Genomic DNA, 115,343 nt, shown 5'->3' with positions numbered 1-115,343 from the left:
AGGATCACCATGAGCACGATGGCCCCCACGATGACGAAAATGTCGACGTTCGTGACCTGGTAGTCGACCAGCGTGAACACCGGCTGCGGTGAGAAGACCTCGGGCATACCGGTGTTGTTGCGCGAGTTGGCGACGTAGGCGCGCAGGTACGTGTCGAAACCGACCGCGCCGGTGATCTGCTGGCGAAGGCCCATGAGCTCGGAGAGCACGAACGAGGCGCCGATTGCCGAGATCAGGGCGATGAGCGGTGGTGCATTGCGCTTGCGCAACGGTCGGTAGGCGAAACGCTCGAGCAGGACCGCGATGAGGCCCGACATGAGCATCGCGGCCACGAACATCGCGGCGATCCAGAAGATCACGTTGCCCAGGCTGCCTCCGGCCTTGCCGCCGAGGAAGACGACGATCCACAGGCAGGCGAAGGTGCCATACATGAACACCTCGGAGTGCGCGAAGTTGATGAGACGCAGCACGCCGTAGACGAGCGTGTAGCCGAGGGCGACGAGGGCGTAGACGGCCCCGAGCGTCAGACCCGTGATGGTCAGGGCGAAGAAGTTGTCCAACAGGTACTGCATCCAAGACCTCCTGGGCCGGGTGCGGTGGGCGGGATCGCACGTCCGGTGTCACCGCACGAAGGGCGGTCGGAGCGTAGTGCTCCGACCGCCCCGGACGATGACGACCGTGCTACTTGATCTCGCCGACGGACGTGAACTTACCGTCCGCGACCTTGTAGGCGAAGACCTTGATGTCGGAGGACTCGCCCTTGGCGTCGAACTTCAGCTGCTTCGTGACGCCCTTCTTGTCGTAGGACTTCACGAAGTCGATCATGCTCGAGCGGTCCTTGCCGGCGGCGATGCCGTCGAGCAGGATCGTCGCGGCGTCGTAGCCCTCACCCGAGTAGGTGTTGGGGTCCTGGTTGTACTTCGCCTTATACGCCGAGGCGAAGGCCGGCGCGATGTCCGCCGGGACGCAGGGGCAGGTCACGATGGCGCCGACGGCCGCGGGCCCGGCGTTGTCGATGAACGACTGGTCCTTGACGCCGTCGGCAGCCACGAAGGTGCCCTTCCAGCCCGCGTCGCGCAGCTGCTTGACGAGCGGAGCCGCCTCCGGGGCGTAGCCGCCGTAGAAGAGGGCGTCGGCGCCGGACGCCTTCACCTTGGTCACAGAGGCGCTGAAGTCCGTCTGCTTCTGCTGCACCGTGTCGTTGCCGACCACGGCCGAGCCGAGGTCCTGACGCACGATGTCGGCCAGTCCCTTGCCGTACTCGGAGGCGTCGTCGATGACGAACGGCTTCGCGGCCTTGAGCGTGTCCTTGATGTACTTCGAGGCTGCAGGGCCCTGCGTGGCGTCGTTGCCCAGGGCACGGAAGAAGGTCTTCCAGCCGTTGTCGGCGAGCTTCGGGTTGGTGGCCGACGGCGTGATCGTGACGAGGCCGGCCTCGTTGAATGCCGGGTCGGCCGCCTTGGACTCACCGGAGAACGCGGGGCCGACGATGCCGACGACCTTCTTGTCGTCGATGGCCTTCTTGGCGAGGGCCGGCGCCTGCGTCGGGTCACCCTGCGAGTCGTAGTTCTCGAGGGTCACCTTGCAGTCGGCGTGCTTCTTGTTGTAGTCGTCGAGAGCGAGGTTCACGCCGTTCTGGATGTAGATGCCCAGGTTGGCGTTCGGGCCGGTGAGGGCACCGAACATGCCGATCTTCTGGTCGCAAGCGGCCTTGGCCGCGCCGCCGGAGCCGCCGGCCGACGAGGTGTCGCCGCCCTTGGTGCCACAGGCGCCGAGGGCAAGCGCCGCAACCGCGAACGGCACAACGAGCTTGAGGGTAGAACGCACGGATGTCCTCCTGATGTCACTCATCCCTCTGATGAGGGCTGACACGGAGACTAGGCGGAATCGCCTTCGCGGTCAGCAGAAATGGGCGATCGGTGACCGTGTCGTAACCTCTGTGGACCTGGCGGCCGGATGATCTGCGGCGCAGCCGGGCTCAGGACGCCGGGAAGCCGTTGATGACGGCCTCGGCGACCTCTTTCATCCCGAGGCGGCGGTCCATCGCCGTCTTCTGGATCCACCGGAACGCGTCGGACTCGCTCAGCTTCAGCTGGGTCATGAGCACACCCTTGGCCCGGTCGACGAGCTTGCGCGTCTCGAGCCGTTCACCGAGGTCGGCGATCTCGGCCTCGAGGGCCTTGAGCTCCTGCCAGCGCGACGTGGCGATGTCGATGGCCGGGCGGAGGTCGTCGGCCGTGAACGGCTTGACGATGTAGGCCATGACGCCGGCGTCGCGGGCCCGCTCCACGAGCTCGGTCTGCGAGAACGCGGTGAGCATGATGACGGGGCACAGCTTGGACTCGTGCAGCTGCTCGGCGGCGGACAGGCCGTCGAGGACCGGCATCTTGACGTCCATGATGACGAGGTCGGGCTTGACGTCCTTGGCCAGCTCGACGGCCTGCTCGCCGTTGCTGGCCTGGCCGACGACGTCGTAGCCCTGCTCCCCGAGCATCTCGACGAGGTCGAGACGGATGAGCGCCTCGTCCTCGGCGACGAGGATCCGGGTCGCCCCCGCCCGGTCGGCTGCGGTGTCCGCGGCCTCCGAAGACGCAGCAGCCTCGGTGGGGACGGCAGGCGTGGTGGCGGTGCCAGGGGTCGGCTTGGGGGTCATGCTCTCGTCGGTGCTCACGGGGAAATCCTATCCGGGGCGAGATTTCCGGCGCGTTTCGGGACGGTCAACCCAACGCTTCCCCTCGTCGCGCCGCAGCGAGGGCCATCGAGGGCGTCGAGAGTGCCGAGGGCGGGACTCGAACCCGCACGGCCTTTCGGCCAGAGCATTTTGAGTGCCCCGTGTCTGCCATTCCACCACCCCGGCCGGAGTGCCGCGCCAGCATACCGGCGCGGACCGCGCGTGCCGTCAGCTGGTGACCTCCTCCGGCCGGTAGGCCGGAGCAGCACGGTTGACGGCGTCGCCGACCCGGTGGACGCGCAGCGCGTTCGTCGAGCCCGGGATGCCGGGGGGCGAGCCGGCGACGATGACGACACGGTCACCCTCGGCGACGCGGCCCTCGGGGATGAGCTTGAGGTCGACCTGCATCGCGAACTGGTCGGTGTGGTGCATGCGCGGCACGAGGTAGGTCTCGATGCCCCAGACCAGGGCGAGCCGGGAGCGGACCCGGGGCTCCGAGGTAAAGGCGAGCATGGGCTGGCGGGGCCGGATGCGGGCCATCCGCGTGGCCGATCCGCCGGTCTCGGTGAAGACGATGAGGAACTTCGACCCCACGACCTCGCCGATCTCGACCGCAGCCTTGGTCACCGCTCCCCCGACCGTCTTGGGGTTGGTCGGCATCCGGACGATCTTGTCGAAGCCCTTCTCCTCGGTCGACTCGATGATGCGTGCCATGGTGCGCACCGAGTCGATGGGCCAGGCGCCGACCGAGGTCTCACCGGAGAGCATGAGTGCGTCGGCGCCGTCGAGCACGGCGTTGGCGGCGTCGGAGGCCTCGGCACGCGTCGGGCGCGGGTTCTCGATCATCGACTCGAGCACCTGCGTGGCGACGATGACCGGCTTGGCCTCGCGCCGGGCGAGCTCGATCGCGCGCTTCTGCACGAGCGGCACGTCCTCGAGCGGCATCTCGACGCCGAGGTCACCGCGGGCGACCATGATGCCGTCGAAGGCTGCGACGATGCCCTCGAGGTTGTCGACCGCCTGCGGCTTCTCGATCTTGGCGATGACGGGGATGCGGTCGCCGAACTCGTCCATGATGGCGTGCACGTCGACGATGTCCTCGGCCGAGCGGACGAACGACAACGCGATCATGTCGACGCCGAGGCGCATGGCGAACCGGAGGTCCTCGCGGTCCTTCTCCGACAGGGCCGGCACGCTGACGGCGACGCCGGGCAGATTGATCCCCTTGTTGTTGCTGACGACGCCACCGATGACGGTCTCGGTCACGACGTCGGTGTCGCTCACCTCGACCGCGCGCAGCATGACCTTGCCGTCGTCGATGAGCAGGACGTCACCCGGCGTCACGTCACCGGGCAGGCCGGCATACGTGGTCCCGACGATGCTGTCGTCGCCCTCGACGTCGCGGGTCGTGATGGTGAAGCGCTGGCCGGGGCTCAGCGTCACGGGCCCGGAGGCGAAGCGTCCGGTCCGGATCTTCGGCCCCTGCAGGTCGACGAGGACGCCGACGGCGCGGCCCGAGGCGTCACCCGCGGCACGGACGTCCCGGTAGACCTGCTCGTGCACGGCGTGGTCCCCGTGCGAGAGGTTGAGCCGCGCCACGTCCATCCCGGCGTAGACGAGGGCTCGCAGCTGGGAGGGTGATGAGGTCTTGGGGCCGATGGTGCAGACGATCTTGGCGCGGCGCATGCTTCAACCTTAGGGGTGCTGTGACGCGGGTCACCGAGCGGGTTCGCAGAGTGGGCAGACCCCGGCCCGGTCAGGCGGTGAGGGGCCGGTCGGTCGGTGCGATGGGCCGCGGCAGGGAGCTGGACCCCGTGAGCCAGGCGTCGACTCCGGCGGCGGCGGCGCGGCCCTCGGCGATGGCCCAGACGATGAGCGACTGGCCGCGGCCGGCGTCGCCGGCGACGAAGACGCCGGGGACCGAGCTCATGAAGTTCTTGTCGCGCCGGACGTTGCTGCGCTCGTCGAGGTCAACGCCGAGCTGCTCGACGACCCCACTCCCCTGCGGGCCGAGGAAGCCCATCGCGAACAGCACGAGCTGCGCAGGGATCTCACGCTCGGTGCCCGGCTTGGCGGTGGGACGTCCGTCGACCATCTCGACCTCCGTCAGGCGCAGCGCTGCGACGTTGCCCTCGTCGTCCCCGACGAACTCCGTCGTGCTCACGGCATACAGCCGCTCGCCCCCCTCCTCGTGGGCGCTCGCGACGCGGTAGAGCATCGGGTAGGTGGGCCACGGCTGGTTGCCCGGGCGGTCCTCCCCCGGCTGGGGCATGATCTCGAGACTGGTCACCGAGGCCGCGCCCTGACGGTGCGACGTCCCGATGCAGTCGGCACCGGTGTCACCGCCACCGATGACGACGACGTGCTTGTCGGTCGCGAGGATCTGGTCCTCGACCTGCTCGCCGAGGGCGGCACGGTTGCCCTGCGGGAGGAAGTCCATCGCCTGGTGGATGCCGCCGAGCCGGCGCCCGGGCACGTCGAGGTCTCGCGGCACCGTCGCCCCGAGAGCGAGCACGACGGCGTCGTAGCGGTCGCGCAGCTGGCGACCCGTGATGTCGACGCCGACGTCCATGCCGTTGCGGAAGCGGGTGCCCTCAGCCGTCATCTGGTCGAGCCGGCGGTCGAGCACCGACTTCTCCATCTTGAACTCCGGGATGCCGTAGCGCAGCAGCCCGCCGGGCTTGTCGGCCCGCTCGAAGACGGCCACGGTGTGGCCGGCCCGGGTCAGCTGCTGGGCCGCGGCGAGGCCCGCCGGGCCCGAACCCACCACGGCGACGGTCTTGCCCGAGAGCCGCTCGGGCGGGAGCGGCGTCACGAGCCCCTCGTCGAAGGCACGCTCGATCGTCGTGACCTCGACCTGCTTGATCGTCACGGCCGGCTGGTTGATGCCGAGGACGCACGCGGTCTCGCACGGCGCGGGGCAGAGCCGGCCGGTGAACTCCGGGAAGTTGTTCGTCGCGTGCAGGCGCTCGATCGCGTCGGACCAGTCGCCGCGCCACGCGAAGTTGTTCCACTCGGGGATGAGGTTGCCGAGCGGACAGCCCGAGTGGCAGAACGGGATGCCGCAGTCCATGCAGCGACCGGCCTGGCGCTGGAGCTGCCCGAGCTCCTGCTCCTCGTAGACCTCCTTCCAGTCCCGGATGCGCACCGGGACGGGACGGCGGGCCGGGAGCTCGCGCTCGCGGGTGGTGAGAAAGCCTTGGGGGTCAGCCACGGGAAGCCTCCATGATCCGGTTCCACACTTCGGGTCCGTCGGGGTCGAGGCCCTGGTCCTGCGCCTCGGCCCGGACGTCGAGGACACGCTGGAAGTCGCGCGGGAGCACGAGCGTGAAGCGCTCGCGCGCGGCCGACCAGTCGTCGAGCAGCGCCTGCGCGACGGGCGACTCGGTCCACGTGACGTGGGCCTCGAGCAGCTCGCGCAGCGAACTCTCGTCCTCGTCGCGCAGCGCGAGAAGGTCGACCATCTCGGGGTTGACGAGGTCGGGGTCGAGGTCGAGGACGTAGGCCACGCCGCCCGACATGCCGGCCGCGAAGTTGCGGCCCGTCTGTCCGAGCACGACCGCAGCACCGCCGGTCATGTACTCGCACCCGTGGTCACCGACGCCCTCGACCACCGCCTGGGCGCCGGAGTTGCGGACGCAGAAGCGCTCCCCGACGACCCCGCGCAGGAAGAGCTGACCGGTCGTGGCGCCGTAGGCGATGACGTTGCCACCGATGACGTTCTCCTCGGCCACGAGCGTCGCGTCACGGTGCGGTCGCACGACGATGCGGCCGCCGGAGAGTCCCTTGCCGACGTAGTCGTTGGCGTCGCCGAACAGCTGCATCGTGATGCCGGCCGGTAGGAAGGCGCCGAAGGACTGCCCGCCGGAGCCGGTCATCGTCAGCTCGATGGTGTTGTCCGCGAGCCCGTGCGGGTGCGCCTTCGTCACGTGGTGGCCGAGCATCGTACCGACCGTGCGGTTGACGTTGCGCACGGCGATCTCGGTGCGCACCGGCTCGCCGGTCTCGATGGCCGACAGAGCTCGGCTCAGGAGCTCGTTGTCGAGCGCCTTGTCGAGCCCGTGGTCCTGCGTGGCCGACTGGTGCAGCGTGCCGCCGGTGGGGTTGTCGGCCACGGCGAGGATCGGGCTGAGGTCGAGACCGGAGGCCTTCCAGTGCGCGATCGCCTTGTCGAGGTCGAGGCTGCCGACCTGGCCGACAGCCTCCTCGATGGAGCGGAAGCCGAGCGACGCGAGGTGCTCGCGGACCTCCTGCGCGATGTACTCGAAGAAGGTCTCGACGAACTCCGGCTTCCCGGAGAAGCGCGAGCGGAGCTCGGGGTTCTGCGTCGCGATGCCGACCGGACAGGTGTCGAGGTGACAGACGCGCATCATGACGCAGCCCGACACGACGAGCGGGGCCGTGGCGAAGCCGAACTCCTCGGCACCGAGCAGCGCCGCCACGACGACGTCGCGACCGGTCTTCAGCTGCCCGTCGACCTGGACGACGATGCGGTCGCGCAGGCCGTTGAGCACGAGGGTCTGCTGCGCCTCGGCGAGGCCGAGCTCCCACGGGGCTCCGGCGTGCTTGAGCGAGGTCAGCGGCGAGGCACCGGTGCCGCCGTCGTGGCCCGAGATGAGCACGACGTCGGCGTGCGCCTTGGAGACGCCGGCCGCGACGGTGCCGACGCCGATCTCGGAGACGAGCTTGACGTGGATGCGGGCCGACGGGTTGGCGTTCTTGAGGTCGTGGATCAGCTGTGCGAGATCCTCGATGGAGTAGATGTCGTGGTGCGGCGGCGGCGAGATGAGGCCGACCCCGGGCGTCGAGTGCCTGGTCTTGGCCACCCACGGGTAGACCTTGTGGCCGGGCAGCTGTCCACCCTCGCCGGGCTTGGCGCCCTGGGCCATCTTGATCTGGATGTCGTCGGAGTGCGTGAGGTAGAGGCTCGTGACGCCGAACCGGCCCGAGGCGACCTGCTTGACCGCCGAGCGGCGCTCCGGGTCGAGGAGGCGGTCGACGTCCTCGCCGCCCTCACCGGTGTTGGAGCGACCACCGAGGTGGTTCATCGCGATGGCGAGCGTCTCGTGCGCCTCCTGCGAGATCGAGCCGTAGCTCATGGCGCCGGTGTTGAAGCGCTTGACGATCTCGCTGACGGACTCGACCTCCTCGATCGGCACGGGGAGGCGCCCCGTCACCCCGGTCGGGCGGAAGCCCATCAGCCCACGCAGCGTCATCAGACGCGACGTCTGGTCGTCGACGCGGTCCGTGTACTGCTTGAAGATGTCGTAACGGCGCTGGCGCGTCGAGTGCTGGAGGCGGAAGACCGTCTCGGGATCGAAGAGGTGCGGCTCGCCCTCGCGCCGCCACTGGTACTCGCCCCCGACCTCGAGGGTCCGGTGCGGCTGGTGGACGCCGTCCGGCGGGTAGGCGCGGGCGTGGCGCTCGGCCGTCTCGCGGGCGATGACGTCGAGGCCGACGCCACCGAGCTGGCTCACCGTGCCGGTGAAGTAGCGCTCGACGAGCGCCTGCGACAGACCGATGGCCTCGAACACCTGGGCGCCGCGGTACGACGCGACGGTCGAGATGCCCATCTTGGACATGACCTTGAGGACACCCTTGCCGAGCGCCTTGATGAGGTTGGCCACGGCCTTCTCGGCCGTCACGCCCTCGATCTCGCCGGCCCGGACGAGGTCCTCGACGGTCTCCATGGCGAGGTAGGGGTTGACGGCGGCCGCACCGAAACCGATGAGCAGCGCCACGTGGTGGACCTCGCGCACGTCGCCGGCCTCGACGAGCAGACCCACCTGGGTGCGGGTCTTCTCACGGATGAGGTGGTGGTGGACGGCGGCCGTGAGGAGCAGCGACGGGATGGGCGCGAGGTCGCGACCGGAGTCACGGTCGGAGAGCACGACGAACCGCGCGCCGCGGGTGATGGCCTGCGACACCTCCGCGAAGATCTCCTCGAGGCGGTCGCGCATGGCGGCCGCTCCCCCCGTGACGTCGTAGAGGCCGCGGACCACGTGCGTCGCGTAGCCGGGCAGGTCACCGTCGGCGTTGATGTGGACGATCTTGGCGAGCTCGTCGTTGTCGATGACCGGGAAGTCGAGGACGAGCTGGCGGGCGTGCGACGGCGAGGCCGACAGGGCGTTGCCCTCGGGACCCATGTAGGTGCCGAGGGAGGTGACGAGCTCCTCGCGGATGGCGTCGAGCGGCGGGTTGGTCACCTGGGCGAAGAGCTGCGTGAAGTAGTCGAACAGCAGCCGCGGCCGCGACGACAGGACGGCGATGGGCGTGTCGGTGCCCATCGAGCCGAGCGCCTCGCCACCCGAGCGGGCCATCGGGGTCAGCAGGATGCGCAGCTCCTCGGCGGTGTAGCCGAACGTCTGCTGGCGGCGGGCGACCGAGGCCGCGGTGTGCACGATGTGCTCACGCTCCGGCAGGTCCTCGAGGCGGATGAGACCGGCATGCAGCCACTCGGCATACGGCTTGGCGGCCGCGAGCTGGGACTTGATCTCCTCGTCGCTTACGATGCGGCCGTGCTCGGTGTCGACGAGGAACATCTTGCCGGGCTGGAGGCGTCCGCGCTGCACGATGGTCTCGGGGTCGAGCTCGAGCACGCCGGACTCGGAGGCCAGCACGACGAGGCCGTCGTCGGTCACGGTGTAGCGACCCGGCCGCAGGCCGTTGCGGTCGAGGACCGCGCCGACGAGCGTGCCGTCGCTGAAGCAGACGTTGGCGGGACCGTCCCAGGGCTCCATGAACGTCGAGTGGAACTCGTAGAAAGCCTTGCGCGCCGGGTCCATCGTGGCGTGGTTCTCCCACGCCTCGGGGATCATCATCAGGACCGCGTGCGGCAGCGAGCGGCCGCCGAGGTGGAGCAGCTCGAGCACCTCGTCGAAGCTCGCCGAGTCGGACGCCTCGGGCGTGCAGATCGGGAAGACCCGCTCGAGGTCGCCCGGGATGATGTCGGACGTCAGCAGGCTCTCGCGCGCGCTCATCCAGTTGCGGTTGCCCTTGACGGTGTTGATCTCACCGTTGTGCGCGATGAAGCGGTAGGGGTGCGCGAGCGGCCAGGACGGGAACGTGTTCGTCGAGAAGCGCGAGTGCACGAGGGCGAGCTCGCTGGCGAAGCGGGGGTCGGACAGGTCCGGGAAGAACGGCTCGAGCTGGCCGGTCGTCAGCATGCCCTTGTAGACGATGGTGCGCGAGCTGAGCGAGGAGAAGTAGACGCCCACCTCGTGCTCGGCGCGCTTGCGCAGGCAGAACGCGAGCCGGTCGAGCCCCAGGGCCACCTGCCGGCCGATCGAGCTGCTGACGAACAGCTGCTCGAAGGACGGCATGCACTCGCGGGCCACGGCGCCTACGAGGTCGCTCTCGACGGGCACCTCACGCCAGCCGAGGACCTTGAGGTTCTCGGCGACCGCGAGCTCCTCGATGCGGGCCTTGGCCGCGGCCCGCTCGATGGGGTTCTGCGGAAGGAAGGCGATGCCCGCGGCATACGCCCCGTTGTTCGGCAGCGTGAAGGGGACGGTCGCGCGGAAGAACGCGTCGGGGATCTGGGTCAGGATGCCCGCGCCGTCGCCGACGAGCGGGTCGGCCCCGGTCGCCCCACGGTGGTCGAGGTTGCGCAGCGCCGTGAGGGCGTGGTCGACGATGTCGTGGCCCGCCGTCCCCCGCATCGTCGCGATGAGGGCGACACCACAGGCGTCGTGCTCGAACTCGCGTCGGTAGAGACCGGAGTTCTCCGGGTGTGCACTGTAGAGGGCACTGGTGCGGGTGTGCGGCGGCATGTTCACCGTCCTTCTGCTGGGGTCCCAGGCGGCGACCGCACGGGGCCACGCGACATGACTGAGGGCATGTGGACGGCACTGGCCACAGGCGTTTCAGGAGACGATATCGGAGTGGCCGCTCGTCCTACCTGTTGATACGGCGGATTCCAAATCCTGAGACGTCGTGCTCATCACCTCGGCCACGACACGGCACAAAATGCGTCACGGCTGCGCCGGACGGTCCACCTTCGGCTCGCTGGGGGCGGTGTCGTTCGGCCCGTCGGGGGCGGTCTGGACCGGAGGATCTTCGGCGTCCCCCCGCCCGAGCTCGGCGCCGTCCGCGTCGGCCGGCGCGGAAGGGGCGACGGGCTGCTCCATGCGGCCGAAGCGGCGCCACAGGTAGACCCCGAGCAGGAACACGAGGATCGAGACCCAGGTGTTGACGCGCTGGCCGAGGATGAGGTTGGCCGAGTCGCTGCGCATGTTCTCGATGACGATGCGCCCGACCGGGTAGCCCATGACGTAGGCCGCGAAGACCTGGCCGGCCTTGAGCGGGCGACGGCGGCCCAACCAGATGAGGAAGGCCGCGAGCAGCAGGCACCAGAGCGCCTCGTAGAGGAACGTCGGCTGGAAGTAGCCCTTGACGACGGGGTTGCCCTGGGCGTCGACGACGGCGCGGCCGAGAGAGGTGTCCCACTCGTAGATGCGCAGCTTCCAGGGCAGGTCGGTCGGAGCGCCGTAGATCTCGTTGTTGAACCAGTTGCCGAACCGGCCCATCGCCTGGGCGATCGCCAGGCCGGGCGCGGCGGCGTCGACGAAGTCACGGAAGGCGACGCCGTTCTTGCGGCAGCCGATCCACGCCCCGACGGCCCCCAGCGCGACCGCGCCCCAGATGCCGAGACCACCCTCGTAGATGGCGAAGGCCTTCCACGGGTCGCCGTTCTGGCCGAAGTACGGCTGCGGGGTGGTGATGAGGTGGTAGAGCCGTCCGCCGACGATGCCGAAGGGCACGGCCCACGCGGAGATGTCGATGGCGATGCCCTTGCGGTGCCCCCGGACCTCGAGGCGCTTCTGCGTCAGCCAGACCGCGACGACGATGCCGGCGAGGATGCACAGGGCATACCCGCGGATCGGCAGGGGTCCGAGGTGCCAGACGCCGACGCTCGGCGACGGGATCTCAGCCGGGAGTGCCGCTTCGATGGCGGCGGGCACGCCGGCGAGCAGGCTCATGACCGGCTCCGGCGCACGCCGTCGGCGAGCTCGCGGGCCAGGGCGCCGAGCGCGTCGAGGCCCTCCTGCTCGGAGTCGGCCTCGGTGAGGCACCGCACGAGCGCGGAGCCGACGATGACGCCGTCGGCGTAGCGGCCGACCTCGGCCGCCTGGTCGCCGGTCGAGACCCCCAGGCCCACGCAGACCGGCAGGTCGGTGTGCTCGCGCGTGCGGGACACGAGTGCGTCGGCGGCGTCGCCGACGCTGGCGCGCGCCCCCGTGACACCCATGACGGCGGTCGCGTAGACGAAGCCGCGGCACTGGGAGGTGACGGCCTGGAGCCGCTCGGGCGTCGAGCTCGGGGCGACGAGGAAGACCTTGTCGAGGTCGTGGGCATCGGCGGCCGTGATCCAGTCGCCGGCCTCGTCGGGGATGAGGTCGGGCGTGATGAGCCCAGCTCCCCCTGCGGCGGCGAGGTCGGCGGCGAAACGCTCGACCCCGTAGCGCAGGACGGGGTTCCAGTACGTCATGACCAGCGCACCGGCGCCGGCGGCCGAGACCTCCCGCGCAGCGGTGAAGATGTCGCTCAGGTGCACGCCGCCGGCCAGCGCGCGCACGGCGGCGTCCTGGATGACCGGACCGTCCATGACGGGGTCGCTGTAGGGAACACCGATCTCGACGATGTCGACCCCGGATTCGACGAGGACCTTCATCGCCTTGATCGAGCCCTCGACGGTGGGGAAACCGACCGGGAGGTAGCCGATGAGGGCCGCACGGTTGTCGGCCCGGCACTTCTCGATGACGGTGCCGACGCTCACTGCTCGACCCCCATGGCCTTGGCGCCGCCGTCGTCGTCGGGGAGGCGGGTCCCGCCCTCCTCGTCGATGAGGCCGAACCACTCGGCCGCGGTGTGCACGTCCTTGTCGCCGCGCCCCGAGAGGTTGACGAGCAGGACGGCGTCAGGGCCGAGCTCGCGCCCGACCTTCATCGCACCCGCGAGCGCGTGCGCGCTCTCGATCGCCGGCAGGATGCCCTCGGTGCGCGACAGCAACGAGAGCGCCTCCATGGCCTCGACGTCGGTGATCGGGCGGTACTCCGCCCGGCCCGACTCGAGCAGGTGGGCGTGCTCGGGGCCGACGCTGGGATAGTCCAGACCCGCCGACACGCTGTGCGACTCGACGGTCTGGCCGTCGGAGTCCTGCAGGACGTACGTGAAGGCACCGTGGAGGACGCCCGGGACGCCCGCCGCGAAGCGCGCGGCGTGTTTGCCGCTCGCGACGCCCTCGCCACCCGCCTCGAAGCCGATGAGGCGCACCGCTTCGTCGTCGATGAAGCGGTGGAAGATGCCGATGGCGTTGGATCCGCCGCCGACGCAGGCGAGCACGGCGTCGGGCAGGCGTCCGACGAGGTCGAGCACCTGCTGGCGCGCCTCGACCCCGATGACCCGGTGGAAGTCGCGGACCATCTCGGGGAACGGGTGCGGACCGGTCACCGTGCCGAGGACGTAGTGGGTCGTCGAGACGTTGGCCACCCAGTCGCGGAACGCCTCGTTGACGGCGTCCTTGAGCGTCTTGCTGCCGTTGTCGACGGGCACGACGGTCGCGCCGAGCAGGCGCATCCGCGCGACGTTGAGCGCCTGGCGCTCGGTGTCCTTGCGGCCCATGTAGACGACGCACTCGAGCCCCAGCAGGGCCGCAGCGGTGGCCGTTGCCACTCCGTGCTGGCCGGCGCCGGTCTCCGCGATGACGCGGGTTTTGCCCATGCGCTTGGTGAGCAGGGCCTGGCCGAGGACGTTGTTGATCTTGTGGGACCCCGTGTGGTTGAGGTCCTCGCGCTTGAGGATGACGCGGGCGCCGCCGCAGTGCTCGGCGAACCGGGGCACCTCGGTGATGATGCTGGGCCGACCGGTGTACGTGCGCTGGAGTCGCTCGAGCTCACCGACGAACGCGGGGTCGACGACGGCCTTGCGCCAGACCTCCTCGAGCTGCTCGAGGGCGGGGATCAGCGCCTCGGGGACGTAGCGTCCACCGAACCCCCCGAAGCGGCCGTATGCCGGCACGTTGGATGTCGTGGTCATGCTCACTCTCCTGCTGCGCCGGGGCGGGCCTGGGCCCGGACCGCGGTCGCGGCGTCGATGAAGCCGCGGATCGCGGCCTCGGGGGCACCGTCCTTGACGAGGGCCTCGCCGACGAGGACCGCACCGGCGCCGGCGCGGACGTAGGCGGCCACGTCGGCCGGCCCGCCCACGCCGGACTCGGCCACGCCGATGACACCCTCGGGAACGCGAGGCAGCAGGTCGGTGACGGTGCGAGGGTCGACCTCGAGGGTCTTGAGGTTGCGGGCGTTGACGCCGACGAGAACGGGGTCGAGCGCGAGCGCGCGGTCGAGCTCGGCGGCGTCGTGGACCTCGATGAGGGCCGTCATGCCGAGCTCGCGGGCCTGGTCGTGCAGGTCACGCAGCAGCGCGTCGTCGAGCGCGGCGACGATGAGCAGGATGAGGTCGGCGCCGTGGGCCCGGGCCTCGGTCACCTGGTAGGCGTCGACCATGAAGTCCTTGCGCAGCAAGGGAGTCCGGACAGCGGCACGCACCTCGTCGAGGTCCGCGAGACTGCCGGAGAACCGGCGCTCCTCGGTGAGCACGCTGATGGCGCTCGCCCCGCCCGCGGCATACGACCGCGCCAGCTCGCCCGGCTCAGGAATGTCCGCGAGCGCGCCCTTGCTCGGGCTCGACCGCTTGACCTCGGCGATGACGGCGACGCCCTCGGCCGAGCGCATGCCGGGCATCGGGTCGAGGGCCGGGGGCACCGACGCGAGCCGCGCCTCGAGGCCAGCGAGCGGCAGCGCGGCACGACGGCGCCCGAGATCCTCGCGGACGCCGCTGATGATCCCGTCGAGAACCGTCGGCACTGCTCTCAGCTCTTGCCGACGGTGCCGGTGCCCGACTCGTCGGGGGCGTCGACGACCGAGCCTGCCTGCGCGTGGTGACCGTTCTGGCCGTAGCCCGCCATAGACATCGTCTTGCCCGCAGCGACACCGGCCACGATGACGACGGCACCGATGATGCCGAGGACCAGGCTGGGGATCACGACAGCGACGGATGCGATTGCCGTGCCGAGCAGGATGATCCCGACCCCGGTCCAGGCGGCGGTGCTGTGACCGTGGTCCTCGTGCTGCTCTTCCATGGCGTCCTCTCTGTTCGGTCGGCTCCACTTGCGTGCGGGCCGACGTCGTTCATTCTGTCAGGTCTCGTCAGGGGCGTCGCGCAGGGTCGGGTCCCGGCCCTCGGACAGCTCGTCCCACGTGGTGCGGACCTCACCCCGGGGTCCGCTCGCGGGCTTGTCACCGCGTTCGTAGCGTCCTGAGAGGCCGGCCCAGGACCGGCTCGAGACGGCGGTCAGGACGGCTCCGATCGCCAGCAGAGCGGCGACGAGCACCGCCGCCCAGGCCCACGCGGTGCTCGAACCCGTGGCCGCGGGCGCCGTGGTGCGGGCGAGCTCGCGTGCGACGGCTTCGGCCACCGTGTCGACCGGGCGCAGCGCGACGAGGAGGGTCATCGCCAGGGCACCGAGCGAGGCCAGCACGATGACGACGGCGGCGACGGCACGGATGACACGCCCACCGGTCATGAGGCCGAGCAGGGCCACGACGCAGACCGCCGTGAGTCCGACGACCCCCGGCGCGGCCGCGCCACCGGTCACCTCCGTGAACGCCTGGCTGAGGACGTCGCGGGACTCGCCGCTCGCCCAGGTCCGCGTGGTGAGGCCGAGCAGCAGGGCTGCCGGGAGGAGGACTGCCAGCGCCGCGCGCTTCTTGTCGAGGACGAGGGGCCCGCGGCGGGTCGGGTCGGCGGTCGGTCCGGTCGAGGTCATGCGCGGTGGTCTCCGAGCGGTCGCAGGCCCGCCGCGGCAGCCACGGCGCGCAGGGCGGCGGCGGCCTTGTTGACCGTCTCCTCGTACTCGAGGTGCGGCACCGAGTCGGCCACGATGCCTGCTCCGGCCTGGACGTGCGCCAGGCCGTCCTTGATCAGGGCCGTGCGGATCGCGATCGCCATGTCGAGGTCGCCGGCGAAGTCGAGGTAGCCGACGACGCCGCCGTAGAGACCGCGACGCAGCCCCTCGTAGGCGTCGATGAGCGCCATGGCGCGAGGCTTCGGCGCTCCGCTCAGCGTGCCTGCGGGGAACGTCGCGACGAGCGCGTCGTAGGCGCTCCGGTCGTCGCGGAGGTCGCCGACGACAGTCGACTCGATGTGCATGATGTGGCTGTAGCGCCGGATCGACATGAAGTCGACGGTGTCGACGGTGCCGGCGCGGCAGATGCGCTGGAGGTCGTTGCGGGCGAGGTCGACGAGCATGAGGTGCTCGGCCCGCTCCTTGGCGTCGCCGAGCAGCTCCTCCGCGAGGTGAGCGTCGTGGTCGGGGCTCTTGCCGCGCGGGCGCGAGCCGGCGATCGGGTGGGTGATCGCCTGCCTCCCCGTCACCTTGATGAGGGCCTCGGGGCTCGAGCCGACGATGTCGTAGGCCGAGCCGTCGGGGTGCGGCAGGCGCAGGAGGTACATGTACGGGCTGGGGTTGCTGACCCGCAGCGCCCGGTAGACGTCGAGGGCGTCGGCCCGGCACGGCACGGTGAAGCGCTGCGAGACCACGATCTGGAAGGCCTCGCCGGCGCGGATCGCCTCCTTGGCCTCCTCGACCATGGACTCGAACTCCGGCTGGGTGTGGCTGCTCGTCGGGCGGCTCTCGATCGGCTCGATGGTGGCGACCGTGCTCGGCGCCGGCGCCGCGAGCTCGTCGGTCATCCGGTCGAGCCGGGCGACGGCGCCGGCCCAGGCGTCCTCGATGCGCTCGTCGGTCGCGTCGTGGTTGACGGCGTTGGCGATGAGCAGCAGGGACCCGTCACTGTGGTCGAAGACAGCGAGGTCGGTGGTGAGCATCATCGCGACCTCGGGAAGGTCGAGCTCGTCCCGGCCGCCGTCGGGCACGCTCTCCCACCGGCGCACGGCGTCGTAGGTGATGGCACCGACGAGGCCGCCGGTCAGCGGCGGCAGGCCCGGCGTGCGCGGGGTGGCGAGGGCCGCGACCGTGTCGCGGACCGCCTGGGCGGGATCGCCGTGGGTGGGCAGACCGATCGGTGGTTCGCCGATCCAGTAGGCGCTCCCGTCCTTCTCGGTCAGGGTCGCAGCGCTGCGGGCTCCGACGATCGAGTAGCGCGACCACACGCCCCCGTGCTCCGCGGACTCGAGCAGGAACGTGCCCGGAGCGTCCTTGGCGAGCTTGCGGTAGACACCGACCGGCGTCTCGGCGTCGGCCAGCACGCGGCGTACGACCGGGATGACACGGCGGTGCTCGAGCGCGAGCTCGGTGAACACCTCGAGGCTCGGCCACGTGCGGCCCCACGCGAGGTCGGCGTGCGGCGCAGGGGTGGCGAGCGAGGTGTTCGAGTCGGGCACCGAGCCATTCTCGCCCACCCGGTCGTATGCCGTGTCCCCGCCTCCACCGTCGAGAGGCCACGTGTGGCCGCCCCTCCACCGTCGAGAGGCCACATGTGGGCGCGGCAAGCGGCGCGTCTTTCGAGGGCCCGCGGCCGCACGTGGGCTCTCGACGTTTAGGAGGCGGCCGAACGTGGCCTCTCGACGTTTAAGAGGCGGCCATACGTGGCCTTTCGACGTTTAAGAGGCGGCCGAACGTGGCCTTTCGACGGTCAGCAGGCGGCCATACGTGGCCTTTCGACGGTCAGGAGGAGGAGGGGGCGGTGGCGTCGGGGGCGGGATTCCCGACGGTGGCGGGGAGGACTCGGGCGTCGAAGCAGGTGCGGTCTCCGGTGTGGCACGCCGCGCCGACCTGGTCGACCGAGAGCAGCAGCGCGTCCCCGTCACAGTCGAGGCGCACGCCCTTGACCCACTGCACGTGGCCGCTCGTGTCGCCCTTGCGCCAGTACTCCTGCCGGCTGCGCGACCAGAACGTCACACGGCCCTCTCCGAGCGTGCGGCGCAGCGCCTCGTCGTCCATCCAGCCGACCATGAGGACGTCGCCGGTGTCGTGCTGCTGCACCACGGCGGCGACGAGTCCGTGCTCGTCGCGCTTGAGCAGCCCGGCGATCTGCGGGTCGAGGGCGGTCGGGTCGGGGATCGGGTCACTGGCGTCGGTCACCCGGACATTCTGCCGTGGACTCCTCAGACCGCCTGCTGCTGGGCGACCCAGGACTCGTGCAGCTTCGAGTAGACGCCACCGAGGCGGACGAGCTCGGTGTGGGGACCGCGCTCGACGATGCGACCGGCGTCGACGACGATGACCTCGTCGGCGGCCTGCGCGGTCGAGAGCCGGTGCGCGATGGCGATGGACGTGCGACCGCGGGTCAACGAGTCGAGGGCTCGCTGGATGCGCACCTCGGTGCTCGGGTCGACCGCGGACGTGGCCTCGTCGAGGACGAGCAGGTCGGGGTCGGCGAGGTAGGCCCGGGCGAGCGCGACGAGCTGGCGCTCCCCCGCCGAGAGGGACTCCCCGCGCTGCCCGACATCCGTCGCCAGCCCCAGCGGGAGCGTGGACACCCAGGGGTCCAGTCCGAGCTCCGTGAGCGTGAGCCGGACGTCCTCCTCACTGGCCTCGGGCCGGCCGAAGCGGATGTTGTCGAGCAGCGTGCCGTCGAAGAGGAAGCCCTCCTGCGGCACGAGCACGACGCGGGACCGGAGTGAGGAGAAGCGGATCGTGCGCAGGTCGACCCCGTCGAGGAGCACCTGCCCACTGCTCGAGTCCATGAGCCGGGTCAGCAGCTTGGCCAGCGTCGACTTGCCCGATCCGGTCTCGCCCACGATGGCGACCCGACTGCGCGGCGCGATGGTCAGGTCGATGTCGTGGAGCACGGGGGCGCCACCGGGATAGGCGAACCCGACCTCGTTGAACTGCACGGTGATCGGCCCACGCGGCAGCGTCACGCCGGACTCGCCTGGGTCGGAGACGTCGGCGGGCGTGTCGATGATGCCGATAACGCGGCGCCAGCCGGCGACGGCGTTCTGCATCTCGTTGAGGATCTCGGTGGCCTGCTGCACGGGTTGAGTGAAGAGGTTGACGAGGAAGAGGAACGCGAGCAGCTCGCCGAGGGTGAGGCTCCCCCGCGCGGCGAGGACCGTGCCGACGACGAGGACGACCGCGGTCGTCAGACCGGAGACGAGCTGGCCCGAGGTGAACGCGACGACGGACCGGGCCTGCGCGCCGATGGCGGCCTTGCGGTGCGCCTCGACGGCGGCGTCGATGCGCTCGGCCGTGCGGTCCTCGACGCCGTAGGCGCGGATCGCCTGGGCACCGACGACGGCCTCGGAGATGGCGCCGAGCATGTCCCCGACGCGCTCGCGCACCCGCGTGTAGGCCCGGCCGACGACGCCCTGGAACTTGCGGATGATGACGAACAGCGGCACGAAGCAGAGCCAGACGACGAGGCCGAGCAGCGGGCTGTAGACCACCATGAGCACCGTCGCGAGCGTGATCTGCGCGATGTTGATCAGCAGCATGAGCCCGCCGAACTGCACGAACATCGAGATCGTGTCGACGTCGGACGTCACGCGGGAGACGAGCGACCCGCGCCGTTCGCTGTTCTGCGTCAGCATCGCGAGGTCGTGGATGTGACGGAACGCCTTGAGCCGCAACGTCGCCAGGCCGTTCTCGGACGACCGGAAGAGGCGGATGTTGACGAAGTAGGCGGAGAACGCCGTCACGACGACGCCGACGAGCGCGATCCCGATGTAGCGCGCGACGACCGCCATGTCGGGGCCGCCGGCAGCGAGGATGCCGTTGTCGGTGATGCGCTGGACGACGAAGGGCACGAGCACCCGGCCGAGGGTCGACAGCACGGCGAGCAGCACCGTGACCCAGATGCCCTTGCGCAGCTCGGGTGAGAGCTCGACTCCACGACGCAGCGTCTGCCACGTCGTCATCTCCTTGCCCGTCGCGACACCGTGGTGCTCCACGAGGACCTGGGACCGCATGCTCATCGGGAGACCTCCTCGGCCGCGTCGGCTCCGCGCCCGCGGTCGTCGCCGTACTCCTCGTCGGCGGCGATCGCCTCGCGTTCCGCGGCCTCGCGGGCGTATGCCGTGACGAGCCGTTCGTAGCCCACGCACCTGCCGAGCAGCTGGCCGTGCGAGCCGTGGTCGACGACGCGTCCGGCCTCCATGTAGACGACCTCGTCGGCGAGCAGGATCGTGGCCATCCGGTACGCGACGACGAGGACCGTCGTCCCCGAGCTCGCCTCACGCAACCGGGCCAGGATGGCCTGCTCGACGCTGGGGTCGACGGCGGAGGTGGCGTCGTCGAGGATGAGCAGCTGGGGCTCGCGGATCACGGCGCGCGCCAAGGCGATTCGCTGGCGCTGACCCCCGGAGAGGCTGGCGCCGCGCTCGCCCACCCGGGTCTCGAGCCCGTCGGGCAGCTTCTCGACGAAGCCGGCACCCTGCGCGACGTGCAGGGCACGCCAGACTCTCTCGTCGTCGTGCTCGACACCGAGCGTGATGTTGCCGCGGACGCTGTCGTCGAACATGAAGGTCTGCTGCGCCACGAGCGCGGCCACGTCGCTGACGCCCCCGCGCCGCACCTCGCGCAGGTCGACCCCGTCGACGAGCACGGCGCCTGAGTCGGGGTCGACGAGGCGCATGACGAGGTTGGTCAGCGTCGACTTGCCGCTGCCAGTGGGTCCGACGATCGCGACCGTCGCTCCGGGCGCGACGTCGAGGGTGACGTCGACGACGGCCGGGTTGCGGTCGGCCTCGCCGGCCTCGGTCTCGATCTCGTAGGCGTACGCGAGTCGCTCGGTCTGAAGGTGGCTCGCGGTGCCCGACGGGAGTGAGCGCTCGCCGAACTCCATGCTGCCCGTCGCGTCGAGGACCGCCGACACGCGGTTCCAGCCGACGACCGCACGGGGCAGCTCCGCGAGGACCCAGCCGAGCGCGCGCACGGGGAACGCGAGGATGGAGAAGAGGTAGGCGATCTGGACGACCTCGGCGGCCGTCAGCTGGCCGCTGCTCACGCGCAGCGTGCCGACGAAGAGCACGGCCAGCGTGCCGATCGTGGGGATGGCCTCGATGGCCGGGTCGAACCGGCCACGGGTGCGGCCGACCTCGATGTTGGCGTCGCGCAGCTCGTGGGTCACGACGCGGAAGCGCTCGGCCTCGTGGTCCTCGCGCCCGAGCGACTTGACGATCAGGGCGGCCTCGAAGCTCTCGTGGGCGACCTCGGAGACGTCGGCGCGCAGCTGCTGGGCGCGGGTCACCCGCGGCGACATGGCGCGCTGGAAGGCGACGTTGGCCAGGAAGAGCATCGGGAAGACGGTGAGCCCGACGAGGGCCAGCCACGGGTCGACGATGACCATCTGGACGATGCCGAAGACGAGCATGACGACGACACCGAGGGCCATCGGCAGGGGCGCGAAGATGTTCCAGGTCGCCTCGACGTCGGCGTTCGCGTTGGAGAGCAGCTGACCCGACGGGTGCTTGTGGTGCCAGCTGAGCGGGAGCCGGAGGTACTGTCGCGTGACCTGGCGGCGGTACATCGCACCGAGGTTGTACATCGCGACGCCGCCGGCGACGCGGCGACCGATGACGCCGACGATCGTCGTCAGCACGACGGCGGCCATGACGCCGCCGATGAACCACAGCTGGGAGGCCGTCACGTGCCCGGCCGCGATGGCCGGGGCGACGGCGCGATTGACGACGAAGCCGATCGCGGCTGCCGTGAGGCTCGTCATGACGCCGTAGACGACGCTCCCGAGCACGGCGACGGCGAACCAGCGCGGCTGGTCCTTGATGCCCCGCCCGATGACGGCGAGACCCTCTCGGAGGGTCGAGGTGGGCGGGACGTTCACGGTGTGCTGCTCCCCTGGTGACGTGCTCTGTGGTCGACCCCACAGCCTCTCACGTGGCGCTGACACCCCGGTCACCCGCACGCCTCGCCCAGAACCACTCCGCGCCGGCACCCGCCCCGGGCTCCTCGATCCGCCGGAACCCCAGCCGCGCCAGGACCCGGTGGCTCGCGACGTTGTCCGGTTCGGTGTGGGCCACGACGGACAGCCCGGACGCCTCGAGCGAGCGCACCATCCCGGACAGGACGTCCGTCATGAGCCCGCCACCCCGGGCCTGCGGGACCAGGCCGTAGCCGACCTCGACCACGCCGTCCACCGGCGGACCGAAGCAGCCGATCGAACCGACGACGAGGGCGTCGGACCGCCGGACGATGTGGCGCGGGGACCACGCGTCCGGACCCGAGGCCGTCATCCCGACGGCGTCGAGGTCGTCCTCGCGGGGGTAGCCCTCGGCCCAGTCGGCCCGGTGCTCCCCGGCGCGCATCGCGGCGGCGTCCTCGGGGGTGATGGGCACGAGCCGCGCGTCCCGCGTCTCGATCGGTCCCGGACCGATCGGCCGGGCGGGCGCCCCCGTGCGCACCCAGTGCCGCAGCACCCCGTCTCGCTCGTCCTCGACGACGCCCCCGGCCGAGGCGATGGTGCGGGCGGACGCGAAGTTGTCGACGTCGCACGTCACGAGCACGGGGTCGATGCCTCGCGCCGCGGCCAGCGCGAGGGCGAGGCCGAGCGCCTCACGCGCGACGCCCTGACGCCGGGCACCCGGCGACACGGCATACCCGATGTGGCCGCCCTCGGCGAGCAGCGACGGGGTGAGCGCGTGCCGCACCGCGATGGTGCCGACGACGCGTCCGTCACGCACGATCCACCGGTTCGACGACGGCACCCGCCCCTCGGGCAGCGCCTCGTCAGCGCGTTCCATCCTGCCCAGCCAGTCCACCCACTCCTCGAACACGGCGCGGTCGCGCAGCCGGTCGCGGTCGCCCGGCCGGTAGCCCGAGCCGTGGATGGTGGCGCCGGCGAAGTCCTCGACCATCTCCCACCACGAGTCGGCCAGGTCGACGGTGGGGCGCACGAGCTCGATCACCGTCCGACCCTAGAGAGCGGCCGCCCTCGACGGCCACCCGATTCGGGCCGAGCAGTCCCTGAGAGGATGGGGTCATGACGCGCCACGCCCAGTCCGAACGCCTCCAGCTCTGCGACGAGCTCGACCGGCTCGGGCCCGACGCGCCGACCCTGTGCGAGGGCTGGGACACCCGCGACCTGGCGGCGCACCTCGTCATCCGGGAGGGACGGCCCGACCTCGCCGTCGGCACCGTCGTCCCGTTCCTCTCCGGCCGCCTCGAGCGCGAGCAGCACCGGATGGCGCAGGGCGACTACGCCGCCCTCGTCGACCGGGTCCGTCACGGTGCACCCGCGTGGAACCCCATGTCCCGCCCCAAGCTCGACGAGCTGACCAACCTCGTCGAGTTCTTCGTGCACCTCGAGGACGTTCGCCGGGCACAGCCCGACTGGGAGCCGCGCGAGCTGCCCGCGGCGCTGCAGGGCAAGCTGTGGTCGGCGCTCAAGCGCTCCGCCCGACTGACGTTCCGCAAGTCCGCGACCGGCATCGTCCTCATCGGCGAGGGACAGGGGCGGTATGCCGCGAAGCTGCCCGACCACCACGGCACCGTCGTGCTCCGCGGGGCCCCGGCCGAGCTCGTCCTCTACGCGTACGGCCGCGCGGCCGTGGCACGGGTCGAGCTCGAGGGCGATGCCGACGACATCGCGGCGCTGCAGCAGGCCGACCTCGGCATCGGCTGACGCGGCGGCGCTGCGCCCTACAACGCTGCCGCGCCCGAGGTCACCGGACGGTGAGACCGGCCGACCGCAGGGCGTCCTTGACCTGACCGACGGTGAGCTCGCGGTAGTGGAAGACACTCGCGGCGAGCACCGCGTCGGCGCCCGCCTCGACGGCCGGCGCGAAGTGCTCGACGCGCCCGGCGCCGCCGCTCGCGATGACGGGCACCGACACCGCCGCCCGCACGCGGCGGATGAGCTCGAGGTCGAAGCCGTGCTTCGTGCCGTCGGCGTCCATCGAGTTGAGCAGGATCTCCCCCGCTCCGAGCTCGGCGGCCCGCGCGCACCAGTCGACCGCGTCGAGGTCGACCGGGGTGCGGCCGCCGTGCGTCGTCATGACGAAGTCGTCCGTGGGCTGCCCGTCGTCGCCGAGACGACGGCGGACGTCGGCCGACAGGACCAGCACCTGCGCACCGAATCGGCTCGCGATCTCGGCGATCAGCTCGGGCCGGGCGATCGCTGCGGTGTTGACCCCGACCTTGTCGGCGCCTGCGCGCAGCAGGCGGTCGACGTCGTCGACGGTCCGCACGCCACCACCGACCGTGAGCGGGATGAAGACCTGCTCCGCGGTGCGGCGCACGACGTCATAGGTGGTCTCCCGGTCGCCGCTGCTCGCCGTCACGTCGAGGAAGGTCAGCTCGTCGACGCCCTGCTCGTCGTAGAGCTTGGCCAGCTCGACCGGGTCGCCGGCGTCGCGGAGGTTCTCGAAGTTGACGCCCTTGACGACCCGGCCCGCGTCGACGTCCAGGCAGGCGATGACTCTCGTGGCGACCGGCATGCGACAAATCTAGGCCAGTGGCGCCGATGGGTAGTCTCGCGCCCATGTGGGACGACGTGACGCGGGCGCCGCGCGAGGACCATGTCACCGCCGTCGTGTCGCTCGCGCTCGCCGCGCGGGCCCGGTGCGGCGACGTCGTCGTCATCGCCCTCGACGGTCCGAGCGGTGCCGGCAAGACGACGCTGGCCCGCGGCGTCGAGCTGGCGCTCGAACCGGTCGCTCCCGTGGCCGTCGTGCACATGGACCACCTCTACCCCGGCTGGGACGGGTTGGCCCGGGGCCCAGGGCTCCTCACCACGCAGGTGCTGGAGCCGCTCGCCCGAGGCGAGCGGGCGGCATACCGGATCTGGAGCTGGGTGCGCGACGAATGGGCCGGCTCGCGCGAGGTGCCCCCGTGCCGCTTCCTCGTCGTGGAGGGGTGCGGCTCCAGCGTGCAGCCGGCGGGGGCGTATGCCGCCGTGTCCGTCTTCGTCGACGCCGAGGTCGCGCTGCGGAGGTGCCGTGGGCTCGAGCGCGACGGCGAGGCCTACCGTCCGCAGTGGGAGCGCTGGGCCAGGCAGGAGACGGTGCTCTTCACGGCCGACGCGACCAGGCAGCGCGCCGACCTCGTCCTCGACACATCTAGTCTCTGACGGTGCGCACACGTCGACGAGCGGTCCGGCCCCTCCCCGCGGTGTGGGTGATGGCCGTCGCGCTCGTCGCGGTCGCCGCCAACCTGCGGATCGCGATCACGAGCGTCCCCCCGCTGCTCGACGCGATCTCCACGGACCTCGGTCTCAGCCATGCCGCCGCGGGGGCGCTGACGACCCTGCCGGTCCTCTGCATGGGTGTCTTCGCCCCCGTGGCGAGCCGGATCGCCCACCGCACCGGCGCGGCGGGCGCCGTCCTCGGGGCCGTCATCGGCATCCTCGCGGGGACGGCAAGCCGCTTCGCCGGCGACCACGTCGTCGTGCTCTACGCGGGGACGTTCGTCTGCGGTGTCGGGATCGCCGTGGCCGGCACGCTGCTCCCCCGCCTCGTCAAGACCTACTTCCCTCCCGAGCGCACCGGTCTCGTCACCGGCCTCTACATGCTGGCGATGATGGGCGGCGCCGCGCTGAGCTCGGCGATCGCCGTGCCCCTGGCCGACCGGCTCGGCAGCTGGCAGGCCTCGCTCGGCTCGTGGTCAGTCGTCGCCCTCGTCGGTGCCCTCGCCTGGGCCCCGTTCACCGTGCGCGCCAACCCGCACCACACGCCCGACGAGGAGGGGCCGGGTCGCCTCCCCTGGGGCCACCCCACGGCCTGGCTCGTCGCCGGCTACCTCGCCCTCCAGTCCTGGTGCTTCTACTCCGCCGTCACGTGGCTCGCCCCGACCTACGTCGAGCACGGCTGGTCCCGTGAGTCGGCCGGCTTCCTCGCGGCGGCATTCAGCGGGGCGCAGATCGTCTCGGGGCTGCTCGGCCCCGTCCTCAGCGACCGCACGCACGACATGCGTCGGCTCCTGCTGCCTGCGGCGACCCTCGGTGTCGCCGGTTCCGTCGGCATCTGGCTCGCCCCGCTGACGGCGCCGTGGCTGTGGGCGGTCGTGACCGGCCTCGGCCAGGGAGCCGCGTTCTCCCTCGCCCTCGTCCTCCTCGTGCGCTACACGCGGACGCCGGAGGCGAGCGGGCGGCTCACCGGCATGGCCTTCCTCATCTCCTACGGCATCGCCTCGATCGGCCCGGTCGCCATGGGCCTGGTGCGCGACGTGACCGGCGGCCTGTCGCTGGTCTGGGCCGTCCTCGCGGCGATCGGCGTGGTGCAGGCCGTCGTCGTGGTGAGGCTGCGCCCCGACCTCCGCCGGGTCGGCTGAGTCGCAGCACCCCGAAGAACCAATCGAAAGAGCAATCCGTCCCCGTTTCGCGTCAGGCATCCTGGCCCGGAACCGGACGGATTGCTCTTTCGATTGGGCGGGGGGTTCCCTCGGGGGCGTGAGGCTGAGTCGCACCGCTCCGTCACCCGCGGGGCTCGTGATGCAGTTGAGACGCACAATTCGGGTCAAACGGCGTACAACGGAGGACAAACCTGTGCAGAATGCACGACGACGTGCTGACTGCAAGGAGACCGACGATGCTGCCTCGCCCCACCCCGGTGACCGAGCCTGAGCGCGAGGCCACCCCAGCGAGCCCGGGCCGCCTCGTCGCCGCGCTCATCGCGCTGGTCCTCGTCGCGGGCATCCCCGGCCTCGTGGGCGCCGTCCCCGCCGCCGCACTCACCGCTCCGTCGGCCGTCAGCCTGTCGGTCGTCGCCGGGCCGACTCGCGGTGGCACGGTCGTCGACCTGTCGGGTTCCGGGGTGGGCGCGACCACGAAGGTCTTGTTCGGCACGACCACCGTCACCCGCGTCACGCGCTTGTCGACCACGAAGGTCCGGGTGGTCACCCCGGCCCACGGCCCGGGCCTCGTGAGTGTTCGCGTTGCCACGCCGACCGGCTCCTCACCCGTGTCCTCTCGGTCCACCTTCTCCTTCGACGCCGTTCCCACCCTCGGTGCCCTCTCGTCGCGGAGCGGGTCGTCGCGTGGCGGAACGACCGTCACCCTGACCGGAACGGGTCTGCAGCGGGCGAGCTCGGTCCACTTCGGATACGCCGCGGCCACCGGACTCACCCGCCTCTCCGCGACCCAGGTCCGCGTGACCGTCCCGGCCCACCCCGCCGGCCCGGTCGATGTGCGGGTCACCACGCCGGGAGGCACGTCGCCCATCACGGGTGCGGGCCGCTTCACCTACATCGCCCCGCCCGTCGTCAGGACGCCGACGGTCACGAGCCTGTCCGTGTCGGCCGGCCCGGTCCGGGGAGGCACCGTCTTCGTCGTGGGCGGGACCAACTTCACCGGGACGACGCACGTCACCTTCGGTGGGACGACCGCCGGCTTCACGGTGCTGTCGAGCACCCAGCTGCGGGTCACGGCCCCGGCGCGCCCGGCCGGCCTCGCCAACGTCCAGGTGCGCACGGCGGCCGGTCTCTCACCAGCGACCACCGCGAACGCCTACTCCTACGAGGCCCTCCCGACGCTGACCGGCGCGTCCCCCGCCTCGGGGCCGACGACGGGCGGCACGGTCGTCACGCTGACGGGCACAGGCCTCGGCCGCGCGACCGCGGTGCAGCTCGGCACCGCCACGACGACGCAGGTCGTCCGGGTCTCGGCCACGACGCTCCGCGTCACCACCCCGGCCGGCGCCGCGGGCACGGTCGACGTACGCGTCACGACGCCGGGTGGCACGTCGGCTGCGACGACGCGCGCTCGCTTCGCCTTCCAGGCAACCGCGCCGGCCGTGACCTCGCTGTCGACCACCGCCGGCCCGCTCAGTGGTGGCACTCGCGTCACCGTGACCGGGGTCGGTTTCGTCGGCGTGACCCGCGTGAACCTCGATGGCACGCCCATCCCCTTCACCGTGTTGTCAGCCACGACCATCGCAGTCACGACACCCGCCCACTCCGCAGGGCCCGTCGGCCTCACCGTCACGACCCCGTACGGCACGTCGCCCGACGGCGCGTCGAGCACCTTCGCGTTCGATCCCGCGCCGGCGATCGCGTCGGTGTCGCCGCAGACCGGTCCGCCGAGCGGAGGCACCGTCGTCACGGTGACGGGCACCGGCCTCACCCGAGCCACCACGATCAGCTTCGGCACGGTGACGGCCACCAACCTGGTTCGGGTCTCGGACACGACGGTGCGCGTCACGACGCCTGCCCACGCATCCGGGCCGGTCGACGTGCTCGTCACCACCCCGGGCGGCACGTCCGCCGCCGGGGCGGGAGCCCGGTATGCCTTCGGCTCGCCACCCGCCGTCACCGGGCTGTCTGCTGTCGCAGGGCCACTGACCGGAGGCACGGTCGTGACCATCTCCGGCACCGGGCTCGGCGAGGCCACCGCGGTGCAGTTCGGCTCCGTCGCGGGCACCGGTCTCGTCCGGGTGTCCGACAGCTCGCTGCGGATCACCGCCCCGGCGCAGGCCGAGGGCGCGGTCACGGTCCGTGTCGTGAACGCCAACGGGACGAGCCCCGAGACCGACAAGGGCCTCTTCACCTACGTCGGGGTGCCTGCCGTCTCGGCGCTGTCGACGCCGGCCGGCCCGCTGAGCGGCGGTGCCGTCGTCATCACGGGGACGCGGCTCGGCCTCGCCACCGGTGTGGACTTCGGCACGACGCCGGGCACCGGGCTCGTGCGGGTCTCGGACACCGAGCTGCGCATCACCGCCCCGGGACGCCCGGCGGGCCCCGTCGACGTGCGCGTCACGACGCCCGGCGGCGTCTCGCCGGTGGTCCCGGCAGGGCAGTTCACCTACCAGGCCGTCCCGACCGTGACCGCCTTGTCCCCCGCCCTCGCTCCGACGAAGGGCGGCGGCAGCGTCACGCTGACCGGGACGGCATACGACCGGGTCTCCGCAGTGACCTTCGGAGGCGTCGCCGCGACCACGGTGACCCGCCTGTCGGCGACCCAGCTCGTCGTCACCGTGCCGCCCCAGGCCGAGGGCGACGTCGACGTGCGCGTCACCACCCCTGGTGGCACCTCGGCGGTCGTGCCCGGCGGACGCTTCACCTACCAGAACCCACCCGTCATCAGCTCCGTCACCCCGGCCTCCGGCCCGTTGAGCGGTGCCGTCATCACCCTGAGCGGCACCTCGTTCACCGACGTCAGCGCTGTGCAGTTCGACGGCGTCGCCGCGACATCCTGGACCCGGGTGTCTGCCACGGCACTGACCGCCGTCGTGCCGGCCCGCCCGGCGACCGGTCCCATCACGATCCGCGTCACCACCCGGGCCGGTGCGGTCGAGCGCACCGACGGCTTCACCTATGTCGCCGGCGCCACCCTGACGCCCGGCCAGGTGCTCTCGCCCGACACCGCCCTGCGGTCCCCCTCGGGCACGTACACCGCCACGATGCAGGCGGACGGCAACCTCGTCGTCGCGACGTCAGCCGGCGCCAGCCGTTGGACGAGCGCGACGCCCGGTGCCGGCAACCGCCTCGAGGTGCGCGCCGACGGCAACGTCGTCATCCTGCGCACGAACGGCACGGTCGCCTGGTCGAGCGGCACCAACGGCTGGACCGGGGGCGTGCTCACCCTGACCGACCAGGGGCTGCTCCAGGTGCGTCAGGGCACGACGACCGTGTGGGACCACCGCGGCGTCCGCTACGACCAGATGCTGCCCGGACAGGTCCTGCGCCCCGGCGAGTCGCTGGTCTCGACGAGCCAGGGGTGGAGCCTCGCCATGCAGAACGACGGCAACCTCGTGCTCAGCTCGGCCCAGGGCAAGCGCCAGTGGGCGGCCTTCACCTCGGGCAGCGGCAGCACGGCCACGATGCAGACCGACGGCAACTTCGTCGTCCGCGACAGCCGCGGCGTCATCCTGTGGTCGACGCAGACCAGCGGTGCCGGATCGGTCGTGCGCGTGCTCGCCACCGGCAACGTCGCCGTCTACCAGGGCTCCGTCGTCACGTGGGCCATCACCGGCGGCCCCGCGCCGTCGGGCTGGGCGTGCTACTCGCGGGCCACCCAGGACTGCATCCAGCGGTTCGGCTACTACGGGCAGCGCGCCTGGTACTACCCCGTCGACGCGTGGGGCAACAACTGCACGAACTACTCGGCCTACCGCCTGTCCCGCGACGGGGTGCAGAACCCGGGCAACCTCGGCAACGCCAACACGTGGGACGACAATGCGCGGGCCAAGGGCTTCGCCGTCGACCAGAGCCCGCGGGTCGGTGACATCGCGCAGTGGAACTCCAACCACGTCGCCTACGTCGACTGGGTCAGCGCCGACGGCAACACGATCGCGATCTCAGAGAGTGGCTACGGCGGCACGGTGCTCGGAAAGACGTATACCTCGATGAGCGGCCGCCGGATCATCCCGCGCAGCAGCTACTCCTGGCCGTCGAACTTCATCCACTTCCGCTGACGGCTCCGCAACGCCTCGCGTCGGCGCTCAGCCCCAGTAGTCGTCCATCGCCCGGGCTGCGTCCTCGACGTCCTGGGCGGTCTCCCCGGACGCCGACGCGGTGCGCCGCTCCGTGACCGTCAGGCGCCCGCGGTAGAAGAGCATCGGCCGACCGGACTCGCCGTCCTCGAGGTCGAGCACCCGACCGATGACGACGTCGTGGTCGCCCGCGACGTGGACCTGCTCGACCGAGCAGTGCACCCGCATCAGCACGCCCGGCAGACTCGGGCCACCGTGCACCGACGGCGCCCAGTCCAACCCGTCGAACCGTGCACCGTCGGCCGAGCCGAAGCGTGCGATGAGGTCGCGCTGGTCGTGCCCGAGAACGTTGACGGTGAACCGACCGTGGTCACGCATCCGCGGCCAAGACCGCCCGCGATGGTCGGCACAGAACAGGACCAGCGGCGGGTGCAGCGACACGGACGCGAAGGACTGGCAGGCGAACCCCACCGGAGCGGCTCCGTCCGCGAAACCGGTCACGATGGTCACCCCGGTGGCGAAGTGGCCCAGCGCGTGCCGCATGCGGTCCGGGGTCGGGGCCCCGGTCATGACGGGCCCAGCGGGCGCTCCGGCTCGCTGGCCTCACCGAACGCCTGGATGAGGGCGGCGAGCCGCGAGGCCTCACGGCCCGCCACGGGTCCGTCGGCCTTCTGGATCGCCATGACCGCGACGGAGTCGCCGTCCTCGAGGTCGAGCGTCACCCACGGCTCTCCGCCACCGAACTGGATGCCGACGACCTCCGGCCACGTGAGGGTGCGGGTCAGCATGAGGTTGCGCACGACGATGCCCGCCCGGCTCGGCACCGCGACGATGGAGGCGTAGCGCCAGGCGATGAGGGCGACGGCGACGCCGAGGCCGAAGAACATCAGGCGGTCGCCGACGCCCCAACGTCCGTCGGCCTGGGCCGGCATGACGACCGCGATGACCCCGAAGACGACGAGCGACAACCACGCCACCACCAGCGCCACGGTGCGACCCCGTCGGGGCCGGAAGGGCGCCAGCGCGTCTGGGCCCGAGTCGGCCCCGGGCGCCTGGTGCGACCCGGACGGCGGCGTCATGCTGTTCCTCCCACCGTCGCGGGTCACAGCCGGCAGGCGGCGATGTCGGTGACGAGGATGGCCCGCGCCCCGAGGTCGTAGAGCTCGTCCATGAGCCGGTTGCGTCCCAGCCTCGGCACCATGGCGCGCACGGCGACCCAACCCTCGTCCTGCATCGGCGAGACGGTCGGCGACTCGAGGCCCGGCGTCAGCTCGCAGGCCTTGTCGACGAGGTCCCTGGGGCAGTCGTAGTCGAGCATGACGTACGTCCGAGCCGTGATGACGCCGGCGATGCGTCGCTGGAGCACCTCGATGGCCTGGGCCTCGCCGGGGCGGTCGCCGCGGATGAGCACGGCCTCCGAGCGCAGGATCGGCTCGCCGAACACCTCGAGGCCCTGCTGGCGCAGGGTCGTGCCGGTCTCCACGACGTCGGCGATGCAGTCGGCTACCCCCAGGGTGATGGCGGTCTCGACGGCGCCGTCGAGCCGCACGACCTCGGCGGACAGACCGCGCGAGCTCAGGTCGGCGCGGACGAGACCGGCGTACGACGTCGCGACGCGCTTGCCCGCGATGTCCTCGACCGTGGCCACCTGACCCGGCTTGCCGGCATACCGGAACGTCGAGGCTCCGAAGCCGAGCGCCATGACCTCGACGGCGTCAGAGCCGGAGTCGAGCAGCAGGTCACGGCCGGTCACCCCGGCGTCGACGGTGCCCGAGCCGACGTAGACGGCGATGTCGCGCGGGCGCAGGTAGAAGAACTCGACGTCGTTCTCGGCGTCGGAGACGACGAGCTCCTTGCTGTCACGACGCGTGCGGTAGCCCGCCTCGCGGAGCAGCTCGACGGTGACGTCGGACAGGGAACCCTTGTTGGGCACGGCGATTCGCAGCATGGGGATGAGAGTCCTCAGAGGTGGGAGTAGACGTCGTCGAGCGAGATGCCCTTGGCGAGCATGAGGACCTGCAGATGGTAGAGGAGCTGGCTGATCTCCTCGGCGGCCTCGTCGTTCGACTGGTACTCGGCGGCCATCCACACCTCGGCGGCCTCCTCGACGATCTTCTTCCCGATCGCGTGCACGCCGGCATCGAGCTGCGCGACGGTGCCCGAACCCTCGGGTCGCGTCTGCGCCTTCTCGGCCAGCTCGGCATACAGCTGCTCAAAGCTCTTCACGGTGCCCCAGCCTACGGGCCGTGAACCCCGGGTCCGGACGGTGCTCACGACGTGGCGACGGAGCGGAGTGCCACGACGGTCGCGACTGCCGCCGTCGCGGCCTCGTGCCCCTTGTCCTCGGCCGAGCCGGGCAGCCCTGCGCGGTCGAGCGCCTGCGCCTCGTCGTCGCACGTCAGCACGCCGAACCCGATGGGCGTCGCCGTGCTCACCGACACGTCGGTGATGCCGACCGTCGCCGCCTGGCAGACGTAGTCGAAGTGCGGGGTGCCGCCGCGGATGACGACGCCGAGCGCGACGAGCGCGTCGTAGCGGTCGGCCAACGTCGCGCACGCGACGGGCAGCTCGAACGTGCCGGGCACCCGGACGACGTCGACGGCCGTCACACCGGCGTCGGCGAGGCCGCGCCGGGCCCCGTCGAGCAGTCCGTCCATGACCTGCTGGTGCCAGCTCGCCGCGACGACCGCGACCCGGAGGCCGCTGCCGTCGGTGGTGAGAGTGGGTGCGCCGTCCTTCATGCCGTCTCCTTGCCGCCGTGCCGGTCGTTCGTGACCGGGATGTCATGACCCAGGCGTTCGCGCTTGGTGATGAGGTACTGCTCGTTGTCCTCGCCCATCGGGCCGTGCAGACGCTCGACGGCGACCACGTCGACGCCCAGCTGCCGCAGGGCCGTGACCTTGTTGGGGTTGTTCGTCAGCAGGACGACCTCGGTCGCCCCGAGGTCGTGCAGGATCGCCGCGCCGGCGGCGTACTCCCTCGCGTCGACGGGCAGCCCGAGGGCGGTCTGCGCATCGACGGTGTCGGCCCCGCGGTCCTGCTGGGCGTAGGCGCGCAGCTTGTCGACGAGTCCCACGCCGCGGCCCTCGTGACCGCCGAGGTAGACGACGACGCCGCCCTCGCTGCCGACCCGCGCCAGGGCCGCCTGCAGCTGGGGGCCGCAGTCGCAGCGCAGTGACCCGAAGGCGTCGCCGGTCAGGCACTCGGAGTGCAGACGGGTGAGGACCGGCCCCGCGTGGCGCAGTCCCTGCAGCCCCCGGGGGCTGACGAGGGCGACGTGCTCGTCGCCGGTCAGGGTGTCGCGGTAGCCGTGCGCGGTGAACGTGCCGTGGACCGTCGGGATGCGGGTCGTCGCGAGACGCTCCACCCGGTCGAGGCGCTGGCGGTGGTCGACGAGCTGCTCGATCGTGATGACCGGCAGACCGAACTCGCGCCCGAGCCCGACGACCGCGTCGAACCGCATCATCGTGCCGTCGTCGTGGACGAGCTCGCCGATGACGCCGACGGGCGAGAGACCGGCGAGCCTGGTCAGGTCGACCGCTGCCTCGGTGTGGCCGGGGCGCGTCAGCACGCCTCCGGCGCGGGCGCGCAGCGGCAGGACGTGTCCGGGTCGGATGAGGTCGGCGGGCGTCGAGTCGACGTCGGCGAGCACCTGGACGGTGCGGAGCCGGTCGGCCGCGCTGATCCCCGTCGTGACACCCGTGGCCGCATCGACCGACACGGTGTAGGCGGTGCGCAGCGGGTCGCGGTTGTCGGCGACCATGAGCGGCAGCTCGAGACGGTCGGCGACCTCGTCGGGCATCGGCGCACACAGGTAGCCCGAGGAGTGACGGATCGTCCACGCCATCCAGTCCTCGGTGGCGGTCTCGGCGGCGAGGACGAGGTCGCCCTCGTTCTCGCGGTCCTCGTCGTCGAGGACGAGGACGGGCCGACCCGCCTGGAGCGCTTCGAGCGCCGCCTCGACGGTCGAGAGGGTGGTCATGGCGCGACCTCCTGTCGGTGGGTGAGCAGTCGCTCGACGTACTTGGCGATGACGTCGACCTCGAGGTTCACGACGTCGCCGACTCCCTTGTGTCCCAACGTCGTCAGCTCGAGGGTCGTGGGGATCAGCGAGACGCCGAACGAGTCGTCACCGACATGAGCGACCGTGAGCGACACCCCGTCGACGGTGATCGAGCCCTTCTCGACGACGTATGCCGCCAGGCCGGCCGGGAGCGTGAAGTCGACCGTCTCCCAACGGTCCCCGGGCGTGCGCGCCGTGATGGTGGCGGTGCCGTCGACGTGGCCCTGGACGACGTGGCCGCCGAACCTGCCGTCGGCGGGCATCGCGCGCTCGAGATTGACGCGGTCGCCCGGGGCGAGCGCGCCCAGGCTGCTGCGGGCGAGCGTCTCGGCCATGACGTCGACCGTGAAACCGGTCGCGTCGTGCTCGGTCACGGTGAGGCAGACCCCGTTGACGGAGATGGAGGCGCCGTGCGTCGCGTCACTGACGACGAGGGGTCCGTCGATGCGGAGCACGGCCGAGTCGGTGCCGTGCTCGATGGCGGCGACGATGCCCAGCTCCTCGACGATTCCGGTGAACATGTGTCTCCTCAGGGTCGGCGTGTGCTCACGAGTCCGTGGCGGGGGTGGCTGCGGGGGTTCCGACGCCGGGAGTTCCGACTACGGGGACGGCGTGGATGCGGACGTCTCCCCCGACGACGGCGACGTCCACGAGGTCGAGCCGGCGGACGTCCGAGACGGACCGGATGCCGAGGTCGGCGACGGCGGCGGGGCCGGCGCCGAGCAGGGCCGGTGCGACGTAGGCATAGACGTCGTCGACGAGACCGGCGGAGATGAAGGCCGCTGCCAGCGTCGGGCCGCCCTCGAGCCACACGTCGCGGACTCCCTTGCGCCACAACAGGTCCAGGGCCTCCCACGGGTCTCGCGTCTCGAGGTGGACGAGCGTCCCGGGCGCGTCACGGATCCGCGCTCCGTCCGGGACGTCGCGCTCCCCCATCACCGCACGGAGGGGCTGCCGCGCGGCGAGCTCCCCACCCGGCATACGCACCGTGAGACGGGGGTCGTCGGCAAGGACCGTGCCGGTGCCGACGAGCACGGCGTCACGGGTGGCCCGCAGCAGGTGGACGTCGGCCCGTGCGGCCTCTCCCGTGATCCACTGGCTGGTGCCGTCGGCGGCGGCGCTGCGACCGTCGAGGGTCGTGGCGAGCTTCCACGTGACGAGAGGGCGGCCGAGCGCCACGGTCCGGGCCCACCGCTCGTTGATCGCGGCGGCCTCGTCGGCCAGCACACCCCCCGTGACCTGGACGCCGGCGGCGTGCAGCCGCTCGGCTCCGCCGGAGGCGTCCGGATTGGGGTCCGACTGGGCGAACACGACGCGCGCCACCCCGGACTCGGCCAAGGCGTCCGAACACGGACCGGTGCGCCCCGTGTGCGAGCAGGGTTCGAGCGTGACGAACGCCGTCGCTCCCCTCGCCGCGTCACCCGCCGCGGTCAGGGCCTCGATCTCGGCGTGCGGCGTCCCGGCGCCGTGGTGGAACCCCTCACCGACGACGGTGCCGTCCGGTGCCACGAGCACGCACCCGACGCGCGGGTTGGGGTCCGGCCACGGCCCGGCCGCGGCGAGCTGAAGGGCTCGTCGCATCCAGGCCGCGGCCGCCGTGTTGCCCACGGGTCAGCTCGGCGTGCCGGCCAGCTGGGGCTCGACGTCGCGCTCGTCGACCCGCGACGCCTTGACCCACTGGGTGAAGCCGTAGATGACGAAGAGGCCGTAGAAGGTGTAGAGGACGGCCGTCGGCACGTAGTCGGTCGCGAAGGCGAAGGGCACGCCGATCAGGTCGACAGCGATCCACGCGAGCCAGAACTCGTTCCACCCACGAGCCATGGCATACGTGGCGACGATGGAGCCGACGAAGATCCACGCGTCGCACCAGTAGAACCACCACTGCGGGGTGAAGAACGGGTTCGGCGAGAGGTTCCACAGCCACACGAAGGCCTGGTGGACGACGACGGTGCCGACGAGCCAGAAGACGACGACGCCCACACGTTCGCGGCTCGTGGCCCACCTCGGCGTGATGGCGACGCCGCTCGCGTCCCCGGCGTGGTTGAGCCGGCGTACCTGCGACCAGCGCCACCAGCCATAGATGCTCGTGACGATGAAGAACACCTGGCGGCCCGCCTGGCCGAAGAGCGGGATGCGCTCGTCGGCGCCGAAGACGGCGCCGAGGTAGACGAAGAAGAGCATGATGTTGGCCAGGATCCCGACGGGCCAGGCCCAGACCCACCGGCGCATGCCGAGGTAGGCGGAGGCGAGCCCGATGAGCACGCCGATCAGCTCGAGCCAGTGCAGCTGGTAGGGGCCGATGGGGATGGTGGCGTCGATGGCCTGCTGGAAGACGTTCTTCGTCTGTTCGGCCAGAGCAAGAGCCTGCATGTGGGGTTTCGTCCTTGGTCGTTCGTCGTGGCACGGACGAACTCCGGGGTACCTCCACACGCCCACGCGGTCCGGACCCGGACGGACGATGCCGACGGTCCAAGCCACGACGGCCTGTTTCGTGCTGCCTCCCATCCGGACTTTCACCGTCGGTCCCGGAATTTCACCAGGTCAACCGGCCGCTGGATGCGGTCGGGTCGCGGACTGTAACCGCCGGCTCGGAATTACACCGACCCCGGAGCACGTACAGCCAGTATGCACCCCTGACCGCGCCCCGGGCACACCCCGACCGCGTGACGGGCACCACGAGGGGCCGGCGACCGTCAACGCCCCCGGGCGCGCCCGTTGGTCCGCGGTCTCGCCACGTCAGCCCGGCCGACGGAAGTCGGTGACGGGCGCGAGCCGTCGGAAGCCGGCCGAGGCGTACGTTGCCACGGCGCCGACGTTGCTGCTCGGGGTGCACACGGTCGCGCTGGAGGCGCCCATCTCCCGCAGCGCGGCCGCAGCCGCGAGCGAGATCGCCGCGCCGAACCCGCGACCGCGATGGTCCTGGTGCACGCCGAGTGGTTCGAGCAGGCCGGGCCTTCCCGGGCCCGCCGACCAGACCGTCACGGCGGCGACCGCGGCATGACCGGAGTCGTAGGCGACCAGACACCGCGCCCGCCGGTACGGCGAGGAGGTGGCCATCGTGTGCCAGCGCTCGACGGTGAACGTCGAGTTCGGGAACGCGGCGCGCTGAACCTCGACCCGCTCCTGCGCGTTGGCTGCGTCCGCGACCACGACCCTGAGGCCGCAGTCGTCCACCGCGTCGGTGAGGTCACGCGACAGCGGCGTCCACGACTCGTCCGCGACCCAACCGCTCTCGGTGAGGAGCCGTCGGAAGGCGGTGCCGGACCGAGCCTCGACACTCGCGTCGTCCGCGGCCAGCACGCCACGCTCCGGATCCGACAGGTCGCCGAGCAGCCGCGCCGCGAACGCATCGTCCCGATCGACGATGGGGGCGACCCCCATCCGGACCAGGCCGGCATCCTCCACGAGGCCGACGGCCATGATCTGCCCGTCCCGGCGCCACACCCGGAGGGCTGCGGCGAGGTTCTCCGTCCCCAGTTTCCAGTTCCACCCGAGGTCACCCGGGTGGAGCTGGACCGGCGCCCCTTCGTCCTGCCAGGACGCCAACGCCTCGGCGGCCTCGTCCAGTGAGTCGGCGGTCGCGGTCTCCAGCGTGATGGGCACGGGACCCATCCAAGTGCACTCCCGGACGTCGCCGCACCTGGTTTGCCGGGCTGAGCTGCGCCCCGGGGTCGAACGTCCCGTCAGTGCCGGTGCTGGACCGCGAGCGCCCGCAGCTCGTCGACGGCGGCTGCCGCGTCCGCGGGGCCGTAGACCGCAGAGCCCGCCACGAACACGTCGGCACCCGCGTCTGCGCACTGCTCAATCGTGTCGGCGCTGACGCCGCCGTCGACCTGGATCCAGATCTCCCCGCCGTGCCGCCGCACCGCATCACGGACCTGACGCACCTTGGGCATCTGGTCGGCCATGAAGGACTGACCACCGAAGCCCGGCTCGACGGTCATGACGAGCACCATGTCGAGGTCGGGCAGCAGCTCTTCGTAGGGCCCGAACGCGGTCCCGGGCTTGAGGGCCATCGACGAGCGGGCACCGGCGGCACGCAGCGTCCGCGCCAGGGTCCGGGGGTCGCGCGCGGCCTCGACGTGGAAGGTGACCGACTGGCAGCCGGCCTCGGCGTAGGACGGAGCCCAGCGGTCGGGGTCCTCGATCATGAGGTGGGCGTCGATGGGGATCGGGCTGACCTTCAGCAGGGCCTCGATCACCGGCAGACCGAGCGTGAGGTTGGGGACGAAGTGGGCGTCCATGACGTCGACGTGCGCCCAGTCGGCGTTCGCGATGCGCCCCAGCTCGGCCTCCAGGTTGGCGAAGTCGGCGGACAGGATGCTCGGTGAGATCTGCACGCGCACAGCCTAGTTCCGGGCCCTCGCCGTCAGTCGGCGACCTTCGTCCAGACCGACACGTGGGACTCGGAGTCCGCAGTGAAGGGCGTGCGGTCCCAGTCGGCCCACCGGTCGCGCAGCCGCAGGCCCGCGATCCGCGCCATGAGGTCGAGCTCCGAGGGCCACACGTAGCGGTGCGCGGAGGCCGAGTACGTCGCGAGCCCTCGTCCTCCGTTGCCCTCCAGCGACTCGGTCCGCACGTAGTGGTGCGACACGGAGCGCTGGCTCACGACGTCGACGGTGTCGAAGCCGACGTGCCGCTTCCCGACGTGGAAGGGCACCGCGGTCTGCCCAGGGGGCATTCGCCTCAGCTGGGGCACGAAGACCTCGACGACGAAGGATCCGCCCGGCGCGAGCTGGGCGCCGACCGTGCGGAAGCACTCGACCTGCTCGTCCTGGGTCAGCAGGTTGGTGATGGTGTTGTAGACGAGGTACGCGAGCGTGAAGCCGCTGCCCACCCGCGTCGTCCCCATGTCGCCGATCGTCACCGGCAACCGGTCGCCGCCGGGCTTGCGGCGCAGCTCGGCGACCATCGCCTCGGAGAAGTCGACGCCGTGCACCTCGACGCCGCGGGCGGCGAGCGGCAAGGCGACCCGGCCGGTGCCGATGGCGAGCTCGAGGGCCGGCCCGTCGCCGGCGAGCTCCTGCAGCAGGTCGACGGTGGGTCCCAGCACCTGGGGCTCGAACATGTGCGCCGAGCCGACGTCATACGTGGGCGCCACCTGTTCGTCGAAGGGGTTGGGCTCCAGGTCGTCCATCGCGTATGCCGTCACGGCTCCACCCTGCCCATCGAGCAGTCACGCGCGCGAGCGCTTTTCGGACTGCCTCCGGTCACAGCTTGCGCAACAGGGCGAAGAACATCGCGTCGGTGCCGTGGACGTGCGGCCAGAGCTGGACGTACGGACCCTCGCCGAGGCCCACGAGCTCGTGCCCGTTCGCGTCGACGAAGAGCGGTCGAGCATCGACGAGCTCGACGTCGTTGCGACGCTTGAGGATGTCGGTGACCACGAAGCGTGTCTCGTTGAGGTGCGGGCTGCACGTGGCGTAGCCGACGAGCCCGCCGGACGCGGTCGCGTCGATGCCGGACGCCAGCAGCTCGCGCTGCAGCCCCGCGAGGGCCGCGACGTCACCGGCCGTGCGTCGCCACCGCGCCTCGGGGCGACGACGCAGCGCCCCAAGACCAGTGCACGGAGCGTCGATGAGCACACGGCTGAAACCGCCCGGCTCGACGTCCCCGAGCTCGCGCCCGTCACCGTGACGGACCTTGAGGCTCGTGTCGGCGTCACGGGCGGCCACTCGCGCCGCAGCCAGGGTCTGCCATACGAGATCGGCACGGTGCTCACTGATCTCGTTGGCCACGAAGGGAATCCGACGCTCGATGGCAAGGGCTGCCAGGAGGCCTGCCTTGCCTCCCGGTCCGGCGCACAGGTCGAGCCAGCGCTCGTGCTGCGCCGCGTCACCCTCGACTGCCGCGGCGGCGAGGGCGAGGACCAGCAGCTGCGAACCCTCGTCCTGCACGGCGGCGCGGCCGTCGCGGACCGCAGCGATGGAACCGGGGTCACCCTCGGGCAAGGTCGCCCCGACGGGGCTGAGCCCCGAACGCTCGGCACCGGCATCCTCGAGCTCGTCGAGCGAAACGAGCCCGGGCCGCGCGACGAGCGACACCTTCGCCGCGTCGTTGTCGCTCTCGAGGAGGGCGGTCAATGACTCCTCGACGTCGCCAGGCCCCGCGGCCCCGTGTCCGATGAGCGCAGCCCGGAGGGCCTTGGCGATCCAGACCGGATGCGAGGTGCTCAGGGCGAGTCGCTCGACGGGGTCGTTGACACCTGCGGTGATGAGGTCCGTCCACGCGTCCGGATCCCGCTCGCTGATGCGCCGCATGACGGCGTTGACGAAACCGGCCGCCCCGGCCCCGTTGACCTGCCGGGCCAGGGCCACGGTCTCGTCGACCGCCGCGTGGCTGGGCACGCGCATGCCTAGCAGCTGGTGCGCGCCGAGCCTGAGGGTGTCGAGCACGTTGGCATCGATCTTGTCGACGGGGCGACCTGCAGCAGACGCGATGATCGCATCGTAGAGGCCGGAGAGTCGCGTCGCGCCGTAGACCAGCTCAGTGGCGAACCCGGCGTCTCGGCCGCTGATTCGCTTGTCGCGCAACAGTTTCGGCAGCGCGAGGTTGGCGTAGGCGCCGTCGGCGATCTCACGCATCGCGGTGTAGGCCGCGAGTCGCGGCGCATCGGTCCGACGGGCACGTTCGGCCGGTCGCTGCTCCGAACGGTGTCGGGCTGAGCGTTCACGTGCCGGTGGGCGTTGACGCTCTCCCCGCCGCCCGTCGCCCCGAGAGCCGCCTCCACCTGCGCCGCCTCGTCGCTCGTCACTCATCGCCGACCCGCTCTCCTGCCTCGATGCGCGTGCCACGAGCCCAGTCCGCGGCCGGCATCGGCTTCTTGCCGTGTGCCTGCACCGTGCCGAGACGCACGGCCCCCGTCCCGGTGCCGACGAAGACGGCTTTCTTCGTGACGACGAGGTCCCCGGCGCCCAGTGGCTCGCCGCCCGCCGGGACGTCGCCGGGCGCGGCGACCGTCAGCGGCGACACCTTGAGTCGCTCGCCGCGGAACGTGGTCCAGGCACCGGGTGCCGGGGTGCAGCCCCGCACGAGCCGGTCGACCGCCGTCGCCGGCCGGGTCCACACGATGCGGGCGTCCTCCACCTCGATCTTCGGCGCGAGCGAGACTCCCTCGGACGGCTGCGGCACCGCCACGAGGTCGCCCGACTCGAGCCCGTCGAGGGTGGCGACGAGCAGACCGGCGCCGGCCGTCGACAACCGGGCGAGGAGGTCGCCCGCCGTGTCCGTGGGGCGGATCGTCTCGGTCATGACACCCAGGACGGGCCCGGTGTCGAGGCCTCGCTCGATGACGAAGGTCGATGCGCCGGTCACCTCGTCGCCGGCCATGATCGCGTGCTGGACGGGGGCAGCCCCGCGCCAGGCAGGCAGGAGCGAGAAGTGCAGGTTGATCCAGCCGAGTCGCGGGATCGCCAAAGCGTCGGGCGGGAGGAGGTTGCCGTACGCCACGACGGGACACGCATCGGGCGCGAGCGCCGACAGCGCGCGGAGGAAGTCGGGGTCCTTGGCGCGCGACGGGGTCAGCACCGGCACGCCGAGCTCCTCGGCGCGGCGCCGGACCGGGGAGGCCTCGAGACGCCGGCCGCGGCCCGACGGCGCGTCGGGGCGCGTGACGACGCCGATGAGCTCGTGCTGTGAGGCTGCAACGGCATCAAGGCTGGGCACCGCCGCCTCGGGGGTGCCTGCGAAGACGACTCTCATGTCACATCGCCCGGCCGAAGGTGGAGTGCGGGCTGATCCGCACCTCGGGCGGGTTGTCCGCGAACCACTCGGCCTCGCGGATGGCGCGCATCGCCTCGCGCCGCGCCTCGGGGTCGAGCCGGTCGACGAAGAGGATGCCGTCCAGGTGGTCCGTCTCGTGCTGCACGCAGCGCGCGAGGAGCTCGGTGCCCTCGAGCACGACGGGCTCGCCGTGCATGTCCTGCCCCGTGGCCACGACCGACAGGGCGCGCTTGGTCTCGAACGCCAGGCCCGGGATCGACAGGCACCCCTCAGGGCCGTCCTGCTCGTCGGTCGACAGGTCGAGCACCGGGTTGACGAGGTGGCCGAGCACGCCGTCGACCCAGTAGGTGAAGACGCGCAGTCCGACGCCGATCTGTGGGGCGGCGAGTCCGGCGCCGGGGGCGTCGAGCATGGTGTCCTCGAGGTCCTTGACCAGCACCCGCAGCTGCTTGTCGAAGTCGGTGACCTCGGCGGCTGCGGTGCGCAGGACCGGGTCGCCGAAGAGTCGGATGTCCTTGATCGACACGATGTGAGGTCCTCAGGGGTGGGCGAGCCAGGCACCGCCAATCCTAGGGGGGTGCCGCGCGGCGGCCCGAGCACGAGTCGCCCGAACGCCCTAGAGTCTCTCCAAGCGAGCCGAACAGGATGTTCGTCCCGCCTACCTCAGGGGGGCCCAACCAACCGAGAGCGAGCACCCCATGCGTGACAGCACCGAGCAGCTGATGACGGCCGCGCAGGCAGCGGCCGACCGGTCGCCGCGAGAGCGGAAGCGGCCTGTGGTCCGCGTCCTCATCGCCCTGGTCTCGCTCGCCGCGGTGTTCGTCATCGGCGCCGCTCCGAGCGGTCAGGCCGTGTCGCCCACGACCAAGCACTTCATCACGAACCTTCACGGCTCGACGGCGCCGGCGGCGTTGGGGTTCGACGTCTTCGACACCGGGGCATCGACGGTCGCCTCCCTGCCCAACGGGGTCTCGGGCGTGGTCTGGCTGGGCCAGAAGTGCCCGACCGTGGCTGACGCGGCCTTCCGCGCGACCGTCGACCAGCTCGCCTCCAGCCCCAAGGTCTTCGGCTACTACCTCTCGGACGAGCCCCACGTCTCGGACTGCCCGGGAGGCGCCGCGGCGCTGCGGAGCCGCGCGGACTACATCCGGTCACGAACCGCCGGGAGCCAGAAGTCCTTCATCGTCCTGTCCCGGACGACGGACTACAGCGCGTTCAGCCCGGCGAACAGCCATGTCGACCTCGTCGGCCTCGACCCCTACCCCTGCTCGAACGCGTCGCCGACCTGCCCGGTGCGCAAGATCACCGACAAGGTCGTGGCCGCCCTGGACGCCGGGATCCCCCTGTCGGCGATCGTGCCGGTCTTCCAGGCCTTCGGCCAGGAGCGGCTGTCGGGGGGCTACTACCGACTCCCCACCGCAGCGCAGATGTCCGCCATGCAGGCCGAGTGGCACCGGCTGGTGCCGTCGCCGGTGATGGACTACGCCTACGGGTGGGGCAACCAGTCGTCGTCCAACCCCACCCTGGTCGACTCGGCCGACCTGCAGAAGGTGTTTGCGACGCACAACGGCGTCGTCACTCGCTGACGCCGGGACGGGACAGCTCGGTGGGCTCCTCGGTGGGCTCCCCGGCGGGTTGCTCAGCGCGCTCCTCGACCGTCCGACCCAACTCGCGGACCGACCGTGAGAGCAGCGCGGACAGCGAGATCACGACGTAGACGCCGGCGCTGACGATCATCAGCGTCTCCGTGTCGACGCTCGTCGCCAGCCACCCGTAGAGGAACGTGCCGATGGGGATCGCGACGAAGGACCCCAACGCGTCGTAGCTCGAGACGCGCGACAGCACGGAGATCGGCACGTGCTCGTGCAGCGCGGTGCTCCACCCGACGCCGAAGACCTCGACTGCCGCACCGGCGAGGAAGAACCCGATGGCGACGGGCACCAGGGCGGGGGCCACCCCGAGCAGCACCATGGGCACGGCGAGCACGCAGATGGCGATCATGCCGGCACGCAAGGGGCGCTTGAGGCGCAGTCGCAGCATGACGAGGGTCATGAGCACCGTGCCGACGGCCTCGGCACTCAGCACCAGACCCCAGCCTGCCTCGCCGATGGACTCGGTCGACGCCGCCACGAGCGGCCCGAGCACCCCGATGACCCCGGAGTGGATCGCGTTGGTCAGCCCGAAGACGAGCACGACGACCCACAGCCACTCACGTCGGCGGAACTCGCTCCATCCCTCCCGCAGCTCGCGCACCATCGAGTGGCGCGCTGCGCCCGCCCCGTCCGGGCGACGTGGCAGACCGACGCGGGCGAGACAGACGATGGCGACGGCATACGTCAGCGCGTCGACGGCGAGCGCCCAGCCCGGGCCGACGCTCACGACGAGCACCCCGGCCACGGCGGGCCCGATGATGGAGAGCCCACTGCGGCTGAACGACAGCAGTGCGTTGGCCTGCTGGAGTCGTGACCGGTCGACGACGAGCGGGACGATGCCCATCATCGCCGGCATCGTGAACGCCGACACGGCGCCGTTGACACCCTCGATGACGGTCAGCTGCGTGAGCGTCGCGTTCCCGCCGATGATGAGGTATGCCGCGAGCGCCTGGGTGACGCAGGTGAGCACGTGCGAGACCTGGAGCACGACGATGCGTGAGAAGCGGTCTGCGACGACGCCGCCGACGAGCAGGAAGACCACCATCGTCAGGGTGCGGACGCCCAGCACCTGCGCGAGCGCGCCGGCTGAGGAGTCGATGTGCAGCACGGCGAAGGCGAGCGCCACGGGCACCATCACCGACCCCGCGGTCGAGACCGATCGAGCCGCGAAGTACCACGCGAACCTGCGGTCGGCCAGCGCGCCCAGCGAGTCCTGGACCTTCATCGCGCCGACTTCCTCTCGCCGTCGAGCTGGAACGCCGCGACGGACAGCGCGACGCGGACGGTCTGCTCGGTGCGCGGAGGACGGGCGGATCCATGCAGCAGGGAGCTGGCCTCGACGAGGAGCGCGGTGACCCGGTCCCACACCTCCGGCTCGACCCAGAGCTCGGCGTCGGTGAACTGGCTCCGGCTCCCCTGCCGCCGCTCGGCGAACCGGCGCGGGATCATGTCGGCGAGCACGCGCACGGAGGCGAGACGGTCCTCGTCGCGGGTCGACTCGGGACGCACGGTCGGGGCGTCCCACGGGTGCCGGTACTTCTTGGCCCGCCCGCCGCGGACGGACTCCTCCCCCGCGATCTCCAGGAGACCCGCCGACTCGAGCAGGCGCAGGTGGTAGCTGGCGTTGGCCTGCGTGATGTCGAGCTCGCGGGCGACCTCGGCGGCGCTCAGCTCGGCGCCCGTCAGCAGCGACAGCATCTGCAGGCGCAACGGGTGCGCGGTGGCCCGCAGCTCGCTGATGCGCTCATCCTCCAAAGACATGTTTGGGAGTATGCCGTCTCGCGCGCTCAACCGTCAAGCAACCCTTTGGGGGTCGGCGCCGTGGTCGGTAGCGGCCCAGCAGCCGACCCCGCGCCGGAGGGTGACAGGCTGGGCGGCGTGGAGCTCTCCCAGCAGCGCGTGCCCGGCTGTCCGAAGCGGATGGTCTACGGCCCGTGCGGAGGCGTCCGCCAGGACGGGAGCTGCGAGATGGTGGCGGCCCCGTGCGTGTTCGACGCTCTCCGGACCTTCCCGCAGGACGTGTTCGCCGAGACGGACGCAGCCGCCGCCGGCCGGCCGTCGCAGGCACCGGACGGGTGGCGAGTGCCGACGATCCTGACCGACCTGAGCGTGCCCCCGGCCGACGCCGCCACCCTCCAGGCGACCGCCCGGGTGCTGGCCGGGAGATGCGATGCGCTGCTCGTCGGCGACCACCAGGACCGCATCGACTTCCCGCCCAGCACCCTGGCCCGCCTGATCGCCGAGGCCGGCGCCGTGCCCTGGGTGACGCTGGCCTGCCGCGACCGCAACCGGATCTCGCTCGAGCAGGAGCTCCGGGCCCTCGCGCTCGACCGGCTCGCCACGGTGCTGTGCGTCACCGGGGACGGCCGCGCGTACGACGTGCGGCCGGACGTGACCCAGGCCTTCGACCTGGACGGCACGCGACTGGCTGCACTGGCCGCCTCCTTGGGGCTGCCGGTCGCGGTGGCCGAGACCCCGACCGCCCGGCCCGTGGCGTTGCGGCCCGCCAGGCTGGTGCACAAGCAGCGGGCGGGAGCCCGGGTGGGCGCGCTCAACCACGTGCCGACCGGGGCGCAGCTGCTCGAGTTCCTCGCCTCCGCCCGCGCGGCCGGGCTGCGCATGCCGGTCATCGCCTCGGTCGTCGTTTTCACCGACCAGCGTTCGGCCGACGTGCTGGCCGCCCTGCCGGGACTGGAGATCGCGCTGGAGCGCCGGGAGACCGTGCTGACGGCCGCCGACCCGGTCGAGGCCGGCATCGCCGCCGCGGTGGACGAGTCGGCCCTGCTGCTGGGTATGCCAGGCGTGGCGGGGGTGAACCTCTCCGGCCTCGCGTCGTCCGAGGGCGTGCAGGCCGCCGCCGAGATCCAGGCCGAGATCGGACGTCGAATCCGCGCAACGCAAGGAGCCCAGCAGTGAGCACCTCCCCCGACCCGACGCAGTCCACGGACTCCACCGACTCCATGGATGCCGAGTTCGACACCGTGGCGCTGTGGACCGCCGAGGTCGTCGCTGGCCTTGAGCCGGCGCAGCGCATCCCGGCGGGATGCCGCGGGAGCGGCAGCCCGGGCGCCCTGCACTGGCTGCTCGACCACCTGGAGCCCGAGAGCGACCAGGTCTTCCTCGACTGCGGTGCCGGTGTGGGCGGCCCGGCTGCGTTCGCGGCGCGGGAGACGGGCGTCCGCCCGGTGCTGACCGACCCGGAGCCGGGGGCGTGCCGGGCAGCCCGCTCCCTGTTCGGCCTGCCGGCCCTGCAGGCCGGCACCCAGCTGCCGATCGCGACGGGGGCCGCCGAGCTCGGATGGAGCCTCGGGGTGCTCTGCACGGTGGACGACCAGCCGGCATACCTCGCGGAGATCCGACGAGTGCTGCACCCGAAGGCCCGCTTCGGCCTGATCGTGTACTGCGCCTCCCACGCGGGGGACCTGCGGCTGGAGGCACCGGAGGGCAACGACTTCCCCACCGTCGAGGCGCTCGAGAGCATGCTCGACCGCGCATCGCTGCGGGTGCTGGACAGTGGCTGGACCGACCACTTCGCCGCGTTCCCCGCCGACTGGGAGGACGTGATGGGCACGGTCCAGCGGGAGCTCGAGCTCCGGCACGGTGACGACCCACGCTGGCGGACTGCCGAGGAGCAGTCGGGCCGGATGGGCGCCCTGCTGGCCGCCGGCGAGGTGCGCGGCCGGATGCTGGTGCTGAAGCCGACCTGACCACCGGCACCCCCGGCGTCGTCTGGAATGATCCGCTCTTGTGCACCCCACCCCTGCCCCCGGCTGGTCCAGGGTGCTGCCGCAGCTCGGCGCCGGTCGCCTGAGGACGGGGCTGCGCGACTCCCGCGACCGACTCGTCGCCTCTGACCCCGGGCTCGGACGACTTCGCCAGGGACTCCGGGCGGTGCTCGCTGTCGGCACCACGGTGCTCGTCGAGTCCCGGTATGCCGGTGCGCTGGGTGTGCCTGCCACCATGGCCGTCCTCGTCGGGGCGATCGTGGCCATGCTCGTCTCCACCCTCGTCAGCGAGCCCTCACGGACCGCAACGCTCGGCACGATGGCGGGCGTGCCGCTCGCCGCCTCGGTCGGCGTGACCCTGGGCGTCGTCACCTCCACCCGTCACGTGCTCGGCCTCGTGACCTTCGTCGTGGTCTCCTTCGCGGCGGTCTGGGTGCGCCGGTTCGGCGTGCGGTGGTTCACCTACGGGTTCCTGGCGTGGCAGGGCTTCTTCTTCGCGCTCTTCCTGCACCCACCGCTGAGCGCCTTGCCGTTCCTGCTCGGTGCGGTCGTCGTCGCGTCGATGTGGGTGACGCTGCTGCTGCTGACGGTGCTGCGCGGCAACCCGCGTGTACGCCTGCGCCGGACCGTCGAGGCGCTTCGCGCCCGCGCGCGGGCCGGCATCGCGGCCATGCTCGACGTCCTCGAGGACCCGGACGCGGTCGGTCCCCAACGCCGGCTGCGAACGCAGCTGGTGCAGCTCTCGGAGATCGCGCTGCTCATGGACGGGCAGCTCGCCGACCCGCGCGCCGTTCCCGCAGGGCTGCGGCGAGGGCAGGTGCGTCGGTGGGCCGTCGACATCGAGATCGCCATGGACGAGACAGCCGCCGCGGTGGTCGACCTCGCGCGGCACAAGGACGAGCTGCCGCCCGGGCAGCTGGACGACATCCGCCGTCTGCTCCAGGTCCTGGGGTGGGGTGCCGGCGATCGGGCGCGCCACTGGGTCCGCACTCTCGAGCAGCAGCCCGCGCCACAGCTGCCCGGCCTTCGCCGGCTCACCTGGGCGGCGACGGACCTGCTGCAGCTGGTGGAGCAGTGGGACGCGGGGCGGCTCGACGACCAGGGCGCCGCCCGCTCGGGCAGCGACCCGCTCGACACCGCCGACGCCCCTGATGCCGGCGACGCCGGCCGTGACGACGACGCGAACTTCGAGCCGGTCATCACGCTCTTCGCCGGGAACCTGCCGGGCTCGGCGGCCGTGGCATCCGACATGGTCGAGGAGTCCCGCGGCCAGGGACGGTGGCCCTTCGCGCGTCTCGAGCTGACCACGCGCCAGGCGGTGCAGGCGGCGCTGGCAGCCGCGCTGGCCATCATCGTCGGCGAGGTCATCTCGGCGCAGCGGTACTACTGGGCGGTCATCGCCGCGTTCATCGCCTTCACCGGCGCCTCCAACGCCGGCGAGACGATCCGACGCAGCTTCGCCCGGGTGGCCGGCACCATGGCTGGGCTCGTCGGAGCCATCGGGCTGGCGCACGTGACCACCGGCCACCCGACCGTGGCCGTGGCCGCCTTGTTCGCGTGCATCTTCCTGGCCTTCTACGTCCAGCGGCTGTCGTACGCCGCCATGATCTTCTTCATCACGCTGCTCCTGGGGCAGATGTACACGTTGCTGAACACGTTCACCGACGCCGTCCTCGTGCTGCGCCTGGAGGAGACCGCCGCCGGGGCAGCCATCGGCGTCGCCGTCTCGATCCTCGTGCTGCCGACCGGGACCCGAGCCACGGCCCGTGCGGCCCGGTCCGGTTTCCTGCTCCAGCTCGCCGACCTGCTGGAGGGGTGCGCAGACCACCTGCGAGAAGACCGGGACCGTGACCTCCTGGCCCTCGCGGTCGCTCTGGACGCGTGGGGGCGGCAGGTCGTCAACACGTACCGCTCCGTCGCCCGCGGAGGGCTGGTCGGGGTCGACCGCGGTCGGCTGCGCCACCGGCTCAGCGTGCTCGGCGCGTGCGGGGGGCACGCGCGCGCTCTCGCCGTCGAGGTGGCCGAGTCCGGGATGACCTCGCCCGAGCTGGCCTCGGCCTGCTGCGAGCTGGCGGCACAGGCGCGCAGCCTTGCCGACCTCGCCGCGCTCCCCGCCCCCGCCGAGTCGGGTGCTGCGGTGGTCGAGGCCCGGGAACGCGTGAGCACGTTGGTCGCCGCCCGCGCGGACGACGATCCGCGGACGAGACCGGCCAGCATCGAGATCGGTCGCGTGGCGGACGCACTCACCCTGCTCGCCGCCCCCTGAGCTCGGACGCCATCCCAGCGATCAGGTCGCCGCGTCGGCACCGGAAGCGCCGCGACACTGAGCCATGTGGTGGTTTGTTGCGGGCCATGCCGTGCCGGAGCACGACAACCCGCCACCTGGTCAGTTGCGGAGCCGGAGGCGCAGGCCGACACCGCCCGGCCGGTCCTACCCTTCGCGCTCGACGTCGAAGGTGAACCCCTGCGCGCGCAGTCGCTCGACGAGAACCTCCCCGAGCGCCGTGGCTGGTGTGCAGACCCCGACCCGTCGGGGAAGCCCGTCGTCGAGCGCGAGGGCGAGCGCCGTCTGACCGAGCATGACCGCCGTGCCGCCGTAACCGGGGTCGTAGTCGGCGCCGACCCGGGTGCAGTACCGCGCCCCGGTCGTCGTCGTCGAGCGGATGTCGAGCCGGAAGCGGCCAGCGGCCTGCTTCTCGGGACTCGGGCCCTCGCCGGGCTTGGGCAGGAAACGGTCGATGACCGCACGGGTCGGGCGGTATGCCATGCCGGCCACCACGCCGCCGAGACCCACGGCCATGCCACCGGCCATCACGGGCGACATCGGACCCGAGCCGAAGTCGGTCGCCTCGCGGTAGCGCAGGTCGCGTCCGTAGGACCAGTCGGTCAGCGTGTTGGACAGTCGCACGATGCGGGTGTTGAACGACGCCATGACGAACGGGCCGGTCCACCGGCCCGTGGCCGGGTCCCGGTCGACCGGCACGAGCCGGCGCAGCCGGTCCACGACCCCGGCGACCCCAGCCACCCCGGCGATGCCGCCGGCCGGCCGTCGGCCGGACGCGGGCTCCTCGGAACGCCGGGGGCTGAGCGCATACGGGTCGCCGAGAACCGCCCGGGCTCGGGCGTCGGTACGAGCGGTGATGGCCTGCTGGCGGGCCGAGTCGATGGTTCCACCGGAGAAGCCGCCCTTGAGCGACCGGACGAGGAGCGTCGTCTCGGCCAGGGTGCCCTCCCCGTCGGCGGCGACGCGTCTGGCCGTCGTGAGCACCCCGAGGTCGGACGGGATGGAGTCGAAGCCGCACGCGTGCACGATGGCCGCCCCGGTCTCCCGGGCCCGGGCGTCGAGCTCGTCGAGCGACCACCGGACGAAGAGCACCTCTCCGGTCAGGTCGGCGTAGTGCGTCCCCGACTCCGCGCAGGCGCGAGCGACCTCCTTGCCATGGGTCGCATAGGGACCCACGGTCGTGGCGAGGACACGGGAGCGCGCCGCCAGGCCGCGCAGACCCGGCGCATCGGTCGCGTCGACCGCGACGAGCTCCCACGACGACGCCGTCGGACCCAGCTCGATCCGGAGCGCCTCGAGCTTGGACCGCGAGCGCCCTGCGAGGGCGATCCGCACGCCGGGTCCCGCGTGCTGGGCGAGGTGGGCGGCGGTCAGGGCCCCGACGAAGCCGGTGGCGCCGTAGAGGACGATGTCGAGCTCGCGATCGGGCATGCCGTCACTCTGTCACGGCCACGCCGCAGCCCAGCACCACCCGTCAGAACATGTCGAGCGGGTCGACCCGCACGGCCACGACGTCGGTCTCCTTGCGCGCCGAACGAAACGCCTTGAGCGCGAGCAGGGCCCGCGTCAGCGACTGCGTCTCGGAGGCGGGCACCCGCGCGAGCACGTGGTGGTCCGCGGGGGCTCGCTCGGACTCACCGTCCCCTGGCGGGCGACGCGGCGGCGCTCCGGCGTTCGCGAGCCGCACGGGCCCGAGCACCTGGGCCGCCGCCGGAAGGTCAGCCTGCCCGAGCGCCTCCTCGAGGGCCCGGCGGCTGCCGGTCAGCTGCGCCACGCGTACGGCGGGCGGCAGGCCGAGCTCGCGCCGTTCGGCGAGCTCGCGGGCCGCGAGCCACGCGGGGTCCCACCGCACGAGGGCTTCGACGGCCGGGAGCGCCACGGCCTCGGGGGCGCCGCTCAGCACGACGGCACGCCCCTCCCTCGCGAGGGCGGCAGCCGCCATCCACCGACGCAGCGCCTCGAGGGGTGCATCGAGGGTGGGCAGGTCGAGACTCGCCCAGGCGTCGAGGATCAGCACGCCGGTGTAGCCCCCCTCGGCGACAGGTTCGGCGCCGGGCGTGGCGATGACGAGGGACGGCTCCCGGCCGACGGCGGCGAGCACCTCCCCGGAGCCCGACGTGTGGACCGGGAAGCCCGGGAAGGCACGGCCGATCTCCTCGGCGGTGCGCTTCGCGCCGGTGATCGACGAGCGCAACCGGCGCGACCCGCAGTGGTCGCACTCGAAACCGTGGCCGGCGAGGACCAGGCCGCACCACCGGCACGCCGGGGCCGTGCCCGAGGCCCCGAGGGCCACCGGCCCCTGGCAGCGGGCGCACCGGACCGGCGTGCGGCACTCGGCGCAGCTGAGGGACGGGAGGTAGCCGCGCCGTGGCACCTGGACGAGCACTGGTCCGTCGACGAGGGCGTCCTTGGCCACACGCCACGCGCGGGACGGGATGTGGGCACGGGCGGCCGGTCCGTCGCGCTCCTCGTCGAGGCCCTCGCCCGCGATCGTGACGCGAGGCGCGGCGGCACGCAGGACCGCCGCGTCGGCCTCGACGGGGACGAGCGCCCCCGCCTCGACCTCCACCTGCACCCGCAGGCTGCGCCCGAAGCCGCCGGTGAGCAGCGCGGCGCCCGTCGCGGCCGCCCGCAGGCCGAGGACGACTCCGACGTGGTGGTAGGGGGCGCGGGGTTCGGCGAGCAGGTCGTCGCCGTCGTCCCACCAGGCGACGAGCCCGAGGTCGTGCACCGGGGCGAACGCCGCGGCACGCGTGCCGATGACGACCTTGGCGTGCCCCCGGAGCACCTTGAGCCACGCGGTGTAGCGGGCCTGGGGCCCCTGGTCGGCGGTCAGCCGCACGTGCCGCCCCTTGCCGAGCAGGGCCGTGAGCGCCGCGTCGAGGCGGTCGACGTCGCGGTGGTCCGGGACGACGACGAGCGCGCCACGGCCCGCCGCCAGCGCTGTCACGGCTGCGACGGCCAGGGCCGCGGGCCAGTCGGCGTCACCCGTCCGACCCGGGAGCGCGGCCCACGCCGCCGCAGGTCCCTCGCCCGACGCGACGCGGCGCAGCCACGCCGGACCTGCGGGATAGGCCGCCCACGGGCCCGGCCCGGGCGCCGCCACCTCCTCGACGAGCGGCGCCTCCATGGCCAGGTTGCGCTCTGCGGTGGCGTGGCGCTTCGGCACCGCCAGGCGCAGCACGTCGCTCAGCGTGCCGGCATACCGGTCGGCGACGGCCCGGCACAGAGCCAGCACCTCGGGGGTCAGCACCGGCTCCGCGCTGACGACGCGGCGCAGCGGCGTCAGCCGGCCATCGTGCTGGGGCTGCTCACGGCGCTCGACGACGAAGCCGTCGAGCTCGCGGCCCGAGAAGCGCACCCGCACCCGGGCCCCCGGGACGGCATCGGCGTCGAGCGCGTCGGGGACGGCGTACTCGAAGACGCGGTCGAGGTGCGCGAGCGGGGTCTCCACGACGACGGCAGCGACCGGCCCACGGGCCGGTCGCTGCCTGGTTTCGTCGTTGTCGTCGCCCACGAGGGCGAACCTATCCTCAGCCGGAGACGGCGTTGCGCAGGGCCTCGACGCGGTCGGTGCGCTCCCACGTGAAGGGGTTCTCGACGCCGTCGGCCTTGGTGCGGCCGAAGTGGCCGTAGGCGGCGGTCGGCTTGTAGATCGGGCGCAGCAGGTCGAGCGCGTCGACGATGGCGGCCGGGCGCAGGTCGAAGACGTCGCCGATGGCCTGCTGGATCTTGTCGACGGGCACCGTCTCGGTACCGAAGGTCTCGACGTAGAGGCCGACCGGCTGGGCCTTGCCGATGGCGTACGCGATCTGCACCTCGCAGCGGCGCGCGAGGCCCGCCGCGACGATGTTCTTGGCGACCCAGCGCATCGCGTAGGCGCCCGAGCGGTCGACCTTGCTCGGGTCCTTGCCGGAGAAGGCACCGCCGCCGTGGCGGGCCATGCCGCCGTAGGTGTCGACGATGATCTTGCGGCCCGTCAGACCGGCGTCACCCATCGGGCCGCCGATCTCGAAGCGCCCGGTCGGGTTGATGAGCGCCCGGTAGCTGCTGACGTCGAGGTCGGTGCCGCTCTCGCGGAGCTCGGCGAGCACGGGCTCGATGACGTGGGCACGGATGTCGGGCTCGAGCATGCCGTCGAGCGAGACGTCCGGCGCGTGCTGCGTCGACAGGACGACGGTGTCGAGCGACACGGCCTTGTCGCCCTCGTAGGCGATGGTGACCTGGGTCTTGCCGTCGGGGCGCAGGTAGGCGAGCTCCTCGCTCTTGCGCACCTGGGTCAGCCGCTCGGACAGACGGTGGGCCAGGTGGATCGGCAGCGGCATCAGCTCGGCCGTGTCGTCGCACGCGTAGCCGAACATCAGGCCCTGGTCGCCGGCGCCCTGCTTGTCGAGAAGGTCGCCGACCTCGCCGCTGCGGTGCTCGTGGGCGGTGTCGACGCCCTGGGCGATGTCGGGCGACTGCGCCCCGATGGAGATCGAGACACCGCAGGTGCGCCCGTCGAAGCCCTTCTGCGACCCGTCGTAGCCGACCTCGAGGATGGTCTCCCGCACGATCCTCGGGATCTCGACGTAGGCCGTCGTCGACACCTCACCAGCGACGTGCACGAGCCCGGTCGTGACCATCGTCTCGACCGCGACGCGCGCCTGCGGGTCGTCGGTGAGGAGGGCGTCGAGGATCGAGTCGCTGATCTGGTCGCAGATCTTGTCCGGGTGTCCCTCGGTGACGGACTCGGACGTGAACAGCCGTGCGGACACTTGCTCTCCCTAGCTCGGGTGCGGGGTGGTGTGCGGGTGGTGTGCGGTTCGTATGCGTGCGGCGCGGGTGCTGCGCGGAGCCCGGGCGGGCCTCCCGCGGGGCACGCGCCCGCGTTGGGGCGAGAGTCTAGTGCTCAGTCCAGCAGCGGCGAGATGGTGTCCCACAGCGCGTCCGCCACGGCGTCCTTGGAGGCGGGTCCGACCGTGGTCACCTCGTCGCTGCCGCGGAGCATCAGGTGCACGGTCGTCTCGTCCTTGCCGAAGGTGAGGTCGGTGCCGACCTGGTTGACGACCTGCAGGTCGCTGCCCTTGCGGGCGAACTTCGCGCGGGCGTGGTCCATGACGCTGCCCTGGGCGTCGCCCGTCTCGGCCGCGAAGCTGACGACGAGCGGCTCCCGGCTCCCGCGGGCGTCGCGTGCCGTGACCAGGGCGCGGACGATGTCGGGGTTCTCGACGAGCTCGACCGTCAGACCGCCGTCGGGGTCGGACTTCTTGATCTTGCTCTCGCTCACCGACGCGGGCCGGAAGTCGGCCGGGGCCGCGGCCATGACGACGACGTCAGCGCCGTCGGCGGCCTCCTCGACCGCACGCTGCAGCTCGAGGGTCGTCTCGACCGCTACGACATCGATGCCCTCGGGCACCGGGACCGTCATCGTGGCCGCGACGAGCGTGACCTTGGCCCCACGCTCTGCCGCCGCACGCGCGATGGCCACGCCCTGCTTGCCGGACGAGCGGTTGCCGAGGTAGCGCACCGGGTCGAGCGGCTCGCGGGTGCCGCCGGCGGAGACGACGACGCGCCGGCCCTCGAGATCGCGGGTGGGTGCCGCCGCCGGAGCGGGAGAGCCACCCTCGACGATGGCGAGGCACGCGGCATACAACACCTCGGGCTCGGGGAGGCGGCCGGAGCCGGTGTCCTTGCCCGTGAGGCGGCCCACGGCGGGGTCGATGACGTGCGCACCGCGCGAGCGCAGGGTGGCGACGTTGGCCTGCGTGGCCGGGTGCTCCCACATCTCGGTGTGCATGGCCGGCGCGAACGCCACGGGGCACCGGGCGGTGAGCAGGGTGTTGGTCAGGAGGTCGTCCGCGAGCCCGTGCGCGGCCTTCGCGAGGAGGTCGGCCGTGGCCGGCGCGACGACGACGAGGTCGGCGGACTGGCCGATGCGCACGTGCGGAACCTCGTGGACCGAGGACCACACCTCGGTGCTGACCGGCTTGCCCGACAGGGCAGCCCACGTCGGGGCTCCCACGAACTCGAGCGCCGCCGCGGTGGGCACGACCGTGACGTCGTGCCCGTGCTCGGTGAAGAGCCGGAGCAGCGAGCACGCCTTGTAGGCGGCGATGCCGCCACTCACCCCGAGCACGACGCGCATCGGCTGCTCCGGCCTCTTCGGGGTGCTCAGGCCTCGGTGGGCGTCGAGGTCAGCAGGCCCTCGTTGATCTCGCGCAGCGCGATCGACAGCGGCTTCTCGTGGACCTCGGTCTCGACGAGCGGGCCGACGTAGTCGAGCAGGCCCTCCTGCAGCTGGGAGTAGTAGGCGTTGATCTGGCGCGCGCGCTTGGCGGAGTAGATGACGAGCGCGTACTTCGAGTCGGCAACGGTCAGGAGGTCGTCGATCGGCGGGTTGGTGATGCCGATGGGAGCTGCCTGGGTACCGGACACAGTGATCTCGTTTCGTTGGTTTCAGCGGGCGTGAGGTGTGCGACGCGACGACGGCCACGCGGCCGTATGCCGTGGGCTGGCACACATCAGGGCGGGACTCACCGGTCGGCGCGTCCCGATCTCATCAATGATACGAGTTCTTCGCTGGCGCGACGAACATCGTCGTTGACGACGACCTCGTCGAACTCGCTCTGGGCAGCCAGCTCGGCGCGGGCGGTCGACAGCCGGCGCTCCCGCTCGGCCTCGTCCTCGGTGCCGCGACCGACAAGACGGCGCACCAGCTCGTCCCAGCTCGGCGGCGCGAGGAAGACGAAGAGGGCCTCGGGCCACGTCTCCCGCACCTGACGGGCTCCCTGCAGGTCGATCTCGAGCAGGGCGTCGCGGCCTTCGCTGATGACCCGCTCGACGGGTCCGCGCGGGGTGCCGTACTTGGCCGCGCCGTGCACGACGGCGTGCTCGAGGAACTGGCCCGCCTCGACGAGGCGGTCGAACTCGTGGTCGTCCACGAAGTGGTAGTGGACGCCGTCGACCTCGCCGGGCCGGGGACTCCGCGTCGTCATCGAGACCGAGAACCACACGCCCGGGAAGTGGGTGCGCACATAGGCGGCGATGGTGCCCTTGCCGACCGCGGTCGGGCCGGCGAGCACCGTGAGGCGGCCGCGGGTACGCCCGGCTGGCTCGTGCTGGGGCTGCGCGGTCGAGGGTGCGTCCGCCGCCATCACGGCTTCTCGAAGCGGTGCAGCAGCGCCGCGACCTGGTTGGCACCGAGACCCCGCACGCGGCGGGACTCGGCGATCCCGACCTCCGCCATGATCGCCTTGGCCCTGACGCGGCCGACACCGGGCATCGACTCGAGCAGCTCGGTGACCTTCATCTTGCCGATGACCGCGTCGACCTTGCCGTCCTCGAGGACCTCGGCGAGCGAGCCGCTGGAGTACTTGAGCCGGTTCTTGACCGCAGCTCGCTCCCGACGGGCGGCTGCAGCCTTCTCGAGTGCTGCGGCCCGTTGCTCCGGGGTGAGCGGTGGAAGCGCCACGGTCTTCGGTCTCCTTGCTGCTTTCGGGAAGCGTGCCGCGCCCCCGTCGTTCTCAACGTCTCGTGATGTCTCCGCCGAACCTAGCGATCTGGCGGCGCGCGCCGCAACGCGGGGGTCGGCCCCGGTCGGCCCCGGTCGGCCTCAGTCGGCCTTGGCCGGTCTTGACCGCGCTTGGACGGGCGTCAGCCGCGCAGCGACTCGAGGACGCGCTCGGTCTGCGCGGCGAGACGGCTCGGGTCAGGTCCCGCCCCGAGGATCTCCCGGCTCGACGAGGCCAGGACCTGGCCCTGCGCGGCGCCGAAGGTCGCCGCGAGGGACTCGACCGTCCCGCCCTGCGCGCCGAAGCCGGGAGCCAGCACGGGGGTCGCGGCCTCCACGAGGTCGAGCCCGAGGTCGGTGACCGCGGTGCCGACCGTCGCACCGATGACGAGGCCGATGCTCCCGAGCTCACCCCGGGCCCGCGCAGCGGCGTTGTCGTCCCGGGCGCCGTGCACGATGGACGCCGCGACGGACTCGCCGTCCCGCACGGCATGCTGGACACCGGCACCCTCCGGGTTGGAGGTCAGGGCCAGGACGAAGAGCCCGCGCCCGTTCTGCTGCGCGAGGTCGATCGCGGGGCGCAGCGACTCGTAGCCGAGGTAGGGACTCACGGTGAGCGCGTCCGGCGGGGCGACGGCGTCGGGTCCCAGGTAGGCCTGGGCGTATGCCGCCATCGTCGACCCGATGTCACCGCGCTTCGCGTCGAGGATCGTCAGCGTCCCCGCCTCGCGCAGCTCGGCGAGCACCCGCTCGAGGACGACGAGCCCGCGGCTGCCGAAGACCTCGAAGAAGGCCGACTGCGGCTTGACCACGGCGACCCGGCCGGCGAACGCCTCGACGCAGGTCAGCGCGAACCGCTCGAGACCTGCGACGTCGTAGGTCAGTCCCCACGCCTCGACCAGCGCGCGGTGGGGGTCGATCCCGGCGCACAGCGGGCCGTGCGTGGCCATGGCCTCGTGGAGGCGGGCCCCGAAGGCCTTGCTCATTCGTCGGTCTCCGTTCGTTGTCGAGTGGTGGGGCTCGGCGGCCCGGGTCGGGGCTCGTCAGCGGCCGTGCGCGACGCCGACGGCGTCGGTGAACCGCTCGAAGCCCTTGGCCTCGAGCAGCTCGCACAGCTCGCGCAGGACCCGGACCGGGGCCGAGGGGTCGTTGAAGACGGCCGTGCCCACCTGGATCGCGCTCGCTCCGGCCGCGACGAGCTCGAGGGCGTCGCGCCCCGTGCGCACTCCCCCGACCCCGATGATCGGCACCGTCCTGATGCGTCCCTCGAACATCGCCTGGCGCACCTGCCAGATGGCGCGCACCGCGACGGGACGGATGCCCGGGCCCGAGAGACCGCCGGTGATGCCGCCGAGCTGCGGCCGCATCCGGTCGGTGTCGATGACCATGCCGAGCAGCGTGTTGATCATCGTCAGGCCGTCGGCGCCGGCCTTGACGCAGGCTGCTGCGATGGCCGCGATGTCGGTGACGTCCGGGCTCAGCTTCGCGAAGACCGGGATGTGTCGCGGGAGCTGCTCGCGCACGAGCGCGATGACCTTGGCCGAGGCCAGGGGGTCACAGGCGAAGACGAGACCGCGGTTGGCGACGTTGGGGCACGAGATGTTGACCTCGACACCGACGACGGCGTCGAAGGCACGACTCGCGCGCAGGGTGGCCGCGACATGGGCGTACTCGGTGCTCGAGCTGCCGGCGATCGAGGGCAGCACGCGGGCGCCCACGGACTCGAGCCACGGCAGGTCCTCGTCGACGAACGCCTCGATGCCGGGCCCCTGCAGGCCGATCGAGTTGAGCATCCCGGAGGGCGTCTCGGCCATCCGCGGGGTGCCGCGACCCGATCGAGGGTCGGCCATGACGGACTTCGTCACGAACGCCCCGAGGTCGGCGACGTCGAAGAAGCGGTGCAGCTCCTTGCCGTTCGCAGCGCAGCCCGAGGCCGTCATGAGCGGGTTGGGGAGGCGGTGCCCGCCCCCGAGGTCGACGGAGAGGTCCACCATCAGTGGCCACCCACCTTCGGTGCGCCGACGGCGTCGTCCGGCACGCGGGCATGACCTCCGTCGAAGGCGTCCCAGCGGACGCGGTCACCGCGGAAGACGGGTCCCTCGACGCACGACCGCACCATCCGGGTCTTCCCGTCCGAGCCGACGACCGGCATGACGCAGGTCATGCAGACACCGACGCCACAGGCCATCGACTCCTCGACGGCCACCTGGGCCACGGCGCCGTGCGCCTGCGCGACCCGCGTGACCGACTCGAGCATCCCCATGGGTCCGCAGCCGTAGACGACGCCCGCCCCGGTGCGGCCGATGATCTCGGGGAGCGGGTCGCTGACCCAGCCCCGCTGTCCGGCCGAACCGTCGTCGGTCGTCACGGTGACCCCGTCGCAGCTGCGTCGGGCCTCGACGACGCCGAAGAGCCGGTCCTCGCTCGCCGCGCCGAGGACCATCTCGACGTGACAGCCGCGCTCGCGCAGCTCTGCTGCGAGCCAGAAGAGCGGGGCGCTGCCGTAGCCGCCACCGACTAGGACGCAGGCGACCGGGGCGGTGGGCAGCGGGAACGCCTTGCCGAGCGGTCCGACGACGTCGATGGTGTCGTGCGGGGCGCGCTCGACGATCCACCGGGTGCCGACGCCGACGGCGGACACGACGATCTCGACAGTGCCGCCGTAGGTGCCGCTGGGGCTGACCTTGTGGATCGAGAACGACCGGCGCAACAGCGTCCCGGAGGTCTCGCCGCCGACGGCCAGGGCGACGAACTGGCCCGGGCGGGCGAGCTCGGCGACGCCTGGCGCCACGAGGGTGAGGTGCTGGTAGGCCCCGACCCGACGGGTCGCGATGACCTCCGCGACCTCCTGGGTGACACGGGCGCGCAGCTGGCGCTCGCTCATGCGCCGACTCCCGCGGTGGCGGCGACGGTCTCGCGCCGCCCGTAGAGGTCGAGGTCGCGCGCGTGGTCCTGGAGGGACTTGACGCGGATCTCCTCGGTCAGTCCGGCCTCGATCCCGAGCACGGCCGCGGCGAGCGTCGCGATGGTCGTGATGATGGGCTTGTCGGCACTCGTCGTCGCGGCACGGATGGCGTAGCCGTCGGCCCGCGCATCCTGTCCCGAGGGGGTGTTGACGACCATCTGCACCGTGCCGTCGAGGATGAGGTCGACGATCGACTTCTCCCCCGGGGCCTCACCGTCGCGCTCGGTGATCTTCCGGACGAGGGTGGCCTCGATGCCGTTGCGCTTGAGCACCGCAGCCGTACCCCTCGTGGCGAGGATGGTGAAGCCGAGGTCGACGAGGCGCTTGACCGGGAAGAGCATGGCGCGCTTGTCGCGGTTGGCGACCGACACGAAGATGGCGCCGGAGCGCGGCAGCGCGGAGCCGCCGCCCTGCTGGGCCTTGGAGAAGGCCGACCCGAAGTCGACGTCGATGCCCATGACCTCGCCGGTCGACCGCATCTCGGGGCCGAGCAGCGAGTCGACCGCGACGCCCTCCTTGGTGCGGAAGCGCTTGAACGGCAGGACCGCCTCCTTGCACGAGACGGGGGCGTGGTCGGGCATCCGGCCGCCGTCTCCGGTGGGGGGCAGCATGCCCTCCTCCCGCAGCTCCTTGATCGTGGCGCCGAGCATGACGCGCGCCGCGGCGCTCGCGATCGGCACGCCCGTCGCCTTGGCGACGAACGGCACGGTGCGCGACGCTCGGGGGTTGGCCTCGATGACGTAGAGGATGTCCTGCGCCAGGGCGAACTGGACGTTCATGAGACCGCGGACGCCGATGCCTTCGGCCAGCCGGCGTGTGGCGACCCGGACGCGCTCGAGCTCGCCGTCCCCGAGCGTCGCGGGCGGCAGCGTGCACGAGCTGTCGCCCGAGTGGATGCCGGCCTCCTCGACGTGCTCCATGATGCCGCCGAGGTACATGTCCTCGCCGTCGAAGAGCGCGTCGACGTCGATCTCGATCGCGTCGTCGAGGAAGCGGTCGACGAGGATCGGGTGGTCGGGTGAGGCCTCGGTGGCCTTCTCGACGTAGGTGACGAGCGAGTCGTCGTCGTAGACGATGACCATGCCGCGGCCGCCGAGGACGTAGGACGGGCGCACGAGGACGGGGTAGCCGATCTCGCGGGCGATGACGAGCGCCTCGTCGGAGCTGTATGCCGTCCCGTGCTTCGGGGCCGTCAGGCCCGCCTTCGCGAGCACCTGGCCGAAGGCACCACGGTCCTCGGCGAGGTGGATGGCGCTCGGGGACGTGCCGACGATCGGCACCCCCTCGTCCTCGAGGGCCTGCGCCAGACCGAGCGGCGTCTGGCCACCGAGCTGCACGATGACGCCGGCGATCGGGCCGGCCTGGGTCTCGGCGTGGATGACCTCGAGGACGTCCTCGAGCGTCAGCGGCTCGAAGTAGAGGCGGCTGCTCGTGTCGTAGTCGGTTGACACGGTCTCGGGGTTGCAGTTGACCATGACGGTGTCGAATCCCTTGTCGCGCAAGGAGAACGACGCGTGGACGCAGGAGTAGTCGAACTCGACGCCCTGTCCGATGCGGTTCGGGCCCGAGCCGAGGATGATGACGGCCGGACGCTCGCGCGGCTCGACCTCGGTCTCCTCGTCGTAGGAGCTGTAGTGGTACGGCGTCGTGGCCGCGAACTCGGCCGCGCACGTGTCGACGGTCTTGTAGACCGGGCGCACCCCGAGGGCGTGGCGCACGCCACGGACCACGGCCTCCGGCATACGCCGGATGGAGGCGACCTGCGCGTCGCTGAAGCCGTGGCGCTTGACGAGCCGGAGCAGGTCGGGCGTCAGCTGCCCGGGCTCGGCGAGCATCGCCGCGACGTCGTTGATCAGAGCGATCTGGTCGAGGAACCACGGGTCGATGCCGGTGGCCTCGTGGACCTCCTCGACGGTGCATCCGCCGCGGAGCGCCTGCTGTACCAGGACGATTCGCCCGTCGGTGGGGACCTTCGCCTCCTCCAGGGCGCGCTCGGCCGCCACCTTGGTGACCTCGCCGTGCCAGTGGAAGGTCGCGTCGCGCTTCTCGAGGGAGCGCAGGGCCTTCTGCAGCGCCTCGGTGAAGTTGCGCCCGATCGCCATGGCCTCGCCGACCGACTTCATCGTCGTGGTCAGCGTCGGGTCGGCGGCCGGGAACTTCTCGAAGGCGAAGCGGGGCACCTTGACGACGACGTAGTCGAGCGTCGGCTCGAAGCTCGCCGGCGTCTCGCGCGTGATGTCGTTGGGCACCTCGTCGAGCGTGTATCCGATGGCCATCTTCGCGGCGATCTTGGCGATCGGGAAGCCGGTCGCCTTGGAGGCCAGGGCCGACGACCGCGAGACCCGGGGGTTCATCTCGATGACGATGATGCGCCCGTCACGCGGGTTGACGGCGAACTGGATGTTGCAGCCGCCGGTGTCGACGCCGACCTCGCGGATGATGGCGATGCCGATGTCCCGGAGCCGCTGGTACTCACGGTCGGTCAGCGTGAGCGCGGGAGCGACGGTGATGGAGTCGCCCGTGTGCACGCCCATGGGATCGAGGTTCTCGATCGAGCAGACGACGACGACGTTGTCGGCGTGGTCGCGCATGACCTCGAGCTCGTACTCCTTCCAGCCGAGGATCGACTCCTCGAGGAGCACCTCCGTCGTCGGGGAGTACTGCAGGCCCTGCCCGCCGATGCGTCGCAGGTCCGCCTCGTCATAGGCGAAACCCGACCCGAGGCCACCCATGGTGAAGGACGGCCGGACGACGACGGGGTAGCTGAGATCCTCTGCGGCGGCGAGCAGCTCGTCCATCGTGTGGCAGATGATCGAGCGGGCCGACTCGGCGCCGCAGCGCTCGACGACGCCCTTGAACTTCTCGCGGTCCTCGCCGAGGTTGATCGCGTCGACGTTGGCGCCGATGAGTGGGCAGCCGTACTTCTCGAGAACTCCGTTGTCGTGCAAGGCGATCGCGCAGTTGAGCGCCGTCTGGCCGCCGAGGGTCGCGAGCACCGCGTCGGGGCGTTCCTTGGCGATGATCGCCTCGACGACCTCGGGGGTGATCGGCTCGACGTAGGTCGCGTCCGCGAACTCGGGGTCGGTCATGATCGTCGCCGGGTTGCTGTTGACGAGGATGACGCGGATGCCTTCCTCGCGCAGCACCCGGCACGCCTGGGTGCCGGAGTAGTCGAACTCGCAGGCCTGGCCGATGACGATCGGGCCGGACCCGATGACGAGGACGCTCGTGATGTCGTCGCGCTTGGGCATCAGGCGCTCGCTCCCTGCTTCTGGTGGTCGGTCTGTCTGGTGGTCATGAGCTCCACGAAGCGGTCGAAGAGGTAGGCCGCGTCGTGCGGGCCCGCTGCCGCCTCCGGGTGGTACTGCACCGAGTAGGCAGGCAGGTCAAGGCATTCCAGCCCCTCGACGACGTCGTCGTTGAGGCACACGTGTGAGACGCGCACGCGGCCGTATGCCGTGTCGCTGTCCTTGTCGAGCGGGGCGTCCACGGCGAAGCCGTGGTTGTGCGCGGTGACCTCGACCTTGCCGGTCGTGCGGTCCATGACCGGCTGGTTGATGCCGCGGTGGCCGTACTTCAGCTTGTACGTGCCGAAGCCGAGGGCCCGGCCGAGGAGTTGGTTGCCGAAGCAGATCCCGAAGAAGGGGAGGCCGCGGTCGAGGACCTCGCGCAGCAGCGCCACCTCGTGCTCGGCGGTGGCCGGGTCGCCGGGGCCGTTGGAGAAGAAGACCCCGTCCGGGCCGGACTCCCCCACGGCGAGGACGTCGTCGATCGTCGCGGTCGCGGGCAGCACGTGCACCTCGATACCGCGCCGGGCCATGAGCGCGGGCGTCATCGCCTTGATGCCGAGGTCGACCGCGGCGACGGTGAAGCGCTTCTCGCCGACGGGCGGGACGGCATACGGCTCGGCAGTGGTGACCTCCGCGGCGAGGGCGGCCCCGGCCATCTGGGGGCTCGTGCGGACCGCGTCGAGCAGCTCGGCGTCGGGACGGTCGGCGGCGTCGCCGCTGAAGATGCCTACGCGCATCGCACCCCGCTCGCGCAGGTGGCGGGTCAGCGCACGCGTGTCGAGCTCGCAGATCCCGACGACACCCTGGTCGACGAGCTCGTCCTCGAGCTCACGCGTGGCGCGCCAGTTCGAGGAGCGGATCGCAGGGTCGCGCACGACGTAGCCGGCGACCCAGATGCGGGTGCTCTCGTCGTCCTCGGTGTTGACGCCGGTGTTGCCGACGTGCGGCGACGTCATGACGATGACCTGGCGGTGGTAGCTCGGGTCGGTGAGGGTCTCCTGGTAGCCGGTCATGCCGGTGGAGAAGACCGCCTCTCCGGCGGTCTCGCCGAGGGCGCCGTAGGACGCCCCCCGGAAGGTGCGCCCGTCCTCGAGGACGAGCGTCGCCCCCACTCGCGCACGCCGGGGCCGGCTGTCGCGGCTCGGCACGGTCAGCGGTGTCTGGGTGGTCACAGGTCAGCTCCCGTGGTCGTTGCGTTCGTCAGTTCTCGTCGGGTGTCCGCCCCGTTGCGGACGTCGTGGGTGACGCGGCCGGCGTGGACCGTCGCCAGGACGGCTCCACGCAGGGTGCGCCCGTGCCACGGGTTGTTGCGCGAGCGACTGCGGCTCGCGGCGGCGTCGACCGTGACCTTGCGGTCGGGGTCGACGAGGGTGATGTGGGCAGGGCTGCCGACGGCGAGCTCCCTTCCCTGGTGGGCAAGTCCGCCGATGCGGGCGGGCGCGCTCGACATGACCCGGGCGACGTCGGCCCAGCCGAGCAGGCCCGAGCCGACCATGACGTCGCTGACGACCGAGAGGGCCGTCTCGAGGCCGAGCATGCCGAACGCCGCGTCGACGAAGGCGTGCTCCTTGTCGTGGCGTGCGTGCGGCGCGTGGTCGGTCGCGACGGCGTCGATGGTGCCGTCCGCGAGGGCCGCGCGCAGCGCCTCGACGTCCTCCGTCGCACGCAGCGGCGGGTTGACCTTGAAGACGGGGTCGTACCCGACGAGCAGGTCGGTGGTCAGGGCCAGGTGGTGCGGCGTGACCTCGGCCGTGACCGCGATGCCCTGGGCCTTGGCCCACCGGATGACCTCGACGGTGCCCGCGGAGGAGACGTGGGCGACGTGGACGCGTGAGCCGGTGTGCCGGGCGAGCATGACGTCGCGCGCGACGATCGACTCCTCGGCGATGCCCGGCCAGCCGGGCAGACCGAGACGACCGGACACCTCGCCCTCGTGGCAGCAGGCCTCGCGGCCGGCGAGGCGCGGGTCCTGGGCGTGCTGGCTGATGACGCCACCGAAGGGTTTGACGTACTCGAGGGCGCGCCGCATGATGCGCGCGTCGTGGACGCAGTGGCCGTCGTCGCTGAAGACGCGGACCTTCGCGCGCGACCGGGCCATGAGGCCGAGCTCGGCGAGCTCGGCGCCCTCGAGCCCCTTCGTCACGGCACCGACGGGGACCACCTCGGTGAGGCCGCAGGCGCGGCCGAGGTCGAGGACGCGTTCGGCTGCCTCGGCGGTGTCCGTGACGGGGCTCGTGTTGGCCATGGCGAAGACGGCCGTGAAGCCGCCGGCTGCCGCGGCCGCTGAGCCGGTGGCGATGGTCTCGGCGTCCTCGCGGCCCGGCTCGCGCAGGTGCACGTGGAGGTCGACGAGGCCGGGCAGGGCGATGAGGCCGTCGGCGTCGAGCACCTCGGCGTCGGCTGGGGCGGACACCGAGCCGGCCTCGGTGATGACGCCGTCCTCGACGAGCAGGTCGGCGGCCTGGGCCCCGAGGAGTCGGGCGCCGCGGATCACGAGGCGGGTCATCGGACGGCTCCTTCGGTGGCGGGGACGGCTCCGGCGGCGACCGGGGGCGTGTCGTCGCCCGCGAGCAGGTGGTAGAGCACGGCCATCCGGACCGCGACACCGGCGGAGACCTGGTCGAGCACGACGGACTGCGGCGAGTCGGCCGCCTCGGGCGCGATCTCGAGGCCTCGGTTCATCGGGCCGGGGTGGAGCACGAGCACGTCGTCGTTGCGGGCGACGAGACGCTCGAGCCGGTCGCGGGTCAGGCCGTAGCCGACGGTGTACTCGCGGGCTGTCGGGAAGAAGCCGCCGCTCATCCGTTCGCGCTGGACGCGGAGCATCATGACGGCGTCGACGGGACCGTGCTCGCTGTCGCCGTCGAGGACGGGGTCGAGGTCCCAGCTCGTCGCGAACCCGTCGGCTGCGCTCCACGCCGCGATGCCACTGGGCATCAGGGTGGGTGGGGCGACGACCGTGACGCGCGCCCCGAGCGTCTTGAGCGTGATGACGTTGCTGCGGAAGACGCGGGAGTGCGTGAGGTCCCCGACGATGACGACGTGCTTGCCGTCGAGGTCACCCAGACGCGTGCGGAGGGTGTATGCGTCGAGCAGGGCCTGCGTGGGGTGCTCGTGGGTGCCGTCCCCCGCGTTGATGACGCTGCAGCGCACCCACTGCGCGACCTGGTGGCAGGCGCCGGACGCGTTGTGGCGGATGACGAGGGCGTCGACGGCCATCGCGTCCACCGTCATGGCGGTGTCGCGCAGGCTCTCGCCCTTGCTCGTCGAGGAGCCCTTGGCCGAGAGGTTGATGGTGTCGGCCGACATCCACTTGCCCGCGATCTCGAAGGAGCTGCGGGTGCGCGTCGAGTCCTCGAAGAAGAAGTTGATGACGGTGCGCCCGCGCAGGGTCGGCACCTTCTTGACCTCGCGGCGCTGGAGGTCGTGCATCGACGACGCGGTCTCGAGGATGTCCTCGACCTCGGCGCGGCTGAGGTCGGCCGAGGAGATCAGGTGCTTGGTCACCGGGCGTCACCCCCGCTGATCCGCACGACGTCGAGGCCGTCGACCTCGGCGACCCGGACGTGCACCCGCTCGTCCCGGGAGGTGGGGAGGTTCTTGCCCACGTGGTCGGCGCGGATCGGCAGCTCGCGGTGGCCACGGTCGACGAGGACCGCCAGACGCACGGCGCGGGGCCGGCCGAGCTCGGACAGGGCGTCGAGGGCGGCGCGGATCGTGCGGCCGGAGTAGAGGACGTCGTCGACGAGGACGACCACCTGGTCGTCGATGCCGCCTGCCGGGATGCGCGACCGGTGCGCGGTGCGCACCGGGTTGCGGCGCAGGTCGTCGCGGTGCAGCGTGATGTCGAGCTCGCCGACGGGGACCGGAGACCCCTCGACCTGCTCGATGGCGGCTGCGAGTCGGCGCGCCAGCGGGACCCCGCGCGAGGGGATGCCCAGGAGGACGAGTCCCTCGCTGCCCTTGTTGCGCTCGAGGATCTCGTGACCGATGCGCCGCAGCGCCCGGGAGATGTCGCCCTCGGTCATGACGTCGCGAGCGTCGTCGGGGATGCTCGAGCGATCTGTCGGTGAATGGTCGGGTGCACTCAGGTCAGGGCAAGCCATCGCCGCCGGACCTCCTTCCCCGCCTCACAGGACGGTGGTTAAAGGATGTTCCGCGAGGGAGTCTAACCCGGTCGCAGCGAGCCCCCGACACCGGTCCAGACCTCGGCACGTCGCCTGCCGCGAACCGACCGACCGCCACGAACACGGCCGCCCGTGCTGGGACCCGACGCCGACGCCGTGTCGTGGCGGTCCGTCGGTGCAGTGCCCTCTCGGAAGCCATCCACGCATACGCGTGCGCCCGAGAACGCCCGAAGCCGCCCGCGAACGGACGGCTTCGTGGCGGACGTGTGGGGTGTCAGACGATGGTCGCCTTGACCTCGGCCAGACGCGCCAGCAGACCGTTGACGAACGCCGGCGACTCGTCGGTCGACAGGTCCGTGGCGAGGGCCACGGCCTCGGAGATCGCGACCCCGTCGGGGATCTCGTCGTTCCAGAGGACCTCCCACGCGCCGAGCCGCAGGACCGCGCGGTCGACGGCAGGCATCCGCTCGAGCGTCCAGCCCTGGCTGTAGTCGGTCAGCGCCGCGTTGATGTCGTTCCACTTGGCGACCACCCCGCGCACGAGCTCCGACGTGTAGGGGTTGTTCGCCGCCCGCGACTCGCGGTCGGCGAGGCGCTCGTCGAGGAGCGTCTCGGCGTTGAGGCCGCGCTGGTCCGCCTCGAAGAGGATGTCGAGGGCCCGGGTACGAGCTTTGCTGCGTGCTGCCAAGGGAGTTCGCGTCCGCTCAGTCGTTGACGCGGCCGAGGTACGACCCGTCGCGGGTGTCGACCTTGACGCGGGTGCCGGACTCGAGGAACAGCGGCACGTTGATCTGGGCGCCGGTCTCGAGGGTGGCCGGCTTGGTGCCACCGGTCGAGCGGTCGCCCTGCAGGCCCGGCTCGGTGTGGGTGATCTCGAGGACGACCGACGCGGGCAGCTCGACGTAGAGCGGCAGGCCCTCGTTGGTGGCGACGATCGCGTTCTGGTTCTCGAGGAGGTAGTTGGCGGCGTCGCCGACGACGGCCTCGGACACCTGGATCTGGTCGTAGGTGTCGGTGTCCATGAAGACGAAGTCGGTGCCGTCCTTGTAGAGGTACTGCATCGTGCGCTTGTCGACGTTGCTCGTCTCGACCTTGGTGCCGGCGTTGAACGTCTTGTCCACGACCTTGCCGGACAGGACTGCCTTCAGCTTGGTGCGCACGAACGCCGGGCCCTTGCCGGGCTTCACGTGCTGGAACTCGACGACGGACCAGAGCTGTCCCTCGATGTTGAGCACCATGCCGTTCTTCAGGTCGTTGGTCGAAGCCATCGTCACAAACCACTTTCGTATGCCGGCCGGCCCGTTCGGGTGCCGCTGGGCACGCCTGAGCCCCGGACGTTCACTGACTTGGGGAGTTGCCGCACGAGTCTAGCCGGGAGGCCACCTGATCGCGGAATCGTCACGGCCGCCGGGGCGATCCCCGGTGTAGGCTCACTCCTCCCCCTCGGACCCCCGGCCCACGAAAGGCGGCTTCGTCATGCCCCCGTCCCCGCGCGCCGACCCCGCCGACCGCGCCGTCGGGGCACCGGCCCCCGGGCTCGCCGACGAGCTGGCCCGGGAGCAGGCGTACCTCGACGACGCGCGCGAGCAGCTGTCCCGGATGCGCCGGCTGGCCGAGTCCCTCGACGCGTCGAAGGCGAGTGACGCCATCTCGGGCGAGGTGCTCGGCTGGGTGCTCGCGCGGCGCATCGCGTCGCTCCAGGACGACCCGCGCACGACGCTCTTCTTCGGCCGCATCGACGTCGACCCCGCAGGCGGGCCCGCCGAACAGTTCCACATCGGACGGCGCCACGTCTCCGACGAGGCGGGCGACCCGGTCGTCGTGGACTGGCGGGCCCCGATCTCGACCGCCTTCTACCGGGCGTCGCCCCTCGAGCCGATGGACGTCGTGCTGCGGCGCCGGTTCGGCGTCGATCGCGGGCGCCTGACCGCGTTCGAGGACGAGCACCTGCGCGAGCCGGCGCAGCCGGACGGGTCGGCGGGCTCCATCCTCGCCGCCGAGATCGAGCGTCCACGCACCGGCCCGATGCGTGACATCGTCTCGACGATCCAGCCGGAGCAGGACGAGATCGTCCGCAGCGACGTCGCCGTCAGCGTCTGCGTCCAGGGGGCCCCGGGCACCGGCAAGACGGCGGTCGGACTGCACCGTGCTGCCTGGCTGCTCTACTCGTTCCGCGAGCGCCTCGACCGCTCCGGGGTCCTCGTCGTCGGACCCAACCGCGCCTTCCTCGACCACATCGGCGCCGTCCTGCCGTCGCTCGGCGAGGTCCGGGTCGGACACGCGACGATCGAGTCCCTCCTCGCCCACGGCGCGGTCCGGGCCGAGGAGCCCGTCGACGTCGCCACCCTCAAGGGCGACGCCCGGCTCGCGACGGTGCTCCGCCGCGCCGTCTGGTCGCGGCTGGAGCGCCCGACGGAGGCGCTCGTGGTGCCGCGCGGCGTGCGCAAGTGGCGCGTGCCGGCATACGAGGTGGCGGAGATCGTCGACGAGCTGGCAGCACGCGGGGTGCGCTACTCAGCCGCGCGCGACCTGCTCCCCCAGCGGCTCGCGCACCACATCCTCCTCGAGATGGAACGGGCCGGTGACGCCCCGGACGACCGCGTCCAGGACGCCGTCGCGAGGTCCGCAACCGTGAAGAAGTACGTCGCATCGGTGTGGCCGGCGCTCGACCCGCAGTCGGTGCTGCACCGGCTGTGGTCCGACGGCGACGCCCTGAGGACGGCCGCCGGCGACGACCTCACTGCCGAGGAGCAGTCGATCCTGCTGTGGGACAAGCCCGCTCGCACCAAGGGTGCGGCCCGCTGGTCGCGCGCCGACATGGCCCTCCTCGACGAGATCGAGGACCTGCTGCGGCGCGAGCCGAGCCTCGGTCACGTCGTGCTCGACGAGGCCCAGGACCTCTCCCCCATGCAGCTGCGGGCCGTCGGACGGCGCTGCTCGACCGGGTCGGTGACGGTGCTCGGCGACATCGCCCAGGGCACGACGCCGTGGGCGACCGGGTCGTGGGAGGAGGCGATGCGTCACCTCGGCAAGGACGACCACGACCTCGTCGTCCTCGACCGCGGCTTCCGTGTGCCCGCCGTGGTCATCGAGTACGCCGCGCGCCTGCTGCCCCTGATGGCGCCGGGGCTGGGTGCACCGGTGTCGGTGCGCGACAACCCCGGCCGGCTCGAGATCCGGCCGGCCGAGACGGATGGGCTCGCGGCCGAGGTCGTCGCCGCTGTCACACGCGCCGCTGCGGTGCCCGGCTCGGTCGGCGTCATCGCCCCCGACCGGGACGTCGACTCGGTGTCGGCGGCGCTTGCGGCGGCTGGCGTCGGACACGGGCGGCTCGACCGCGACCACGGTGACGACGAGGACCACCAGGTCGAGGTGGTTCCGGCGAGCGTCGCCAAGGGCCTCGAGTTCGACCGGACCGTCGTCGTCGAGCCCGCTGCGATCGCGGCGGCCGAGCCCGACGAGCGCACCGGGCTGCGGCGGCTCTATGTCGTGCTGACCCGCGCCGTGTCGGAGCTCACCATCGTGCACACCGAGCCTCTGCCTGAGGCCCTCGGCGCGAACTGACGCGTCACTGGAGCCCGTGGTGGGCTGCCCACATCGTCCCGGCCCGGTCGGCCGCGGCGTCGATGAGGGCCGCCAGCTCCGGGCGGTCGGGCACGGCGAAGGACACGTACGCCCCGCGACCGCCGTCGACCGGGCGGCCGTACGCCTTGGCTGCGAGGTGCCCGCTCGGCAGCATCCGCACGTTGAGGGTGTCGAGCCGGAAGGTCTGGCCGCGGCGGGTGTCCGTCCACCGCAGCGTCTCCGGGATGGTCACGTTGATCGCCATCGCACTGACGACGAGCTCTGCGTCTGCACTCACCCCAGCAGACTGCCACGGGCGGGCGCCCGCCGGGCCTGGTCGGCTTTCAGTCCTCCCGCAGCACGGTGAGACGGGTCAGGGCCGGATGCCGCGAGCGCGAAGTAGCTCTGCCACCGCGGCACCGTCGCGGTTGAGGTACTCGAGGGACGCCGTCGTGGGCGTCGACCCGTCATCCCCGGGACGCGCAGGCTCGCCCCACGCATTCGTGACGACGTCGATGAGGACCCGCGTCTGAATCCCGCGGGCCTCCAGCAGAGAGACGATGCGGGCGACATCCTCCGCCGATCCACCCCAGCCAAGACTCGACCTCATCCGCCGCCATCGCCTGCGATCGACGAGGACCACCGCAGCCAGTGGAACCACCGCGCACGCGGCACCGTACGAGCCCGGCCGGCCAAGGGAGGTCATCGCTGCGACGCCCGCCGCGGCAGCCACGAGGCACGTCCCGAGAAGCGCCGACCACCCGACGACGTTGAGCCGCGCCGTCCGGAGCCACGACCGGCGAGGATGGCGCGCACGCCACCCCGACGCCTCCACGTAATCCGCGGACCCCCGCGATCTCACCATGGATTCGATCGTGACAGATCACGGGCCGGTGCGGCTCAATCCTTCGTGGCAGCAGACACGTCCACGCACAGGACTCCCCTGTTGCCGTCCTGGTCGGCGATCACGGTGAGCGAAGGTGAGTTGCTGTCATCGACGACGGTCCCACCCGCGGCGAGGACGGCGGCGATCCGTTGCTCGACCACGTCGGGCGCCACGTAGACCTCGATGTGGAACGGCTGACGCTGGTTCTCCTGCTCGTCGGCGTCACCGAACCACAGGTTCGGTACCCGTGCCGTCGCGTCCCGGACCTCGTCGCTGGGTGTCCCGCGGCCCTGGGACTTGGCGCTCCCGGTCAGCAGGGCGGCCCACACCGGCGCGATGGTCGCGGAGCGCGCGGTGTCGAGACCGAGCTCGACCTCGCTGACCGAGTGCGGGTCCGCTGCGATCTCGTGGTCGGCGGCGATCTCACTGATCCGTCGCGCGAGATCGACGTCCCGCTGGGTCACCCATTCGACGACGTGTTCGGTGCCCTCGTCGTCGCGGTAGATGGCGTCGTCGCTGACCAGCTCGAGATCCACGTGCCGAGTGCCGATCGACACGCGTGGGTGGTGGCCGAGCGCGTCGCCCGCCTCGCCCACCGCCGTGATGAACCGCGCGCCGGTGCCGAAGTCGTCGACCACGTAGCGGGCGTGCAGTCCTTGGGCCAGCTTGCGCCAGTCGGTCAACTTGGCCTCGGCGATGCGCTCGCCCTTGAGCATGTCCATGCATGGGGACGATATCTCTGATCCAGACCCAACAAGCTGGCTGGCGCGTTCAAACCTTCGACGGCGACCACACCGTCGTGCCCCGGATGGAGGCGTTGGCGGTCAATCGGGACCTTGTCCACCGACAGACAGGCTCCACGACATCGAGAGGATCCGCGACTGCGACGTGCTCCTGGCCCGCGTCGCTCTGCCATTCGTCCCCAGGCGCCAGGTGACATGCCGAGCCGCTACGTCAGTGCCCCACCCACCGGAGCGCTGACGAAGCCGCCACACCCCCACCAGACGCCGGGTCACCACCCCCAGCCGCTACGTCACTGCTCCACCCACCGGAGCACTGACGTAGCCGCCGCACCCCCACCACCCGCCAGGTGACCACCCCCAGCCGCTACGTCACTGCTCCACGGGGAGGGGCAGTGACGTAGGTCCCCCGTCCACGGCCCCGCCGGTTGCCGGCCCGCGTGTGGACAACCACGGGTGGGACTCCGGCCCTGGACGTCGTCACTCTCAGCGAGGACGAGCGAGACGGACCGACCTCCTCCGGCCCGAAGCACTGGCACCTCCACCAGGTCATCGCCCGCGGGTGACCGACCTGTCGGACGTGCGCCTAGACCAGGGCGCGCAGCGCGAGCAGGTAGGACTGCAGGCCGAACCCGGCGACGGTACCCGTGGCGACCCCCGCCACGACCGACGTGTGCCGGAACTCCTCGCGTGACGCCGGGTTGCTCAGGTGCACCTCGACGAGGCTGCGCCCGCTCGTCGTCACGATGGCGCACGCGTCGCGGACGGCATACGAGTAGTGCGTGAAGGCTCCCGGGTTGAGCACGACGTCGGCGCCCATGTCGACGGCCTCGTGCAGCCAGTCGATGAGCTCGCCCTCGTGGTTGGTCTGGCGACAGTCCGCGACGAGACCCAGGTCGCGAGCCTCGCGCTGAACCGCGGCGTGGACGTCGTCGAGCGTGTCGGAGCCGTAGACCTCCGGCTCGCGGGTGCCGAGGCGATTGAGGTTGGGGCCCGACAGGACGAAGACCGTGGGTGCCGTCATGCCGGGGAGTCTAGTGAGCGGACGCGTGGGCGCGGCGCGACACGAGGCCGTATGCCGCCTGCAGCAGGGCGTCGTCAGGGCCGGCCAGGCGGTTCGGCCGGGCCAGGCCGTCGAGCACGACGAAGCGCAGCGTCGAGCCGCGGGACTTCTTGTCGCGGCGCATCGCGGTCAGCAGGTCGTCCCAGCGTCCCCCGGCATACGTGGTCGGCAGCCCGAGCGACTCGAGGACCGATCGGTGGCGCGCCACGAGCGCATCGCCCTCGGGGCCGACGAGATGCCCGGTCAGGCGGGCGAGCTCGGCGACGTAGACCATCCCGACGCTGATCGCCTCACCGTGCCGCCACGTGTAGTGCTCGACCTGCTCGATGGCGTGGCCGAACGTGTGGCCGTAGTTGAGGATCTCGCGCAGCGAGCTCTCCCGCAGGTCGGCGGCGACGACCTCGGCCTTGACCCGGACGGCCCGCTCGATGAGCTCGCGCAGGTGCGGGTTGGCGGCGCTGCGCGCGACGGCGGAGCCGGCGGTCACCGCTGCCTCGACGAGGTCGAGGATGACGGGGTCGGCGATGAAGCCGCACTTGACCACCTCGGCGAGCCCGGCCACGAGGTCGGCCTCGGGGAGCGTCAGAAGCACGTCGACGTCGCACAGCACCCCGGTCGGCGGATGGAAGGCCCCGACGAGGTTCTTGCCCTCGGCGGTGTTGATGCCGGTCTTGCCGCCGACGGCAGCGTCGACCATGCCGAGCAGGGTCGTCGGCACCTGGACGACGCGGACGCCGCGCAGCCAGGACGCGGCGACGAAGCCGGCAAGATCGGTCACCGTGCCACCGCCGATCCCGACGACGGCGTCGGTCCGGGTGAAGCCGGCCTGTCCCAGCAGCGACCACAGGTCGGCTGCCACGGTGGACGTCTTCGCGGCCTCGGCGTCGGGCACCTCGGCGACGTGGACGGCATACCCTCGCCCCGTCAGAGCTGCGGTCAGCCGCGACGCGAGCTCTGGCAGCGTCGGCGGGTGGACGACGAGCACGCGCTCGACGTCGGCGCCGAGCAGGTCACCGACGCGCTCCAGCACGCCCGACCCGATGACGACGTCGTAGTCGCCGCCCACTGAGATGGTGGTCGGACTGTCTGCGGTCACGCGCGGGCCGCCTCGAGGTCGGCGACGACGACGTCGACGACCTCGTCGGGCGTGCGGCCCGCCGTGTCGACGCGCACGGTCGCCACGCGCTCGTAGGTGGGGCGCCGTTCGTTCATCATCCGCACCCACGACGCACGCGGGTTGACCGACAGCAGCGGACGAGAGCGGTCGAAGCCGATGCGCTTGCTCGCGTCGGCGATGGCGACGTCGAGGAAGACGACCGCGTGACCCGCGAGGGCGACCTCGGTCGACGGGTCCATGACCGCTCCCCCGCCGAGCGAGACGACGCCAGGCTCCTCTGCGAGCGCGCGGGCCACCTCGGCCCGCTCGAGCTCGCGGAAGACGGACTCGCCGTCGTCGACGAAGATGTCGGAGATCGAGCGACCCTGCGCCGCCTCGATCGCGGCGTCCACGTCGTGGAACGCCACCCCGAGACGTGTCGCGAGGGCTTGCCCGACCGTGGTCTTGCCCGCGCCGGGAGGACCGACGACGACGGCCACCGGACCGCGGGAGGTCTCGTTCACCACGTGCGCAGCCCCTTCCGGATGCCGTCGAGGTATGCCGTGTGGTTGCGTGCCGTCTCCGCGACGGAGTCGCCGCCGAACTTCTCGAGGCACGACGCGGCGAGGACGAGCGCGACCATGGCCTCTGCGACGACGCCGGCGGCGGGCACGGCGCACACGTCGGAGCGCTGGTGGATCGCCGTGGCTGCCTCGCCGGTCGCGACGTCGACCGTCGACAGTGCGCGAGGCACCGTGCTGATCGGCTTCATCGCGGCCCGGACGCGGAGCACCTGACCGGTCGACATGCCGCCCTCGGTGCCACCGGCGCGCCCGGTGCGGCGGGTGATGACGCCGTCGACGAGCTCCATCTCGTCGTGCGCCTCGGAGCCGCGGCGGCGGGCGGTCTCGAAGCCGTCGCCGACCTCGACACCCTTGATCGCCTGGATGCTCATCAGGGCCTGGGCCAGCTGGCCGTCGAGCTTGCGATCCCAGTGCACGTGCGAACCGAGGCCGGGCGGGAGGCCGTAGGCGAGCACCTCGACGACGCCGCCGAGGGTGTCACCGTCCTTGCGGGCCGCGTCGACCTCGGCCACCATCGCGGCCGAGCCCGTGGGGTCGAAGGCGCGCACCGGGTCGGCGTCGAGGCGCTCGACGTCGTCGGGGGTCGGGAGGGCGGCGCCCTCGGGCACGCCGGCGGTACCGATGGAGACGGTGTGCGAGACGAGGCGGATGCCGTAGGACTGCTCCAGGAAGCGGGCCGCGATCTCGCCCAGGGCGACCCGGGCCGCGGTCTCACGCGCGGAGGCGCGCTCGAGCACCGGGCGCGCGTCCTCGTGGCCGTACTTCTGCATGCCGACGAGGTCGGCATGGCCCGGTCGCGGACGGGTCAGCGGCTTGTTGCGCGCGACCTCCTTCTCCGCGTTGACGTCGTCGGATGCGGCATACGCCTCGTCGCTGACGGCCTCGGGGCTCATCACGGTGGTCCACTTCGGCCACTCGCTGTTGCCGATGCGCACCGCGACGGGCGACCCCAGGGTCAGCCCGTGACGCAGACCGCCGAGGAACTCGACCTCGTCCTGCTCGAACTTCATCCGCGCACCGCGGCCATAGCCCAGGCGCCGGCGGGACAGGGCGGCCTGCAGGTCCTTCGCGCCGACCTCGACCCCCGCGGGGAGGCCCTCGATCATGGCGACGAGTGCGGGCCCGTGCGACTCACCGGCCGTCAACCAACGCAACATGCCCCGATCCTCCCACGCGGTCCGACCGTGCCCCCGACCCGCCCGCTCCGCGGGACCGCCGGCCTCGGTCGCGGCAGGCGGTCTCCGTCAGAGCAGCGGGCGCACCTGCACGACGAGGGAGATGAGCAGGCCGAGCAGCATCCACGGACCGAAGGCGATGTCGTCCTTGCGCGAGCCGCGGCGCAGGACGAGGCGCACGAGCCCGTAGAGCCCCGCGAGAATGAACGCGGCGTAGGACGCGACGAGCGTCGTCGAGACGCTGACGTAGCCCGTCGCCAGACCGACCAGGCCGGCGAGCGTGACGTCGCCGAAGCCGAAGCCGCTGCCCAGCAGTGCTGCCACGAGCGCCAGCACGAAGTAGATGAGCCACAGCACGGCGCCGGCGATCGCCGCCCTGCGCAGCGCCGCCCAGTCGCCCGAGGCGAGCGACGCCAGAGCGAGCTGTGCGACGAGCAGCGGGTAGGCCGGCCGCGTCAGCCCTCGGGGCAGGCGGTGCACGTCGGCGTCGATCCAGGTCAGGGCCAGCGCCACGAAGGCGAACGCGAGGTAGGCAGGGCTCAGTGCCCACTCCGACAGGGGCCCGAAGCGCCACGCCAGCAACGCCCAGAGCAGCGCCAGCGCGACCGGCACGATCCGCGACGACACCCGAGGGAGCGGCCCGGTCTCGTCGTCGAGGCGGTAGCCACCCGTCGCGAGCCGACGCCGGAGCACCTCTCCGACGAGCCCGCCTGCCACGGCCAGGAGCCCGACGAACCACCAGGGCGCCCCGGAGGCCCCGGCCCACGTCATCGGCGCGATCACCGGTCGTCGGAGGTGTCGTGGCCCGACGCCTGGCCCGCCTGGAGGGCGGCCCGCAGGGCCTGCGACATCGCCTCGAGCGGAGCCGGCTGACCGGTCATGAGGCGCACCTGCTCGGCTGCCTGGTGCAGGAGCATGTCGGTGCCCTCCGCCACGCTCCAGCCGCACTCACGGGCAGCCCGCTGCAGTGGCGTCACCCCTGACCCGTAGACCACGTCGAGGACGACGGGTCGACGCACGCGACCCGCTGCGCCGGGAAGGGTGTCCAGCCCCGGCACCGACGCGGGCGGCACCGTGCTGATGACCGCATCGACATCGGCCGCCGCGGACCAGTCCCCCATGCCGACGACGTGCACGGCCGCACCGACGGCCTCGACCTGCGCGAGCGTCTCGGGACGGACCCCCTCGCGGACCATGAACACGATCGTGGTGTGCGGTCCGGTCAGGGCCGCGACCGCAGAGCGGGCGGTGGCGCCGGAACCGACGACGAGCACGCTCGCGGGGTCGGCGCAACCGGCCAGCCGAAAGGCCATCGTGATGCCGTGGACGTCGGTGTTGTGCGCGGTCCAGCCGGCTGCGGCGTCGACGTCGCGGACGAGCGTGTTGGCGGCGCCCGTCGCCGCGGCGATGTCGCTCACCGTGCCCGCAGCCCGCAGCCCGACCTCCTTGAGCGGCATCGTCAGCGACAGTCCGACCCACGTCTCGTCGAGTCCTGCGAAGGCGTCGGCGAACCCGGCCTCGTCGACCTCACGCCGGTCGTAGGACCAGTCACCCAGGCCGAGGGCCGCATGGGCCGCACGGTGCAGCACGGGCGAGAGCGAGTGCCTGATCGGACTGCCCCACACCGCACAGTGCCGGGCGCCGCCGCGCCCCTCGCTCAGCACTTGCCCTTGTTGTCGGTGCACCACTTCTGGAACTGCGCGACGTTGGCCTGGTGCGCCTCGTAGGTCGCGGCGAACTTCGTCTCACCGGTGTCGAGGTTGACGGTCACGAAGTAGAGCCACGGGCCGGCCACCGGCTTGGCGGCCGCGCGCAGCGCGCTCTCGCCCGGGTTGGAGATGGGGCCGGGCGGCAGTCCGGGGAAACGGCGCGTGTTGTACGGGCTCTTGCTGTCGAGCATGGCCTGGGTCGGCACGCCACGCTTCCTGAAGATGTAGTTGACCGTCGAGTCGAACCCGAGCGACATCTTGGCCGCGAGTCGGTTCTCGACGACGCGGGCGACCTTCGAGCGGTCGGCCTCGATCTTGGCCTCCCCCTCGACGAGGCTCGCGACCGTGACGACGCGCTCCATGCGGTCGGGTGAGATCCCGAGCGCCTCGAGCCGCTTCGTCGACTCGGCGACCATCTGCTTGAGCTGGTCGAGGGCCGTCGACGTGGAGCCGAACTCGTAGCTGGCCGGGAAGAGGTAACCCTCGATCTTGCCCTTGGCGGACGGCGGCAGCCCGAGCTGGTCGACCTGCTTGGCCGCCTGGACGTACTCGGAGACAGGGATCCCGGAGGCCGCCGACAGCTTGGCGTAGATCTCACTCGCCCAGAGACCCTCGGGGATGACGACGCGGGTGACCAGGCGGTTCTTGGGGTCGACGAGGAGCGCCAGGGCGTCGGACGCCTTCATCTGCTTCTTCATCGTGTAGATGCCCGGCTGGATGCCCGCACTCCTGGGGTCGTTGCCCGCAGCGTCGACGAACGCCTTGCTCGACTTGACGACGTCCTTGTCGGCGAGAGCCTGGGCGATCGCCGTGCCGTTGGATCCCGCGTCGATGGTCACGCGGACCTCTCCGGTGCCGGGGCCCGGGTAGTCGTTGGACGCGAGGAACCCCTCGACGACGGGGCGCAGGACCTTGTACGCGACGCCGACACCGCCGCCGATGACGGCGAGGGCGAGGACGATGACCACGAGACGGCGCAGGACTGAGGGTCGGCCGCGCGGCACGTCAGCGGATGCCGCTCGTCCGGCACGACGGCCCTTGCGGCGGCGGCCCGCGAGCTCCTGCGCACGGAGGTCACGCCGGCTCGAGGGAGGGGCTGCAGCCGTGCCGACGGCTGGGTCGTGCGTCTCGACGGAGGCCGCGTCGTCGACACCGTCGACACCGTGGTCGAGGTCCTCGTGGTCGAGGTCCTCGTGGTCGCCGAAGATGGATGCTTCGAGATGGTCCTTCATCGACGACGTTCCTTCTTCCGTTTGCCCCCTGGCGTGACGGTCTCTCCGGGCGGACGGCCCGACAGCGACTCCGTGTCGAGAGCCGACTGCAGGATGAGCACCGCGGCAGCCTGGTCGACGACGGCCCGTTGCCCTCGGCCCGGGACGCCGCTGTCGCGTAGTCTGCGGTGCGCGTCCACGGTGGTCAAGCGTTCATCGACCATCCGCACTCCTACCGTACCCAGTCGCGCCGCGAGACGACCGGCGTAGTCGCGTGCGGCACGCGCAGCCTCACCCTCCTCGCCGGACAGCAGGCGCGGCAACCCCACGACGACCTCGATCGCGGCGAGCTCGTCCACGAGCGCGACGATCGCCTCGACGTCGCTGTCGGCCTCGAGGTCACGGGGCAGGGTGCGCACCGGGTGGGCGAAGACCCCTGAGGCGTCCGACGCCGCGACGCCGACGCGGGCGTTGCCCACGTCGACGCCGACGCGTGCCCCGGTTCGGGAGCGAGGATCGGTCAAGGTCAGGCGCCCCGGCTGTGCAGCTGGTTCTCGACGGTGCCGAGCGCCGACGAGACGCGCGTCGGGTCGGTGCCGCCGCCCTGGGCCAGGTCGTCCTTGCCGCCGCCCCCACCGCCGAGTGCCTGGGCCGCGACCTTGACGAACGCGCCGGCCTTGAGACCGGCCTCCCTCGCCCGCTCGTTCGTCGCGACGATCACGACCGGACGCCCGCCCGCGACGGACGCCATCGAGACGAGGACCGGCCGGTCGTTGCCGAGGCGGCCACGGACGTCGGTGACGAGCTTGCGCAGGTCGTCGCCCGTCACACCGTCGCCCGCGTCGTGGCTGACGAAGGTCACGCCGTTGATGTCTCGCGCCGACTGGACGAGACCGGCAGCGGCGCCGAGCACCTGGCTCTGACGCACCGCCGCGATCTCCTTCTCCGCGTCGCGGAGACGACCGAGGATCGTCGCGATGCGGTCGGGCAGCTCGTCGCGGCGCACCCCGAGGGTGTCGGTCAGCTGGCTGACGATGGTGGCCTCGCGCGCGAGGTGGGAGTACGCGTCGGCGCCCACGAGCGCCTCGACGCGCCGCACGCCCGAGCCGATCGAGCTCTCGCCGAGCAGCTTGACGACGCCGATCTGCCCGACGCGGGGCGTGTGGGTGCCGACGCACAGCTCCCGCGACCACTCACCGATGGAGACGACGCGCACGCGCTCGCCGTACTTCTCGCCGAAGAGCGCCATGGCGCCGAGCTTCTTGGCAGCGTCGATGTTCATGATGTCGGCGGTCACCGGCAGGTCGTCGAGGAGCACGGCGTTGATCCGGCCCTCGATCTCGCCCATCGCCGCGGCCGGGACGGCCTGCAGCGACTTGAAGTCGAAGCGGAGCCGGCCGGGCGAGTTCTCCGAACCCGCCTGGGTCGCGGTGTCGCCGAGCTCGTCGCGCAGGGCCTGGTGGACCATGTGGGTCGCCGTGTGGGCGCGCGAGATGGACCGGCGGCGCGCGACGTCGACCTCGGCCTCGGCGTCGTCACCGACGCCCGCCTCGCCCTCGAGCACCGTGGCGCGGTGCACGACGAGGCCGGTGATGGGCCGCTGGACGTCGGTGACCTCGATCAGTGCCCCGTTCGCGAGGCGGATGCGCCCGTGGTCGGCCTGCTGGCCGCCGGACTCCGCGTAGAGCGGCGTGCGGTCGAGGACGATCTCGATCTCGTCGCCGGGCCCCACGCGGTCGACGACGACGCCGTCCCGGATCAGTCCGCGGATGCGGGTGTCGGTCTCGATCTGGTCGTAGCCGGTGAACTCGACATCGCGACCCAGGGTGTCGGACAGCTGCCGGTAGACGCTCGTGTCACCGTGCGCCGACCTCTTCGCCCGGGCGTCGGCCTTGGCGCGGTCGCGCTGCTCGCCCATGAGCCGGCGGAACCCGGACTCGTCGACCTGAAGGCCCTGCTCCGCCGCCATCTCGAGGGTCAGGTCGATCGGGAAGCCGTAGGTGTCGTGCAGGGCGAACGCCTCGGCCCCGCCGAGCGTCGTCGCACCGGACGACTTGGCCCGCGCGACCGCGGTGTCGAGGATCGTGGTGCCCGAGCTGAGCGTGCGCCGGAACGCCTCCTCCTCGGCATACGCGACCTGGCTGATCCGGCTGAAGTCGGTCTCGAGCTCGGGGTAGGACGCCTTCATCCGCTCCATGCTGACCGGCAGCAGGTGGTCGAGGGTGGGCGCGTCGACGCCGAGCAGGCGCATCGAGCGCACCGCGCGTCGCAGGAGGCGGCGCAGCACGTAGCCACGGCCCTCGTTGCCCGGCGTGACCCCGTCGCCGATGAGCATGAGCGAGGAGCGGACGTGGTCGGCGACCACCCGGAAGCGGACGTCGTCCTCGTGGTCGGAGCCGTAGCGTCGACCACTCAGGTCCTCTGCGGCCGCGATGACCGGGAAGACCTCGTCGGTCTCGTAGATGTTGTCGACGCCCTGGAGCAGGAACGCGACGCGCTCGAGTCCCATGCCGGTGTCGATGTTGCGCTTGGGCAGGTCTCCGACGATGTCGAAGTCCTCCTTGGACCGGACGTTCTCGAGCTCGTACTGCATGAAGACGAGGTTCCAAAACTCGAGGTAGCGGTCACCCGCCTCCCAGTCGCCGTCGGCGCCGAACTCGCGGCCACGGTCGAGCAGGATCTCGGAGCAGGGGCCGCCGGGGCCGGCGACGCCCATGTTCCAGTAGTTGTCCTTGCGCCCGAGCCGGACGATGCGGTCGTCGGACAGGCCCGCGACCTTCTTCCAGATCGCGATCGCCTCGTCGTCCTCGTGGTAGACGGACGCGTACAGGTCCTTCTCGTCGAAGCCGAGTCCGCCCTCGGACTGGCTGCGCGTGATGAGCTCCCAGGCGAGCTGGATGGCGCCTTCCTTGAAGTAGTCGCCGAAGCTGAAGTTGCCGTTCATCTGGAAGAACGTGCCGTGGCGGGTCGTCTTGCCGACCTCCTCGATGTCGAGGGTCCGCACGCACTTCTGCACGCTCGTGGCGCGCGAGAACTGCGGGGTCTCCTGACCGAGGAAGTACGGCTTGAACGGGACCATGCCGGCGTTGACGAACAGCAGGTTCGGGTCCTCGTGCACGAGCGGCGCGCTCGGCACGACGGTGTGGCCGCGGCTGCCGAAGTAGGAGAGCCAGCGACGCCTGATCTCAGCGGTTTCCATGATGTGTCCTTGGGGTCGACGGGTGTGGTCTGCGGGAGCCCGTCCCAGGTGCGGCTTTGCGCGGGCGGACGGGCAGGCGGGGCGGGGTCAGCCCAGCGCCTCAGTGGGCGCGGCTGACCCCCGGGGAGCTCGCCTCGCCGGCTGCAGGCCGACACGGGTCGGCCTGGGTCCCTTCTGGGCCACGTTCATCGTCCTTCGGTCGTCGGCGCACGCTCGCGCCGAGGTTCTTCAACCCTAACGGACCGCGTGAACCTCGTCCCAACGCCAGACCGCTCACCCGCGTATGCCGTAGGGCCGGCTCCCGTGCGGGAGCCGGCCCTACGGCATACGTCGTCTGGCTACGACGACCGTCGGCGACGTGCTGTCGCTGTCAGGCCGGGACCTCGGCGACGAGGTCGGTCTTGACCTCCGGGAAGTGGCAGGCCTGCAGGTGCACGCCGCCCTCGCGGAAGGTCCTGGTCGCCACGTCGGCGGTGGCGGAGACGAGCGCCGGTTCCTGGGTGGCGCAGATGTCCTGCGCCTTCCAGCACCGGGTGCGGAAGCGGCAGCCGCTCGGCGGGTCGATCGGGCTCGGCACGTCGCCGACGAGGCGGATGCGCTCCTTGGGGGCGATGCCGCGAGCGACGTTGATGTCGGGCGCCGCCGAGAGCAGGGCCTGCGTGTACGGGTGCTCAGGGGCCTCGTAGATCTTCTTCTTGTCGCCGTACTCGACAATCTTGCCGAGGTACATGACCGCGACCTGGTCGCAGAAGTGGCGCACGACGCCGAGGTCGTGGGCGACGAAGACGAAGGCGAGGTCGAGCTCGTTGCGCAGCTTGGCGAGGAGGTTCATCACCTGCGCCTGGATGGAGACATCGAGGGCCGAGACCGGCTCGTCCGCCACGATGAGCTTCGGCTCCACGGCGAGCGCTCGGGCGATGCCGATGCGCTGGCGCTGCCCACCCGAGAACTCCGACGGGTAGCGGTTGATGTGCTCCGGGTTGAGGCCCACGAGCTCGAGCAGCTCCTGCACCCGGGCCTTCTCCTTGCCCTTGTGCAGGCCGTGCACGCGCAGCGGCGTGCTCAGGATCGAGCCCACCGTGTGGCGCGGGTTGAGGGAGGAGTACGGGTCCTGGAAGATCATCTGCACGTCACGACGGATGCCGCGCAGCTCGTGCTCCTTCAGGTGCGAGATGTCGCGACCCTCGAACTCGATGGTGCCACCGGTGGGCTCGTCGAGACGCGTCACCAGCCGGGACGTCGTCGACTTGCCGCACCCCGACTCCCCGACGAGGCCGAGCGTCTGGCCCTGCTTGATGCTGAAGCTGATGCCGTCGACGGCCTTGACCGTCGCCCGGACCATCCTGAGGCCCTGGACCTCGCGGAAGGGGAAGTGGCGCTGGAGGTCGGTGACCTTGAGCAGCGTCTGGTCGCTCATCGGACTCCCTCGTCGTTCTGCAGCGTGGCCACGGGATCGGTCAGGTGGCAACGGAGCTCGCGGTTGACCAGCCCCGGGGTCGGCCGCCACTCGGGCAGCTCGGTGAAGCAACGGTCGCCCTCGACCTGCGTCTTGAACTCGCACCGGGGGTTGAACGAGCAGCCCGAGGGCAGGTTGAGCAGGCTGGGCGGCGTGCCCTTGATGGCCTTGAGCTCGGCGAGGTCCTCGCTGTGCGAGGGCATCGACTGGAGCAGGCCGTAGGTGTAGGGCATCGACGGCTGGGCGAGCACGCTCTTGGCGTCGCCCTTCTCGACCCCGCGACCGGCATACATCACGAGGATGTCATCGGCGGTCTCGGCCACGACCGCGAGGTCGTGCGTGATGAGGATGACCGCGGACCCGAACTCCTTCTGGAGGTCGTTGACGAGGTCGAGGATCTGCGCCTGCACGGTGACGTCGAGCGCGGTCGTCGGCTCGTCGGCGATGAGCAGCTTGGGGTTGTTGACCAGGCCGAGGGCGATCATGGCGCGCTGGCGCATACCGCCCGAGAACTCGTGCGGGTACTGGCTGGCCCGGCGCTTCGGGTTGGGGATGCCGACGAGGTCGAGCATCTCGACGGCCCGCTTGAGCGCGACCTGCTTGCTCACCTGGTGGTGGGCGCGGTAGGCCTCCGCGATCTGGTTGCCGACCTTGTGGAACGGGTGCAGCGAGCTCTGCGGGTCCTGGAAGACCATGGCCGCCTTGGTGCTGCGGATCTTCTGGAAGGTGGCCGCGGGGGCGCCGACGAGCTCCAGCCCGTCGAGCTTGATGCTGCCGGTGATCTGCGTCCGCTTCGGGTTGTGCAGCCCGAGCACAGCCATGCTGCTCACGGACTTGCCGGAGCCGGACTCACCGACGATGGCCAGGGTGCGCCCGAGGCGGGCCTGGTAGCTCAGGTTGGAGACGGCCCGGACGACGCCCTCCTCCGTCGGGAAGGCCACCGACAGGTCGCTGACCTCGAGGACGACGTCGCCCGGGTCGCGAGCCTCGGCGCCCTGGGTGGAGACGGTGCTGGCGGTGACGGTCACGAAAGCCTCACTCGCGGGTCGATGAAGGAGTATGCGATGTCGACGACGAGGTTCATGATGACCACGACCACGGCGCCGATGAGAACCGTCCCCATGATGACCGGGAGGTCGTCGGCCCGGAGCGCGGCGAGACCACGGCGGCCGATCCCGTCGACACCGAAGATCTGCTCGGTGATCAGCGTGCCGGTCAGCAGCGCGGCGATGTCGAGGCCCAGGATCGTCGCGATCGGGCTCATCGCGGCGCGGAAGCCGTGCTTGAACAGGACGGTGCGCTCACTGATGCCCTTGGACCGGGCGGTACGGATGTAGTCCATCGACAGCGTCTCGATCATCGAGTTGCGCGTGTAGCGCACGTACGAGGCGGACGTCACGAAGCCGAGGATCAGGGCCGGCGCGAGCATCCCCATGAAGTAGGGGCCCACCCCCGCCGACATCGCCGAGTACTGCGGCAGGACGTTCCACAGGATGACCGGGTAGAGCGCGACGAGAAGCGCGAGGACGTAGTACGGGATGGCGCCGAGCACCTGCGAGGCGCCGACGACGGAGCGGTCCGTCGAGGAGCCACGCCGCACGGCGGCGAAGATCCCGACCGTCACCCCGATGATGACAAAGACGACCGCGGCCATCAGCGCGAGGACCACGGTGTTCGGGAAGCGTGAGAAGAGCTCGTCGTTGACGGAACGACGAGTCACGAAGGAGAACCCCAGGCAGGGCGCGTTGCACTGGACCGTGTCGCCCGCATAGACGAACTCGCGCCCGACGAACAGGCCCTTGAAGTAGTCGAAGAACTGCTGCGTCAGCGGCTTGTCGAGCCCGAGGCTCGCCGTGATGGCCGCGAGCCGGTCCGCGTTGCAGTGGCTTTCGGGGCACATGGCCAGCGCCGGGTCGGACGGGCCTGCGAAGAAGATCAGGAACGTCGAGACGAGGGTGGCCAGGATGACGCTCAGGGCGAGAGCCAACCGCCTGAGGATGTAGGTGAGCACGGTTTGCCTTCCAAACGGGGTGGGCGCCGGTGGTGGGCGGCCCGGGAGTCCCGGGCCACCCACCACGGCTGTCGATCAGATCCTGCCCTCCGGGAGGAGGGCTGTCACTGCCGAGTTACTGGTCGAGCCAGACGTCGTTGAGGTCGGGCATGCCCTTGTTCGGGTTGTTGTGGACGTTGTGGACCTTCGTGCCGAAGACCGAGTTGCCCTTGTCGTTGTTGTCGGGGATGGCCAGGAGGTAGGTCTCCGTGAGCCACTTGTCCATCTTGCCCCACTCCGGCCCCTGATCGGTGATCGAGAGCTGCTGGATGCGCTTGATCTCGGCGTCGATCTTGGCGTCGGAGAAGTTGCCGAAGGTCGTGCCGCCCTGCGACAGCGCGATGGTGCCGAAGGTGGGCGGGATGATGGAGTCGGCGGACGGCCAGTCGAAGCACCACCCACGCGGCGACTGGAGCATGTTGTACTTGCCGTTGGGCTTGCCGATGAGCTTGCGGCGCTCCTTGTTCGGCACACCGAGGTCCGTGACCTTGAAGCCGGCCTTCTCGAGCGCCTGCTTGCGGACCTGGTTCACCTTCTGCGCGGTGTCGTCGTCGTTCGTGTAGTAGTAGGTGAGCTCGAAGGGCTTGCTCGCGCCGTAGCCGGCGTCGGCCAGCATCTTCTTGGCCATCTCCGGGTTGCCGTCGCCCTGGCCGTTCATCTTGACGCCGGGAGCGGCCTCGGCCGTGTAGTCGAGGTGGCCGGGGATCTGCGGCGGGATGATCGTGCTGGCGGGCGAGAACGAGTGCGTCGTCTCACCGCCGGCCTTGTGGATGGAGTCGAACGGCCACGCCACGGCGATCGCCTTGCGGATCGGCAGCGGGATCTTGGTCGCGTCGAGGTTGACCATGAGCACGCACGAGGACGGGCCCTCCTCGAACTGGGCCTTCTTCTCGCCCTCGATCTGCGGGATGAGCGAGGAGTCGATCGGGTCCCAGTTGAGGCTCGTGGCGTCGTCGCCGTTGGAGGCGAGGATGGCCGTCTGCGTCTTGATGGTGTCGACGCCCCACTTGAAGTGGAAGCCGTCCGGGTAGTTGTGGCGCGCCGGGTCCGTAGCCGGGTCCCAGTTGGGGTTGCGCTTGAGGACGAGCTCGGTGCCGGGGGTGTACTTGTCGAACATGTACGGGCCGGTGGCGAGCGGGTGCAGCTGGTAGTCGGCCTTCTTGTCCTTCGCCTCGGGGATCGGCGTGAACTGGTTGAAGGAGACGAAGTAGGGCAGCGTCTCGAAGCGCTTCTCGAGGTGGAAGACGACGGTCTTGTCGTCGGGGGCCTCGACACCCTTCCAGTTCTTGTCACCCTTGTAGGGGCCCTGGTAGTCGGCGCCACCCTTGAAGAACTCACGCTGGTACGTCGGGCCGTTCGCGGCGAGGTCGGGGTCGAACGAGCGCTTGGCGGCGAAGACGATGTCCGCGGCCTTGACCGGGGTGCCGTCCTCGTACTTGATCCCGTCCTTGAGCGTGAAGGTCCACGTCAGGCCGTCCGAGGAGGCCTTGCCGAGGTCGGTCGCGAGGTCCGGGACGAGCACCTGCTTGCCGTCGCGCGAGACGTACGTCGTCAGGGCCCGGTGCGTCAGCGAGAAGATGACGGCCGTGTCCTGGTAGAACTGGTCGCTCGGGTCCATGTTGGCCGGCGTCGAGGTGTAGGGCACCGTGAGGATGCCACCCTTCTTCGCACCGGGGATCTCCGGGGCGGGGCCCTTGGCGTTCGGGTCGAGGGCCGCACCGGCCGTGTCGACCTTGCCGCCGTTGCCGTTGGCGCCACCGGACGTGCCGTTGTTGGCGGCCGGTGCACCACAGGCCGCGACGAAGCCGAGGGAAGCCGCGGCTCCCACGGTCAGGACTTTGGTCCAGCGCATATGTTGTTTGCTCCCTTGTGCTTGTCCCGACGTTTTGCCGGGAACATCTGGTGACCGCGACCCGGTGGGGTCAGCGGCGGCTGGTGGGGTCGAACGCGTCGCGGATCGAGTCGCCGAGCAGGCTGAGGGCCAGCACGAGCAGCGACAGGCCGATGACCGAGGGCCAGAGCCACAGCGGATACGTCGAGAAGAGGTTCTGCGCGTCGGCGATGGTGCGGCCCCAGGAGGCCGTCGGCTCGACCAAACCGGCGCCGAGGTAGCTCAGCGTGGCCTCGTAGGTGATGTAGGCGGGAACCGCGATCGAGGCGGAAACGATGATCGGGCCGACGAGGTTGGGCAGGATCTCCCGGAAGAGGATCGAGCGGGTCGGGACGCCGATGGCGCGTGCGGCCTGGACGAACTCCCGCTCGCGCAGGCTCTTGACCTCACCGCGCACTAGGCGCGCCAGGCCCATCCAGCCGAAGACGAAGAGGATGACGATGAGCACGATGAACCGGATGCGTGACGTCTCGTCGGCAGTGAGGTCGCCGCCAACCGCCAGGCTCTTCTCCATGATCGGGACGATGGCGAGCACGAGCAGCAGGATGGGCAGCGACAGGAAGAAGTCGATGACCCACGAGACGATCTTGTCTGCGACGCCACCGAGGTAACCGGCGACGAGACCGAGGGTCACGCCGATGATCGTCGAGGCGGCCGCAGCCATGAAGCCGATGATGAGCGAGGGACGGGCGCCGATGGCCCAGCGCGCGAAGAGGTCGCGTCCCAGGCGCGGCTCGACCCCGAGCCAGTGCGACGCGCTCATGCCCACCGTCGGCAGCCCGTTGAGGTCGACGAGCTCGGTGTGCGTCGTGTACGGGTCGGCCTTGGCGCCCGTGATCGGGTCGACCGCCTGGAGGGAGTAGAGGAACGGCGCGAAGATCGCCACCAGGATGAAGAAGAGGATGATCGCGAAGCAGATGATGGCGACCTTGTCCTTCTTGAGCCGGGCCCAGGCCACCTGACCGGGCGAGCGTCCGGTGCGCACATCCACGTGCTTACGAACTGGCGTCGAAGGCTCCCCCTCGGATTCCTCGGTCAGCACTGCGGCTGAGGGCTCCGGCATAGCGTTCAACGCGTTGTCTCCATCCTTGTGAGATCACATCCGACCCGGGGTTGCGTCACCGGGACATCCTCGGGGGCCGCACCAGATGATCCGGGTGCAGCCCTGCCGGGACGACGTGAGCCTGCCACACGGATCCGCGCTGTCCAAGCATCGAGACGTGCATGGATGACAAATCGTTACCGACCGCTCGCGACGCCGCACAACGTCCGTCCATGCTTGACAAGCCCGCAACAATCCCCGGCCCTACGCCCGCGAGCGCCTTGCCCCGTCAAGGCCGGGGCGTGCGTCCCAGCCGTCCGGCGAGCCACTCCCAGCGTGCTCGGAGACGTTCCTCGAAGCCGCGGTTCGTCGGCCGGTAGTAGCTGACGGCGTCGTGCAGGTCGTCCGGCAGGTACTGCTGCGCGGCGACCCCGTCGGGCTCGTCGTGGGCGTAGACGTAGCCCTTGCCGTGGCCGAGGCGCTCGGCCCCGGCGTAACCGCTACCCCGCAGGTGGGCCGGGACGACGCCGCCGCGACCTGCGCGGACGTCGGCGATCGCCTCGTTGATCCCCAGGTATGCCGCGTTGGACTTGGGTGCCATGGCGTTGTGCACGACCGCCTGCGCAAGGATGATCCGCGCCTCCGGCATGCCGATCTGGGCGACGGCGTGCATCGCGGCCACCGCCGTCTGCAGCGCCGTGGGGTCGCCCATCCCGACGTCCTCGCTCGCGGAGATGACGATGCGGCGCGCGATGAAGCGAGGGTCCTCCCCCGCCTCGAGCATTCTGGCGAGGTAGTGCAGGGCGGCGTCGACGTCGCTGCCGCGCATCGACTTGATGAGCGCACTCGCGACGTCGTAGTGCTGGTCGCCGGCGCGGTCGTAGCGGACGGCGGCCTGGGCCACGGCCTGCTCGACGTGGGCCAGCGTGATCTCGACGGGGTCGTCGGAGAGACGTCCCGCGGGCTGGGCGTCGAGCGCGACACCCGCGGCGGCCTCGAGCGAGGTCAGGGCGCGCCGGGCGTCACCACCGGCGATGCGGACGAGGTGCTCGGTGGCGTCGGCGGCCAGGGTGTGCTCGCCGTCGAAGCCCCGTTCGTCCGTGAGGGCGGCGGCCAGCAGCTCGCCGATCTCGTTGTCGGACAAGGACTCCAGTGTGACGAGCACCGAGCGCGAGAGCAGGGGGGAGATGATGCTGAAGGACGGGTTCTCGGTCGTGGCCGCGACGAGGATGACGGTCCGGTTCTCGACGCCCGGGAGCAGGGCGTCCTGCTGGGCCTTGGTGAACCGGTGGATCTCGTCGAGGAAGAGCACGGTCTGGCGCGAGTAGAGGTCGCGCTCACGGACGGCCGAGTCCATCACCGAGCGGACGTCCTTGACCCCAGCCGTGACGGCGGACAGCTCGACGAAACGACGTTCCGCGGCTGTCGCGACGAGGTGGGCGAGCGTCGTCTTGCCGGTGCCGGGCGGTCCCCAGAGGATGGCGGACAGGGGGCCGGCCGCGCCGCCCGATCCCTCGATGAGGCGCCGCAACGGGCTCCCGGGTCGCAGCACCTTCGCCTGCCCACGCACCTCGTCGAGGGAACGCGGGCGCATGCGAACGGCGAGCGGGGCGACTCCGGCCGAGGCCGGCTGTTCACCGCGGTCGGCTGCGGAGGCAGCACCGAAGAGGTCCTCCGTACTGTTCGACATCACTGTGGAAGGCTATCCGCGTGCATAACCCATCACCCGCGGGCCCTGCGCCGCGTACCCGTCTGGCCCGGCTCGGCGGTCTCATCGCGCGCCACCCTCGCCGCTGGGTGGCGGCCTGGGCCGTCGTCGCGATCGCCTGCTTCGCCGTCGCGGTCGGCGGGGTCACCGGCGAGTCCCTCTTCGAGCGACTGCACTCCGGCGCCCCGACCGTCGAGTCGGAGTCCTCGCGCGCCCAGGACGTCATCGCCCAGAGTCAGCCCGCGCTCGAGACGCTGACGATGCAGGTGACCGGTGCCGACCTGACGGATACGGCGGCGGTGGACAAGGGCGCGGCGGCGACACGCGAGATCGCCCGCGTGCCGGGAGTCAAGAACGTGCGGTCACCACTGCTGTCGCCGCGTGGTCTCTCGGACCCTTCGGTCGCGCCGCTCCTCAAGGGTGGGAGCCCGGCCGCGGGAGGGTTCGTCACGGTCGTCGACTTCGAGCCCGGTCTCTCCAAGGCCGCCCAGACCGACGCCGAGTCGCAGGCCGAGCAGCGGATGCTCGCGGTCCCCTCGGCCATGGGCGCCCAGGGCTCGGTCGGCAGCTCGAGCAAGGTGGTCAAGGCGATCACGAGCACCGTCGAACGGGACCTGCTGCGCGGTGAGGGCATCGCCCTGCCGCTCACCTTTCTCGTGATGTTCTTCGTCTTCGGCGGCTTCGTCGCGGCGGGTATGCCGATCGTCGGGGCGGTCGTGGCCATCGGCGGAGCCCTGCTGTCGCTCTTCGGTTTCTCTCACGCGGTCGAGCTCGACGCGACCGTCGTCAACATCGTGACCCTGCTCGGCCTGGGGCTCTCGATCGACTACGGCCTGCTCACGGTGAGCCGGTTCCGCGAGGAGCTCGGCCACCGGCAGCACCGGGTGCCCACCCGCGAGGAGATCGCCCACGCCGCCGAGCGGACCGTGGCCACGGCGGGCCGCACCGTCCTCTTCTCCGGGCTCACGGTCGCGATCGCCCTCGGTGGCCTGCTCGTCTTCCAGGCCTCCATCATGCGTGCCATCGGCGTGGCCGGAGTCAGCGTCGTCCTCGTCGCGATGGTCGTCGCCATCACCCTCGTGCCGGCCCTCTGCGTCATCGGCGCAAAACGGTTGTCCCGCAAGGCGGTCGAGCAAACCGCTGACGTCGGCCTGTTCTCCAGCCTTGCCGCCGGGGTGCAGCGCCGGCCGGTATCCGTCATCCTCGCGGTCGTGGCCGTGCTCGTGACGCTGGCCCTGCCGACCCTGTCGATGAAGCTGACGTCCTCGGGCACCGAGCTGCTCCCGAAGGACGCGCCGCAGCGCGTCTTCTTCGAGCAGCTCGCGCGGGACTACCCCGCGCTCTCCGCCCCCGAGGTGACCGTCGTCGCCGGCTCGGCGGACACTGCCGCCGTCACCGCGTGGGCCCAGCAGTTCCGAAACCGCCCGGGGGTCGAGGGAATCGACGTCCAGCCCCTCGGCGCCGACCACCAGCGGGCCAACATCCGCGTCGCCGGAGGACCGACCTCGGACGAGGCCCAGGACCTCGTGACGGCGATCCGCGCCACGAACGCGCCCTTCGAGACCCTGACCACCGGGCAGGCGGCGGGCCAGATCGACTTCCTCGACTCCATGTCGGCCCGGGCGCCGTATGCCGTGGCCCTCGTCGTGCTCGGCACGTTCGTCCTGCTCTTCCTGATGACCGGCTCGGTCATCCTGCCGGTCAAGGCCCTGCTGCTCAACGTGATCTCTCTCGGGGCCGCCCTCGGCGTCGTCGTGTGGATCTTCCAGGACGGCCATCTCCAGGGGCTGCTGGGGTTCACGTCGGTCGGGGCCGTCGAGTCGCTCGTCCCCTTCCTCGTGCTGGCCTTCGGTTTCGGCCTGTCGATGGACTACGAGGTCTTCCTGCTCTCGCGGATCGTCGAGTTCCACCGGCACGGCGCCGAGAGCGACCGCGCGGTCTCCCTCGGCCTCCAGCGCACGGGTCGCATCATCACCTCGGCGGCTCTGCTCATCATCATCGTCTTCGCGGGTTTCGTCGCCGGCGACATCCTCATCATCAAGGAGATGGGCCTGGCGCTCGTGGCCGCCGTCGCCATCGACGCGACGCTGGTCCGCATGCTGCTGGTCCCGGCGACGATGACCGTGCTCGGTCGCTGGAACTGGTGGGCGCCGGCGCCGCTGCGGCGCCTCCACGACCGGTTCGGGATCACCGAGTGACGCAGGTCGTCACCGGGCACGGACTCGACGACCTGCTGACGGCCACCGGCCGGCACCCCTTCGTCCGGTGTGAGGTGACCGACGACCTCGCCGCGACGTGGTGGAGCTCGTCCGACGCCGTCGCGTTCCAGCGCACCCGCAAGGCGGTGCGCCGCACCGTCAACGTCCTCGGTGGCGACGACGGGGTCACGGAGCTGCTCGACCACCTGCCGGAGATCGCGGCGATCGTCTCCCCCGGGCGCCGGGCGTTCTCGGTCAGCGTGCCCCAGCACCTGGAGCCCCGGCTGCGGGAGCGCTACCGCGTGCTGGACGGCGGCGACTGGGAGTGGTTCCACACCACCACGGCCCCAGCCCGGCACCCTTCGCACGAAAGGGTGCTCGCCCTCGACGACGTCGCCCGCGCCACCGAGGTGCGGGCGTTCCTCGAGGCGCGCTCCCCCACGGCCGACACCGAGCCGGGACAGGGCGAGCGCTGGTTCGCCGTCGAGGACCCAGACGGCTCGCTGTCCGCCGTCGCCGCCTGGGGCACCACCCGCGGCGGCGCGCCGCACCTGTCGTCGGTCGCCGTCGACACCCGGCTGCGCGGACAGGGGCTCGGCCGCACGATCGTCGGCGCCGTCACGCGGCGCGCGGTCGCCGAGGCCGGGGTCTGCACCCTCGGGATGTACTCGCACAACGAGGTGGCCCGCAGCCTCTACCTTTCGCTGGGCTATGACCGGCTCTGCGCGTGGTCGAGCCGCCCGGTCGTCATCGACCTCTGACCGGCACCGCCTGACGGGGCCTCTCAGGCGAAGTCCGCTGCCACGACCGTCCGGTCGGCCTCCTGCACCAGGACCACCCAGTTACCCGAGTTGTCGCGGCATACGGCCTCGGTGCCGTAGGGCCTGGCCGAGGGGGGCTGGAGGAACTCGACGCCCTTCGCGGTCAGCTCGGCATACGTCTTCTCGCAGTCGTCGACGGAGAGCCCGAGACCGTTGAGGCCGCCGGCGTCGAGGGCCCGGCGCATCGCGGTGACGAGCTCGTCCGGGAACGGCGGCCCGGGGATCGCGAGGCTGACCTGGAGCTCGGGCTGGTTGGGGTGGACGACGGTGCACCAGCGGTAGCCGTCGCCGAGGGTGATGTCGTCCTTCTCCTCGAACCCGAGGACGTCGACGTAGAAGCGCTTCGACTCGTCGACGTCCTTGACGAAGACGCTGACGATGGAGATGTTCGTGATCATGGGTCCACGCTAGGGCGCGTCCCGGTCGGGCCGCTTCTCCTCCGTTGCGGAGCGCTCGGCCAGACCCCACATGAAGAGGACGCAACCTGGGATGTGCGGCGCACCCGTTTCGGCGTACCGGGCCTGGAAGCTGCTCGGGCTCTCCCCGACGACCGCACGGAAGCGGCTGCTGAACGACCCGAGGCTCGTGAAGCCGACCGCATGACAGACCTCGGTGACGGTGAGATTGGTCGAGCGCAACAGGTCCTGCGCCCGCTCGATCCGCCGCATCGACACGTACTCGACGGGCGTGACCCCGTACGTCGCCCGGAAGAGGCGCAGGAAGTGGAACTTCGACAGCCGGGCCTCGGCGGCGAGCGCCTCGAGGTCGAGCGGCTGGGCGAAGTCACGGTCTGCGACGTCGCGGGCACGGCGCAGGTGGACGAGCACGTCGTCCGGTGCGCGCACGCTTCGCTCCGCCACGACCCCATCCTGCCCGAGCGGTCCCCGTCGTGGACCGGTCACCAGCGTGCGTATGCCGTCCGCCCGGCTCGCGCACCCGGCATACCTTCCCCGCCCCGGCGGACTTGTGACGGTCCCGCGGCCTGCCCGAACCCGCCACATCCCCGCCCCGGCGGACTTGTGACGGTCCCGCGGCCTGCCCGAACCGCCACATCCCCGCCCCGGCGGAGTTGTGGTGGCGCGGTTCGGCGTGGTTCGGCTGCGCGTCACCGGACCCGAGACACGGCTTGACGAGCCTTCGGGCTCAGCTCTGCTTCGGGCTGACCTCGGGTGCGCCCTGTGGGGCGGGGGCCGACCCGGCCGGCTTCGCGTCGACGCCGGCCTCCTTGCGCTGCTCGGGCGTGATCGGCGCCGGAGCGGCGGTCAGCGGGTCGTAGCCGCCACCGGACTTCGGGAACGCGATGACGTCGCGGATCGAGTCGGTGTGCGCGAGGAGAGAGACGATGCGGTCCCAGCCGAAGGCGATGCCGCCGTGCGGCGGGGCGCCGAAGGCGAAGGCCTCGAGGAGGAAGCCGAACTTCTCCTGGGCCTCCTCCTGCGAGATCCCCATGACCCGGAAGACCCGCTCCTGCACGTCGCGGCGGTGGATTCGGATCGAGCCGCCGCCGATCTCGTTGCCGTTGCAGACGATGTCGTACGCGTACGCGAGCGCCGAGCCGGGGTCGCTGTCGAAGGTGTCCTCGAACTCCTTCTTCGGTGACGTGAAGGCGTGGTGCACGGCGGTCCAGGCGCTGTAGCCGAGGGCGACGTCGCCCGAGGCCGTCGCGTCGGCGGCCGGCTCGAAGAGCGGCGCGTCGAGGACCCAGAGGAAGCTCCACGCGTCCTCGTCGATGAGACCGCAGCGCTTGCCGATCTCGAGGCGGGCAGCGCCGAGCAGCGCCCGGGACGCCTTGGCGGCACCGGCGGCGAAGAAGATGCAGTCGCCGGGCTTCGCGCCGACGTGTGCGGCGAGGCCGGCCCGCTCGGCGTCGGTGAGGTTCTTGGCGACCGGGCCGCCGAGCTCACCGTCCTCCTGGACGAGGACGTAGGCGAGGCCGCGGGCGCCGCGCTGCTTGGCCCACTCCTGCCAGGCGTCGAGCTGCTTGCGGGGTTGGCTCGCGCCGCCGGGCATGACGACCGCGCCGACGTAGTCGGACTGGAAGACGCGGAAGGTGGTGTCCTTGAAGAAGTCGGTGCACTCGACGAGCTCGTTGCCGAAGCGCAGGTCGGGCTTGTCGGAGCCGTAGCGGGCCATCGCGTCGGCGTAGGTCATCCGCGGGAACGGCGCCTCGAGCTCGACACCGATGAGGCGCCACAACGCGGCGATGATCGCCTCGCCGAGCTCCATGACGTCGTCCTGGTCGACGAAGCTCATCTCGACGTCGAGCTGCGTGAACTCCGGCTGGCGGTCGGCGCGGAAGTCCTCGTCGCGGTAGCAGCGGGCGATCTGGTAGTAGCGCTCCATGCCGGCCACCATGAGCAGCTGCTTGAACAGCTGCGGGCTCTGCGGCAGGGCGTACCACGACCCGGGCGCCAGGCGCGCCGGCACGAGGAAGTCGCGGGCGCCCTCCGGGGTCGAGCGGGTCAGCGTCGGCGTCTCGATCTCGACGAAGTCGCGGGCGCCGAGGACCTCTCGGGCCGCGGCGTTGACGCGCGAGCGCAGTCGGATCGCGGCACCGGCCGAGCTCGCCCCGGGACGACGCAGGTCGAGGTAGCGGTGCTTGAGGCGGGCTTCCTCGCCGACGGTGACCCGCTCGTCGATCTGGAAGGGCAGCGGCGCCGCGGGGTTGAGGACCTCGAGGTCGCTGACGATGACCTCGATCTCGCCGGTCGGCAGGTCCGGGTTGGCGTTGCCCTCGGGGCGCTCGCGCACCTCGCCGGTGACCTTGACGCAGAATTCGTTGCGCACGTCGTGGGCGCCACCCTGGGCGAGCACCTCGTCGCGCGCGACGACCTGGGCGACACCCGAGGCGTCGCGCAGGTCGAGGAAGGCGACCCCGCCGTGGTCTCGACGCCGCGCCACCCAACCGGTGAGGGTGACGGTCTGGCCTGCGTGGTCGGCACGGAGAGTGCCGGCCTCGTGAGTGCGGAGCACGGAGGGTCCTTCCGGGACAGGGTTCGGGCGGCACGGCGGCCACCACCAGGGCTGAGCAGTGGACGAGCACGGCACCCGCGCCGCAGGGCGGCGGCGAGCACCGAGGACCAATCCTAGACCGGTTGCGCCCCTCGGCCCTTCGCCCTGCGCACTCCACCCCACAGCCAGACCTCGACGGCGGCCGAGGTCTCGCTGTCCCTCCGTGATCAGAGGCTGCGGTCCTCGTGGTGCCAACCACTCTCGAAGTTGAACCACAACGCGTGGATGTGACCGTCACCCGTSCGGAAAAGGTTGTGCTGCTCSGCCAGGTTTCGGGCTTCGTGCGTGAACGTGTAGCCGAATGGGTCACCGACCGAGGCCGGGGCCCCCAGCATCGCCGTGCGGTCCTCGTGGTGCCAACCACTCTCGAAGTTGAACCACAACGCGTGGATGTGACCGTCACCCGTCCGGAARAGGTTGTGCTGCTCCGCGAGGTTCCGGGCTTCGTGCGTGAACGTGTAGCCGAACGGGTCACTCACCGCCGGAGGCGCCCCGAGCATCGCCGTGCGATCCTCATGGTGCCAACCACTCTCGAAGTTGAACCACAACGCGTGGATGTGACCGTCGCCAGTGCGGAAGAGGTTGTGCTGCTCCGCCAGGTTGCGCCCCTCGTGCGTGAACGTGTAGCCGAACGGGTCACCGACCGAGGCCGGGGCCCCCAGCATCGCCGTGCGATCCTCATGGTGCCAACCACTCTCGAAGTTGAACCACAACGCGTGGATGTGACCATCACCCGTGCGGAACAGGTTGTGCTGCTCCGCCAGGTTGCGCCCCTCGTGCGTGAAGGTGTAGCCGAACGGGTCACCGACCGAGGCCGGGGCCCCCAGCATCGCCGTGCGATCCTCATGGTGCCAACCACTCTCGAAGTTGAACCACAACGCGTGGGTGTGACCGTCGCCCGTCCGGAAAAGGTTGTGCTGCTCCGCGAGGTTCCGCCTCTCGTGCGTGAAGGTGTAGCCGATCGGGTCACTCACCGCCGGAGGTGCCCCGAGCATCGCCGTGCGATCCTCATGGTGCCAACCACTCTCGAAGTTGAACCACAACGCGTGGATGTGACCATCACCCGTGCGGAACAGGTTGTGCTGCTCCGCCAGGTTGCGCGCCTCGTGCGTGAACGCGTACGCCGTCGGGTCCGCGACCGCCGGTGGGGCCGTCATCAACGGTCCGATGCGGTTGCGGATGACCTGCCGGCAGACGGCGCAGAACGGGACGCTGAGCGCGCGCATCTTGCAGTTGTACTCGGGCCTGAAGGCTCCGCAGTGGAAGTAGTGCGACCCCTCGAAGAGGCCGACGGTCCCCGAGGGCACGGGGCTCGGGCGGGAGTCGACCGTGCTGCAGTCGGGGTTGCTCATCGTCGGGAGCGCGGTCGTCGCAGCCACGGCCCAGCCCCACTTCAGGGTGGCCCGGTCCGTGTTGATCGTGACGTTGGGCTCCGTGGGTTCGGTCGCGGGGTGGTGGTCGTGACCGGTCTCGGCGCCACCGGCGTAGTAGGGGTACTCGTCGGCCAGCCCGTATGCGGTGTGGCCGATCTCGTGGATCGCGATCTCCGTCGCCCCACCCGCGAGCGAGTAGGTGCCGACGGAGCCACCGCTGCCGCCGTAGATGGTCGAGTTCACCACCACGATGGCCACCGAGAACTCGGGGACCTGCGCAGCCGCTGTGACGAGCACCGTCGTGTTGTTGCAGATCAACAGCCGGCGGATGCCGTTGCCGCCGAAGCTGGAGTCGAAGTAGGTCCGTGCCGTGGCGCCGGTCCCGCCGCCGCTGACCGGGTCGTCGGCACCCGAGTCGGTGGAGGCGACGTTGACACGCCAGATGTTGATGGCCGGCACGAGCGCGTCGTAGGGCGGTGTCGCGAGCAGGGCCGTCACGAAGGCGGCGCACGCGTTGTTGAAGTCGGTCTGCTGGGCGGCGGTGAACCCGTCGGCCAGCAGCACGATCGAGAAGGCCCGGTTGCGCGGGGCGGCGCCGGAGATCTGGGTGGCGCCCTGGACGGTCCCGTCTGAGGTCGTCATGATCGTCACCGCTTCCCGTGGAGCGGGAAGCTGCCGAGCTCGAGGTCGTCCGCCCCGACCCCCTGGCCCGGCGCGAGGTCGCGGTCGGTGCGAGCCCTGCCCGCCCTCATGACCGCCACGCGCACGGCCTCGTCGTCGGCGGGGACCACGACGGTGAACGCGCCCTGCGCCGCAGCGTCGACGCGGGTGATCGCCTCCTCGTGGTCCTCGGGGAAGACCTCCGCACTCTGCTGGAAGGCGCCGCGGACCGGCACCCTGGCCAGCACGGTCCCGGCGACGCTCCTGCTCTCGACGAAGTGGTCGGCCGGCTCTTCGGTCGGAGCGGGGCGCGGGATGTCGACGTCGACCGGGGTCTGCGAGATGAGTCGCACCGTGTCCCCGTCGTACTCGAAGATCAGGCGCACAGCCCCTGATGTGGTGGGCGGCTGCTCGGTCATCGCATTCTCCTTTGAGGTGCAAAGCGCAGGTGGTGTCCTGAGGCCCGCCGGCTCGGCGGTGCACAGGATCAGGACCGCGAACCGGCGCCGTGATACACCCGCGGCGCTGCCCCCTGGCAGAGCCCCCCGCGTCGACTCTCCGCTCGCGCGACCGCCCCGTCAACAGCCCCAGCGCCGGTTGATCTCGACAGCCGACCCAGCCCGCTCCGTGGACCGCCCGTGGACCGCCCGTGGACCACCCCTGGGCCGCCCGTGCTGCGGCTCGTGACGCAGGTGGAGGCGCTGGCCTCAGCCGGGTTGCCCGTCGACGTAGAGCCAGCGCCCGGCGCCACGCTCGAAGCGGCTCACCTCGTGCAGCGTGCCGCGGTCGGACCCGGTGCGAGACGTCCCCTGCGACCAGCGCGCGACGAACTCGACCACGCCGGTTGGCTCGCCGCCGGCCCCGGCCCGGGTGCGCAGCACAGTCAGGCCGACCCACCGGGTGGCCGGGTCGAGGTCGATCCGGTCCGGCCGGGTGCGCGGATGCCACGTGCGCAGGAGGTAGGCGTCATCGCCCACCGCGAAGGCGGAGTAGCGCGAGCGCATCAGCTCCTCCGCCGTGGTCGCCCAGCGTTCGCCGGCGTGGAGCGGCCCGCAGCAAGCGGCATACGCCAGCGTGTCAGGGCCGCCGCCACAGGGACAGGGACGGAGCAGCGCGCCGCCGAACGCTCCCCCGCTCACGACCGGGCGCGTTGCGCTTCTCGGGCCGGCCACGGGGCGTCGTGCGGCCGCAGCGTCGACCAGCCGCGGCCGCGGGACAGGCCCGCGGAGAGCAGCCCGACGAGTGTGGCGGAGTTGCTGATGCGGCCTGCGAGAGCAGCGTCGACGGCGTCGTCGAGTGACACCCACAGCGGTCGCAGGCTCAGCTCCTCCGCCGTGCGCTGGTGCGCGTCGGCAGCCGCCACCTCCTGAAGGCGGCGGGCCAGGAAGATCCGCACCGTCTCGGGGAACGCGCCGGGTGACGTGATGTCGTCGGCCAGCACGTGCCACTCGCCGGCCGTCAGGTCGACCTCCTCGGCGAGCTCGCGCGCGGCGGCCTCCCACGGCGGCTCGCCGTCGACGTCGAGCAGGCCCGCGGGCAGCTCCCACACGTGACCCCCGGTCGCGTGTCGGTACTGCCGGATCATGAGCACCTGGTCGACGCCGCCCCGCTCACGCAGGGCGAGCACGGCGACAGCCCCGGGATGCGTCACGAAGTCGCGCGTCACGACGCCACCCGCACCGAGGTCGACGCGCTCGCGCACGACGTCGAAGATGATCCCCTCGAACGGCGTCGTCGACTCGAGGACGGGCTCGGCGGTCCACTCCTCGACGAGGTCGGCTCCCGTGCCGCTCGGTGCGTCCAGGCTCACCGGCGGTTCAGCCGGCGTCCGAGGAGGCGCCCGCCGCGGACACCGAGGCGTACTCGTCCGTGTCGCGCTCCGCCCGGCCCGCGTCGGCAGCGGCGCGGTGGCGCTCGACCTCCACGAGCCGCTCACTGCGCTGACGCTCGAGGGCGGCGCCGACGAGACCCGCGAAGAGCGGGTGCGCACGGTTGGGGCGCGACAGGAACTCCGGGTGCGCCTGCGTCGACACGTAGTACGGGTGAACCTCACGCGGCAGCTCGACGAACTCGACGAGCATGCCGTCGGGCGACGTGCCGGAGAAGACGAGGCCCGCCTTCTCGAGGTCGTCGCGGTAGGAGTTGTTCACCTCGTAGCGGTGGCGGTGGCGCTCCTGGACCTCGGCCTGGCCGTAGGCGGCGCGGGTGACGCTGCCCTCCTTGAGCGCGGCGGGGTAGGAGCCGAGACGCATCGTGCCGCCGAGGTCGCCGGCGCCCTCGACGAACGCCTTCTGCTCCTCCATGGTCGCGATGACCGGGTGGGCCGTCTCGGGGTCGAACTCCGTCGAGCTCGCGTCCTCGTTGCCGAGGACCGTGCGGGCGTACTCGATGACCATGCACTGCAGCCCGAGACAGATGCCGAGGGTGGGCACCTGCTTCTCGCGCGCCCACGTCAGCGCGCCGAGCTTGCCCTCGATGCCGCGCACGCCGAAGCCGCCCGGGACCAGGACGGCGTCGACACCGCCGAGAGCCCGCTGGGCACCGGCCGGGGTCTGGCACTCGTCGCTGGCGACCCAGCGGATGCTGACCTTCGCGTCGTGGTGGAAACCACCGGCGCGCAGCGCCTCGGTGACCGAGAGGTAGGCGTCGGGCAGGTCGATATACTTGCCGACGAGGGCGATCTCGATGGCGTGCTCCGGGTCGTGCACGCGCTGGAGCAGCTGGTCCCACTCGGTCCAGTCGACGTCGCGGAAGCCCAGGCCGAGACGCCGGATGACGTACGCGTCGAGCCCCTCGCGGTGCAGCACCTTGGGGATGTCGTAGATGCTCGGCGCGTCGACGCACGCGGCGACCGCCGTGACGTCGACGTCGCACATGAGCGAGATCTTGCGCTTGATCGGGTCGGGGATGTCACGGTCGGCCCGCAGCACGAGCCCGTCGGGCTGGATGCCGACCTGCCGCAGCGCGGCGACGGAGTGCTGGGTCGGCTTCGTCTTGAGCTCGCCGCTGGGCGCGAGGTAGGGCACGAGCGAGACGTGGAGGAAGAAGCTGTTGTCGCGGCCGATGAGGTGGCGCACCTGGCGCGCCGCCTCGAGGAAGGGCAGCGACTCGATGTCGCCGACCGTGCCACCGATCTCGGTGATGATGACGTCCGGAGCGTCCGGACCTCCGGTGGCGAGGGCGCGCATGCGGGCGACGATCTCGTTGGTGATGTGCGGGATGACCTGGACGGTGTCGCCGAGGTACTCGCCGCGACGCTCCTTGGCGATGACGTGGTTGTAGACCTGTCCGGTCGTCACGTTGGCGCTGCCGACGAGGTTGACGTCGAGGAAGCGTTCGTAGTGACCGATGTCGAGGTCGGTCTCCGCCCCGTCGTCGGTCACGAAGACCTCGCCGTGCTGGAACGGGTTCATCGTCCCGGGATCGACGTTGATGTAGGGGTCGAGCTTCTGCATCGTGACCCGTAGGCCCCGCGATCTGAGAAGTCGTCCGAGGCTCGAGGCTGTCAGGCCCTTGCCGAGAGAGGAGGCAACGCCCCCGGTCACAAAGATGTGCTTCGTCGTTTCCACCACGGGCTTCGAGTCTACGTCATGCCGACGGGGTCCGCTGCGTAGCGGTCCACCCACCGGCGCGTCTCGGCGTCGGGAGTCGCCCACGTCGCGGCGCGGGCCCGTGCGGCGGCACCTCGACGCGCCCGGTTCTCCGGGTCGGAGAGGAGGAGGTCCACCTGGGCGGCCACTGCGGACGGGTCGCCCACGGCGACAAGGCAACCCGCGCCGCCGACGAGGTCGGGGAGGCCACCGGTCCTGGTCACCACCACGGGGAGACCGGCCGCCATGGCCTCCTGGACGACGAGCGCGCGGGCCTCCCACCGGCTCGTGAGGACGAAGGCGTCCGCAGCCCGGAGCCAGTCCCCCACGTCGGTGCGAGCCCCCACGAACCGGACGACGGGACCCTCCCCCTCCCGCTGGCGTATGCCGTCCGCCTCCTGCTCGAGTCGGGCGCGCAGCCGCTCGTCGCCGGCCCCGACGACGACCCAGGTCGCGGGGACGCGGGAGAGCCGGGCGGCCTGCACGAGCGTCGGGAGGTCCTTCTGCGGGGCGATGCGCGAGACGGTGAGCACGACCGGCTGGTCGAGCCGGATGCCGGCCCCGGCGAGTAGGGCACCCCGCCCGGCCGGGGCGAGGGRCTCGGACCGCAGGAGGGCCCCCACGGCCGCCGACGGCACGGTGGCCAGCTCGGTTCGGCGCGCCCCCAGCGAGACGGCGAGCTCGACGAGGTCGGCGCTCGCCCCGGTGACGAGGTCGGCCCGGCGCAGCGACCACGCGACGAGACGGCGCGCGACGCCCGCCCCCATGCGGGCAGGAGCGGAGCGCGGGACCGGCGGCAGGTCGTTGTGCAGGGACACGACGAGGCGAGGCCGGGGCCGGGCGCGTGCGACCGCCACGGCCGCGATGACCGCGGCCTGGTGACCGTGCGCGTGCACGACGTCGACGGTGCCGGCGAGCTGCATGATGCGGTGCCAGTCCACGAGACCGCGTGGGGCGCGCGCGCCGCCGTGGACGGGCCACAGCCGGTGCGCGTCGGGCCAGCCGAAGGTCTGCGCCGTGGCCTCCGCCGTCACGATCTCGACGTCGTGGCCGAGGTCGCGAAGCCCGTCGACGAGGGTGTCGACGTGAGCACCGACCCCGCCGGTGGACCGGCCGAGCACCATGAGGATCCTCATGCGGCCACGTCCGCCGCCTCGGCGTCACGTCGCGGGCGCCGCACCCGGGTGAGGACGGACCGGTCGATCGTGACCGCGAGACCCGCCATGACGAGGAGGGCCACGATGCCCACACCGACTCCGACGACGACGCTGGAGCCCAGCGACTGCCCGACACCGCGTACCGACAGCCACGAGGCGACGCCACGTCCGACCCCAGCGCCGACGATGGCGGCGGTCAGAGCGGCCACGAGGGGTCGGGCCGGCAGCGAGAGCGCGCGCCAGCCCCAGGTCCGCCCGACGAGCACGACGAGCAGCGACGCCCCGAGAGCGAGACCGGTGCTGGAGCCGGCTGCCAGCGCCCGCAGGGTCTCCGGGCCGCCGGCACCGGAGGCGTCGAGCACGACGAGCGGCAGCACGACCGAGGCGAGCCAGCCCACCGCGGCGAGGCCGCCGGCAGCGAGCGGCGAGCCGCGCACGTAGGACGCTCTCGAGAGGAGACCGATGACGCCGAGGCCGACCACCGACGGGGCGAAGAGCGTCACCGCGTCGCCCATCGTCGCCAGGGTCTCGAGCGACGCCTCGGACCCGGAGCCGGCGTCCAGGGCGCTGAAGAAGGCACCGACGGGGATCGCGACCGCGACGAGGGTCGCTGCACCGAGGAGCGTCACGACCAGGGTCGCGAGCCAGGCCCGGCGCAGCGTCGCGGCCGCGACGTCCCGGGCCTCCGGTTGCGCACGATGCGCTGGAGGCGCCGTATGCCCCCGGTGCGCAGGCTGATCCCCCGGCGCCGCGACGGTTCCTCCACGCCCGGCGTCTGCGCCGGCCAGCGACGGGAAGGCGGCCGTCGCGAGCGGCACGGCCAGGACGGCATACGGCAGCAGGGTCACGGCCTGGGCGTAGGTGTAGACGTTCAGGGTGCCCGCCCCGCCGCGGTCGTTCGCGAGGCGGATGACGACGAGCGTCGCGATCTGCTGGCCCGCGACGGCCAGCAGGCCCGAGACCGCGAGCACGCGGACCCGGCTCCCCACACCGTCGGGGAAGCGCAGCCGCGGACGCAGCCGGAGGCCCGCCCGGCGCGCCGGGACGAGCAGGGGCAGCGCGAGGGCCACGACGCCGAGCGTCGTGCCGACGCCGAGCACGACGAGAGCGCCGTGCGGGACCTCGTCGATGGGGGCCGCGGGGTCGCCGGCGAGCGCGCGGTAGGCGAGGTAGGTCGCGATGACGACGAGGCTCGACAGCAGGGGCGCGAGAGCCGCGCCGACGAACCGGTGGTGCGCCTGCAGCACCCCGGCCAGGACGATCGCCACGCCGTAGAGCGGGACCTGGACCGCGAAGATCCTCAGCAGGTCCGTGCCGAGCGCGACCTCCCCGGCGCATCCCGTCCCGAGCAGCGCGCCGGCGATCGGGCCCGCGGCGAGCGCGAGCACGACGCCGAGGGGCACGAGCACGACAGCCGCCCAGGTGAGCAGCGCCGACGCGGTGGCGTCGGCGCCCGCCCGTTCACCGCGGGCGAGTGCGCCCGCGACGAGGGGGACGGCAACGGCGGCGAGCACTCCCCCGGCCGCGATCTCGAAGAGCACGTTGGGCACGGCGTTGACCGACTGGTAGACGCTGCCGACGCAGGTGGCGCCGACGGAGTGCGAGAAGACGAACCATCGTCCGAAGCCGACGACCCGCGCTACGAGGGTGATCACGGCAATGGTGCCTGCGGTCGCCAGGAGCCCCCGATGGGAGCGCCGGCCGTCGGCCGCCGTGTCAGGCCCGCTCATCGGCGCTCACGGCCCCATTCGTCGACTCGTCGCAGCACCGGGTTGGCCTCGATGACCCGCGTGAAGCTGACCCGTTCCGAGGCGAGGGTCAGCGCGGCCAGGCCCACGAGGGCGACCCCCCGGCCGACGAGGCCGGTGCGCTCGACGAGGGCGAGCCCCAGGAGGGCGCCGGCCGCGTTGGCCCCGGTGTCCCCGAGCATCGACGACGCTCGCAGGTCGTCGTGCACAACACCGAGCGAGGAACCGACGGCCGTGGCCGCGGCCACGCCACCGACGAGCGGGAGCCCGGCGGCGACGGTGACCTTGAGGGCGCGTCCGGGCCGCAGGTCGAAGAGGTTGACGGCGTTGGCCGCTCCTGCCACGACCGCGCCGCCGACCAGGGAGGACAGCACGCCCGTCGGCCCGGGTCGTCCAGGTCCGCCCGGTCGTCCGGGTCCGCGGGAGTCGACGAGCGCCACACCGAGGAGCCCGGTCAGGCCGAGCCCGACGATCTTCACGGCTCCCGTCGTGACCTCGCCCCGTCCGAGCGCGCGGAGGTGGCCCTTGAGCCCCTTGTCCGCGGTGCCCCCGACGAGGTCGTCGAGCGCGCCGAGGGCGCCGGCCGACAACGCGACGATCGCCGTCGCCCCGGCGGAGCCGCCGGCGGACCGGCCGGCGGACCGGCCGGCGGCTCCCGGCGCGAGGCGGGAGACGACTGCCCCGACGGCGGTCGCGGCCGCAGCACCGGCCACGGCGCCGCCGACCCAGGCGGGCCCCTCGAGAAGGGTGACGGTGGATCCGGCGTGGTTGGTGCGTGCCCAGGGGTCGCGGACCGCGGCCGGCAGGCCTCGGCCGGTGCGCAGCAGCGACCAGGACACCGCCGCAGACCCGATGACGGCAGCGAGCGATGCGACGGCGGACGAACCCGCGTGCCGACGGCTCCGCGTCACGGGAGCACCCGCGGGACCCGGGCGGTGGCGCCGGAGGCGATGCCGTAGTGGCCGATCCTCTGGTCGAGCGCACCCTCGACGGCGAGCACCACGGTCGCCGGGCCGCTGCCGGCGCGGGCGTGGTCCACGGTGGAGACGATCTGGGCGGTCTCCGACTTCTCGCGGACCGCCTGCACCGCGTTGGACGTCTCGGCCTGCCCCGCCGCAGCGAGGGTGTCGCCTCCGGCGACCACCGTGGCATGGGAGGACCCGGCGAGCGCGGTGACCAGGGCTCGGATGGCGTCGGACCGCGCCGTGACGACCGGTTCGGTACCGGCGTAGTCGCCGGACACGACGACGGCGAGGTCCGACGGCGCGAGCTCGGCGACTGTGCTGTCGAGCAGGTTCGCGTCGACGAGCACCTTGAGGGCGGCGAAGCGCTGGGGCGACGAGCCCGTGCTGCCCGTCGAGACCGTGAGGTCGGCGAGGACCTGGAGCAGCAGGGCGTCACCCGTGGCGGACGTGCTGAGCCCGAGCGCGGTCGCAGCGTCATGAGCGGCCTTCGCCCGGTCGCTCGACTGGCTCGGGTCGAACCAGTCGGGGCTGATCGTGACGGTCCCGGCCAGGGCGGCGCCGCTCTGGGTCACGACGTCCTCGAGGTTGCTCACCATGGTGCCGTCGGCAGACGGCATGACGACCACGACCGCACGGTGACCGGTGAGCCGGCCACGCACGACGCGGGGCTGGACGGCCGACGCGTACTCATCAGAGCCTTCGACGAGCTTCTCACTCACCGTGAGCTTGTCGTTGAGGGTCTGCTTCTCGGTGCGCAGCGCGGCGACCTGTTCACTGAGCTGGTCGCCGAGGTTCCCCTGGAGCGGACCGGCCCCGAGGACGATACCGACCGCGAGTGCGAGGAACACCGAGATGATCGAGACGAGGTGGTAGCGGAAGTCGATCACGTGAAGATCCCAACGATGGCGGTCCGGAGGTCGTCCCATCGGGCAGCGAGAACCTGCAGCCACACCTGGCCGGCGGGAGTCGACGCCAGCGCGGCGATGAAGGCCAGCATGCCGACGAGGAGCATGGTCACGAGCAGGCGCCCCGGGATCCGGGCGCGATAGAGCTGGCTGACGCCCTTGGCGTCCACGAGCTTGCCGCCGACGCGGAGGCGCGTCAGGAAGGTCGAGGCCTGGCCGTCGCGTCCCTTGTCGAGGAACTCCACCAGGGTGACGTGGGTGCCGACGGCGACGATGAGCTCGGCCCCGGAGTCGTCGGCGAGGAGCATCGCGACGTCCTCGCTCGTGCCTGCGGCGGGGAAGACGACCGGGGTGATCCCGAGTGCCTCGACGCGGGCGAGTCCCGGGGCCCGGCCGTCGCGGTAGGCGTGGACGACGATCTCGGCGCCGCAGCGCAGGGCCTTGTCGGAGACGGAGTCCATGTCGCCGACGATGAGGTCCGGCTTGTGGCCGGACTCGAGGATGGCGTCAGCGCCACCGTCGACCCCGATCAGGATGGGGCGGTACTCCCGGATGTAGGGCCGCAGCGCCTCGAGGTCCTCGCGGTAGTGGTAGCCGCGCACCACGATGAGGCAGTGACGACCGTCGAGCTCGGTCGTGATCGCCGGCACCCCGACGCCGTCGAGCAGGAGGTCGCGTTCCTTGCGGATGTACTCCATCGTGTTGGTCGCGAACGCCTCGATCTGCACGGCGAGGCCGGCTCGCGCCTCGTGCATCTGGGCCTGCACGGCTTGGGCGTCGAGCACCGTGCCCGTGGCGACCTTGGTCTCGCCCTGCCACAGGTCGGCGCCGTCGAGCCGCAGCGGCTGGCCGTCCGAGAGGGTCATGACCTCCGTGCCGGCGGCATCGAGGAGCGGGATGCCGGCCTCGACGAGGATCTGCGGGCCGAGGTTCGGGTAGCGACCGCTGATCGAGGCGCTGGCGTTGACCACCGCTGCCGGACGCACCGCGACGAGGGCGTCGGCGCTGACCTTGTCGAGGTCGGCGTGGTCGATGACGGCGATGTCGCCGGGCTGGAGGCGCTTGGTCAGCGTCTTGGTCCGCCGATCGACGCGCGCGCTGCCGACGACGCCGGGACCGGGGTCGTGCGCACGGGGACGGCGGCGGATGGAAAGAGCCATGATGGCCTCAATCGTGCCACGTCGGGATTTGAGGAGCCCATCGGTCCGCGGCCACGTCGACGGCCACGTGCCCCATCGCAGAGGACGACCTACCGGTGGCCGATCCGCGCGCCACCGGTCTGCTCGAGCAGGTCACCGGCATGCGCCAGACCGGCCTCGGAGTCGGGGTCGCCGCCCATCATCCGCGAGAGCTCGCGCAACCGGGCGTCTCCCTGCACGACCGAGACGCTGCTCGAGGTGATGCGTCCGTCGTCGGCCTTGTGCACGACGAGGTGCCGGTCGGCGAACGCCGCCACCTGTGCGAGGTGGGTGACGACGATGACCTGGGCGTGCTCGGCGAGGGCGGCGAGACGCGCGCCGACGTCGAGCGCGGCCCGGCCGCCGACTCCCGCGTCGACCTCGTCGAAGACGAACGTGGGCGGACCACCGTGCGCCTCGCCCGACGGGCTTGCAGAGCCCACGACCTCGAGCGCGAGCATGACCCGCGACAGCTCGCCGCCGGACGCCGCGCGGGCCACGCTGCGTGGCGTGGCACCCGGGTTGGCCGCGAGGAGGATCTCGACGTCGTCGATCCCGTGCCGTGAGAGCCGGACCCGCTCCCCGTCGGGCAGCGCGACGCCGTCGGGGTCGGTCCGCCGGCGGAGCTCGACGTGGACGACGGCTTTGCCCATGGCCAGGTGGGCCAGCTCCTGGGACACGCGGATGCCGAAGTCGTCACCGGCCGCCCGGCGCGCGTCGGACAGGGCGAGCGCTGCGGCGACGAGCGAGGCCTCGAGCTGGGCCACCTCGGCGCCGAGACGCTCGACCCGGTCGTCGGCGGTCACGAGCTCGTCGAGCCGGGCGGCGCCGCGCCCGGACCACTCGAGCACCTCGTCGACCGTCTCGCCGTACTTCCGCGTCAGGACGCCGAGGGCTGCCCTGCGCTCCTGCACGTAGCCGAGTCGCTCGGGGTCGAGGTCGACGTCCTGGAGGTATGCCGTGAGGTCGGCAGCGAGGTCCGTGACCAGCGTGCCGACCTCGTGCAACCGCTCGTCGAGCCCCGCGAGGGCCTGGTCGTGGGCAGTCGCCGGCGTGAGCGCGCCGCGCGCCGACCCGATCAGGTCGCGCACGTTCGGAGCCGGCTCGGCGGCATAGTCGTCACCGCTGAGGTCGGCGAGCGCCTGCGCCGCGGCAAGACGGAGGGTGTCGGCGTGCGCCAGCCGCTCGTCCTCCGCGCGGAGCGCGGCGTCCTCTCCAGGCTGCGGGTCGACCGCCTCGATCTCCTCGAGCGAGGCCGTGAGCGAGTCGATCTCACGGGCGCGCTCACGGGCCTCGGAGACCAGTCGGGCGTGCTCGCGGGCGGAGTCGCGCCACCGGTCGTAGAGCTCGGCGACCCGGTCGCGAAGGGCGCTGAGGGCGGGACCGCCGAAGTCGTCGAGGACCACCCGGTGGGCGTCGCCCTGCTTGAGCCGCCACTGGTCGGCCTGTCCGTGCACGGCCACGAGCATCTGTCCGAGCTCGGCGAGCACCGCGACGGGGGCCGTGCGCCCACCGACGTGGGCCCGAGACCGGCCGGCCGCGGCGATCGTGCGGGCGATGACGAGCTCGCCGTCCTCGTGGTCGGCACCTGCCTCGTCGGCCCGGACGAGGGCGGGGTGGTCGAGCGGCAGCTGCACGACGCCCTCGACGAGGGCCGACGACGAGCCGGTGCGGACGAGCCCGGAGTCGGCGCGCTCACCGAGCAGCAGGCCGAGGCCCGAGACGACCATCGTCTTACCGGCCCCGGTCTCACCCGTGAGCACGTTGAGCCCGGGGCTCAGGTCGAGGACGGCGTCGTCGATGACGCCGACGCCGCGGATCCTCATCTGGCTGAACACGGGACCACCTTAGGGCCGAGCACCCTCACTGAGGTCCACGTCGTCCACGGCGGCCGCGCCGTCGCCGTTGCCGCGCCAGCCGGCCACCGACAGGTTGAACTTGGCCACGAGGCGGTCGGTGAAGGGCGCGCTCGTGAGGCGCGCGAGTCGCAGTGGTCGCACCCCACGGCATACCTCGATGCGCGCACCGGGCGGGAGGTCGACGTGCCGTCGACCGTCGCACCACATGACACCGGCCCCCTCCGTGGCGGCCTTGATCTCCACCGCGAGATGCGTGTCGGGACCGAGCACGAGTGGGCGGGCGAAGAGGGCGTGAGCTGCGCTGGGGACGAGGAGCATCGCCTCGACCTGGGGCCAGACGACCGGCCCACCGGCCGAGAACGCGTAGGCCGTCGAGCCCGTGGGCGTCGACACGATGACCCCGTCGCAGCCCCAGCTCGACAGGGGTCGCCCGTCGACCTCGACGGTGACCTCGAGCATCCGCTCGCGCGACGCCTTCTCGACGCTCACCTCGTTGAGCGCCCAGCTGCTCGCGATGAGGTCGCCGTGGAGCTTGGCGTCGACATGGAGCGTCATGCGCTCCTCGACGGCGTAGTTGCTGCTCGCGATGTGCTCGACCGTGGCGTCGAGGTCGTCGCGCTCCGCTTCGGCCAGGAAGCCGACGTGCCCGAGGTTGACGCCGAGCAGGGGCACGTCGACGCTGCGGGCGAACTCGGCGCCTCGCAGGATGGTGCCGTCACCGCCGAGCACCACGACGAGGTCGCACCCCTCCGCGACCTGCTCCTCGGCGGAGGCGATGTGCACGCGGGAGCTGTCCTTGAGGTCGAGGGCCTTGGCCTCGTCGGCCTGCAGCGACACATCGATGCCGAGGTGGGTGAGGCGTTCGACGACGCCCTTGGCGACGGTCAGCGCCTCGGGGCGTCTCGGGTGGGCCACGAGCAGGATCCGGCGCGTCACGGGGGTCCTTCCAGGTCGACGGCCTCCAGCATGTCATCCACCGCCGTCACGGACGCGCCCGGTACGGGTCTCGGAGCCAGCCAGAAGAGGAACTCGCGGTTGCCGTCCCCGCCGGCTATCGGGCTGGCGGTGGCCCCGTGCAGGTGCAGTCCCTGCTCGGCGACGACGGCGGCCACGTTCCGGAGAACGCGGCGGCGCTCGTGCGGAGAACTGACCACGCCGGATCGGCTGAGCCGCTCCCGACCCACCTCGAACTGCGGCTTGACCAGCACGACCAGGTCACCGTCGTCGGTGATGAGGGTGCGCATGGCGGGCAGGGCGATGGCGAGGGAGATGAAGCTGAGGTCGGAGACGACGAGGTCGAAGGCGCCACCGAGTCCCGCGGCGTCGACGTCCCGGATGTTGGTACCGGGCAGGTCACGCACCCGCGGGTCGGTGGCGATGGACTGGACGAGCTGGTCGTGGCCGACGTCGAGCGCCGTGACGTGAGCTGCCCCTCGTTCGAGGAGCACCTGGGTGAACCCACCCGTGCTCGCCCCGACGTCGAGGCATCGCCGACCCTCGACGGGGACGGGCCAGGTGTCCAGGGCGTGCAGGAGCTTGAGGGCTGCGCGGCCCACCCAGCGGTCCGGCTCCCGGGTCAGCTCGATGGTCGACGAATCGCCGACCGGGAGAGCAGGCTTGCTCGCCGGTTTGCCGTCGACGCGCACCACTCCGGCGGCGACGAGCTCACGCGCCTGGGTGCGCGACCTGGCGAGTCCGCGTGTGACGAGCTCGACGTCGAGGCGACGCGTCACGCCCCACCCAGACCGCCGAGGCGGCTCTGCAGGCTCCGGTGGGCGTGCTCGCCCGCCTCGATGCGTTCGGCGAAGGATCCGGGCTGCGCCTCGGCGAGGCGCGCCATCGCCTCGTCGACCGCTTCGTCACCCGTCACCGGCGGCTCCGGAACGTCGCGGGTCTCGTCCGGGTCGGGCTCGGCCGGGCGGGGTGCCGTGACGGCCGCCCCGGCGCTGCCCTCGACCTCCGACGGCTCGCCGGACCCGAGGTCGGCGCGTCGAGCGTCAGTCTCCCCAAGCATGTGTTGCCTCCGTGTCATGTGGCTGCTCCGCTGGGTCACGCTACCGGGTCGGTGGCGTCAGGGGTCGTTGGCGAGTCGTCGAGCAGTCGGTCGAGCGCCTCGGCGTCCCGGCAGAGCTGGTCGCGGTCCGATCTCTCGGCCCGGAGGCGCAGCAGTGCGGCCAGGCCCGCCCGCACCACCTCGATGGGCGTCCCGCTCCCCCGTTCGATGTGCAGCCCGTCGTCGGTGTGGGTCACCCGGGCGGCGCCGCACCGCCACCCGTCCGCGTCCGGCACGGGAGCGGCATACGGCTGCAGGAGCTGGTCGAGAGAGGCAAGGACATACGTCGGGGACGCGTCGCCGGCCACCAGGTCGGTCGGCCGGTCGACGCCGGTCAGCACCCAGGCCGAGTCGATGCCTGCTGCCTCGGCGCCGCTGATGTCGGTGCCGAGCCGGTCCCCGACCGCGAGGGTTCTGTCCGGACGCGTCCCGAGGCGGTCAAGCGCCAGGCGGTAGAGCGGAGGGTGCGGCTTGCCGACGACGGCCGGCCGTCGCCCCAGAGTGGTGGCGAGCAGGTCGACATAGGCGCCGTTCCCGGGCGACTGCCCCCACGGAAGGGGCAGGGTCGCGTCGTCGTTGGTGGCGACCCAGAGCAGCCCGGTCGTCAACGCGCGCCCTGCCGTCTCGAAGTCGCTCACGCGCAGCTGCTTGCCGTATCCCTGGAGCACGGCAGCGACGCCGGCAACCTCGTCGGCACCGCCGCCCGGGGACACGGGGACGAGGCCGGCGTCCTTCAGGGCCTCCACGACACCCTCGCCACCCAGGGCGAGAACGGCTGCTCCCCGCTCGAGCTGGCCGGCAAGCTGCGCCGCACCGGCCTGCGCGCTCGTCACGACGTCCGAGGGCGTAGCCGGGGCGCCGAAGCCAGCGATCTGCGCTGCGACCTCGTCCGGCACGCGCGACGCGTTGTTCGTGGCGTAGACGACCTTCATGCCGCGGGCCACGAGCTGCTGGAGGCCTTCCGCGGCCTCGGGCACGGCGTCCGACCCGCGGTAGACGACACCATCGAGGTCGCACACCACCCCGTCGTAGCCCGCGACCAGGGGTTCGCCCGCGCTCACCGTGTCCATGCCACCTCCTCGGAAGAAGACCCTACGACGAAGGCGTACCGGCGGAGCGGCTGGTCGAGTCCGGTACGGGTCCGGCACGGGTCCGACCTGTCGATCGGACCCGTTGCTGGGACCCTGACCGGGCTGCGATCAGCGCTGGTCGTCGTCGTTCTCGTTTTCGTCGGACACGACGGCGTCGCCGAACTCGTCGTCGTCTTCTTCGTCGCCCAGCAGGTCGGTGACGTCGACGCCGTCGAGCTCCTCGAGCCGCTCGGCGGCATCCGTGGTGAGCTCGTGGTCCGCATCCGCGGCCCTGGCGAACCAGTCACGCGCCACCTCGACGTCACCCGCGGCGAGCTTGGCGTCCGCATAGGCGTAGAACAGGCGAGCCGCCGACGGACGGTTCGGGTTGATCCGCTTCACGAGGTCGCTGAGACCGGCGGCCGCGGCATCGAGCTGCCCGAGGTCACGACGGATCCCGGACACGACGATCGCGAGCTCGACCCGGTCGTCGATGGCGAGGTTGTTGGCCTCGTCCGACTGCGCGAGCTCGAGCGCCTTGTCGTGACGGCCGAGCGCGCGCTCGCAGTCGACCATGAGCGGCAGGAGGTGGCTCGACCCCGACAGGCGGCGCACCGTGCGGAACTCACCGAGCGCCCGCGCCCAGTCGCCGAGGCGGTAGGCGACCAACCCCAGGGACTCACGCGCGGCAGGGACGCGTCCCGCGCGGCGCACGGCGGTCTCGGCGTGGGCCAGGGCCGCCTCGGGCTCGACGTCGAGCAGCTCAGCCACCATGACGAGGTGCTGGGCGACGCCTTCCGCGTTCTCCTTGGACAGGGTGCGCAGCTGGTTCTTGACGCCGCGATCGACCTCGTTCCCGGTGACGCCCTCGCGGATCGCCGGCTCGGGCTTGCGCGGCGACTTGGGCGTCAGGCGCGGACCACCGCGCCGGTCGTCGTCCTGCGGGCGGCCGGCGCCGCCGCGGGGCCGGTCGTCGAATCGCCGGGGACCACGGTCATCCCGGCCGCCACCGGAGCGACGGTCATCGGAGCGGTAGCCGCCCCGGTCGTCACGGCCGCCGCTGGACGGGCGGTAGCCACCGCGGTCATCACGGCCGCCACCAGAGCGACGGTCATCAGAGCGACGGTCATCAGAGCGGTAACCGCCCCGGTCGTCACGGCCAGAGCTGGACGGGCGGTAGCCACCGCGGTCATCACGGCCACCACCAGAGCGACGGTCATCAGAGCGGTAGCCGCCGCGGTCGTCACGGTCTCCGCTGGAGCGACGGTCATCAGAGCGGTAACCGCCGCGGTCATCACGGCCGCCACCAGAGCGACGGTCATCAGAGCGGTAACCGCCCCGGTCATCACGGTCTCCGCTGGAGCGACGGTCATCAGAGCGGTAGCCGCCCCGGTCGTCACGGCCAGAGCTGGACGGGCGGTAGCCACCGCGGTCATCACGGCCACCACCAGAGCGACGGTCATCAGAGCGGTAACCGCCCCGGTCGTCACGGCCAGAGCTGGACGGGCGGTAGCCACCGCGGTCATCACGGCCGCCACCAGAGCGACGGTCATCAGAGCGGTAACCGCCGCGGTCATCACGGCCGCCGCTGGAGCGTCGGTCGTCAGAGCGGTAGCCCCCACGGTCATCTCGCCGCGGCGCCGACGATCGGGGAGCACCCGACCTGGGCGCTCCCGAGCTCTGTCCGGCCCCGCCGCTGCGTGCGGGACCTCGGTGACCGCCGTCGCGGTCGCGGCGGTCGCCTCGGCTGTCGTTGCCGTCCTGGTCACTCATGTTCTGCATCCTTCCGCGCCGACCACGGTCGGCGCCACCTCTGGCGTCATCGAGCACAAAAAAGAAAGAGCGCCCCAGACGGATCAATGAAGTTCCGTCCGGGGCGCTCTGACAAAGTGTGTCCGGCTGCGTCCTACTCTCCCACACCGTCACCAGTGCAGTACCATCGGCGCTGAAGGGCTTAGCTTCCGGGTTCGGAATGGAGCCGGGCGTTTCCCCTTCGCTATGACAGCCGAAACTCTATGGAGATATCAAATCAAGTGGGTGGTGG

Annotated in this window: 101 protein-coding genes, 1 tRNA gene, 1 rRNA gene and 1 riboswitch (1 of these 104 running past the window's edge); of the genes, 11 read left to right on the top strand and 92 right to left on the bottom strand. The window is 71.7% G+C overall.

Going from position 1 to position 115,343, the window contains the following annotated elements:
• The 18 genes from AB4030_RS04700 to AB4030_RS04615 all read right to left on the bottom strand — a co-directional run.
• Positions 1-572 carry the 5' portion of a branched-chain amino acid ABC transporter permease gene (locus AB4030_RS04700; protein ID WP_442278034.1) on the bottom strand. Its footprint begins 418 nt before the window's first position, so only the first 572 of its 990 coding nucleotides appear in the window; it begins with the start codon at positions 570-572; the stop codon falls past the left edge of the window.
• Positions 573-681: 109 nt separating this feature from the next.
• Positions 682-1,827, bottom strand: a complete 1,146-nt coding sequence (locus AB4030_RS04695; RefSeq protein WP_442278033.1) for a branched-chain amino acid ABC transporter substrate-binding protein — start codon at positions 1,825-1,827, stop codon at positions 682-684.
• A gap of 151 nt (positions 1,828-1,978) precedes the next feature.
• Positions 1,979-2,653 carry an ANTAR domain-containing response regulator gene (locus AB4030_RS04690; RefSeq protein ID WP_442278157.1) on the bottom strand — a complete coding sequence of 225 codons (675 nt, stop codon included), beginning with the start codon at positions 2,651-2,653 and terminating at the stop codon, positions 1,979-1,981.
• 121 nt (positions 2,654-2,774) lie between these two features.
• Positions 2,775-2,857 (bottom strand) — tRNA-Leu (locus AB4030_RS04685).
• A gap of 42 nt (positions 2,858-2,899) precedes the next feature.
• A complete protein-coding gene (gene pyk, locus AB4030_RS04680) occupies positions 2,900-4,357 on the bottom strand; it encodes a pyruvate kinase (protein WP_442278032.1) in 1,458 nt (485 codons plus the stop codon).
• Positions 4,358-4,427: 70 nt separating this feature from the next.
• Positions 4,428-5,885 carry a glutamate synthase subunit beta gene (locus AB4030_RS04675; RefSeq protein WP_442278031.1) on the bottom strand — a complete coding sequence of 486 codons (1,458 nt, stop codon included), beginning with the start codon at positions 5,883-5,885 and terminating at the stop codon, positions 4,428-4,430.
• Positions 5,878-10,443 (bottom strand): glutamate synthase large subunit, encoded by a 4,566-nt coding sequence (gene gltB / locus AB4030_RS04670; protein WP_442278030.1) that lies wholly within the window; start codon positions 10,441-10,443, stop codon positions 5,878-5,880. The genes AB4030_RS04675 and gltB overlap by 8 nt, the downstream gene beginning before the upstream one ends.
• A gap of 201 nt (positions 10,444-10,644) precedes the next feature.
• A complete protein-coding gene (gene lgt / locus AB4030_RS04665; protein WP_442278029.1) occupies positions 10,645-11,652 on the bottom strand; it encodes a prolipoprotein diacylglyceryl transferase in 1,008 nt (335 codons plus the stop codon).
• A complete protein-coding gene (gene trpA, locus AB4030_RS04660; RefSeq protein ID WP_442278028.1) occupies positions 11,649-12,449 on the bottom strand; it encodes a tryptophan synthase subunit alpha in 801 nt (266 codons plus the stop codon). Before trpA ends, lgt begins: the two co-directional genes overlap by 4 nt.
• Positions 12,446-13,708, bottom strand: coding sequence for a tryptophan synthase subunit beta (gene trpB, locus AB4030_RS04655; RefSeq protein WP_442278027.1), 1,263 nt, complete (start codon positions 13,706-13,708; stop codon positions 12,446-12,448). The genes trpA and trpB overlap by 4 nt, the downstream gene beginning before the upstream one ends.
• Positions 13,709-13,710: 2 nt before the next feature.
• Positions 13,711-14,538: an indole-3-glycerol phosphate synthase TrpC gene (gene trpC / locus AB4030_RS04650; protein WP_442278026.1), complete on the bottom strand. Its 828-nt coding sequence runs from the start codon at positions 14,536-14,538 to the stop codon at positions 13,711-13,713.
• A gap of 5 nt (positions 14,539-14,543) precedes the next feature.
• A complete protein-coding gene (locus AB4030_RS04645) occupies positions 14,544-14,813 on the bottom strand; it encodes an HGxxPAAW family protein (protein ID WP_442278025.1) in 270 nt (89 codons plus the stop codon).
• Positions 14,814-14,870: 57 nt separating this feature from the next.
• Entirely contained in the window at positions 14,871-15,500 is a 630-nt protein-coding gene (locus AB4030_RS04640; RefSeq protein ID WP_442278024.1) for a Trp biosynthesis-associated membrane protein, read from the bottom strand.
• Positions 15,497-17,077 (bottom strand): anthranilate synthase component I, encoded by a 1,581-nt coding sequence (locus AB4030_RS04635; RefSeq protein ID WP_442278023.1) that lies wholly within the window; start codon positions 17,075-17,077, stop codon positions 15,497-15,499. Before AB4030_RS04635 ends, AB4030_RS04640 begins: the two co-directional genes overlap by 4 nt.
• A 283-nt stretch (positions 17,078-17,360) precedes the next feature.
• The gene (gene hisI / locus AB4030_RS04630) at positions 17,361-17,777 is read right to left on the bottom strand and encodes a phosphoribosyl-AMP cyclohydrolase (protein WP_442278022.1); all 417 of its coding nucleotides are present in this window, start codon (positions 17,775-17,777) and stop codon (positions 17,361-17,363) included.
• A gap of 23 nt (positions 17,778-17,800) precedes the next feature.
• Positions 17,801-19,612, bottom strand: coding sequence for an ABC transporter ATP-binding protein (locus AB4030_RS04625; RefSeq protein ID WP_442278021.1), 1,812 nt, complete (start codon positions 19,610-19,612; stop codon positions 17,801-17,803).
• Complete coding sequence (locus AB4030_RS04620; RefSeq protein ID WP_442278020.1) at positions 19,609-21,477, bottom strand: ABC transporter ATP-binding protein; 1,869 nt, start codon at positions 21,475-21,477, stop codon at positions 19,609-19,611. Before AB4030_RS04620 ends, AB4030_RS04625 begins: the two co-directional genes overlap by 4 nt.
• A gap of 49 nt (positions 21,478-21,526) precedes the next feature.
• Positions 21,527-22,558: a GNAT family N-acetyltransferase gene (locus AB4030_RS04615; RefSeq protein WP_442278019.1), complete on the bottom strand. Its 1,032-nt coding sequence runs from the start codon at positions 22,556-22,558 to the stop codon at positions 21,527-21,529.
• Between the two features lie 74 nt (positions 22,559-22,632).
• Between AB4030_RS04615 and AB4030_RS04610 the strand changes: the two genes are divergently transcribed.
• Entirely contained in the window at positions 22,633-23,274 is a 642-nt protein-coding gene (locus AB4030_RS04610) for a TIGR03085 family metal-binding protein (protein WP_442278018.1), read from the top strand.
• 40 nt (positions 23,275-23,314) lie between these two features.
• On the opposite strand, the gene hisF is transcribed toward AB4030_RS04610, so the two are convergent.
• Positions 23,315-24,088: an imidazole glycerol phosphate synthase subunit HisF gene (hisF, locus tag AB4030_RS04605; RefSeq protein ID WP_442278017.1), complete on the bottom strand. Its 774-nt coding sequence runs from the start codon at positions 24,086-24,088 to the stop codon at positions 23,315-23,317.
• A 44-nt stretch (positions 24,089-24,132) separates the two neighbouring features.
• Between hisF and AB4030_RS04600 the strand changes: the two genes are divergently transcribed.
• The 3 genes from AB4030_RS04600 (at position 24,133) to AB4030_RS04590 (ending at position 29,998) form a co-directional block, all read left to right on the top strand.
• On the top strand, positions 24,133-24,720 hold the full coding sequence (locus tag AB4030_RS04600; RefSeq protein ID WP_442278016.1) for a hypothetical protein: 588 nt from the start codon (positions 24,133-24,135) through the stop codon (positions 24,718-24,720).
• A 2-nt stretch (positions 24,721-24,722) separates the two neighbouring features.
• Positions 24,723-25,919: an MFS transporter gene (locus AB4030_RS04595; protein WP_442278015.1), complete on the top strand. Its 1,197-nt coding sequence runs from the start codon at positions 24,723-24,725 to the stop codon at positions 25,917-25,919.
• 257 nt (positions 25,920-26,176) lie between these two features.
• Positions 26,177-29,998, top strand: coding sequence for an IPT/TIG domain-containing protein (locus AB4030_RS04590; RefSeq protein ID WP_442278014.1), 3,822 nt, complete (start codon positions 26,177-26,179; stop codon positions 29,996-29,998).
• 27 nt (positions 29,999-30,025) lie between these two features.
• Here AB4030_RS04590 and AB4030_RS04585 read toward each other — a convergent pair whose 3' ends face one another.
• The 15 genes from AB4030_RS04585 to def all read right to left on the bottom strand — a co-directional run bounded on the left by AB4030_RS04585 (position 30,026) and on the right by def (position 42,327).
• Positions 30,026-30,586: a flavin reductase family protein gene (locus AB4030_RS04585; protein ID WP_442278013.1), complete on the bottom strand. Its 561-nt coding sequence runs from the start codon at positions 30,584-30,586 to the stop codon at positions 30,026-30,028.
• Positions 30,583-31,095 (bottom strand): PH domain-containing protein, encoded by a 513-nt coding sequence (locus AB4030_RS04580; protein ID WP_442278012.1) that lies wholly within the window; start codon positions 31,093-31,095, stop codon positions 30,583-30,585. The genes AB4030_RS04585 and AB4030_RS04580 overlap by 4 nt, the downstream gene beginning before the upstream one ends.
• Before the next feature lie 23 nt (positions 31,096-31,118).
• Complete coding sequence (gene hisG / locus AB4030_RS04575; RefSeq protein WP_442278011.1) at positions 31,119-31,964, bottom strand: ATP phosphoribosyltransferase; 846 nt, start codon at positions 31,962-31,964, stop codon at positions 31,119-31,121.
• 14 nt (positions 31,965-31,978) lie between these two features.
• Positions 31,979-32,242 carry a phosphoribosyl-ATP diphosphatase gene (locus AB4030_RS04570; protein WP_028785574.1) on the bottom strand — a complete coding sequence of 88 codons (264 nt, stop codon included), beginning with the start codon at positions 32,240-32,242 and terminating at the stop codon, positions 31,979-31,981.
• Between the two features lie 44 nt (positions 32,243-32,286).
• Entirely contained in the window at positions 32,287-32,757 is a 471-nt protein-coding gene (gene ribH / locus AB4030_RS04565; protein ID WP_442278010.1) for a 6,7-dimethyl-8-ribityllumazine synthase, read from the bottom strand.
• Positions 32,754-33,998, bottom strand: coding sequence for a 3,4-dihydroxy-2-butanone-4-phosphate synthase (gene ribB / locus AB4030_RS04560; RefSeq protein ID WP_442278009.1), 1,245 nt, complete (start codon positions 33,996-33,998; stop codon positions 32,754-32,756). The genes ribH and ribB overlap by 4 nt, the downstream gene beginning before the upstream one ends.
• A complete protein-coding gene (locus tag AB4030_RS04555) occupies positions 33,995-34,600 on the bottom strand; it encodes a riboflavin synthase (protein ID WP_442278008.1) in 606 nt (201 codons plus the stop codon). The genes ribB and AB4030_RS04555 overlap by 4 nt, the downstream gene beginning before the upstream one ends.
• 25 nt (positions 34,601-34,625) lie before the next feature.
• Positions 34,626-35,687, bottom strand: a complete 1,062-nt coding sequence (gene ribD / locus AB4030_RS04550; protein WP_442278007.1) for a bifunctional diaminohydroxyphosphoribosylaminopyrimidine deaminase/5-amino-6-(5-phosphoribosylamino)uracil reductase RibD — start codon at positions 35,685-35,687, stop codon at positions 34,626-34,628.
• Between the two features lie 3 nt (positions 35,688-35,690).
• Complete coding sequence (gene pnuC / locus AB4030_RS04545; protein ID WP_442278006.1) at positions 35,691-36,449, bottom strand: nicotinamide riboside transporter PnuC; 759 nt, start codon at positions 36,447-36,449, stop codon at positions 35,691-35,693.
• 118 nt (positions 36,450-36,567) lie between these two features.
• A riboswitch (FMN riboswitch) is annotated at positions 36,568-36,696 on the bottom strand.
• Between the two features lie 119 nt (positions 36,697-36,815).
• The gene (locus tag AB4030_RS04540; protein ID WP_442278005.1) at positions 36,816-37,691 is read right to left on the bottom strand and encodes a GNAT family N-acetyltransferase; all 876 of its coding nucleotides are present in this window, start codon (positions 37,689-37,691) and stop codon (positions 36,816-36,818) included.
• A 71-nt stretch (positions 37,692-37,762) separates the two neighbouring features.
• Complete coding sequence (gene rpe, locus AB4030_RS04535; protein ID WP_442278004.1) at positions 37,763-38,419, bottom strand: ribulose-phosphate 3-epimerase; 657 nt, start codon at positions 38,417-38,419, stop codon at positions 37,763-37,765.
• A gap of 29 nt (positions 38,420-38,448) precedes the next feature.
• Complete coding sequence (locus AB4030_RS04530; RefSeq protein ID WP_442278003.1) at positions 38,449-39,231, bottom strand: class I SAM-dependent DNA methyltransferase; 783 nt, start codon at positions 39,229-39,231, stop codon at positions 38,449-38,451.
• 58 nt (positions 39,232-39,289) lie between these two features.
• Positions 39,290-40,837, bottom strand: coding sequence for an RsmB/NOP family class I SAM-dependent RNA methyltransferase (locus tag AB4030_RS04525; RefSeq protein WP_442278002.1), 1,548 nt, complete (start codon positions 40,835-40,837; stop codon positions 39,290-39,292).
• On the bottom strand, positions 40,830-41,780 hold the full coding sequence (fmt, locus tag AB4030_RS04520) for a methionyl-tRNA formyltransferase (RefSeq protein ID WP_442278001.1): 951 nt from the start codon (positions 41,778-41,780) through the stop codon (positions 40,830-40,832). The genes AB4030_RS04525 and fmt overlap by 8 nt, the downstream gene beginning before the upstream one ends.
• Position 41,781: 1 nt before the next feature.
• Positions 41,782-42,327: a peptide deformylase gene (gene def, locus AB4030_RS04515; protein ID WP_442278000.1), complete on the bottom strand. Its 546-nt coding sequence runs from the start codon at positions 42,325-42,327 to the stop codon at positions 41,782-41,784.
• Positions 42,328-42,499: 172 nt separating this feature from the next.
• On the opposite strand from def, the gene AB4030_RS04510 reads away from it, so the two are divergent.
• Entirely contained in the window at positions 42,500-43,387 is an 888-nt protein-coding gene (locus AB4030_RS04510) for a hypothetical protein (protein WP_442277999.1), read from the top strand.
• Here the strand turns inward: AB4030_RS04510 and AB4030_RS04505 are convergent.
• On the bottom strand, positions 43,377-44,678 hold the full coding sequence (locus AB4030_RS04505; protein WP_442277998.1) for an MFS transporter: 1,302 nt from the start codon (positions 44,676-44,678) through the stop codon (positions 43,377-43,379). The genes AB4030_RS04510 and AB4030_RS04505 overlap by 11 nt on opposite strands.
• The gene (locus AB4030_RS04500; RefSeq protein WP_442277997.1) at positions 44,675-45,214 is read right to left on the bottom strand and encodes an ArsR/SmtB family transcription factor; all 540 of its coding nucleotides are present in this window, start codon (positions 45,212-45,214) and stop codon (positions 44,675-44,677) included. The genes AB4030_RS04505 and AB4030_RS04500 overlap by 4 nt, the downstream gene beginning before the upstream one ends.
• Before the next feature lie 117 nt (positions 45,215-45,331).
• Here AB4030_RS04500 and AB4030_RS04495 point away from each other — a divergent pair, with 117 nt between their 5' ends.
• From AB4030_RS04495 to AB4030_RS04485, 3 genes are read left to right on the top strand one after another with little or no spacing between them, the layout of a single operon-like run.
• Positions 45,332-46,369 carry a methylenetetrahydrofolate reductase C-terminal domain-containing protein gene (locus AB4030_RS04495; RefSeq protein ID WP_442277996.1) on the top strand — a complete coding sequence of 346 codons (1,038 nt, stop codon included), beginning with the start codon at positions 45,332-45,334 and terminating at the stop codon, positions 46,367-46,369.
• Positions 46,366-47,160, top strand: a complete 795-nt coding sequence (locus AB4030_RS04490) for a class I SAM-dependent methyltransferase (protein ID WP_442277995.1) — start codon at positions 46,366-46,368, stop codon at positions 47,158-47,160. The genes AB4030_RS04495 and AB4030_RS04490 overlap by 4 nt, the downstream gene beginning before the upstream one ends.
• Positions 47,161-47,200: 40 nt before the next feature.
• The gene (locus tag AB4030_RS04485) at positions 47,201-49,444 is read left to right on the top strand and encodes an FUSC family protein (protein WP_442277994.1); all 2,244 of its coding nucleotides are present in this window, start codon (positions 47,201-47,203) and stop codon (positions 49,442-49,444) included.
• A 165-nt stretch (positions 49,445-49,609) separates the two neighbouring features.
• Here the strand turns inward: AB4030_RS04485 and AB4030_RS04480 are convergent, their stop codons facing one another.
• The 17 genes from AB4030_RS04480 to efp form a co-directional block, all read right to left on the bottom strand.
• Positions 49,610-50,893, bottom strand: coding sequence for a saccharopine dehydrogenase family protein (locus AB4030_RS04480; protein ID WP_442277993.1), 1,284 nt, complete (start codon positions 50,891-50,893; stop codon positions 49,610-49,612).
• A 43-nt stretch (positions 50,894-50,936) separates the two neighbouring features.
• Positions 50,937-52,979 (bottom strand): primosomal protein N', encoded by a 2,043-nt coding sequence (locus tag AB4030_RS04475; RefSeq protein ID WP_442277992.1) that lies wholly within the window; start codon positions 52,977-52,979, stop codon positions 50,937-50,939.
• Positions 52,980-52,995: 16 nt separating this feature from the next.
• Positions 52,996-54,219, bottom strand: coding sequence for a methionine adenosyltransferase (metK, locus tag AB4030_RS04470; protein WP_442277991.1), 1,224 nt, complete (start codon positions 54,217-54,219; stop codon positions 52,996-52,998).
• 134 nt (positions 54,220-54,353) lie between these two features.
• Positions 54,354-55,589 carry a bifunctional phosphopantothenoylcysteine decarboxylase/phosphopantothenate--cysteine ligase CoaBC gene (coaBC, locus tag AB4030_RS04465; RefSeq protein ID WP_442277990.1) on the bottom strand — a complete coding sequence of 412 codons (1,236 nt, stop codon included), beginning with the start codon at positions 55,587-55,589 and terminating at the stop codon, positions 54,354-54,356.
• Positions 55,590-55,615: 26 nt separating this feature from the next.
• Complete coding sequence (gene rpoZ / locus AB4030_RS04460) at positions 55,616-55,879, bottom strand: DNA-directed RNA polymerase subunit omega (protein WP_030201887.1); 264 nt, start codon at positions 55,877-55,879, stop codon at positions 55,616-55,618.
• A 98-nt stretch (positions 55,880-55,977) separates the two neighbouring features.
• A complete protein-coding gene (gene gmk / locus AB4030_RS04455) occupies positions 55,978-56,598 on the bottom strand; it encodes a guanylate kinase (RefSeq protein ID WP_442277989.1) in 621 nt (206 codons plus the stop codon).
• A complete protein-coding gene (mihF, locus tag AB4030_RS04450; RefSeq protein ID WP_030201881.1) occupies positions 56,598-56,915 on the bottom strand; it encodes an integration host factor, actinobacterial type in 318 nt (105 codons plus the stop codon). The genes gmk and mihF overlap by 1 nt, the downstream gene beginning before the upstream one ends.
• Positions 56,916-57,097: 182 nt before the next feature.
• A complete protein-coding gene (pyrF, locus tag AB4030_RS04445) occupies positions 57,098-57,940 on the bottom strand; it encodes an orotidine-5'-phosphate decarboxylase (protein WP_442277988.1) in 843 nt (280 codons plus the stop codon).
• A gap of 57 nt (positions 57,941-57,997) precedes the next feature.
• Complete coding sequence (locus tag AB4030_RS04440) at positions 57,998-58,948, bottom strand: dihydroorotate dehydrogenase (RefSeq protein WP_442277987.1); 951 nt, start codon at positions 58,946-58,948, stop codon at positions 57,998-58,000.
• The gene (locus AB4030_RS04435) at positions 58,948-59,838 is read right to left on the bottom strand and encodes a dihydroorotate dehydrogenase electron transfer subunit (protein ID WP_442277986.1); all 891 of its coding nucleotides are present in this window, start codon (positions 59,836-59,838) and stop codon (positions 58,948-58,950) included. The genes AB4030_RS04440 and AB4030_RS04435 overlap by 1 nt, the downstream gene beginning before the upstream one ends.
• On the bottom strand, positions 59,835-63,170 hold the full coding sequence (carB, locus tag AB4030_RS04430) for a carbamoyl-phosphate synthase large subunit (protein ID WP_442277985.1): 3,336 nt from the start codon (positions 63,168-63,170) through the stop codon (positions 59,835-59,837). The genes AB4030_RS04435 and carB overlap by 4 nt, the downstream gene beginning before the upstream one ends.
• Positions 63,170-64,381, bottom strand: coding sequence for a glutamine-hydrolyzing carbamoyl-phosphate synthase small subunit (gene carA / locus AB4030_RS04425; RefSeq protein ID WP_442277984.1), 1,212 nt, complete (start codon positions 64,379-64,381; stop codon positions 63,170-63,172). Before carA ends, carB begins: the two co-directional genes overlap by 1 nt.
• Positions 64,378-65,715, bottom strand: a complete 1,338-nt coding sequence (locus tag AB4030_RS04420; protein ID WP_442277983.1) for a dihydroorotase — start codon at positions 65,713-65,715, stop codon at positions 64,378-64,380. The genes carA and AB4030_RS04420 overlap by 4 nt, the downstream gene beginning before the upstream one ends.
• Entirely contained in the window at positions 65,712-66,716 is a 1,005-nt protein-coding gene (locus tag AB4030_RS04415; RefSeq protein ID WP_442277982.1) for an aspartate carbamoyltransferase catalytic subunit, read from the bottom strand. The genes AB4030_RS04420 and AB4030_RS04415 overlap by 4 nt, the downstream gene beginning before the upstream one ends.
• Positions 66,713-67,315: a bifunctional pyr operon transcriptional regulator/uracil phosphoribosyltransferase PyrR gene (gene pyrR, locus AB4030_RS04410; RefSeq protein ID WP_442277981.1), complete on the bottom strand. Its 603-nt coding sequence runs from the start codon at positions 67,313-67,315 to the stop codon at positions 66,713-66,715. Before pyrR ends, AB4030_RS04415 begins: the two co-directional genes overlap by 4 nt.
• A 295-nt stretch (positions 67,316-67,610) precedes the next feature.
• Positions 67,611-68,024 (bottom strand): transcription antitermination factor NusB, encoded by a 414-nt coding sequence (gene nusB / locus AB4030_RS04405; protein WP_442277980.1) that lies wholly within the window; start codon positions 68,022-68,024, stop codon positions 67,611-67,613.
• A 16-nt stretch (positions 68,025-68,040) separates the two neighbouring features.
• The gene (efp, locus tag AB4030_RS04400; protein ID WP_442277979.1) at positions 68,041-68,604 is read right to left on the bottom strand and encodes an elongation factor P; all 564 of its coding nucleotides are present in this window, start codon (positions 68,602-68,604) and stop codon (positions 68,041-68,043) included.
• A 208-nt stretch (positions 68,605-68,812) separates the two neighbouring features.
• On the opposite strand from efp, the gene AB4030_RS04395 reads away from it, so the two are divergent.
• On the top strand, positions 68,813-70,900 hold the full coding sequence (locus AB4030_RS04395; RefSeq protein WP_442277978.1) for a HelD family protein: 2,088 nt from the start codon (positions 68,813-68,815) through the stop codon (positions 70,898-70,900).
• Positions 70,901-70,904: 4 nt separating this feature from the next.
• Here AB4030_RS04395 and AB4030_RS04390 read toward each other — a convergent pair whose 3' ends face one another.
• From AB4030_RS04390 to AB4030_RS04305, 18 genes are all read right to left on the bottom strand, one after another.
• Positions 70,905-71,198 (bottom strand): hypothetical protein, encoded by a 294-nt coding sequence (locus AB4030_RS04390; RefSeq protein ID WP_442277977.1) that lies wholly within the window; start codon positions 71,196-71,198, stop codon positions 70,905-70,907.
• Between the two features lie 75 nt (positions 71,199-71,273).
• A complete protein-coding gene (locus AB4030_RS04385) occupies positions 71,274-71,510 on the bottom strand; it encodes a hypothetical protein (protein ID WP_442277976.1) in 237 nt (78 codons plus the stop codon).
• A 290-nt stretch (positions 71,511-71,800) separates the two neighbouring features.
• Positions 71,801-72,508 carry a VOC family protein gene (locus AB4030_RS04380; RefSeq protein ID WP_442277975.1) on the bottom strand — a complete coding sequence of 236 codons (708 nt, stop codon included), beginning with the start codon at positions 72,506-72,508 and terminating at the stop codon, positions 71,801-71,803.
• A 604-nt stretch (positions 72,509-73,112) separates the two neighbouring features.
• Positions 73,113-73,550 (bottom strand): type II 3-dehydroquinate dehydratase, encoded by a 438-nt coding sequence (gene aroQ, locus AB4030_RS04375; RefSeq protein WP_442277974.1) that lies wholly within the window; start codon positions 73,548-73,550, stop codon positions 73,113-73,115.
• Positions 73,551-73,560: 10 nt separating this feature from the next.
• Positions 73,561-74,685, bottom strand: coding sequence for a 3-dehydroquinate synthase (gene aroB, locus AB4030_RS04370; RefSeq protein ID WP_442277973.1), 1,125 nt, complete (start codon positions 74,683-74,685; stop codon positions 73,561-73,563).
• Entirely contained in the window at positions 74,682-75,212 is a 531-nt protein-coding gene (locus AB4030_RS04365) for a shikimate kinase (RefSeq protein ID WP_442277972.1), read from the bottom strand. Before AB4030_RS04365 ends, aroB begins: the two co-directional genes overlap by 4 nt.
• Positions 75,206-76,426: a chorismate synthase gene (aroC, locus tag AB4030_RS04360; protein ID WP_442277971.1), complete on the bottom strand. Its 1,221-nt coding sequence runs from the start codon at positions 76,424-76,426 to the stop codon at positions 75,206-75,208. The genes AB4030_RS04365 and aroC overlap by 7 nt, the downstream gene beginning before the upstream one ends.
• 87 nt (positions 76,427-76,513) lie before the next feature.
• Positions 76,514-77,215: a prepilin peptidase gene (locus AB4030_RS04355; RefSeq protein ID WP_442277970.1), complete on the bottom strand. Its 702-nt coding sequence runs from the start codon at positions 77,213-77,215 to the stop codon at positions 76,514-76,516.
• An 8-nt stretch (positions 77,216-77,223) separates the two neighbouring features.
• The gene (locus AB4030_RS04350; RefSeq protein WP_442277969.1) at positions 77,224-78,108 is read right to left on the bottom strand and encodes a shikimate dehydrogenase; all 885 of its coding nucleotides are present in this window, start codon (positions 78,106-78,108) and stop codon (positions 77,224-77,226) included.
• On the bottom strand, positions 78,102-79,385 hold the full coding sequence (gene mltG / locus AB4030_RS04345; protein WP_442277968.1) for an endolytic transglycosylase MltG: 1,284 nt from the start codon (positions 79,383-79,385) through the stop codon (positions 78,102-78,104). Before mltG ends, AB4030_RS04350 begins: the two co-directional genes overlap by 7 nt.
• Positions 79,382-79,888 carry a Holliday junction resolvase RuvX gene (ruvX, locus tag AB4030_RS04340; protein ID WP_442277967.1) on the bottom strand — a complete coding sequence of 169 codons (507 nt, stop codon included), beginning with the start codon at positions 79,886-79,888 and terminating at the stop codon, positions 79,382-79,384. The genes mltG and ruvX overlap by 4 nt, the downstream gene beginning before the upstream one ends.
• A 2-nt stretch (positions 79,889-79,890) precedes the next feature.
• The gene (gene alaS / locus AB4030_RS04335) at positions 79,891-82,563 is read right to left on the bottom strand and encodes an alanine--tRNA ligase (RefSeq protein ID WP_442277966.1); all 2,673 of its coding nucleotides are present in this window, start codon (positions 82,561-82,563) and stop codon (positions 79,891-79,893) included.
• A 370-nt stretch (positions 82,564-82,933) separates the two neighbouring features.
• Positions 82,934-83,980: an ABC transporter ATP-binding protein gene (locus AB4030_RS04330; protein ID WP_442277965.1), complete on the bottom strand. Its 1,047-nt coding sequence runs from the start codon at positions 83,978-83,980 to the stop codon at positions 82,934-82,936.
• The gene (locus AB4030_RS04325; RefSeq protein WP_442277964.1) at positions 83,977-85,047 is read right to left on the bottom strand and encodes an ABC transporter ATP-binding protein; all 1,071 of its coding nucleotides are present in this window, start codon (positions 85,045-85,047) and stop codon (positions 83,977-83,979) included. Before AB4030_RS04325 ends, AB4030_RS04330 begins: the two co-directional genes overlap by 4 nt.
• The gene (locus AB4030_RS04320) at positions 85,044-86,030 is read right to left on the bottom strand and encodes an ABC transporter permease (RefSeq protein ID WP_442277963.1); all 987 of its coding nucleotides are present in this window, start codon (positions 86,028-86,030) and stop codon (positions 85,044-85,046) included. Before AB4030_RS04320 ends, AB4030_RS04325 begins: the two co-directional genes overlap by 4 nt.
• A gap of 115 nt (positions 86,031-86,145) precedes the next feature.
• Positions 86,146-87,897 (bottom strand): ABC transporter substrate-binding protein, encoded by a 1,752-nt coding sequence (locus AB4030_RS04315; protein ID WP_442277962.1) that lies wholly within the window; start codon positions 87,895-87,897, stop codon positions 86,146-86,148.
• Between the two features lie 94 nt (positions 87,898-87,991).
• The gene (locus AB4030_RS04310) at positions 87,992-88,945 is read right to left on the bottom strand and encodes an ABC transporter permease (RefSeq protein ID WP_442277961.1); all 954 of its coding nucleotides are present in this window, start codon (positions 88,943-88,945) and stop codon (positions 87,992-87,994) included.
• Positions 88,946-89,291: 346 nt separating this feature from the next.
• A complete protein-coding gene (locus AB4030_RS04305) occupies positions 89,292-90,692 on the bottom strand; it encodes a replication-associated recombination protein A (protein WP_442277960.1) in 1,401 nt (466 codons plus the stop codon).
• Positions 90,693-90,712: 20 nt separating this feature from the next.
• Here AB4030_RS04305 and AB4030_RS04300 point away from each other — a divergent pair, with 20 nt between their 5' ends.
• Together AB4030_RS04300 and AB4030_RS04295 are read left to right on the top strand one after the other, a co-directional pair.
• On the top strand, positions 90,713-92,908 hold the full coding sequence (locus tag AB4030_RS04300) for an MMPL family transporter (RefSeq protein ID WP_442277959.1): 2,196 nt from the start codon (positions 90,713-90,715) through the stop codon (positions 92,906-92,908).
• Positions 92,905-93,669, top strand: a complete 765-nt coding sequence (locus AB4030_RS04295; RefSeq protein ID WP_442277958.1) for a GNAT family N-acetyltransferase — start codon at positions 92,905-92,907, stop codon at positions 93,667-93,669. The genes AB4030_RS04300 and AB4030_RS04295 overlap by 4 nt, the downstream gene beginning before the upstream one ends.
• A 23-nt stretch (positions 93,670-93,692) precedes the next feature.
• On the opposite strand, the gene AB4030_RS04290 is transcribed toward AB4030_RS04295, so the two are convergent.
• The 21 genes from AB4030_RS04290 to rrf all read right to left on the bottom strand — a co-directional run bounded on the left by AB4030_RS04290 (position 93,693) and on the right by rrf (position 115,309).
• Positions 93,693-94,127, bottom strand: a complete 435-nt coding sequence (locus AB4030_RS04290) for a VOC family protein (RefSeq protein WP_442277957.1) — start codon at positions 94,125-94,127, stop codon at positions 93,693-93,695.
• A gap of 9 nt (positions 94,128-94,136) precedes the next feature.
• Positions 94,137-94,589 carry a helix-turn-helix transcriptional regulator gene (locus AB4030_RS04285; RefSeq protein WP_442277956.1) on the bottom strand — a complete coding sequence of 151 codons (453 nt, stop codon included), beginning with the start codon at positions 94,587-94,589 and terminating at the stop codon, positions 94,137-94,139.
• A gap of 283 nt (positions 94,590-94,872) precedes the next feature.
• On the bottom strand, positions 94,873-96,702 hold the full coding sequence (gene aspS, locus AB4030_RS04280) for an aspartate--tRNA ligase (protein ID WP_442277955.1): 1,830 nt from the start codon (positions 96,700-96,702) through the stop codon (positions 94,873-94,875).
• A 206-nt stretch (positions 96,703-96,908) separates the two neighbouring features.
• Positions 96,909-98,756, bottom strand: a complete 1,848-nt coding sequence (locus AB4030_RS04275; protein ID WP_442277954.1) for a M64 family metallopeptidase — start codon at positions 98,754-98,756, stop codon at positions 96,909-96,911.
• 5 nt (positions 98,757-98,761) lie between these two features.
• Positions 98,762-99,193, bottom strand: coding sequence for a hypothetical protein (locus AB4030_RS04270; protein WP_442277953.1), 432 nt, complete (start codon positions 99,191-99,193; stop codon positions 98,762-98,764).
• A gap of 288 nt (positions 99,194-99,481) precedes the next feature.
• A complete protein-coding gene (locus AB4030_RS04265; protein WP_442277952.1) occupies positions 99,482-99,913 on the bottom strand; it encodes a YchJ family protein in 432 nt (143 codons plus the stop codon).
• The gene (locus tag AB4030_RS04260; RefSeq protein ID WP_442277951.1) at positions 99,910-100,584 is read right to left on the bottom strand and encodes an NUDIX domain-containing protein; all 675 of its coding nucleotides are present in this window, start codon (positions 100,582-100,584) and stop codon (positions 99,910-99,912) included. Before AB4030_RS04260 ends, AB4030_RS04265 begins: the two co-directional genes overlap by 4 nt.
• Positions 100,585-100,591: 7 nt before the next feature.
• Complete coding sequence (locus AB4030_RS04255) at positions 100,592-102,346, bottom strand: CTP synthase (RefSeq protein ID WP_442277950.1); 1,755 nt, start codon at positions 102,344-102,346, stop codon at positions 100,592-100,594.
• An 11-nt stretch (positions 102,347-102,357) separates the two neighbouring features.
• On the bottom strand, positions 102,358-103,500 hold the full coding sequence (locus AB4030_RS04250; RefSeq protein ID WP_442277949.1) for a glycosyltransferase family 4 protein: 1,143 nt from the start codon (positions 103,498-103,500) through the stop codon (positions 102,358-102,360).
• Positions 103,497-105,176, bottom strand: coding sequence for a murein biosynthesis integral membrane protein MurJ (gene murJ, locus AB4030_RS04245; RefSeq protein ID WP_442277948.1), 1,680 nt, complete (start codon positions 105,174-105,176; stop codon positions 103,497-103,499). Before murJ ends, AB4030_RS04250 begins: the two co-directional genes overlap by 4 nt.
• Positions 105,177-105,247: 71 nt before the next feature.
• The gene (locus AB4030_RS04240; protein ID WP_442277947.1) at positions 105,248-106,180 is read right to left on the bottom strand and encodes a hypothetical protein; all 933 of its coding nucleotides are present in this window, start codon (positions 106,178-106,180) and stop codon (positions 105,248-105,250) included.
• Positions 106,177-107,121 (bottom strand): copper transporter, encoded by a 945-nt coding sequence (locus tag AB4030_RS04235; RefSeq protein WP_442277946.1) that lies wholly within the window; start codon positions 107,119-107,121, stop codon positions 106,177-106,179. Before AB4030_RS04235 ends, AB4030_RS04240 begins: the two co-directional genes overlap by 4 nt.
• Complete coding sequence (gene steA, locus AB4030_RS04230) at positions 107,118-108,299, bottom strand: putative cytokinetic ring protein SteA (RefSeq protein ID WP_442277945.1); 1,182 nt, start codon at positions 108,297-108,299, stop codon at positions 107,118-107,120. Before steA ends, AB4030_RS04235 begins: the two co-directional genes overlap by 4 nt.
• 89 nt (positions 108,300-108,388) lie before the next feature.
• Entirely contained in the window at positions 108,389-110,155 is a 1,767-nt protein-coding gene (gene recN, locus AB4030_RS04225; RefSeq protein ID WP_442277944.1) for a DNA repair protein RecN, read from the bottom strand.
• A gap of 9 nt (positions 110,156-110,164) precedes the next feature.
• The gene (locus AB4030_RS04220) at positions 110,165-111,112 is read right to left on the bottom strand and encodes an NAD kinase (RefSeq protein ID WP_442277943.1); all 948 of its coding nucleotides are present in this window, start codon (positions 111,110-111,112) and stop codon (positions 110,165-110,167) included.
• Complete coding sequence (locus AB4030_RS04215) at positions 111,109-111,909, bottom strand: TlyA family RNA methyltransferase (protein WP_442277942.1); 801 nt, start codon at positions 111,907-111,909, stop codon at positions 111,109-111,111. Before AB4030_RS04215 ends, AB4030_RS04220 begins: the two co-directional genes overlap by 4 nt.
• Entirely contained in the window at positions 111,906-112,190 is a 285-nt protein-coding gene (locus tag AB4030_RS04210) for a hypothetical protein (RefSeq protein ID WP_442277941.1), read from the bottom strand. The genes AB4030_RS04215 and AB4030_RS04210 overlap by 4 nt, the downstream gene beginning before the upstream one ends.
• A 35-nt stretch (positions 112,191-112,225) precedes the next feature.
• Positions 112,226-113,299 carry an HAD-IIA family hydrolase gene (locus AB4030_RS04205; RefSeq protein ID WP_442277940.1) on the bottom strand — a complete coding sequence of 358 codons (1,074 nt, stop codon included), beginning with the start codon at positions 113,297-113,299 and terminating at the stop codon, positions 112,226-112,228.
• 129 nt (positions 113,300-113,428) lie between these two features.
• On the bottom strand, positions 113,429-114,073 hold the full coding sequence (locus AB4030_RS04200; protein ID WP_442277939.1) for a tetratricopeptide repeat protein: 645 nt from the start codon (positions 114,071-114,073) through the stop codon (positions 113,429-113,431).
• Between the two features lie 134 nt (positions 114,074-114,207).
• On the bottom strand, positions 114,208-114,879 hold the full coding sequence (locus tag AB4030_RS04195) for a hypothetical protein (RefSeq protein WP_442277938.1): 672 nt from the start codon (positions 114,877-114,879) through the stop codon (positions 114,208-114,210).
• Between the two features lie 313 nt (positions 114,880-115,192).
• Positions 115,193-115,309, bottom strand: a 5S ribosomal RNA gene (gene rrf / locus AB4030_RS04190).
• Between the last annotated feature and the right edge of the window lie 34 nt (positions 115,310-115,343).

It is taken from the genome of Terrabacter sp. 2YAF2, from assembly GCF_052114705.1.
In the GTDB taxonomy this organism is placed as follows: domain Bacteria; phylum Actinomycetota; class Actinomycetes; order Actinomycetales; family Dermatophilaceae; genus Terrabacter.
Note: the sequence above shows the minus strand (reverse complement) of the source record. Positions and strands in the feature narration are given on the sequence as shown.

Bases quoted from the DNA above. Each gene is read 5' to 3' on its own strand.
- AB4030_RS04690 (WP_442278157.1), bottom strand. From the start codon at position 2,653: ATGACCCCCAAGCCGACCCCTGGCACCGCCACCACGCCTGCCGTCCCC.
- pyk (WP_442278032.1), bottom strand. From the start codon at position 4,357: ATGCGCCGCGCCAAGATCGTCTGCACCATCGGCCCCAAGACCTCATCA.
- gltB (WP_442278030.1), bottom strand. From the start codon at position 10,443: ATGCCGCCGCACACCCGCACCAGTGCCCTCTACAGTGCACACCCGGAG.
- lgt (WP_442278029.1), bottom strand. From the start codon at position 11,652: ATGAGCCTGCTCGCCGGCGTGCCCGCCGCCATCGAAGCGGCACTCCCG.
- trpB (WP_442278027.1), bottom strand. From the start codon at position 13,708: ATGACCACGACATCCAACGTGCCGGCATACGGCCGCTTCGGGGGGTTC.
- AB4030_RS04645 (WP_442278025.1), bottom strand. From the start codon at position 14,813: ATGGAAGAGCAGCACGAGGACCACGGTCACAGCACCGCCGCCTGGACC.
- AB4030_RS04640 (WP_442278024.1), bottom strand. From the start codon at position 15,500: ATGACCTCGACCGGACCGACCGCCGACCCGACCCGCCGCGGGCCCCTC.
- AB4030_RS04625 (WP_442278021.1), bottom strand. From the start codon at position 19,612: ATGAGCATGCGGTCCCAGGTCCTCGTGGAGCACCACGGTGTCGCGACG.
- AB4030_RS04610 (WP_442278018.1), top strand. From the start codon at position 22,633: ATGACGCGCCACGCCCAGTCCGAACGCCTCCAGCTCTGCGACGAGCTC.
- hisF (WP_442278017.1), bottom strand. From the start codon at position 24,088: ATGCCGGTCGCCACGAGAGTCATCGCCTGCCTGGACGTCGACGCGGGC.
- AB4030_RS04600 (WP_442278016.1), top strand. From the start codon at position 24,133: ATGTGGGACGACGTGACGCGGGCGCCGCGCGAGGACCATGTCACCGCC.
- AB4030_RS04590 (WP_442278014.1), top strand. From the start codon at position 26,177: ATGCTGCCTCGCCCCACCCCGGTGACCGAGCCTGAGCGCGAGGCCACC.
- AB4030_RS04585 (WP_442278013.1), bottom strand. From the start codon at position 30,586: ATGACCGGGGCCCCGACCCCGGACCGCATGCGGCACGCGCTGGGCCAC.
- AB4030_RS04580 (WP_442278012.1), bottom strand. From the start codon at position 31,095: ATGACGCCGCCGTCCGGGTCGCACCAGGCGCCCGGGGCCGACTCGGGC.
- hisG (WP_442278011.1), bottom strand. From the start codon at position 31,964: ATGCTGCGAATCGCCGTGCCCAACAAGGGTTCCCTGTCCGACGTCACC.
- ribH (WP_442278010.1), bottom strand. From the start codon at position 32,757: ATGAAGGACGGCGCACCCACTCTCACCACCGACGGCAGCGGCCTCCGG.
- ribB (WP_442278009.1), bottom strand. From the start codon at position 33,998: ATGACCACCCTCTCGACCGTCGAGGCGGCGCTCGAAGCGCTCCAGGCG.
- AB4030_RS04555 (WP_442278008.1), bottom strand. From the start codon at position 34,600: ATGTTCACCGGAATCGTCGAGGAGCTGGGCATCGTCGCCGCCATCGAG.
- pnuC (WP_442278006.1), bottom strand. From the start codon at position 36,449: ATGCAGGCTCTTGCTCTGGCCGAACAGACGAAGAACGTCTTCCAGCAG.
- AB4030_RS04540 (WP_442278005.1), bottom strand. From the start codon at position 37,691: ATGGGTCCCGTGCCCATCACGCTGGAGACCGCGACCGCCGACTCACTG.
- AB4030_RS04525 (WP_442278002.1), bottom strand. From the start codon at position 40,837: ATGAGTGACGAGCGACGAGGCGGCGCAGGTGGAGGCGGCTCTCGGGGC.
- fmt (WP_442278001.1), bottom strand. From the start codon at position 41,780: ATGAGAGTCGTCTTCGCAGGCACCCCCGAGGCGGCGGTGCCCAGCCTT.
- AB4030_RS04510 (WP_442277999.1), top strand. From the start codon at position 42,500: ATGCGTGACAGCACCGAGCAGCTGATGACGGCCGCGCAGGCAGCGGCC.
- AB4030_RS04505 (WP_442277998.1), bottom strand. From the start codon at position 44,678: ATGAAGGTCCAGGACTCGCTGGGCGCGCTGGCCGACCGCAGGTTCGCG.
- AB4030_RS04500 (WP_442277997.1), bottom strand. From the start codon at position 45,214: ATGTCTTTGGAGGATGAGCGCATCAGCGAGCTGCGGGCCACCGCGCAC.
- AB4030_RS04480 (WP_442277993.1), bottom strand. From the start codon at position 50,893: ATGCCCGATCGCGAGCTCGACATCGTCCTCTACGGCGCCACCGGCTTC.
- coaBC (WP_442277990.1), bottom strand. From the start codon at position 55,589: ATGCGCGTCGTGCTCGGGGTGAGTGGCGGCATCGCCGCCTACAAGGCG.
- gmk (WP_442277989.1), bottom strand. From the start codon at position 56,598: ATGGCGGCGGACGCACCCTCGACCGCGCAGCCCCAGCACGAGCCAGCC.
- pyrF (WP_442277988.1), bottom strand. From the start codon at position 57,940: ATGAGCAAGGCCTTCGGGGCCCGCCTCCACGAGGCCATGGCCACGCAC.
- AB4030_RS04440 (WP_442277987.1), bottom strand. From the start codon at position 58,948: ATGGTGGACCTCTCCGTCGACCTCGGGGGCGGGCACCGCCTCCCCAAC.
- AB4030_RS04435 (WP_442277986.1), bottom strand. From the start codon at position 59,838: ATGAGCGAGCGCCAGCTGCGCGCCCGTGTCACCCAGGAGGTCGCGGAG.
- carB (WP_442277985.1), bottom strand. From the start codon at position 63,170: ATGCCCAAGCGCGACGACATCACGAGCGTCCTCGTCATCGGGTCCGGC.
- AB4030_RS04420 (WP_442277983.1), bottom strand. From the start codon at position 65,715: ATGACCCGCCTCGTGATCCGCGGCGCCCGACTCCTCGGGGCCCAGGCC.
- pyrR (WP_442277981.1), bottom strand. From the start codon at position 67,315: ATGGCTTGCCCTGACCTGAGTGCACCCGACCATTCACCGACAGATCGC.
- efp (WP_442277979.1), bottom strand. From the start codon at position 68,604: ATGGCTTCGACCAACGACCTGAAGAACGGCATGGTGCTCAACATCGAG.
- AB4030_RS04395 (WP_442277978.1), top strand. From the start codon at position 68,813: ATGCCCCCGTCCCCGCGCGCCGACCCCGCCGACCGCGCCGTCGGGGCA.
- AB4030_RS04385 (WP_442277976.1), bottom strand. From the start codon at position 71,510: ATGAGGTCGAGTCTTGGCTGGGGTGGATCGGCGGAGGATGTCGCCCGC.
- AB4030_RS04380 (WP_442277975.1), bottom strand. From the start codon at position 72,508: ATGGACATGCTCAAGGGCGAGCGCATCGCCGAGGCCAAGTTGACCGAC.
- aroQ (WP_442277974.1), bottom strand. From the start codon at position 73,550: ATGACGGCACCCACGGTCTTCGTCCTGTCGGGCCCCAACCTCAATCGC.
- aroC (WP_442277971.1), bottom strand. From the start codon at position 76,426: ATGTTGCGTTGGTTGACGGCCGGTGAGTCGCACGGGCCCGCACTCGTC.
- AB4030_RS04355 (WP_442277970.1), bottom strand. From the start codon at position 77,215: ATGACGTGGGCCGGGGCCTCCGGGGCGCCCTGGTGGTTCGTCGGGCTC.
- mltG (WP_442277968.1), bottom strand. From the start codon at position 79,385: ATGAAGGACCATCTCGAAGCATCCATCTTCGGCGACCACGAGGACCTC.
- alaS (WP_442277966.1), bottom strand. From the start codon at position 82,563: ATGGAAACCGCTGAGATCAGGCGTCGCTGGCTCTCCTACTTCGGCAGC.
- AB4030_RS04330 (WP_442277965.1), bottom strand. From the start codon at position 83,980: ATGAGCGACCAGACGCTGCTCAAGGTCACCGACCTCCAGCGCCACTTC.
- AB4030_RS04305 (WP_442277960.1), bottom strand. From the start codon at position 90,692: ATGTCGAACAGTACGGAGGACCTCTTCGGTGCTGCCTCCGCAGCCGAC.
- AB4030_RS04290 (WP_442277957.1), bottom strand. From the start codon at position 94,127: ATGATCACGAACATCTCCATCGTCAGCGTCTTCGTCAAGGACGTCGAC.
- AB4030_RS04270 (WP_442277953.1), bottom strand. From the start codon at position 99,193: ATGACCGAGCAGCCGCCCACCACATCAGGGGCTGTGCGCCTGATCTTC.
- steA (WP_442277945.1), bottom strand. From the start codon at position 108,299: ATGGCTCTTTCCATCCGCCGCCGTCCCCGTGCGCACGACCCCGGTCCC.
- AB4030_RS04210 (WP_442277941.1), bottom strand. From the start codon at position 112,190: ATGCTTGGGGAGACTGACGCTCGACGCGCCGACCTCGGGTCCGGCGAG.
- AB4030_RS04205 (WP_442277940.1), bottom strand. From the start codon at position 113,299: ATGGACACGGTGAGCGCGGGCGAACCCCTGGTCGCGGGCTACGACGGG.
- AB4030_RS04200 (WP_442277939.1), bottom strand. From the start codon at position 114,073: ATGGTGGCTGAGCTGCTCGACGTCGAGCCCGAGGCGGCCCTGGCCCAC.